Genomic DNA, 115,343 nt, shown 5'->3' with positions numbered 1-115,343 from the left:
TCGGACCGGGGACGCCGACAGTGCCAATGTCGAGGACGTCGAGATCTTCCCCGCCGATCCGCGCACCCTCGAACAGCAGCCCGTCACCCACAAGGAGCAGCTCTACTTCGAGGTACTGGTCGTCGAGAAGATGACCGAGGCCCAGGAACGCGCGCTGCGCAAGGAGGTTCGCAGCTGGCGTCGTCCCGACGACGAGTTCGTGTACGAACTCGTGGTGGTGGCCAGCGGCGACGAGGCGCTGATCGCCGCGCGACTCAACGTCAACCTGCAGGCGGTGGTGATCCGGCGCCGGTTCAGCCACCAGTCCGAACGCAACCTCAGCGCGCTGGCCGAGTTCGCCGACACCAAAGTGTCCGCCGACCTCGACGACCACAAGTCGCCCGACGAACGGGCCCAGATCCTGGCCGCGTCGCTGCACGAGCTGCGCCCCGAACTCGACCTCTATCTGATGACCGAGATCGACGTCGAGGAGATCGCGGGGCGGCTCGGGCCCTCATTCCGCCGGGTTTTCCACGCCCGGGAGGGCGTGCTCGAGCTACACCTGTCGATCCTGCAGGGCGTGGCCGCGCGGTACCGCACGCCGTTCTTCAGCGCACTCAAGCAATACAGCCACCGGCCGACGGGTGTGTTCCATGCCCTGCCCATCAGCCAGGGCAAGTCGATTGTCAACTCGCACTGGATCAAAGACATGGTCAGCTTCTACGGGCTCGACGTGTTCATGGCCGAGACCTCAGCCACGTGCGGCGGCCTGGATTCGCTGCTCGAACCGACCGGTCCGCTGCGGGAGACCCAGCAGCTGGCCGCCGAGACCTACGGATCGCGTCGCACCTACTTCGTCACCAACGGCACCTCGACCGCCAACAAGATCGTCACCCAGTCATTGGTGGCGCCCGGCGACATCGTGCTGCTGGACCGTAACTGCCACCAGTCTCACCACTACGGCATGATGCTGGCCGGCGCGAACGTCATCTATCTCGAGGCCTACCCGCTGCCCGACTACACCATGTACGGCGCCGTGCCGCTGCGCGAGATCAAGTCGAAGTTGTTGGCGCTCAAGCGCGCCGGCAAGCTGGATCGCGTCAAGATGATCTCGCTGACCAACTGCACGTTCGACGGCATCGTCTACGACGTGCAGCGCGTCATGGAGGAATGCCTGGCCATCAAGCCCGATCTGGTGTTCCTGTGGGACGAAGCCTGGTTCGCGTTCGCCCGGTTCCATCCGGTGTACCGGGCTCGCACCGCGATGGCCTCGGCCGCCAAACTGCGAGAGAAGTTGGCGGACAAGGACTATTCCGAGGCCTACCAGAAGCAGCTGGCCGCCGACAGCCAGAACCCGCCGACCGACGATGAACTGCTCAACCGCAGGCTGGCACCGGATCCGGCCAAGGCGCGGGTGCGGGTGTACGCGTCGCAGTCGACGCACAAGACGCTGACCTCGTTGCGGCAGGGCTCGATGATCCACGTCTTCGACCAGGACTTCGACCAGAAGGTCTCCGAGGCGTTCCACGAGGCGTACATGGCGCATACCTCCACCTCTCCCAACTATCAGATCCTGGCGTCCCTGGACCTGGGCCGGCGGCAGGTGGCGCTGGAGGGTGTGGAACTGGTGCAGCGCCAGATCGAGAACGCCATGCAGCTGCGCGACGCGATCGACAACCATCCGCTGCTGAGCCGCTACATGGCCTGCCTGCGCACGTCGGACCTCATCCCCGACGAGTTCCGCGACTCGCACATCGCCCAGCCGCTGCGCTCGGGGTTGCGCAACATGATGACGGCGTGGGACCGCGACGAGTTCGTGCTCGACCCGTCGCGGATCACGTTGTCGATCGGCCGCACCGGCTACGACGGTGACACCTTCAAACGCGACCAGCTGATGGACCGCCACGGTGTGCAGATCAACAAGACCTCCCGCAACACCGTGCTGTTCATGACCAACATCGGCACCACCCGCTCATCGGTGGCGTTCCTGGTGGAAGTGCTGGTGAAGATCGCCCGAGAACTCGACGACGCCGTCGGCGACATGGGCCTCGGCGAGCGCAGCCGGTTCGAGCAGAAGGTGCGCAAGCTGACCGCGAGCACGGCCGCGCTGCCCAACTTCAGCGGCTTCCACGAGGTGTTCCGGGATACGACGGGCGATACATCTACACCCGAGGGCGACGTACGTCGGGCGTTCTACCTGTCCTACGACGACACCAACTGCGAATACCTCGGCACCGACGAGATCCTCGAAAAGCTCGATGCGGGAGCCGATGTGGTGTCGGCGACGTTCGTCACGCCCTATCCCCCGGGCTTCCCGGTGCTGGTACCCGGCCAGGTGTTCAGCCGCGAGATCCTCACGTTCCTGCGCGATCTCGACACGCCTGAAATCCACGGTTACAACCCCGATTTCGGGTACCGGGTGTACACCGACAAGGCGATCGAGATGTGCCGGCCGGTGACACAGCCACCCGCCACGGTGCCAGTGTCTGAGCCGGTGGCGGCTCCGAAGCCGAAGAAGGGCACCGCCAACCGCTCGGCCGCCGCTGCAGGCGCGGATTAGCCCCGCAGAGACCCGCCGAACAGACACAGAATCGCCCGATTTCGCGCCACATGGTGTGATTCAGCGTCTGCTCGCGGGGAGGGGTGAGCACCGGCTACGGTGTCGGGCTATGTCCGGTTATCGCGACCTCTTCGACATCAGCATCAACGACCCCGCCACCTTCTGGGCCGACGCGGCCAAGGCGGTCACCTGGACACGCGAGCCTCAACGCATCCTCGATGACGACAACCCGCCGTTCTACCGCTGGTTCCCCGACGGCGAACTGAACACCTGCGCCAACGCGCTCGATCGCCACGTCGCCGAACGCGGGGAGCAGGCCGCATTGATCTACGACTCCCCCGTCACCGGCACCAAACGCACCTACACCTACCGCGAACTGCGCGACGCCACCGCCCAATTCGCCGGTGCGCTACGCCAATTGGGCGTCGGCAAGGGCGATCTGGTGGTCGTGTACATGCCGATGATCCCCGAGGCCGTCATCGCGATGCTGGCCTGCGCGCGCCTCGGTGCCGTGCATTCGGTGGTGTTCGGCGGGTTCGCCGCGCACGAACTGGCCACCCGGATCGATGACGCCAAGCCGGTGGCCGTGGTGAGCGCGTCCTGCGGCATCGAGCCGACCCGCATCGTCGAGTACAAGCCGATGCTCGACACCGCGCTGGACATCGCCGAGCACAAGCCGCGGGCCTGCGTGATCCTGCAGCGCGAACAACGCCCCTGCGCACTGGTCGCCGGCCGCGACCACGACTGGCGGGAGCTGACGGCGTCCGCGACGCCGGCCGATCCGGTGCCGGTCGCGGCGACCGACCCGCTGTACGTGCTCTACACGTCGGGCACCACCGGCAAGCCGAAGGGCATCGTGCGCGACAACGGCGGGCACGCCGTGGCCCTGCTGTGGAGCATGCGCCACATCTACGACACCGCTCCGGGCGACGTGTACTGGGCCGCCTCCGATGTCGGGTGGGTGGTCGGCCACTCCTACATCGTCTACGCCCCGCTGTTGCTCGGGGCGACAACCGTGCTCTACGAGGGCAAGCCGATCGGTACGCCCGACGCCGGGGCGTTCTGGCGGGTCGCCGCCGAGCACAAGGTCAAGGTGCTGTTCACCGCGCCAACGGCCATCCGCGCCATCAAGAAGGAAGACCCCGACGGTGCTCTGATCGGCAACTACGACCTGTCCGGTCTGAAATACCTGTTCCAGGCCGGCGAGCGGCTCGACCCCGACACCTATCACTGGGCCGCCGACAAGCTGGGCATTCCCGTCATCGACCACTGGTGGCAGACCGAGACCGGCTGGGCGATCGCCGCCGACCCGATGGGCGTGCAGCCCCTGCCGGTCAAGCCAGGCTCGGCCACAGTGCCCATGCCGGGCTACGACGTCCAGATCCTGCATTCGGACGGCGCGGTGGCCGAGCCCGGTGATGAGGGCGCGATCTGCGTCAAACTGCCGCTGCCGCCGGGCACCCTGCCGACGTTGTGGGGCGACGACCATCGTTATGTGGCGGCCTACCTGTCGGCGTTCACCGGCTACTACCTGACCGGCGACGGCGGCTACATCGACTCCGACGGCTACCTGTTCGTGATGGGCCGCACCGACGACGTCATCAACGTCGCCGGGCACCGGCTGTCGACCGGGTCGATCGAAGCGGTGCTGGCGCAGCATCCGGCGGTGGCCGAATGCGCGGTGATCGGCGTGGCCGACGAGATCAAGGGACAGGTGCCGCGCGGGTTCGTGGTGCTCAAGTCCGGGGTGTCGGCCGACCGGCTGTCCGAGGAGCTCATCGCCGCGGTGCGCGACAACATAGGAGCGGTGGCCTTTTTCAAGAAGGTCGACGTGGTGGCGGCGCTGCCGAAGACCCGCTCGGGCAAGATCCTGCGCAAGACCATGCGCGCGATTGCCGACGGCCGCGACGAGCCGGCGCCGTCGACGATCGAAGATCCAGCCGTGTTGGACGCGCTGACGCCGGTGCTCCGCGGGCAGGACGCCTGAGCGTTTGCCGGCGCGGCCGCTTCCCCGCCGAGCAGACATGAAAGTCCCCAATTCCTCGGCGTGTCGGGTGCTTTGATGTCTTCTCGGCATGGGGAATCCTTTATTTTCCCTGTGACCCGAACTATTGTGAGGTAGTCATATGTTGATTTCCCATCCGAGCTTGGGCGTTTGCTACCGGTCGACACCGGCACCGCCTGGGCACCTAAGGAGCTGAACAACGATGCGCATCACCAAGGGATCCTGCACCTGTCATTGCAACGCCTGCGACGGCGGCCACCACTGCGGCAACCCGCCGAACTGCAACGCCCGCCGCTGACACACCGTGACAATGGCCTGCTGCCGGGACACCGGCGGCAGGCCATTGCTGTTTTCCTGCCCGCCGTGGCGATAGGTTCGAACCCATGACGTCCGAGTGGCACCTGGGGCCGGTGCCGATTCCGGTGCACGGCTTGTTCGTCGCCCTCGGAGTGCTGGCCGCCGTAGTGGTTTTCGTCTACGAAGCGCGCCGTCGCGGTGCGCTGGGCGAGCAGGCCGTCGTCGCCGCTTCCGGTGCCCTCATCGGCGGCGCGATCGGCATGCGCCTGTCGGGATGGGCCCATCACCTCGACTTCTCCACCAATCCCAGCCTCGCGCAGGCCTGGCAGTTCGGCTCGCGAAGCATCCTCGGCGGTCTGCTCGGCGCGTACCTTGGCGTGCACATCGCCAAACGCCTTGGCGGATACCGCGGGAAAACCGGAGATCTGTTCGCGCCTGCGGTCGCACTCGGCATGTCCATCGGCCGCATCGGCTGCTTTCTCACCGAAGCGCCCGGACGGCCCACCACGCTGCCGTGGGGCATCCACGCTCCGGCCACCACACCGGAATGCCCGGGCTGCCTTGCCGGGCAGGCCATGCACCCGTCGTTCCTCTACGAAATCGTGTTCCAGCTCTGCGCATTCGGCGTGCTGCTGTGGCTGCGACACCGGATCTCCCATCCGGGTGAACTTTTCGTCATCTACATCGCCGCCTACGCCGTGTTCCGGTTCTTCGTCGAGTTCGTCCGGGCCAACGAAACGGTGTGGCTGGATCTGACCCGGCCCCAATGGTTCCTACTGCCCTCGCTGATGATCATCGGTGTTCGGGTGTGGCGTGGCTACCGCCGCGGGTACTATCGCCTTTCACCCAGCAACCAGGAAGTGCCGGCATGACCTCACCCCCATCGGGTCCGCCACCTGACGAGCCCGCGGATGACTCTGCCGCGCAAGATATTCCACCGGCCTATCAAGAGGACGTCGCACCGCAGGGCGGCGCGCCGGATTACCCGCCGCAACCACCACCCGGCCCCGCACCCCAGTCGCCCGGCTATTTCCCGGGCGACCTCCGCCAGCCACCGGGCTATCTCCCGCCACGGGGCGACCAACAGCAGCCGTACGGCGGGCCGCCCGGATATACGCCGCCCCCTGCCGGATATCCCACGGGACCGGGCTACCCGTACGGCGGGCCGCCCAAGCCCGAACCGCGGATCTCCATGGCGATGGTGATCCTCGGACCGTTCGTGTACGCGGTGATCAACTTCGTGATCGCCTTGATGGCGGTCATGACTGCCGGCAGCCGCGTCGAACCCCAGCACGGCAACACGGTACTGGGGTTCGGCGCAGTGTTGTTGGCCCTCATCGCCTTCGGCGGTGGTGCGGCACTGCTGTGCAGCCGTAGTCCCAACGCCCGTGGGCTTGGCATCGGCCTGATGGTCGGCTGGGCCCTGATGTCGCTGTTCACTGCCGGGTTCTGCACCGGCATCAACCCCGAACTGTACAAGTGACCGCCGGTATGGGCCTGCGCGGCGACCGGTTGCACCGGTACGTCACCGCGTTCTGCCCGCACTGCCACGACGAAGCACCCGAGCGGCCGCTGACCGACGTCGCGCGGCTGAGCGGAATGCTGATCGAGCGTGACGGCCGCATCTGGCTCGAACGAGGCTGCCGCAGCCACGGTTTGGTGCGCACGCTGTATGACGAGGATCCCGAGATCCTGTCCTACCTCGAGGAGTGGACAGCCCCGACCAAGGCCCACACCCCGGATACCCCAGGCAATTTCGACCCCATCCCGTCAGCGTATCTGCGCGGGTTGCCGGAGATGCAGACGCAGCACACGTGCATCCTGCTGGAGGATATCGCCGAGACGTGTAACCTGCGCTGCCCCACCTGCTTCACCGACAGTTCGCCGGACCTGCGGCACGTGGTGCCGGTCGCCGACGTTCTTGCCAATGTCGACCAGCGCCTGGCCCGCGAGAACGGGCGACTGGACGTACTCATGCTCAGCGGCGGCGAGCCCACCCTGCATCCGGCATTGCCAGAGTTGCTCGGCGAGCTCGTCAGCCGGCCGATCACCCGAATCCTGGTCAACAGCAACGGCGTCCGCATCGCCAACGACGACCGACTGCTCGACCTGCTGACCACTCACCGGGAACGCGTCGAGGTCTACCTGCAGTACGACGGGTTGTCAGAGGCCGCGCACCGGCATCACCGCGGCGGCGACCTGCGTCGCACGAAACAGCAAGCTCTGCAACGCCTGTCGGAACGCGAGATCTTCACCACGCTGGTAATGACCGCGGCACTGGGGGTCAACGACGACGAGATCGGCGCCATGGTCCAATTGGCGCTGGACACACCGTATGTCGGGGGCCTGACGATCCAGCCGCAGTTCGGCTCCGGCCGCTCGGGACGAATCGACCCGCTCGAGCGCCTCACCCATACCGGTGTGCTCAAACGTCTTGGCCCCCAGACCGGCGACGCCGTGACATGGCGTGACCTCACCGCGTTGCCCTGCTCGCATCCGCACTGCTGCTCGGTCGGCTATCTGGTGCGCGACGACGCCGGGCAGTGGCGGTCGCTGGTGTCGTTGATCGGCGCCGACAGCCTCAAAGACAAGCTCGGACTGGTGGCCAACCGCATCGCCGACACCGAGATTCCGCGCCAATTGCGCCTCGCCGTGCAGGAATCGCTGCTGGGCCTGCTCTCCGAGCAGTCGTCGTTGTCGCACCCGCAGATCGGCGACGTCTGGCGCAACATCTGCGAGAACTGCGATCTGGGGATGTCGACGCTGCTGACGCTCGCGTCGTCCGCGCTGCCCGGCCGCCGCCGCAAGATTCGTCAGCTCCTCGGGGAACGCGTCGTGCGCCTCACGGTCAAACCGTTCATGGACATGTCGACGATGATCGAAGAACGTCTCGTGCAATGCTGCGTGCACGTCGGTACCCGCTCGGGCAGCGCCGATCAGTGCGCGCCCTTTTGCGCCGTGCAAGCCTGGCCGGCGCTGGGACGTCAACGGCTGTCGTTGTCGGTGGGACAGGAACTACCACTCATCGAGATTCGATGAGCCAGCAGGCCGACGAGCCGTACGATCCGCTGCGATTGTGCGTGTACGCCACCGTGGCCCTGCTGGCCTGGTTGCTGGGTCCAGTGATGGTTGCCGTGTTCGCTGGACTCGGCCTGATCGGGTACATCCGTGCACGCCGCGCCGGGTTACAGCACAGCAAATGTGCGTTGCGCGACACTCGCCTGGTAATCGCATACCTCGGGGTCATCGTGCTGGTGGCGGTAGCCGCGACCGTCAATAACCTGTTGCCGCACTGAGCGGGGTGCAGAGTGACTGCCTGAACCCGAAGATGCAATATGCCACTCCGGTTCCACAGCAACCTCTTAACCTGCTAGCTTTCCCCTGTAGTGAGCATCCCCACTGTCGGGGGCCTGGACGCTCGTCGGAACACTCAGGAGTGAACCATCTTGAAGATCACGAATATCAGTGCTGCCATGGCTGCAGCGGCCATAGCCGCCGCGGGGATCATCGGCGCCGCACCCTTCGCTTTTGCCGATGACAGTGCCGTCACCACCGCCGCGCTGGGCAGCCAGGCGAAGCTGGAGGACGGCAACGTGGTCCAGGGTTGGACCGTCACCGGTCTGAAGCCGAGCAGCGACACGATCCCCTACCAGGTGCGCGGCACCCTGTGGGAGGTCACCGCGACCAACGAGGCCCTTCGGGGCTCGGTCACCCCGATCGTCTCCAACTTCAACGCCCGCGCAGCGGACGGCAAGAACTACCGCGCGCTGTTCCAGGTGGCCACCCCGCAAGGCGTGAACCCGGCCACCATCAGCCAGGGCGAGAAGACCTCCGGCAAGGTGTACTTCGATGTCACCGAGGCCGACCCGACCACGGTGGTCTACAACGCGGGCGGCCATGACCTCGCCGTGTGGAACGCGGCCCCGGCGGCACCCGCCGCGACCGGCGGCAACGGCAACGCCGTCCCGCTGTCCAACCACCCCGCTCAGGCGCCCGCCGCCGCACCCGTCGCAGCCACCCCGGCCCCCGCCGCAACGCCTGCAGCTGTTCCGGCTGCAGCGCCCGGCGGTGCCGGAAGCCGCGCGACCGATCTGCCCGCCGCCGTCGAAGGCGCCACCCCGGTTCCGGCAGCCACCCAGACCGCGCCGGCTCCGGCAGGCACCGCGGCCCAGCCGGCCGCCGTCCCCAGCACCACCGGCACCCCTGCCGAAGGTGCGGTTCCGGCCAGCAACGGCACGCCGGCCCCGGCGGCCGCCCCGGCACCGGCAGGCACCACCCCCGCTCCGGCCGCCGCGCCGACGGGTGCGGGCAACGCCGCAACCGCGGTTCCGCCCGCCGAGCAGGCACCCGCGGGCACCGCGCCCGCCCCCGCCGCGAACCCGGCCGCTCCGGCTCCGGCGGCGCCTGCCGCCCCCACCGAACCCAACCTGGTGCCGGCGGGTGCCCAGCCGACCACGACGGCTCCGGCCGCCCCGGTCAGCAACCACGGGTCGACCTCGTAACACCCAGCTCGACGACAACGGCCGGATGCGGGAAAACCGCATCCGGCCGTTCGCTGTCTGGGGCGGTGTCAGTGCGGCGCGATGGACAACGCGATGCCGTCGAGGATGTCGTGCTCACTGACCACGAGCACGTCGATACCCGCACGCTCGCCGAGTACGGCAGCGAGTTCCTCGACGATGATCGCCCCGCCGCCGATCACATCGGCACGACCCTGATGCATCGGGCCGAGCGCCAGCCGCTGCGCCGAGGTCATGGCGATCAATTCGTCGCACACCCGACAAAGATCGTCAAAACCGATGCGGGACAAATGAATTGCCTCAGCGTCGTATTCGGTCATACCTTGCGCGAGCGCCGAGAGCGTGGTCATCGTCCCTGCCACACCGACCCACGTCCTGGCACCCTCGACCGGAACCGCTTGCAGCGCTTGCGCCAAACCGTCCCGGACCACCGCTCGGGCCGCGTCGATCTCGGCCGGCGTGGGCGGATCGGTGTGCAGGCAGCGTTCGGTCAGCCGGACACACCCGATGTCGGCGGAGTAGCTGGCCTTCACGCCGTCGGTGCCGAGCACCAGTTCCGTGGACCCGCCGCCGAGGTCGACGACGACGAAAGGCGCACCGGCAGCATCGAGTTCGCCCACCGCGCCCTGGAACGACAGCTCAGCTTCCTCGGTTCCGGTGATCACCTCGGCGACGGCACCGGGCACCACGGTGCCGAGGATGCGCGACGTCATCGCGAAGAACTCGTCGCGGTTGCCGGCATCCCTGGCGGCCGACGTGGCCACCATCCGAACCGCCGAAACACTCAGCTCCGACATCAGCGCGGCATAGTCGGCGAGTGCGGATTCGGTGCGCGCCAACGCTTCCGGCGCGAACTGACCGGTCGCGTCCACCCCCTGGCCGAGCCGGACGATGCGCATCTCGCGGTGTACGTCGCGCAAGGAGCCGGCATTCGAGCCACCGACGACCACATCGGCGATGAGCAGCCGGATCGAGTTGGTGCCACAGTCGATCGCACCGACGCGGTTCACACCCATGTATCGCGCTCCAGAATCCCGGCCATCGCCGGCTCGACAGCCAAGACCGCCAACGCCTCGTCACCGAGTGGGTTGACGCCGGGGCCCTTCGCCAACGAATGCGCCATCAGCACATGCAGACATTTGACGCGATCGGGCATGCCGCCGCCGGTGAACGTGGTGCCCAGCGACTCGATGGCGTCGCGCTCGGACAGATACGACTCGTGGGCGCGCCGGTAGGCCGCCGCCAATTCCGGGTCCTGCTGCAGACGTTCGGTCATCTCCCGCATCATGCCCGACGATTCCAGCCGGCTGGCCGCCGCGGTCAGAGCAGGGTGCGTCAGGTAGTACAGCGTCGGAAACGGTGCGCCGTCAGGCAATTTGGGAGCAGTCTTGACGACAGCGGGCTCACCGTTGGGGCAGCGGTAGGCGATCTCAAGAACACCTCGCGGCTCACGCCCCAGCTGCTGGGCGACGGCCTCGAGGTCGGCGGGGTCAACCACCGGGCACCGCAGGTGGCGGAGCGGACGGGCCGGCGGGTGGCGCGTCGCCGGGTGCCGGTGGAGCGGGCGCGATGGTCGGCGAAACCCCGTGCGGCTGATCGGCGATCGTGTGCCACAGCGAGGTGTACCAAGGCTGGCCCGCAGGCGTGGTGGAACCCGGCGCGATGGGGCCCGGCTCGTTCGGCACCGCGGCGGTGGGCGGCAACTGCACCTGATACGGCGTATCGCCCGGCATAACGAAGCCGAGCCGCTCACGCGCCTGAGCCGCGATGAACACCGGATCGGCCAGCTTGACCTTCTGCTGTTCCAGCTCGGCGATCTGGGACCGCAGCTGCTCCTCGGTTGCCTTGAGCTGCTTCATTTCCGTCCGCTGTGCGAAGTACGTGCGCACCGGTCCCGCGATGGTCAGGGTCAGCACGCACACCACCGCGGCCAGGATCGCCGCGCGCCGCGCCGCAGACCCGAAGCGCTGCTCGGACTGCAGCTCGGCTTGTTGTTCAGCCTGTACCGCAATGGCTTTGGTGATGGTCTCCTCGGCCACCGGCTCCGGTGCCGAGGTGCGCGGCTCCGACACCCGCCGCCGCGCCTGGCCGGCGCGGGGACGATTCGACCCGCCGTTCTTGCCCGGGCCCCCCGGCCGGGAGGCCGGGGACCGCCGCTTGGGATCGGGTCGCTTCGCTTCGGGCATCGTCTTCAGATCACCACCGCATCCGGCCGGACCGGATTATTTGGCCTCCACGGCGAAACGCGGGAAAGCCAGATCGCCGGCGTAGCGGGCAGCGTCGCCGAGGAGCTCCTCGATACGCAGCAGCTGGTTGTACTTGGCCACGCGCTCGCTGCGCGCCGGTGCACCGGTCTTGATCTGACCGCTGCCCACGGCGACGGCGAGATCGGCGATGGTGGTGTCCTCGGTTTCACCGCTGCGGTGGCTCATCATGGTGCGGTAGCCGCTGTTGTGGGCCAGCGCCACGGCGTCGAGAGTCTCGGTGAGCGTGCCGATCTGGTTGACTTTCACCAGCAGCGCATTGGCTGCGCCCTTTTCGATGCCCTCTTCCAGACGCTCCGGGTTGGTGACGAACAGGTCGTCGCCGACAAGCTGGACGCGGTCACCGATGGCCGAGGTGAGCGACACCCAGCCGTCCCAGTCATCCTCGGACAGCGGGTCTTCGATGGACACCAGCGGGTAGCTGTCGAGCAGCCCGGCGTAGAACTCGGCCATCTGCTCGGCGCTGCGGGTTTCCTTCTCGAAGGCGTAACCCGTTCCGTCGGTGAAGAATTCGGTGGCGGCCACATCCAGGGCCAGGGCCACATCGGTGCCGAGGGAGAACCCGGTGGACTCGATGGCCGACGAGATCAGGTCCAGCGCGGCCCTGGTCCCGGCCACGTCCGGCGCGAAGCCGCCCTCGTCACCGAGACCGGTGGCCAGACCCTGCTTCTTGAGCACGGACTTCAGCGAGTGGTAGACCTCGGCACCCCAGCGCAGTGCCTCTTTGAACGACGGTGCGCCGATCGGAGCCACCATGAACTCCTGGACATCCACGCCGGTGTCGGCGTGCGCGCCACCGTTGAGGATGTTCATCATCGGCACGGGAAGGATATGGGCGTTGGGGCCACCGATGTAACGGAAGAGCGGCAAGCCGGCAGACTCCGCGGCAGCCTTCGAAACAGCCAGGGACACACCGAGAATGGCGTTGGCGCCGAGGCGCGACTTGTCCGGGGTGCCGTCGAGGTCCAGCAGGGCCTGGTCGACAAGGCGCTGATCGTCGGCGCCGAGCCCGATCACGGCGGGAGCAATCTCGTCGAGCACGGCCTCGACTGCCTTCTCGACACCCTTGCCGCCGTAGCGGGCTGCGCCGTCGCGCAACTCGACCGCCTCGTGCTCACCGGTCGACGCTCCCGAAGGCACCGCGGCCCGGGCGAACGTGCCGTCGGTCAGGGCGACTTCGACCTCGACCGTCGGGTTACCGCGCGAGTCGAGAATCTCGCGGGCTCCAACCTGCTCGATGATGGGCACTGGCTTGCTCCTTATTGCGTCGTCCGTGGTTCTGCTGGGTAAGCCTAGAGCCTGACCGGCGCCGCGGCGTGTCAGAGGGGGTGGCCGCCGGCGTACGCCGTCGCCCAGTCGCGCACCGTACGGGCGTACTGGTCAGAGTTGTTATAGGCCCTCAGCGCCTTCATCCAACCGCGGGGCGTCGACAGATTCTTGCCGTTCCAGCAGAGATAGCCTGCCGCCGACAACGCCGCGTCGTCGAAGTTGTCGGGACTGACTTTGCCGTCGTTGTTGCCGTCCACTCCGAACAAGCGCCAGGTTTCGGGGATGAACTGCATGGGTCCCATCGCCCGGTCCAGCGTGGCGTCCCCGTCGAGCAGGCCGTGATCGGTGTCCGCGATGTGCAGATTGCCTGAGGTGCCGTCGAGCTGGACGCCGCGGATCGGTGGGGTCACGTCCCCGTTCGGCGCGATCATGGCGCCGCGGTAGGTGCCGTGGTGGCTCTCCACCATCCCGATCCCGGCCAGTGTGGTCCAGGCCAGCCTGCAATTCGGGTTCTCGACCTCGGCGACGCGCGCTGCGTAGGCATAGGCCTCCAGCGCGTTGATCGGCATGCCCAGTTTGGGTGCGCGCTCGGCGGCCCATTCGTGCAGCTGGTCGGCGGGACGGCCCTTGGCGTACGTGTCGACGGCGGGCACCCGATCACCCGCGGGCGGCGGCACACCGTCGGGAATCGGGATGCCGAGCTGCCACGAGCAGCTGGAAGCCATCAGCAGCGCTGCCGCCACAATCACTGCGACAGCCCGCAGCCATCGAACTGGCGACACTGGACTCCCTCAACCCCTGCTCTACTCGGCACCCATCGTCCCATGCGTCCGATGTGCCATGCGCCCGACGGTCCCCCGGCTCGAACATGTCCAGGCGCTCCTCAGCCCCTGCTAAGGTGAGGCACGCCTTGCTATGGCAAGCCAAGGCTATGTTTATCTACCCGGTCTAGCGAGGACGCTACACATGATTGCCAGCGCAGACACTGCGACGACCATCCTGGCCGCATCAAACGTCACATCACAGCTGTTCGGCAGCGGTTTGATCGGGCTGCGCGAGGGCCTGGAAACGGCGATCGTCGTATCGATCCTGGTGGCATTCCTGGTCAAGTCCGACCGCCGCGACGCCCTGAAGTGGGTTTGGCTGGGCGTCGCCGCAGCTATCACCATGACCATCACTGTCTTCCTGGTGATTCAGCTGGGAGAAAACACCATCAGCGGGCTGGGCGCCGAAGCCATCGCAGGTGTCGCATCGCTCGTGGCCGTCGTCATCGTCACCACGATGGTGCTCTGGATGCGCAAGGCCGCCGCGTCGATCTCCGGCGAACTGCGCAGCGGCATGTCGCAGGCACTCGAAACCGGCGGGGTCGCCGTCGCGCTGCTCGCGTTCTTCGCCGTGGGCCGCGAAGGCGTGGAGACCGCGCTGTTCATGGTCGGCTACGCCGAAGCCGAGACCCTGTGGCCGCTGATCGGGTTGATCGTCGGCGTCCTGATCGCCACCGCCATCGCCTACGGCATGTACGCCGGCGCGGTCCGGATCAACCTCGCCAAGTTCTTCACCTACACCGGCGCCTTCCTCATCGTCGTCGCCGCCGGAATCCTCGCGTACGGCATCAAGGCCTTGCAGACCGTCGGCTGGATCCCCGGCCTCGGCTCGGTCGCCTTCGACATGAGCGGTGCGTTCGATTGGTCCGCCTGGTACGGCGAGATCATCCAGGGCGTCTTCAACATCGACCCCACCCCGACCGTGCTGCAACTCGCCGCGTGGGTGGCCTACCTGGTCATCGTGCTGGCCTTGTTCTTCCGCCCCACCGGCGCTCGCACCCCGGCCAAGCCGGCCCCTTCCCAGACTCCCGACACCCCCGAGTCGACTGCCGACCCGGAACTCTCTCCCTCATCCGAAAGGTCCACCAAGTGAAGCTCACACCTGCCGTGAAGACCGGGGTGGCAGCCACCGCCGCGCTGCTGGCCGGGTTCTCGCTGGCCAGCTGCCAGGCGAAGGATTCGAGCCCCAGCACGGAAGGCAAGGCAAAGGCCGCGCCGATCACGGTCGACGCGTCCGAGACCGGGTGCAAGCTCTCGGGCACCACCGCCACGACGGGACCAACGACGTTCGTGGTGAACAACACGGGCGAGAAGGTCACCGAGTTCTACGTCTACGGCGAGGGCGAGCGGGTGATGGGCGAGGTGGAGAACATCTCCCCCGGCCTCAAGCGCCAGCTCATCGTGCAACTCACCGAGCCCGGCACCTACCAGACCTCATGCCGCCCCGGCATGGTCGGTGACGGCATCCGCGGCGACTTCACCGTGACCGGTGATGCGGTGAAGATCGACACCGAGGGCAAGTTCAAAGAGGCCGCCGACAGCTACAAGCGGTATGTGAACAGCCAGACCGATGCTCTGGTGCCCGCCACGGAGGCCTTCGTGGCGGCGATCAAGGCCAAGGACATCGCGAAGGCCAAGGCGCTCTACCCGACCACCCGCACCTACTACGAGCGCATCGAGCCGGTCGCCGAGTCGTTCCCCAACGATCTCGACCCGCGTGTCGACCTGCGGGAAGCCGATCTGGAACCGGGCCAGAAGTGGACCGGCTTCCACCGCTTGGAGAAAGATCTGTGGGTCAGCGGCCTGCAGCCGGACACGGCCGCCGTCGCCGACCAGCTGGTGGCCGATGTCAAGGAGCTCGATGCGGGCGTGAAGGCGCCGACGTGGACGATCGATTCCACTCAGATCGCCGGTGGCGCCCAAGGTCTGCTCGACGAGATCGCCAAGAGCAAGATCAGCGGTGAAGAGGACATCTTCAGCCACACCGACCTGTGGGACTTCAAGGCCAACGTCGAGGGCTCGCAGACCGCGGTCGCCTCGGTGCGGCCGATCCTCGACGAGCGCAACGCCGACCTGGGCAAGCGGGTCGACCAGCGGTTCGCCGAGGTGGAGAAGCTGCTCGAAAAGTACCGCGACGGCGACGGTTTCGTGTCCTACGACAAGGTGACCGATCCGCAGCGCCAAGAACTGTCTCGCGCCATCGACGCGCTGAGCAACGAAGTGAGCCAGGTGCAAGGTGTCATCGCCCACCAGTGAAACCCCGCCGCATGACGCCGCGGCCGCACCGGCCTCCGGCGGCTTCTCCCGCCGCAAGCTCTTCGGTGCGGCCGGGGTCACCGCGGCGGTAGTCGGTGCGGCCAGCGCGGGGGCGCTGGCCGGCCGGGCCTCGGCAGCCAGCACCCCGCACGGCGCTTTGACGGGCCCCGTCCCGTTCCGCGGCCAGCGCCAAGCCGGCATCATCACCGAGGCGCAGGACCGGATGCACTTCTGCTCCTTCGACGTCACCACCGACAACCGCGCCGACGTGATCAACCTGCTCAAGCAGTGGACCCGGATGGCCGAGCGCATGACGCGCGGCGAGGAGACCGAAGTCGGCGGAGCCGTCGACGGTAATCCCTATGCCCCGCCGTCGGACACCGGCGAGGCGTTGGGGCTGCCCGCGTCGCAGTTGACGCTGACGATCGGCTTCGGACCATCGTTCTTTCTCAAGGACGGCAAGGACCGCTTCGGCATCGCCAACCAACGGCCCGCCGAGCTGGCCGACCTGCCGAAGTTCCCCAACGAGACGATGGACCCGGCCCGCTGTGGCGGTGACATCTGTGTGCAAGCGTGTGCCAACGATCCTCAAGTCGCCGTGCACGCCATCCGTAACCTTGCCCGCATCGGCTTCGGCACCGTGGCCGTGCGCTACTCCCAGCTGGGCTTCGGCCGCACGTCATCGACCACCCGGGACCAGGCGACGCCGCGAAACCTGTTCGGGTTCAAGGACGGAACGGCCAACCTGAAGTCCGACGAAACCGATCTGCTGAACCAGAACGTGTGGGTCGCCGACGGTGACGGGCCCGCCTGGCTGACCGGCGGTACCTACCTGATATCCCGCCGCATCCGGATGCTCATCGAAAGCTGGGACCGCACAACGCTCCTGGAGCAGGAGCGGGTGATCGGCCGGCAAAAGGGCAGCGGTGCACCGATGGGGTTGCAGCAAGAGTTCGAGGAACTCGATTTCGACATCGCCGACGACAAGGGCAATCCCTTGATCGACAAGAATGCACATGTCCGGCTCGCGTCGGCGCAACACAACGGCGGTATCCAGATTCTGCGTCGCGGCTACAACTTCACCGACGGCTCAGACGGATTCGGTCACCTCGATGCCGGGCTGTTCTTCATCGCCTTCGTGCGCAGCCCCTCGAAGCAGTTCATCCCGATGCAGCGCGAGCTGGCCCGCAAGGATGCGCTCAACGAATACATCACCCACACCGGGTCCGGTATCTTCGCGTGCCCACCCGGCCTGCGCGACGGCGACGACTCCGCCTATTGGGGTTCGACGCTGTTCAGCTGACGCATCGTCACGCGCGGCGGCTCAGCCGTTGGGACTCAACAGGATCTGGCTGAGCCGGGTGGTGGTTGCGACTCCGTCGTCGTAACCACCCTGGCCGTTGAGCCCGTTCATGATGGCCAGCGTGTACCGCTGATTGGGGCCGGCGAAGCCCACCGAGTTGATGACCCAGCCGCCCTGCTCCTCAGACCACCCATTCTTGTTGCCGGGCGCCATCGACGGGCCTGCGCCCCACACGCCCCACTGCTGGTCAGGGCTGACCTTTTGCATCTCCGCGACGACGGCCGCCGCGTCGGACGGATTCAGTTGCGTCAGTGTGTAATTCATCAGCCGATCGAGATCGTTGGTGGTCGACTTCTGAAATCCCCAGTACGGGAACATGTCCCCGAAGCCGGGCTGTGGCCGTAGGTCTGTCATACCGTAGCGGGGAAAGTCGGCGTTGAATGCCCGATGGTCCGGCCCGCCGTAGCGGCTCCACAGCGAATCGGTCGCGTCGTTGTCGGAGTCGCGCAGCATGTTCACCATGAGCTGCCGGTCGTTGGCCGACAGCCGCAACGCCCCCGCCCGTTCCCTGGTCAACAGGTCGACGACCATCGCCAGCTTGATGGTGGAAGCGGTCCAGATCATCGTGCCCGAGTTGGCGTTGGCGAAGCGCGCACCGGTCGCCCGGTCGCGCAGGACGTAGCCCACCGTGCCGGGCCGCGATGCCAAGTAGTTGTCCGCGGCGGCAAGGCGGGAGCGCAGGTCACAGCCGGTCGCCGCACACTCGGCGTTGGCTTGAGGCGCGGCGGTTCCCAGGCCGAGCACCATGACGACGGCGGCCAGCCACCTCACCTTCACTGCCTCACCCCTTCGCGTCTGCCCCGTCACCGTAATGCGACGTCGTGCGCCTCAGGCTTCGCACAGCGCTTGCCGACCGAGCTGAGACCTGGCCGTTGCCGGTTTGTGACGGCGCTCGGACTCACTGGCAGCCGAGCGGGTGGCCGAGCTCACGAAACTTCGCAGATTCCGTGGCACAAGTGGCCGCTGGAGAGGGGTGCGCCGTCAACAAGAGCCTGAACAAAGACGCCAGCCAGACACGGTTGCCCCGTAGGCGCCAGCCAGACACGGTTGTCCCATCGGTATGCCCTCCGCTTCGGAGGGACGTACCCCTTTGCCCCATTCACCTTGTTGGCCGAATTCAGAACTGTCACACCTGCACCTCGCTCGCGGCACAGGACGTTGTGCCCGCCTGTTAGCGACAAAGTCGCAGAATTCGCCACATCAGCACCGCAGGCACCATTGGTCACGAATCGCCCAACCCCGTCCGTCCGTCTGGCACCACGAGACCCGTTCTGCCCCAGTGGTTGTGTGCCCGCGCTGCGAACGACAGTGTCGCTACTAGGCGGGCACGTCAAATTCCGGTGCAGATGTGGCTGCAGTTGCTTACGGGTCCGCTGAGGTGCGCGACGTCAGGGCACAGGGAAAATCTGCGGTTCCAGAGTGAATAAAGATGTCCCTGGTGCGATTTCCGCGACTTTGTCGCTAACAGCCGGGCAAAACGTCGCTTGGTTTCCGAACCGGGACTGGTGTGACAGATGTGACCAGCCGGGATTGTCGGTGGCAGGTGGCATCGTGCGGTCATGTCAGACAAGCTGCTACTCAAGGGAATCGAACTCCGTTACGTGCTGACCATGCACCTTTTCCAACACGGGAAACAATCGGTCGCCGACCTGGTCGACGCACTCGATGCCTACGGCTTCACCACGAAAGGTCGGCCGTCGAAGGCGATATCGGCTGCGCTGAGGTGCGAGATCACCCACGGTCGAGTGTTCCGCATCAGGCATGGCCGCTACCGCCCGGCCTGGATGGCCCGTTCCACCGAATATCGCATTCGCGAGCGGGTGCTGACGTTGCGCGCCAAGGCCGCCGAACTGAGACCTGTCAGTTGGTCGTGACGTCGCCGGCTTCCGCATCGTCCCCGGACTCGGACTCGGACGCGGACTCGACATCGGGCACTTCCACCTCCGGCTCGACCGTAAAGTCGCTCGCAGGCCAGTAGTCGCGCCATTCGGCTTCGGTGATGGTGCCCAACGGCGTCACATCAAGCGACTCGGGGACGTCCTCCCCGCGACGTCCCGCGGCGACGTCGGCCTCGACTCTCCGCACGGTGTCCATGAACTCCAATACCGCTGTGCGCAGCTGATTTTCGGCGTCGGTGTCAGCGGTGACGGAGATGGTGGTGATGGCAGCGGGCACCAGATCGGCGGGCAGCCCGGCCTGGGTCACCCGGGAGATCACTTTCTGCGCCAACGCCAGAGCCGGCTGCCCGGTGGGGACGTCGTCCATCGAAGACGTGCGCGACTTGACGGATTTCTCCTGAGCCTTGCGCTCTTCCCACTGGGCCAGCTGCTCGTCAAGTGAAATCGGTTCCCCCGCAAGCACTGCCGGTACCCGGTTACCCAGCTTGCGAACCAGCGCGTCGGCGACGTCGTCGATGCTGAACGGGTGCACCGGCGCGTCCTCGGCGATGCGGGCGTGGAACAACACCTGCAGCAACACATCACCGAGCTCTTCGCGCAGTTCGTCGGCGTTGCCTCCGCGGACCGCGTCGAACAGCTCGTAGGTCTCTTCCAGCAGATAACGGCGCAGCGAATCGTGGGTCTGTTCGCTCTCCCACGGTCCCGCGGTGCGCAGCTTGTCCATCATCGCGACGGCGTCGACAAGCCGCTCCCCCGCTGCAGGTTTGGGTGCGGAGATCACCGTGTCGCCGGCCGCGATACGCGCAACGACGGCGGGATGCTCGGGATCGGAGGACAACAGCACGGGCGCATCGTCACCGTCATAGGCCGGACGCGCGGCAGGCAGTGACCACGGCACCTTGACCGGCATTTCCTCGGTGTACTGGACGTCACCGGCCAGGTGCACGATCGCCTCGACCGGAACCAGCGAGGGGCGGCGCGGATCAACCAGAACAACGGTCATCGGCGGGCCTCGCTGGAAAACTTGGTCATGTCAATCGCTTCCGGCGGTTTCCCATTGAGCACCAACACCAAACCGGCTGCCATCTGGACCAGCTCGAGATCACGGATGCGCGGTGCGCCGATTCCGTCGCCGGCCCGGGGAATGGGCACCTGGACGGTCGACGTGGTGGCCCGATAGTGCGCGCCGGGATAGAGCCGCTTGAGGCGCAGTTGCGCCGAATCCGGCAGCACCATCGGTGACACCCGCAGCGTCGACGCCGACACCGCACCGATCTCGGTGATGCCGTACTCCCGGCACAGCAGCCGCAGCCGGGCCACGGCGACGAGGCGCTGCGCCGGCTCGGGCAGCGGACCGTAGCGGTCGGTGAGTTCGTCGACAACGGCGGCGACGGCAGTTTCGTCGGGAGCCGCGGCCAACCGCCGATAACCCTCCAGCCGCAAGCGGTCACTGCCGATGTACTCCGGCGGCAGATGCGCGTCGACTGGCAGGTCGATCCGTACTTCCTTCGCTTCCTCAGCGGTGGCAACGGTTTTGCCGTCAACCGCCGCGCGGTACGCCTCGACCGCTTCGCCGACAAGCCGCACGTACAGGTCGAAACCGACTCCGGCCACGTGCCCGGATTGCTCGGCGCCCAACACATTTCCCGCGCCGCGGATCTCCAGGTCCTTCATGGCCACGGCCATGCCGGCCCCCAGATCGTTGTTCTGCGCGATGGTGGCCAACCGGTCGTAGGCCGTTTCGGTCAGTGGTTGCTCCGGCGGGTACAGGAAGTAGGCGTAGCCGCGCTCGCGGCTGCGGCCCACGCGACCGCGCAACTGGTGTAGCTGTGACAGGCCGAACGTATCGGCCCGCTCGACGATCAGCGTGTTGGCGTTCGAGATGTCCAGGCCGGTCTCGACGATCGTGGTGCAGACCAGGATGTCGTATTCACGGTTCCAGAAGCCCTCGACCGTCTTCTCCAGCATCTCTTCGTTCATCTGGCCATGCGCGACAACGACTCTCGCCTCCGGCACCAGCTGGCGGATGCGGGCGGCGGCCTGGTCGATGGTCCGCACCCGGTTGTGGATGTAGAACGCCTGCCCGTCACGCAGCAGCTCACGACGCAACGCCGCCGCCACCTGCTTGTCGTCGTGCGGGCCGACATAGGTCAGCACCGGGTAGCGCTCCTCGGGCGGGGTGAGGATCGTCGACATCTCGCGGATGCCTGCGAGGCTCATCTCCAGGGTGCGCGGGATCGGGGTCGCGCTCATGGTCAGCACGTCGACGTGAGTGCGCATCGACTTGATGTGCTCCTTGTGTTCGACGCCGAAGCGCTGCTCCTCGTCAACGATGATGAGGCCCAGGTCTTTCCACGTCACGCCGGTCTGCAACAGCCGGTGGGTGCCGATCACGATGTCCACCGAACCGTCTTTCATGCCCTCGATGACGGCCCGGGACTCGGTCGGATCGGTGAACCGGGACAGCCCTTTCACGGTGACGGGGAAGCCGGCCATCCGTGCGGTGAAGGTCTGCAGATGCTGATCGGCCAGCAGCGTCGTCGGGACCAGCACGGCCACCTGCTTGCCGTCCTGCACGGCCTTGAAGGCCGCGCGCACTGCGATCTCGGTCTTGCCGTAACCGACGTCGCCACAGATCACCCGGTCCATCGGCACCGGCTTCTCCATGTCGGCCTTGACCTCGGTGATGGCCGTCATCTGATCGATCGTCTCGGTGAAGCCGAACGCGTCCTCCATCTCGGCCTGCCACGGGGTGTCGGGCGCGAACGCGTACCCGGGCGAGGCCTGCCGTTTGGCGTAGAGCGCCACGAGCTCGCTGGCGATCTCCCGAACTGCCTTGCGCGCCCGGGTTTTCGTGTTGGCCCAGTCGCTGCCGCCGAGCTTCGACAGGGAAGGCGCCTCGCCGCCGACATACCGCGACAGCTGATCCAGTGAATCCATCGGGACGTAGAGCCTGTCGGCGCCGCCGCCGCGCTTGGCCGACGCGTATTCCAACACCAGGTACTCACGGCGGGCGCCGCCGACGACCCGCTCGGTCATCTCGACGAACTTGCCGATGCCGTGCTGGTCGTGCACCACCAGGTCGCCTGCCGTCAGCGCCAGCGGATCGACGACGTTACGACGTTTGGCCGCAAGCTTTTTGCCTTCTGCAGCGGTGACCCGGTTGCCGGTCAGATCTGTTTCGGTGATGATCGCCAGGTTCGCGCCGGGCAGGATCAGACCGCTCTGCAGCGGGCCTTTGAGCACGCCGATCACGCCGGCCTTGGGCGCCGCCCCCGGCTCCAACATCGTTGCGGCGATGTCGGATTCACCGAGTTGTTCGACGACGCGATGCGCCGTACCGGTGCCCGGCGTGACGATGGCCGCGCTGCCGCCGGTGGCCACGTGGGCCCGCAGCATCGCGAAGATCTCGTCCAAGCTCTGCTGACTGCGCGCCGACGGGGCCGGACGCACATCGAGTTCGGTGGCCGCTCCGTCGGAGAGCTGCGACAGCGTCCACCAGGGATGTCCGCCCGCCACGGCACCGGCGCGCGCCTCGTCGAACGGGATGAACCCGGACGCCCCGAGCGCCTCGATGTCGATAGGAGCGTCACCGCCGACCGCGGCCGTCGACCACGACGCCTCCAGGAACTCACGGCCGGTCTTGATCAGATCGGCCGCGCGGGTGCGCACCTTCTCGGGATCGCACACCAGCACCGGGGCGCCCTCGGGCAGATGCGCGGTCAACGTCGTCGGCTCGACAGGATGCAGCAGCGGCAGCAGCGCCTCCATGCCGTCGACCGGGATGCCCTCGGCGAGCTTGGCCAGCATGTCCGGCACGCTGCCGGGCACGCTGTTCTCATGAGTGGGATGCTCGACGGCCAGGGCCGCGGCACGTTCCCGCACCTCGGGCGTCATCAACAGCTCGCGGCACGGCACCGCGACCAACGTCTGGACCGGCACTTCAGGGATCGAACGCTGATCGGCGATCGAGAAGGCCCGCATCTCCGAGACCTCGTCGCCCCAGAACTCGACCCGCACCGGATGCTCGGCCGTCGGCGGGAAGACGTCCAGGATCCCGCCGCGGACCGCGAACTCACCGCGCTTACCCACCATGTCGACGCGCGTGTAGGCGAGGTCGACCAACCGTGCGATGAGCTCCTCGAAATCCGCCTCGTCGCCCAGCGACAGGCTGACCGGCTCGACGCTGACCACGTCCGGTGACATCGGCTGCAGCAACGACCGGGTGGTCGTCACCACGACCCGCAGCGGCGGCCCCAGCGTCGCGTCGTCGGGACGGGCCAGCCGGCGCAGCAGCAGCAACCGCGCAGCCACCGTCTCGACACCCGGCGACAGCCGCTCGTGCGGCAGCGTCTCCCAGGACGGGAACAGGGCCACGGCGTCGCCGAACACGCCGCGCAGCTCGGCGGTCAGGTCGTCGGCCTCGCGGCCGGTCGCGGCGACCACCAGCAGCGGGCCGTGCTGGGCCAGCGCAGCGGCGACGAGGACCCGCGCGCTGGCCGGGCCGACCAGCGCGAGATCGGCGGGTCGCTCGGCGGCGCGACGGATGACGTCCTGCAGGGACGGATCGGACAGAGCCAGCTCGATGAGACCCGCGATCGGGGTCTGGACATGGGTGTGCCCCGGTGCGGTCATGATGCGTCCATTCTAGGGGGCTGTAGTTTCGCCAAAATCGGGCCCGCCAGCATCAAGGGAGCGTCAAGGCGCCCCACAGGGAACGCCCCGCGACGCACGGTGAAGTCATGACATTGCTCGACATCCTGCCCTCGCTGCGCGCAGCTGCCCCGCCCCGCCTCGACCCGGCGATCTGGCCGCTGACCACCCACGTCGACGAGCAGGGTCGCATCACCGTGGGTCGGGTGCCGCTGACCGAGATCGCCGACGAGTACCGCACCCCGGCCTACGTCCTCGACGAGGCCGACTTCCGGCACCGGGCGCAGCACTATCGAAGCGCCCTGCGCGGCACCGAGGTGGTCTACGCGGGCAAGGCATTGCTGACGACGGCCGTCGCGCGGTGGGCCTGCGAAGAGGGGCTCGGCGTGGACGTGTGCTCGGCAGGAGAGCTGGCCACCGCACTGGCCGGAGGCGTGCCGCCGAGCCGGGTTGTGTTGCACGGCAACGCGAAGTCATGCGACGAGCTGCACGATGCGCTGGACGCCGGCGTCGGGCGCATCGTGGTGGACTCGTTGATGGAGATCACCTATCTCGCCGGGCTGGTGCGCCGACGCCAACGAGTTCTGCTGCGCGTGACCCCGGACATCGACATCCAGGGGCATCGGGCCGTCACAACCGGCGTCTGCGATCAGAAGTTCGGTTTCACGCTGGCCGGGCAGCACGCCGCCGAGGCCGCCGCCCGCGTGTTGGGCACGCCGCACCTGGAACTGGTCGGCCTGCACTGCCATATCGGTTCACAGGTGACCGATCCCGCGCTGTACGGGGAGGCGATCCGACGGCTGATCGCCGCGATGGCCGACATCCGGCGTCGGCATGGCGTGGTGCTGACCGAGCTGAATATCGGCGGTGGGCACGGCATCCCCTACGTGACCGGGGATGCGGCGTTGGACCCCGCCGCCCTCGCCGACGTCATCGACGACGCGGTGGATGCCGCATGCGGCGCCGAGCGGTTCCCCCGGCCGCGCCTGGTGGTGGAGCCCGGGCGCGCCATCAGCGGACGCGCCGGGGTGACGCTCTACCGCGTGTGCACGGTCAAATCCCAACCCGGTGGGCGGACGTTCGTCGCGGTCGACGGAGGGATGAGCGACAATGCCCGAGTCGCGTTGTACGACGCGAAATACACTGTGGCACTGGCGAATCGGCATGCACTCGGGCCGACCCAGACCGTGACCGTGGTGGGCAGGCACTGCGAGGCGGGCGACGAGATCATCCGCGACGTGGCACTGCCCGCCGACATTCACCCCGGTGACCTGCTGGCCGTGCCGTGCACCGGCGCCTATCACCACAGCATGGCGTCGACCTACAACATGGTGGGTCGCCCGCCGGTGGTCGCGGTGCGCGATGGACGGGCACGGTTGCTGGTGCGTCGGGAGACGACCACCGATCTGCTTGCCCGCGATATGGGCTGAGCGCCTACTCCTCGTGGACCGGGAATCGACGTACCTGACGTCGCCGACAGTCCTTTGGCCGACATAACCGCTGCTCTGGTGCGCAGCTTGTGGCACGCTCGGTGGATTCGGCGAGTGAGGAGCGGCGATCCAGGTGAGACGGGCATGAACGACCGTGCGGTACCCGCTTTGATCGGAGAACCCGCGGGCGATCTCTTCACCTTCGCCGACGCCATCAGTGCGCTGGTCGACGCGCCGATCACGATCGAGGACGGCAGTTCGCGTGTGCTGGCGTTCTCCGGCAGGCAGGACGAGACCGATCAGCCGAGGGTCACGACGGTGCTCAACCGGCAGGTCCCCGCGAGCTATCGCCAATTCCTGGAAGAGGCAGGGATTTTCGAGCACCTGCTGCGCTGCGACGAGCCAGTGTGGGTACCCGCCGACGCACCGGAAATGAAGCTGGGCCGAGTTGCTGTTGCGGTACGGGCCGGCGACGAATACCTCGGTTCGCTATGGGCAGCTGTCGCCGAGCCGCTGCCCCCTGAACGCCACCGAGCCCTGTGCGAATCGGCGAAGCTCGTCGCGCTGCAAGTACTACGCCACCGCGCCGACGCCGATGCGCAGCGCCGCGTCCGCGCCGACCTGGTGGCGACCGTACTATCCGGGGCTGACGGCGCCGGCGACGCGATGGCCCGGCTCGGGCTTGGCTCAGGATCGCTCGCCGTGCTCGCACTCGGCCTGCGGCATCCGACCGAGTCCGAATGCGGCACCGACCTCGGACGACTGACCGACGCACTGGCCATGCACCTGGGCGCTGTACATCCGCGCTCTGCGGTCGCGCTGGTCAACGGCGTGGGATACGCCGTGCTGGCCGTCAATGTCTGCCGGGACCGGCTGGACGCACGCGACTGCAAACCTGACCCGGAGGCCGGACTGCGCCGGATCGCCGAGGACTTTCTCGACCGCATCGGCCGGCGCGCCGACGCCGTCATTGGGATCGGACGTGTGATCGCCCCACCTGTGCCGATCACCCGATCTCGCCAGGACGCCGAGCGGACATTGCGGGTGCTTCGGTCAGGCCGAGCACCCGACCGGGTCGCCCTGTTCCGCGACATCCATGTCGATTCCCTGTTGCTTCAGCTGGCCGCTGACGCCGCGGCAGACGGACTGGATCCCCTCGATTCGATACGGCCCGTCGCCGAACAGGCCGAATATTTCGTCGAGACGCTCGAGGCGTGGCTGGATGCTTTCGGGGATGTACCGAAGGCATCGGCGGCCGTGCACGTACACCCCAACACATTCCGGTATCGGCTGCGCCGAGTGCGTGAATTGGTCGGTACCGACCTGGATGATCCCGAGGCCCGCTTCCGCCTCATGGTGCAGCTCCGACTGAGCCGGCTGATCGACCGCCGGTAGTCAGAGGCACGCGAACGCTCCCGCCGCTGGTGCGTACGCACAACATCGTGCCGTCGGCTTCTCGTCCGCCGACGATGTGGCGACCCATCACCACGACCGACACTGGCGACTCATCGTGAGTGGACGACCAGAAGGCGGGTGCAATTTTGATGAGGACGACAGGCTCGGCGCCGAAGCGAGTGGTGGTGGTCGGGGCCGGGATGGTCGGCCTGGCAACCGCCTGGTTTCTCCAGGAACACGGCGTCGAGGTAACTGTCGTGGACCGCAACGAGGTGGCCTCAGGTGCATCGTGGGGCAATGCGGGCTTCCTGACCCCGGGGCTGGCAGCGCCGCTGGCCGAACCGTCGGCGCTGCGATACGGCATCGCGAACCTCGGCAAATCCGATGCCGCGCTGAGCATCCCGCTGCTGCCCAGCGGGGAAACACTCGGTTTCCTCGCCCGATTCGCCGTGCGGTGTACACACCGCGCGTGGCAGAAGGGCGTGAAAGATCTAGCGGGCCTGAACCTCGGCGCCCTGGCCGCGTTCGACGCGCTGGTCGCCGGAGGCGTCGATCACACCCCCAGCGAATCGTCGATCTACGTCGGCTACGAAAATGCGAACCAGAGCGCCGGACTGCTGACCGAGGTCGCCGCGCTCGCGAGATCCGGCGTCGACATCGCGGCGAACCCAGTGGATGGCGCTCGCCGGCCGGCCCAGTTCAGTGACGCAATCACCTCGGTCTGGGAACTCACCGGTCAGCGGTTCCTCGAGCCCGAGACGTTCCTGCAGGCATTGGCTCGCTCGGTGCGGGACCGCGGTGGCGAGATCCGCGAAGGTGTCGAGGTACGCGGGATACGGCACGGGTCGGGCCCGACGTTCGTCGACACGCTCTCGACCGCCCCGCTGCATGCGGATGCCGTGGTACTCGCCACCGGGGTGTGGATCTCGCGGTTTGCGCGCGACCTCGGCGTCCGGATCAGGGTGCAGGCGGGCCGTGGCTATTCGTTTTCCGTCGCGACCGAACCGGTGACCGCACCGATGTATCTGCCGTCGACCCGGATCGCGTGCACTCCCTATCGTGGCCGGCTGCGGATCGCCGGGACGATGGAGTTCCGCAAGAGCGATGCGCCGCTGAACCCGGACCGCATCGACGCGATGATCCGGGCCGCCGCCCCCTTGCTGCGAGTGCGCGATTGGCAGGTCCAGGACCTCTGGGTGGGACCACGGCCGATGAGCCACGACAATCTTCCGCTCATCGGAGCCACGCGACTACCCGGTGTCTACGCGGCCGCCGGCCACGGCATGTGGGGAATTCTGCAAGGACCGATCACCGGCAGGCTGCTGGCTGAACAGATCGTCACCGGCGTCGCACCGACCGAACTGGCCCCATTCAGTCCGCTTCGTTGAAGTGACCCGCTGTGGTCGCGCACGACCAATGCCCACCCGATCTTTCGTAGCCGGCGATAACGCCATCGGACGCGCATTACCACATGCTGAATGCCGCCCTGTGTGCCAACTCACTCCGACGAGAGGAGAGCGCGACATGTCTCACCAACCCACCGAGCGCACGACAACGCTGGAACGCGGTGCCCTCGGCCGCTTCAACGTGTTGTCGCTGGCGCTGTCGGGGGTATCACCGACGACGTCGGTGTTCCTGCTCTACGGCACCGCGCTTGGGTTGGCCGGAACCGGTGTCATCTGGTCATTCCTGCTGGCGGGCGTCATCGCGGTGTGTATCGCGGCGTGTTTCGCCGAACTCGGGTCGATCCATCACGGCTCCGGCGGCGCCTACACGATCGTTCGCGGGGTCCTGGGCCCGGTGGCAGGTGGCGTGACGAACATGTTGTTCCTGGTTTCCGGCCTTGTGGTGCCGGCCTTGGTGCTCGTGGCGGCCGCGACCTTCCTGCATGAACTGGTTCCCGCACTTCCGGTGAACCTGACCGCACTCGCCATGCTCGCGATGATCATCATGCTCTCGCTCGGCCGGATCGCCGCCGCGAGCTGGGTCGCTGCGACGCTGTTGGCACTGGAGATCCTCGTCGTATTGGTGTTCACGGTGTTCTGCCTGACGCACACGTCGCCGGACATCCCGAATCCGCTCACCCATCCGGTGATCGCCGCCGGTGATCACGTCGGCCCGGTGGCGGTGAGCGCAATCTTGCTGGCGGTCGGCCCAGCGTTGTTCGGCTACAACGGATTCGACACACCGCTGTACTTCGACGAAGAGGCCCGCCACTCGCACAAGGCGTCGGCACAGGCCGTGCTGGTGGCGGTCGGATTAGGGGTCGGTATCCAGTTGGTGGCTGTCGTGGCCGCCACGTTTGCGATTCCCGACCTGCGCGAGGTGGCCGGCACCGACGTCCCACTGGCCGTGATCGCGGAGCACACCATGGGACCCGTCGGCGCCAAGATCATGATCGTCGGGGTCATCGTTGCGATGTTCGCCGCGGCGCTGGCCGTCACGCTGGTGTACCCACGGATCATCTTCGCCGCTGCGCGGGACGGTATGTGGCCCGGACCGCTCAATGCGGTCTTCGGCAGGCTCAGCGCCAATCAGGTGCCCGTCTACAGCATCCTGGTCTGCGGGGTCGGCAACGCGGTGTTGTGTGCATTCACGTCACTGACCTCGCTCGCCTCGTTCGGCGGCCTGCTTGTCATGGGGCTCTATGTCCTGATCGCGGTGTCGGCACTGGTCTCGCGGGTGCGCGACCGGCACGACGAACGTCCGCTGAAAATGCTGTGGTGGCCGCTGCCGCCGCTGATCGCGCTGGTCGGCGTCCTGCTGGCGGTTAAAAATCAGGCGCCCCGTGACCTGGCCATCGTGGCAGGCGTCCTGGTCGTCTCGACCGTGGCCTACGCCGCGGCACGCAGAAATCTGAAACCCCGAATTCCCTCGAAAGGAGCTGCACATGACTGCGATCCGACGGACAGCGGCGCGGTGACGGCGTGACGGCACGCAACCCCATCCTCGTCAACGGAAACCGCACGCTGTTCGACCAACAGGTGGTCGGCGACCCGACGCCGCCCGGAGAGCCCACGGTATTCGAGACCGGCATCCCGATGCGCGACGGCGTCGAACTCGCGGCAACCGTGTGGCTCCCGTCCGCTGCGGCCCTACCCGTCCCCGCGATCGTGTCGGTTACCCCTTACGACAAGGACAACAGCGTCTTCTCAGCGGAGGAGGCCAAGTTCTATCGCGGCAACGAATACGCGTATGTATCTGTCGATACGCGTGGTCGCGGCAAGTCGGAGGGCGTCTGGGAGGCGTTCGTCCACGACGCCGAGGACACCCACGACGTCATCGAATGGGCCGGCACCCAGGACTGGTCGACCGGCGCGGTCGGCACCACAGGGCTGAGCTACATGGGCTGGGTGCAATGGGCTGCCGCCTCGCAGCGGCCCGCCCACCTGCGCTGCATGGTCTCGACCTCCGCCGCGGGTCGCTGGCAGCAGGAGATCCCCTATCTGAACGGCGTGTTCCAGCTGTACTTCGGGTGGTGGGTCTATCTGGTGCGGCGGCGCATCGCCGAAGCGCACGGCCTCGAACAGCACGACTGGGACGCGGTGCTGCGCACGCTGCCGGTCCGCGCACTCGGCGAGGTCATCAACCCGACCGGGCCGACGTGGGAAATGCTCATGACCCACGACACCATGGACGATTTGTGGCGCTCGCTGCGTTTCGAGGACCTCTACTCGACGATCGACGTCCCCTGCCTGCATGTGACCGGCTGGTACGACCTCGAGGACCTGCTGGGCGCGTTCCATCACTACGAGCACATGATGGCCGATTCGCCGGCCGCCGACCGGCAGCGCCTGCTGGTCGGGCCGTGGAGCCACGTCAAGTCCCGGTTCCCGGACCGGCGGTATGCGGACATCGACTTCGGCGCCGACGCGGCGGTCGACATGGATGCCGAACACCTGCGCTGGTTCGACTACTGGCTCAAGGGGATTGACAACGGCGCGGCTGAAGACCCGCCCGTCTCGCTGTTCGAGCCAGGCCACAATCGGTGGCGCACCCCTGCCGCGTGGCCCACGTCGACCGGCACCCGCACGCTGCACTTCGGCGGCGACGCCGTCGCGGGCACGCTGCGGGTCGATGGCGCCGATTCGGTGTGCGGCGCTCGCAGCTTCACCTATGACCCTGCCGATCCCATGCCCACCGGCCTCGACGTCCGCAATTACCCCGTCGAGGATGTGCCGTTGGACCAGACCGCCAACGAGGGCCGCGCCGACGTGCTGACGTACACGGGCGAGGTGCTCGACGACGCGCTCACAGTGTCCGGTTGGCCGCGCGTTCACCTTTCGGCGTCCAGCGACCGGGAAGACACCGATTGGCACGTGAAGATCACCGACGTACACCCCGACGGGCGCTCGGTGAAGGTCACCCAGGGATGCCTGCGGGCCTGTCACCGGGAATCGTTGGAAACGACGTCCGGCCCGATGGTCGCGGGCACGGTGTACGAATTCGACGTCGAGATGTGGCCCACGCATCACGTATTCCTGCCCGGCCATCGCATCCGGGTCTCGGTTACCAGCAGCGACTTCCCATGGTTCGCGCGCAACCTCAACCAGATGGGACCCGTCGTCGAACACGCAGAACCGCTGATCGCGGTCAATACGGTGCACCACGGGCCGGGAACCCTGAGCCGGGTCGTGCTGCCCGTCGAAGAGGGGCGAACCGTGGAGGGCTGAGCGCCTACTCCTCGTGCAGTACCGGATCGGGTTCGAGGTGTGTCAGGCCGTTCCACGCGAGGTTGACCACGTGCGCGGCCACCACTTCTTTCGGCGGTTCGCGGACGTCGAGCCACCACTGCGCTGTCATGGACACCGAACCGACCAGTGCCTGGGCGTAGAGCGGGGCGAGCTCGGGGTCCAGGCCGCGCCGGGAGAAATCCCCGGCCAGGATGGACGACACCTGGTTGACGGCATCGTTGAGCAGCGTCGCGTAGGTGCCCGAGGTGATCGCCGCGGGCGAGTCGCGGATCAGGATGCGGAAGCCGTCGGTGTGTTCCTCGACATAGGTGAGCAACGCCAGCGCCACGCGCTCGACCCGCACGCGGGAGCGGTTGTTGGTCAACGACGACGTGATGCCGTCGAGCAGCGCGGACATCTCGCGGTCGACGACGACGGCGTACAGCCCCTCTTTGCCTCCGAAGTGCTCGTAGACCACGGGTTTGGACACGTTGGCGCGCTGCGCGATCTCTTCGATAGAGGTGCCGTCATAGCCGCGCTCGGCGAACAGCGACTTGGCGATCTCGATGAGCTGTTGCCGCCGTTCGCTGCCGGTCATCCGGGCGCGGGGCGCACGCACTTCCTTCTCGGGTGCTGCCACGCAGACCAGCCTATCGACTTGCACTAGAGTCTCGGATTGATCGGTCCGTCGTGGTGTAATCGGCAGCACCTCTGATTTTGGTTCAGATAGTTCAGGTTCGAGTCCTGGCGACGGAGCAACGAGTGAGGCTTGCCGAGCGCGCGGCCTCGGTATAGCGACGAGCGTGCGCAAAATGCGTGCTGGATGCGGCGTGTCGCGGGGCAGACACGCACGCTCGCGGTGAAAGGGGACTCGCGGTGAAAGGGGAACTGTGACCGCATCGACCGAGGCCGCGATCGTCGTACTGGCCGCTGGGGCCGGGACCCGGATGCGCTCGAACACCCCGAAAGTGCTGCACACCCTGGGTGGGCGCAGCATGCTCGCGCACGCGGTGCACACCGTGGCCAACGTGGCGGCGCGGCATGTGGTGGTGGTGCTCGGTCACGACCGCGAACGCATCGCCCCGGCGGTCAGCGAGCTCGCCGACAAGCTCGGCCGCACCATCGACATCGCCATCCAGGACGAACAACGCGGCACCGGCCACGCCGTCGGCTGCGGGCTGAGCGCGCTCCCCGATGATTTCGCCGGAACCGTCGTGGTGACCTCGGGCGACGTACCGCTGCTGGACTCCGACACACTGGCCGATCTGATCGCCGGGCACACCGGGGCGACGGCCGCGGCGACGGTGCTGACCACGACAGTCGCCGACCCCACGGGCTACGGCCGCATCCTGCGCACGCAGGACAACGAAGTGATCGGCATCGTCGAGCAGGCCGACGCCAGCGAGTCGCAACGCTCGATCCGCGAGATCAACGCCGGGGTGTACGCCTTCGACATCGCCGACCTGCGGTCCGCGCTGAGCCGGCTGCGATCCGACAACGCTCAGCAGGAGCTCTACCTGACCGACGTCGTGGCCATCCTGCGCCAGGACCGCCGCACGGTCCGGGCCCACCACGTTGACGACAGCGCGCTGGTGGCCGGTGTCAACGATCGCGTCCAGCTGGCCGATCTGGGTGCCGAACTGAACCGCCGCATCGTGGCCGCCCACCAGCGGGCGGGCGTGACGATCATCGACCCGGGCACCACCTGGATCGATGTCGACGTCACCATCGGCCGCGACACCGTCGTGCGGCCCGGAACCCAGCTGCTCGGCACCACCGAGATCGGCGCGGACTGCGAGATCGGCCCCGACACCACGCTGGCTGACGTCGAGGTCGGTGACGGCGCGTCGGTGGTCCGCACGCACGGACAGCTCGCCGTGATCGGCGCCGGTGCGACTGTCGGCCCGTTCACCTACCTGCGCCCCGGCACGATCCTGGGCGCCGAGGCCAAGCTGGGCGCGTTCGTCGAGACCAAGAACTCGACGATCGGCGCGGCGACGAAGGTGCCGCACCTCACCTACGTCGGCGACGCCGACATCGGCGATCACAGCAACATCGGGGCCTCGAGTGTTTTCGTCAACTACGACGGCGAGAACAAGCACCGCACCACGATCGGCTCGCACGTCCGGACCGGTTCGGACACCATGTTCATCGCGCCGGTGACGGTCGGCGACGGCGCATACACAGGCGCGGGCACCGTCTTGCGCGACGACGTTCCGCCAGGTGCGCTGGCCGTATCGGACAACGCGCAACGCACATTCGAGGGCTGGGTCGAACGCAAACGCCCCGGCTCCGCGGCTGCCGAAGCAGCGCGTAAAGCGCGCGGCGACAGCCAGTGACGCCGCACTTACTCGACGCTTTGTGTTGGCAGTCTGGTAACCCGGCAACGCGGGCGCGGAAACGCTACGTACGATTGCTCCGTATCGATCCCCGACCGCGAAGGCAGCCATAGTGGCCACGGACTGGACCGACAACCGAAAAAACTTGATGCTGTTCTCGGGTCGCGCACACCCGGAACTCGCCGAGCAGGTCGCCAAAGAACTCGACGTCTCGGTCACTGCGCAGACCGCGAGGGACTTCGCCAACGGTGAGATCTTCGTGCGGTTCGAGGAGTCGGTGCGAGGCTGTGACGCCTTCGTGCTGCAGAGCCATCCGTGGCCGCTCAACCAGTGGCTGATGGAACAGCTGATCATGATCGATGCGCTCAAGCGTGGCAGCGCCAAGCGCATCACCGCGGTCCTGCCGTTCTATCCCTACTCCCGGCAGGACAAGAAGCACCGCGGCCGCGAGCCGATCTCCGCTCGCCTGGTCGCCGACCTGCTCAAGACCGCCGGTGCCGACCGCATCTTGACCGTCGACCTACACACCGACCAGATCCAGGGCTTCTTCGACGGCCCGGTCGACCACATGCGGGCACAGTCACTGCTGTGCGGCTACATCGCCGACAAGTACGCGGGCTCGGACATGGTCGTGGTCTCCCCCGACTCAGGCCGTGTGCGGGTGGCGGAGAAGTGGGCCGACTCGCTGGGCGGCGTGCCGCTGGCCTTCATCCACAAGACGCGCGACCCGCTGGTGCCCAACCAGGTGAAGTCGAACCGCGTCGTGGGTGACGTCAAGGGCAAGACCTGCATCCTGACCGACGACATGATCGACACCGGCGGCACCATCGCCGGCGCGGTGAAGCTGTTGCACGAGGACGGCGCCAAGGACGTGGTGATCGCCGCGACCCACGGCCTGCTCAGCGACCCGGCGCCGCAGCGGCTGGCCGAATGCGGCGCGCGCGAGGTGATCGTCACCAACACCCTGCCGATCGGTGAGGAGAAGCAGTTCGCGCAGCTGACGGTGTTGTCCATCGCACCGCTGCTGGCCAGCACCATCCGCGCCGTGTTCGAAAACGGTTCGGTGACGGGCCTGTTCGACGGGTCCGCGTAGCCATGGCCGACCGGATCTACCACAATCCGAAGTGCTCGACCTCGCGTAAGACGCTGGAGTTGTTGCGCGAGAACGGGATCGAGCCCGAGATCGTGCAGTACCTGAAGACTCCGCCGAGCCGCGCGGAGCTGAAGCAGATGATCGCCGACGCAGGCATCGACGTCCGGACCGCGGTGCGCAAGCGTGAATCACTGTATGCCGAACTCGGTTTGGCCGATGCGTCCGACGATGAACTGCTCGACGCCATGGCCGAACATCCGATTCTGATCGAACGCCCCTTCGTCGTCACCGCCAAGGGCACCCGGCTGGCCCGGCCGATCGACGCGGTGCACGAGATTCTGTGAATCGACTGATCGCCGCGGGGGCAGCCCTGGCCGTTGCGGCGTCGCTCGCCGGATGTGGCGCGAAAACGCCTGATTACCAGTCGATCTGGACCACCAGCGCGACCAGCACCACGCCGACCAGCACCCAGCCGCCGGTGCCGATCTCCAACTATCTGGAGAGCATCGGCGTCAGCGGCGAACCGATCGCACCCGAGAAGATCCCCACCCTGGCCGTCACCATGCCGACGCCACCGGGGTGGCATCCGTACTCCAACCCGAACCTGGCGCCCGGCACCCGGATGATCGCCAAGGGCAACACCTATCCGACCGCGATGCTGCTGGTGTTCACGCTGCACGGCGACTTCGACGTCGCCAAGGCCATCAAGGACCACGGTTACGCCGACGCCCAGCTGTCGGAGAATTTCAAACAGCTCAACGCCTCCACCGACGATTGGCACGGCTACCCGTCAGCCATGATCGAGGGCTCTTACGACCTCAACGGCCAGCGGATGCAGAGCTACAACCGCATCGTCATCGCGTCCGATGGGCTGCAGCCGCCGCAGCGGTACCTGATCCAGCTCACCGTCACCACGTTCGCCGAGCAGGCCCAGGCTCAAGGGCCCGACATCGAGTCCATCATCTCGGGGTTCAACGTCACCAAGAAGTGAGCCTAGGCTGATCGCCATGACCTGGACCGCTGCCGATCTGCCCTCGTTCTCCGGACGCACCGTCATCGTCACCGGCTCCAACAGCGGGCTCGGCCTCGTCACCGCCCGCGAACTGGCCCGCGTCGGCGCCGACGTCATCGTGGCTGTCCGCAACCTCGACAAGGGCGCCGCCGCCGCGCAGACCATGTCGGGCAACGTCGAGGTCCGCAAACTGGACCTGCAGAGCCTGGCGTCGGTGCGCGAATTCGCCGACACCGTCGAGCGCGTCGACGTGCTGATCAACAACGCCGGCATCATGGCCGTCCCGTTGTCCCGCACGGCCGAGGGCTTCGAAAGCCAGATCGGCACCAACCACCTCGGCCACTTCGCACTGACCAACCTGCTGCTGCCCAAGCTCACCGACCGCGTGGTGACGGTGTCCTCGCTGATGCACCTCATCGGCTGGATCAGCCTCAAGGACCTCAACTGGAAGTCCCGGCCCTACCTGGCCTGGCCCGCATACGGCCAGTCCAAGCTGGCCAATCTGCTGTTCACCTCGGAGCTACAGCGACGGCTGACCGCGTCGGGCTCATCGGTGCGGGCGGTGGCTGCCCATCCCGGCTACTCGGCCACCAACCTGCAGGGCCAGACCGGCAACGCGATCGGCGACAAAGTGTGGACTGCCGCCAACAAGCTCGCCACCGACGCCGACTTCGGCGCCCGCCAGACCCTCTACGCGGCATCCCAGGACGTTCCGGGTGACAGCTTCGTCGGGCCCAGGTTCGGCATGCGGGGCCCGACAGGCCTGAGCGCACGCAGTCCGCTGGCGCGCAAAGTGGACACCCAGAAAGCCCTGTGGCAGCTGTCCGAGCAGCTCACCGATACCGCCTACCCGCTCTAGATTTTTGGCCCGCGGGCCTTTCTTGCTACCCTGACCAGGCGTCACGGCGAGGGTGGACCCGAAGGGCCACCGTTATCGACGGGAACATTTCGAGTTGTTGCATCCCTGGCCGTACTGACGATCTGACCGCAGTACCCCGATAAGGAGCAACACATGGCCAAGAACTCGGCCCCCAACAAGCTGACCGCCACGGTGCGCACCCGCACCGGCAAGGGCGCCTCCCGCCAGGCCCGCCGCGACGGCCGCGTTCCCGCCGTGCTCTACGGCCACGGCACCGATCCCCGTCACCTCGAGCTCAACGCCCACGACTTCGCAGCCGTGCTGCGTAACTCGGGCACCAATGCCGTGCTGACGCTCGACATCGACGGCGAAGAGCAGCTGGCGCTGACCAAGGCGCTCGAGATCCACCCGATCCGTCGCAACATCCAGCACGCCGACCTGCTGGTCGTCAAGCGCGGCGAGAAGGTCACGGTCGACGTGAACGTCGTCGTCGAGGGCGACGCCGCGTCGGGCACTCTGGTGACCCAGGACGCCAACACCATCCAGATCGAGGCCGAGGCCCTGTCGATCCCCGAGCAGCTGACCGTGTCGATCGAGGGCGCCGAGGCCGGCACCCAGATCACCGCGAGCCAGATTGCGCTGCCTGCCGGCGTCGGCCTGATCTCCGACCCCGAGACGCTGGTGGTCAACGTCGTCGAGGCACCGACGGCCGAGGATCTTGAGGCCGAGGGTGCGGGCGAGACCGCCGAGGCCCCCGCCGCCGAAGAGCCCGAGGCTGCTGCCGAAGAGTCCGCCGAGTAGATCGGATCCTTGCTGTGACCGAGCCGTTGCTGGTTGTGGGTCTGGGCAATCCGGGCCCCGTCTACGCAAAGACCCGGCACAACCTGGGATTCATGGTGGCTGACCTGTTGGCCGGGCGAATGGGCTCGGCCTTCAAGGTGCACAAGAAATCCGGAGCCGAAGTCGCCACGGGCCGGTTGGGAGACCGGTCCGTGGTGCTGGCCAAACCACGCACGTACATGAACGAGTCCGGCCGCCAGGTGGGGCCGTTGGCCAAGTTCTATTCGATCTCCCCGGCCGACATCGTGGTGATCCACGACGAACTTGACATCGACTTCGGCCGTATCCGGCTCAAGCTGGGCGGCGGCGAGGGCGGCCACAACGGACTGCGTTCAGTGGCAGCCGCCCTGGGCACCAAGGACTTTCAGCGGGTCCGGGTCGGCGTGGGCCGGCCACCGGGCCGCCAGGACCCCGCCGCGTTCGTCCTTGATCCATTCAATGCCGTTGAGCGCAAAGAGGTCCCGACAATCTGCGAGCAGGCCGCCGATGCGACCGAACTGCTGCTGAAGGTCGGCCTCGAGCATGCGCAGAACACCGTCCACGCCTGGTGACTTTTCCCCGCGAGCAGACACTGCGGTCCGCGACACGCCGCGTTTCCGGTGCTTTCACGTCTGCTCGCCGGGTTAACGCCCCCGAATGCCGCTGTCGACCACCTTCACGGTCTTGTGCGGAAAACGCTTCTCGGCGTGCGCCTTTGCCACAGAATTCGGTAACACGTAGAGCGTTTCCCGTTTCTGCTGAAGCGGTTTGAGCACCGTGTCCATGAACGCCTTGCGGTCGTCGAGGTAGGGCTCGATCACGTCCTCCCCCGCCGGGCAAACCGCCAAGCAGTAGGCGGCCTTGTAGTTGGCTTTGAACGACAGGCTCTGCCACATCGATGCGTTCTCCGAATCGCTGACGCGGGAACGGAAATCGGCAGCGTCGGAGCTGTCGGCGATGGTCTGCGCCCAATCGGTGAACCCACCCATGAACTCGCGGTAGTTGTGCACCGAGCAGGCGACGAAGTCGAACTCGCCGTCCTTGCCGATCGCGCCGACCGGACAGGCCGCGACGCAGAGCTTGCATTCCAGACATGGCGAATAATCCAGCGGCGCACCGTAACTGCTGATCGGTGCGGCCACCAGGATGGTGGCCAGCAGGATGAAGTTGCCGAACCTGGGATGGATCACGTTGCGGTGAATGCCCATGACACCCAAGCCGGCGGCCACCGCGACAGGCTTGTGCGCGACCACCCAGATCCGCCCCGGGAAGCGGTCCATCTCCATGGGAAAGGTGGCCGACGGGTTGAGCGCCCGCTGCCCGGAATCCTCCAGCGCGCGCGTGATGCGGTGCGCGGCTTCGTTGATGATCTCGCCGCTGCGGTGGAATTCCTGGTTGGCGACGCTGCGCGCGGTGGACCGCACATTGTCGCGGTTCATCTTCACCACCAGCGATATGTAGCTGCGCACACCGGGCAGGGCCGCGTCGGCGTGCTCCCGCTCGGAGGCCAGCGCCGGGTCGTCGACGCTCGCGAATGCCACGTCGTCGGCACCGGCCTCCAGACAGATCCGGCGCAACCAGTCCGCGTCGATGACCGCCGGAACGTTCGGCGCGGGCCGAGCGCGCACCGCCTGCACAGTGGGATGACCGGCAAGGCGCGCGGGAAGCTGATCAGTCATGCAGCTGAGTATAGGTTTATATACTCAGCTGTGCAAAAGTCTTCATGCCAGGCGTCAAGAAAGCGTTCGAATCCTGTGCGTGCCGACAAAATAGGGGTAGACCCGAAGTATGGGCATCATGCGCTCGCACCCCCTGCGCCGCTGCGTAGCCCGACTGCTCGACGGGGATCGGGTGTGGGGTTCGATCGACATCCGGCCGGGCCGATTCGGCATCGTCCACTACCGGCTGGTGGTGTTCCCGCCCGGCCTGACGGCAAGCGACCGCCGGTGGATTCGAGCCGCGCGGGGCTGGCCGCTGTGGGGCATGCTGCTGTGGTTGCAGTGCGAGGCGTGGCTGTCCCCCACGCTGCTTTCACCGTGGACAGCGTTGGCGGTGTCCACGGCTGTGCCGGTGATCGGCGGCGGTGTCATCGTCATCTTGGCCGGCGAGGCGCGCCGACAGGTCCGCACCATCGTCGCCATCACGATGGCCGGATATGACGAACCTTCCGCACTGGCAGACCGTGACAGACTGGCCGCCGCGGCGGCCCGACTCATCGACGCCGACGAACGGCTGGCACGACGGGAGATCTCGGTCGTCGACCACGAGCTCATCTGGTGGCAGGTCTATGACCGCATCGAGCAGGACATGGCCGCGCGATCGCGCCACGAGCAGCCACACTGACTGCAGCGCAACATGTTTCAGGCCTGGCGATACATCTTCACCGACACCGCCGCCAGCCAGACCCACACCAGCACCACCCCGGCCGTGAAGGCCACATTGGCCGCAGGCGCACCGGAACTCGCGATCATCGCAAGGAACGACGCGGCGAAGGCCGCACCCGTCAACCTGGAGTATCGCGCCCACCCCCGATCGCCGCGACGGGCGAATTCTGCCGCCAGCACGAACCCGGCCGCGACCACGCAGGCGAACCCAACAGCTCCGCAGAGCAGATGCGCGATCCCATGCCAGGTGATCACCACGTCGGTAGTGCCGGGCGGGAATCCGGGAACGGGATCGGCCCGAAACAGTCCGCCGCCGATCAACCCGGCACCGTAACCGGCGATCAGCACCCCGGCACTGCGGGTCCGCCGATCGCCCAGCGCGCGGCGCACGCCGACCCCGGCGGCAACCGTCATGGCACCACTGACCAGGAAGTTGGCCACCTGTATCCACCCCAGTGGCCCGTTGGCCAGCACGCTGGCCGGGTAGCGGACGGGATCGAAGCCGTCCCGGGTCGCGGCCTGTACAGCCACCGTCGTGACATATATCGGCCCCGCCAGTACTCCGTAGCCGAGCAGCGATTTGGTGATTCGCACCGAGAGCGGCACCGGGCACGAGTCGGTGTGCGCAGTGGTCATGAGAGCCCTCCTCCAAACGGAACTAGACGGTACAGTACTGCCTAGAGAACTAGACTGTCCAGTACTCAAAGACGGGAGCGATATGACGCAGGCGCGCACGCCATTGCCGACCCGGTCGGCACTCAAACGCCAGACCATCCTGGCCGCCGGCCGAGAACTCTTTCTGGGCAACGGGTTTCAGGGCACCAGCGTCGACCAGATCGCGGCCCGGGCCGAGGTGTCCAAGCAGACGGTCTACAAGCACTTCGGCGACAAGCGCGAACTGCTCTTCGCCATCGTCGACGACGCGTTGGTGCGGGTGGTCGGGCAGTTCCGTGAGCGAATCGAGGCGCTGCAGACGGCCTCCGACCTGGAACCGGTCCTGATCGACCTCGCCGAGGAGTACCTCAAGACCGTTCTGCAGGAACCGGTGGTGCAACTGCGGAGACTGGTCATCGGCGAAGCGAATCGGCTACCCGAGCTGGCGCAGCGCTACTACGACCGCGCGCCGACGCAGACGCTGGCCGCGCTGGCAGCGGTGTTCGCCCGCCTCGATGCCCGCGGACTGCTCAGCGTCGCGGACGCTGCGGTGGCCGCCGATCACTTCGCGTTCCTGATCGTCGGGCGGCCGATCGACGAGGCACTGTTTCACGGCGGACCGGACGTGCTGGCCCGCCTGGACGTGCCCCGCTATGTGCGGGCCGGTGTAGCGGTGTTCCTCGCGGGCTACCGCCGTCAGTGACGACCGCGCACCAACCTGGGCGAGCAGACATGGCGGTACCCGAACACCGGCGTGTCGGGCACCTGAGTGTCTGGTCGCGCTATCAGGTGACGCGCGCGATCAGGTGACGCACGCTATTACGTGACAAGCAAGCGATTAGGTGACGAGCGAAACCGAGTTGGCGCGGCGGAGCTTGCCCGACGAGGTCTTCGGGATGGTGCCGGGGCCGAGCACGACGACGTTGCGCGGCCGCACGTCGACCTCGGTGACGACCTCGTGGGCCACCTGATGCTCGATACGGCGCACCTCGGCCGGATCCTGCCAGGCGTTGGATTCCACGGCGACGGCGAAAGTCTCGCGCGAGTGCCCGGCGTCCAGTCGCACTGCGACGGCACATCCGGTCCGCACACCGTCCACGCGGCCGGCGGCCCGTTCGATGTCGGTCGGATAGATATTGCGGCCGGCCATGATGATGACGTCCTTGACGCGGCCACAGACCACGACATGTCCCTCTTCGGTCAGGTAGCCCAGATCGCCGGTGTCATACCACCCGTTCTCGTCCTGAGCCGGCAGGAATCCGCCCATCGTGACGTACCCCGGGGTGACGCATTCGCCGCGCAGCTCGATGACGCCGACACCGCGGGCGGGCATCACGTCGCCGTTCTCGTCGACAACCCGGGCTTCGAGATCGGTCAGCAGCGGGCCGAGGGTCGCCAGCCGCCGCGTGTTGCCCTTGGTGGCGGGCACGGCGCGGCGCAGCGCGGCCAGCAGATCGGCGTCGACCTCGTCGACCACCAGACCGGCGTTGCACTCCGAGAAGGACACCGCGAGCGTGGTCTCGGCCATGCCGTACGCCGGCAGGATCGCCGAGGGCTTGAGCCCGAACGGCTTGCCCGCGTCGAGCAGGTCCTCGACGTCGGCGGGGTCGACCGGCTCGGCGCCCGACAGCGCAAAGCGCAGTGTGGACAGGTCGAACTGGCCCGGCTCGGCCTGCTTGCGCAGCCGCTTGGCGAACAGCGCGTAGGCGAAGTTGGGCGCCGCGGTCATGGTGCCCTTGTACTTGTCGATGAGCTTGGCCCACAGCAGGGTGTCGCGCAGGAAGTCCATCGGCGTGACCTTGACCAGCTCGGCACCGAAGTACATCGGGATGGTCAGGAAGCCGACCATGCCCATGTCGTGGAAGCAGGGCAGCCAGCTCACCATGACGTCCTTCTCGACGTCGTACTGCGCGCCGATGAACATGGCCTCGGCGTTGGAGTGGATGTTGCGGTGGGTGATCTGCACGGCCTTGGGCGAGCCGGTCGACCCGGACGTCAGCTGCATGAGCGCCAGATCGTCCTCGCCGGTTTCGACCGGGTCGATCGGGTCGGCGGCCAGCAGATCGGCCACCCTGAGCACCTTGATGCCCTTTTCTTCGAGCACCGGGATGGCGACGAGGAACGGCTCGGCGACGATCACGGCCGTGGCCTCGATCATGCCGATGACGTTCATGGTGTCCTCGGCCCAAACCGCCAGGTCGGTCCGCGGAGTCGGCTGGTGCAGCATGGTCAGGCTTGCGCCGCGCATCCACACGCCCTGGGCCGTCGGCGCGATCTCCACCGGGTAGCCGGCCAGCACGCCGATCGCGGCGCCGTGCCCGATCCCTGCCGCGGCGAGGCCGCCTGCGATGCGGCGGGCGCGTTCGTGGACCTCGAGCCAGGTGTGCCTGACGGGCTCGTGCGGCTCGCCGGTGACCATGCCGCGATCGCTCTCATGGGCGTTGCGGTACATCTTGTCGGTGAATCTGCTCACGACGACCTCCTCGGCTTCCGGAGCCGCAGCGCCGGTGACATGGGATACAGCGCCCGGGTTTCCATGCTCCGCCTGATGTCCGACGCCAGTGTGAAGGCGCGCGCACACATTTGGGCAGCGGTTGTGTCTCGGTTAGGTGATGCCGTCGGCGGGGCGCCGCAAGTCAACCGCCCGCCGAGCTCGACGGGCGACGATGCATCATCGCTGGCAATCACCACGGGTCATCTTATGAGACTCTTAAGTAGCTGCCAAACCAACGCGAGAATTGAGTCCTGAGTCACACCGCGCCGATATCACACCGACGCCGACGGCGCAGGTACCACCCGCGCGCCGTGGACCGGACCGCTGGCCACCCGCACCGTGCGGCACACCCCGGCGCCCGCCAATTCCGCGCCGACGTCGACCGCGGCCGTCGCAGACGCGCACAGGAAGGCGCAGGTCGGCCCGGAGCCCGACACGATTCCGGCCAGTGCCCCCGCCTCGACGCCGGCCCGCAAGGTGCGGCGTAGCTCCGGATACAGGCTCAAGGCCGCCGGCTGTAGATCATTACCCAGCAGGGAAGCCAGTTCCGCGGCGTCACCGGAGGCCAGCGCCGCCAGCACGGGCTCGGGTTCCTCGGCCCGGGGCGGCTCGTCACGGCTGGCGTCGGCACGCAGCCGGTCCAGTTCTCCGAACACCTTCGGCGTGGACAGGCCGCGATGGGCGAACGCCAAAACCCAGTGGAAGGTGTTGCGGGCCAGCACCGTGGCCAGCTCCTCCCCTCGCCCACTGCCCAGCGCCGTGCCACCGTGCAGCGCGAAGGGCACGTCGCTGCCCAGCCGGGCGGCCAGGGCATGCAGATCACGCCGCGGCACCCCGAGCTCCCACAGCGTGTTCATGGCCACCAGCACACCCGCCGCGTCGGCGCTGCCGCCGGCCATACCACCGGCCACCGGGATGGATTTGTCGATCGTGATGGCGACATCGGGCGCACGGCCGACGTGATCGGCCAGCAGTACGGCGGCCCGCCAGGCCAGGTTGCGGTCGTCGGTGGGCAGCGCCTCGACGCCTTCACCGGACATCGTCACCGACAGCACGTCGGCGTTGCGCACGGTCACCTCGTCGGTCAGCGAAACCGCATGGAACACCGTGGTCAGCTCGTGATAGCCGTCCTCACGCAAGTCGTCGACGGCGAGGTACAGATTGACCTTGCCGGGCACACGCACGGTGACCGACCCGGTGGGGACCCATTCGGATGCGGTACTGCCGTCGGATGCGGACACGGCCACGACACTATCTCTGAGGACGGCAAACCGTCAGCGAACCTATGCTGTGACAGTGGTGTCACCCGGTGCGGGCTCCATCGCGGAATACGAGGTCGACGAAGTCCTCGGCCGCGGTGGCTGGGCTGTGGTGTACCGCGCGCACGGTCCCGATGGCGGCGTCGTCGCGCTCAAGGTCCTCAATGAGTCGCACCGCAGGCCCGATCAGCTGGCGCGGCTGCAGCGTGAATTCGACTTCGCCCGCAGGCTCACGCACCCCAACATCGTCAGGGTCTACGCCGCGAGCGAGGTGTGGCTGGCCATGGAATTGATCGACGGCGGCACCATCGGCACGCTGACGATGACGAGCGACCGGCTCAAGGCGTTGACCCAGATCGCCGCAGCACTCGACCATGCGCACCGGTGCGGGATCGTGCACTGCGACGTCAAACCATCGAATATCCTTGTGGACAAGCCGTTTTCACGAGCAGTACTGATCGATTTCGGTGTGGCGCACTCAGTTTCGGAGGACGTGGCCATCCGGCTGGCCAACGACTCCGGGCGCCTCACGCTCGACCCCGCCAAGCGAATCACCCGTCAGTCCCGAGAGCCGCACGCCCAGGTCCAGGCCTCGTTGCCGTACTCGGCTCCCGAATTACTCAGCGGCAGAGCCCCTTCGGCGGCCACCGACCAATATTCGCTGGCCTGCACAGCCATCGAGATGCTGACCGGATCGCCACCTTTTACCGCAAATACAGCGATGGGGCTCGTCGAGCACCAGTTGCATTCCCCGCCACCACGAATCTCCCGCCAGGTCTCCTGGATACCGCATGCGGTCGACTCCATCCTCGCCAAGGCGATGGCGAAAAGTCCTGACATGCGCTACAACTCGTGCACAGAGTTCATGAAGCTGATCACCAGGGCGCTGCGGTAGCGCTGAACGTAACTTACTTAACATACGTTTTACGCCAACCGCGTTACCGCGGCACACACCCCAGCTAACGTCTGCACGATGTCATCCGCGTCATCCACCACCGACCACGGCCCATCAGGACTCGCTCGCGAGGACGAGGGGTATCACAAAGGGCTGAAACCGCGCCAGCTTCAGATGATCGCCATCGGCGGAGCCATCGGTACCGGCCTCTTCATGGGTGCCGGCGGACGGCTGCATACCGCCGGACCCGGGTTGTTCATCGTCTACGGCGTGTGCGGGCTCTTCGTGTTCTTCATCCTGCGTGCACTGGGCGAGCTTGTGCTGCACCGGCCTTCGTCCGGCTCGTTCGTCTCGTACGCGCGCGAGTTCCTCGGCGAGAAGGCCGCCTATGTGGCCGGCTGGATGTACTTCTTCAACTGGGCCTGCACCTCGATCGTCGACGTCACCGCCATTGCGCTCTACATGCATTACTGGGGTGCATTCAAGGCCATCCCGCAGTGGACAATCGCACTCATCGCCCTGGTGATCGTCCTGACAGTCAACATGATCTCGGTCAAAGTCTTTGGCGAGATGGAGTTTTGGGCTGCATTGATCAAGGTCGTGGCGCTGGTGACGTTCCTGGTGGTCGGCATCGTGTTCTTGGCAGGGCGGTTCACCGTCGAGGGGCAGAGCACCGGGTTCTCGGTCATCGCCGACAACGGCGGCTTGCTGCCCACCGGCGTCCTGCAACTCGTGATCGTCACCTCCGGCGTGATATTCGCCTATGCCGCAGTAGAATTGGTGGGCACTGCAGCCGGCGAGACCGAGCACCCGGCGAAGGTCATGCCGCGCGCCATCAACTCGGTGGTGGTCCGCATCGCGGTGTTCTACGTCGGCTCACTCATCCTGCTCGCACTGCTGTTGCCCTACACCGCGTACCAGCAGGGCACCAGCCCGTTCGTCACGTTCTTCTCCAAGATCGGTGTGCCCGCCGCCGGCGACATCATGAACTTCGTGGTGCTGACCGCGGCGCTGTCGAGCCTCAACGCCGGGCTGTACTCGACGGGCCGCATCCTGCGCTCGATGGCGATGAACGGCAGCGCACCGCAGTTCACCGCGAAGATGACCAAGCGCGGCGTCCCGTTCGCGGGTATCGCCCTGACGGGTGTGTTCACCGTGCTCGGCGTCTTCCTCAACATGGTGGTGCCCTCGGAAGCGTTCAACATCGCGCTGGACCTGTCGGCGCTCGGCATCATCGCCTCATGGGCCACCATCGTGATCTGCCAGATTCAGCTGTACCGCTGGTCCAAACGCGGGCTGTTGGCAAGGCCGTCGTTCCGGCTGTTCGGCACGCCCTATACGAGCTACGCCACCCTGGCGTTCCTGGCCGTGGTCACCGGCCTGATGTGCTACGAGAACTACTGGAATCTGGTCGCCCTGGTGGTCATCGTTCCCGCATTGGTCGTCGGCTGGTATCTGGTGCGTGGGCGGGTGATGGCACTGGCCAGTGAGCGCATCGGTGTCACCGGCAACTACCCCGTGGTGGCCGAGACCCCGCTCATGGACGAGTTCCTCGCAGAGAACCGCAGGGACGACACGTAGCCAGAGCCCGAAACGACAGGCGGGTCGCCCACCGCGTAGGTGAGCGACCCGCCTGTTGTTGTTGTGAAGCCTAGGTGACGCGCACCTGGTCCTGTTGTTTCCCGGCCTCCAGCGCAGCCTCGTTCGAGCGCTGGAGCAACCGCACGAAGTCCGCGATGGCCAGAGTCTCACCGCGCCGCGACGGATCGATGCTCGCGGCCAGCAGCCGCTCCGCCGACTCGTTGCCCGAACCCGCCCAGTCTGCGAAGGCGTTACGCGACGTCTTGCGACGCTGCGCGAACCCGATGTCGATGAGGTTGAAAACCTCGTCACGGAACGCTGCGTCGGTGGGCCATGGCGAGGTCTCGTACCGGTCGATACGTACGAGGCCCGAGTACACCCGCGGAATGGGCCAGAACACCGTCGGTGACACCATGCCGTGGCGGCGTACGTTGCCGTAGAACCGCACCTTGGCGCTGGGCACCCCGTAGTCCTTGCCACCGGGCTCGGCGGCCAACCGTTCGGCCACCTCGGCCTGCACCATGACCATCACGGTCCGGATGGTCGGGAACTCGGCCAGCAGGTGCAGCAGTGCGGGCACCGCCACGTTGTACGGCAGGTTCGCGACCAACGCGGTCGGCTGATCGGTGAGATCACCCGGCATGAGGGTCAGGATGTCGCGGTTGAGCACAGAGAGCCGGTTGATCTCACTGTGCGAGTGGTCGGCGATGGTGGTCGGCAGTTGCCGCGCCAACAGTGGATCGATCTCCACTGCGGTGACCTGCGCACCACGGTCCAGAAGGGCCAGCGTCAGCGAGCCGAGGCCTGGTCCGACCTCAAGCACGTGGTCGGTGCGATGGATCCCTGAAGCCGACACGATACGGCGGACAGTGTTCGCGTCGTGCACGAAGTTCTGTCCGAATGATTTGCGTGGCCGAAAGTCGATCTCTTTGGCCAGGCGTCTTATCTCGGTCCGCCCGAGCAGTCGAATAGTCAGCGCGCCCCAATCCTCCCGCTACACACTGGCCAAGCTCCCCATCCTTGCCGTGCCTGCGTCACCGTAGCAATCGCAATCTGCTCTTCCCTGGTCGCCAAATCGGCTCTCGCAGCATACCGCAAACCGCCCTGCCGCTCCCAAGTGTTTTGATCGAATTGCACGCCGCCGTAAAAACCGTTACCTGTGTTGATCGCCCAGTTACCTCCGGCTTCGCAGGAGGCCAGGGCGTCCCAGGTACTTCCATTCGCAACGGGTGGAACTTCGGTTCCCGGCTTGGCTCCGACGCGGACCACGCCATCGCGGGCCGGTGTGATAACGACATTGGCTACTGGCAGCCTGCCGGTTTCCACGCCGTTCACCTTCGCCACCGCGAAAGTCACGTCCTGAGTTCCCGGGGCGCCCGGGTCCTCGACGACCTGACGGCTCATGTTCATCGAGGGGTCTTCGATGCGCTTGTTGTCCGGCTGCAACGGCATCCGCTCGGTGACCTTCTCGATGCGCATGCGGGTCACCTGGACGTGCATGCCCTCGGTCACCGGTGACGACGCCGCCGGGACGACAGTGTCGTTCTGCTGCAGCGGCGCACCTGCGGCTTCCAGCAGGCCGGCCACGTTCGCGGCCGCCAGGTGCACGGTCGACACCGCGCCACCGTCGTCGATCTGGACCGTCTTGGCGCTCACCACGGGAAGTGCCATCCCGCCCAGCGGAACACGGGTGCCGCGGGACGCCGCGGCAGGCGCGGTGTCGGTCATCTGCAGCTGGGCCAGCGCCTCGTCGACGGTCGACGCCGTGGTCCACACCTGCTGGCTGGTCTGGCCGTCGAGCGAGACCTGCAGCGGGCGGCTGCGGTGCAGCACGATGTTGCCCGCGTCCTGCACCGGCTGGTTGGCCGCCGGGTAGAGGTCGTCGCGGTCCCCGACGTCGAAACCGTTCTCCTTGACGACGTCGATCACTCTGGACTTCATGGTGGTCACGGTCATCGCCGTACCGTCGACGTTCAGCGTCACCGTCTTGTGCGCCGAGACGGCGAACCCGCCGGCCGCTGTCAGCGTGACCAGGGCGGCGCCGACGACACCGCGGAGCAGCGGCGAGCGCGATTCATGAAGTTTTGTCAGAGCATTCATACGTAGTTCGTCTCTCCCCCGTATTGACGGCATGGTTCACCGACTGCACGTCGAGCGGTTGATCACAAGACGGTAACGAAAAGGCCTATATACGGCAACTCTCGTCCAGCCCGTACACCCGGGTCGCAGTGGTTGCCGTCTCAGCCGCCAAGTCCTGCTCGGGCCGGTCAAGCAGCTTTGCCAATGCCCGGACAGTGTATGGCAGACAATAGGGCTCATTCGGCGCGCCGCGATACGGATGCGGAGTCAGAAACGGCGCGTCGGTCTCGACCAGCATCTGCCCCTGCGGAATCAGCCGAGCTGCTTCTTGCAGGTCAACAGCGTTTTTGAAGCTGACCGTGCCGGACAGGCTCAAAATCCAGCCGGCGTCGATGCACTTGCGCGCCATCTCTGGACCCGACGAAAAACAGTGAAAGATCACAGTTTCGGGTGCGCCCTCCGCGGCGAGCACGTCGAGAACATCGGCATCGGCGTCGCGGTTGTGGATCATCAGCGGCTTGCCGGTCCGTTTCGCCAGGTCGATGTGCCAGGCGAAGCCCTCACGTTGCTCCGCGGGCGTCGCGCAACCGTCAACCTTGCCGGGCCAGTACAGGTCCATCCCCGTCTCGCCGACCGCGACCACGCGCGGCTGCGACGCCAACCGCTCCAGCTCCGCTTTCGCCTGGTCGGTGAGCGCATTGGCGCGCGTGGGATGCAGGGCGACCGCCGCGTACACCCGGTCGTCGGCTTCCGCGGCACCCGCGGCCCAGTGCGCGGCGGCCAGGTCGTCTGCGATGGTGACGACCTTCTGCACGCCGACCGCTGCCGCACGGTCGAGAATCGCGTGTACGTCGTCGGCGGTCTCGGCACCGCACGAGTCGAGGTGGGTATGGGCATCCACAAGGGGCGCCAAGGGTTCCGGCGCGGGCGGCTTCTCCCTGCCTGAGCGTTTGGAACTCACAGCAACACCATAGAGTGATGCCCCGATGAGCAAGCCGCCGTACTACATCACCACCGCGATCGCCTACCCCAATGGCGCGCCTCACATCGGGCACGCGTATGAGTACATCGCCACAGACGCGATCGCCCGATTCAAGCGACTCGACGGTTTCGACGTGCGCTACCTGACCGGCACCGACGTGCACGGCCAGAAGATGGCCGAGACCGCCGCAGCCGAGGGTATCTCGGCCGCCGAACTGGCCAACCGCAACTCGGACGTGTTCCAGCGGCTGCAGGAGACGCTCAACATCTCCTTCGACCGGTTCATCCGCACGTCCGACGCCGATCACTACGAGGCCTCCAAGGCGATCTGGCGCGCGATGTTCGAGGCCGGAGACATCTACCTCGGCACCTACTCCGGCTGGTACTCGGTGCGCGACGAACGCTTCTTCGCCGAGGACGAGACGACAGAGGGTCCCGACGGCACCCGCACGGCGATCGAGACGGGCACCCCGGTCACGTGGACCGAGGAACAGACCTACTTCTTCCGGCTGTCGGCCTACACCGACCGACTGCTCGCGCACTACGAGGCGCACCCTGAGTTCATCGGGCCCGACGTGCGTCGCAACGAGATCGTCAGCTTCGTCTCCGGCGGGCTCAAGGATCTGTCGATCTCGCGCACCACGTTCGACTGGGGCGTTCCGGTGCCGGACCACCCGGACCACGTCATGTACGTCTGGGTGGACGCGCTGACCAACTATCTGACGGGCGTGGGATTTCCGGACGTGACGTCGGAGACCTTCGGCAAGTACTGGCCCGCCGATCTGCACATGATCGGCAAGGACATCATCCGGTTCCACACCGTGTACTGGCCCGCCTTCCTGATGTCTGCCGGAATCGCGCTCCCGGAACGGGTTTTCGCGCACGGGTTCATCAACGTCAAGGGCGAGAAGATGAGCAAATCGGTCGGCAACGTCGTCGACCCCATCGCGCTGGTCGACGCGTTCGGGCTCGACCAGGTGCGGTACTTCTTCTTGCGCGAGGTGTCCTTCGGCCAGGACGGCAGCTACAGCGAAGAGGCCATCATCGGCCGGATCAACGCCGACCTGGCCAACGAACTCGGCAACTTGGCACAGCGTTCGCTGTCGATGGTGAACAAGAACCTCGACGGTGTGGTGCCCGATCCGGGCGCATTCACCGAGGACGACACCGCCCTGCTGGCCGCGGCCGACGGGCTGCTGGACCGGGTGCGGGCACACTTCGCCGAACCTGCCATGCACCTTGCGCTGGAAGCGATCTGGTCGGTGCTCGGCGCGGCCAACCGATATTTCTCGGCACAGGAGCCGTGGGTGCTGCGCAAGTCCGCCGATCCAGGCGACCAGCAGCGCTTCCGCACAGTGCTCTACACCACGCTGGAGACCGTGCGCATCGCCGCGCTCCTGAGCCAGCCGGTGATGCCGGATTCGATGGGCAAGATGCTCGACCTGCTGGGGCAACCGGCCGACGAGCGAACCTTCGCTGCCATCAGCACTCGGCTCAAGCCGGGTGTCACACTGCCCGCGCCCGCGGCAGTGTTCCCGCGATACCAAATGGACTGAGTGATATGAGTGGATTACATCCCAGCCTGTGCGACATCTATGAGGAAGTAGCCCGCCGCAACGCCGGCGAAAAGGAATTCCACCAGGCCGTTTTCGAGGTGCTGACCAGCCTCGGACCAGTAGTCGACAAGCATCCCGAGTTCGCCGACAACGCGGTGATCCGGCGGTTGTGCGAGCCCGAGCGGCAGATCATCTTCCGGGTGCCGTGGCTCGACGACTCCGGCACGGTGCAGATCAACCGCGGCTTCCGGGTCGAATTCAACTCCGCGCTCGGACCGTTCAAGGGCGGGCTGCGGTTCCACCCGTCGGTGTACCTGGGCATCGTGAAGTTCCTGGGCTTCGAACAGATCTTCAAGAACTCGCTGACGGGCCTGCCCATCGGCGGCGGCAAGGGCGGTTCGGACTTCGATCCGAAGGGCCGCTCCGACGCCGAGGTCATGCGGTTCTGTCAGTCGTTCATGACCGAGCTCTACCGCCACATCGGCGAATACACCGACGTTCCCGCCGGTGACATCGGCGTCGGGATGCGCGAAATCGGTTATCTGTTCGGCCAATACAAGCGGATCACCAACCGCTACGAGTCCGGTGTGCTCACCGGCAAGGGCCTGACCTGGGGTGGTTCGCAGGTGCGCACCGAGGCCACCGGCTACGGCACGGTGTTCTTCGTCGACGAAATCCTGCGTGCGGCACAGGATTCCTTCGACGGTAAACGAGTCGTGGTGTCCGGTTCGGGCAACGTGGCGATCTACGCGATCGAGAAGGTGCACGCGCTGGGCGGCATCGTGGTGGCGTGCTCGGACTCCAGCGGTTACGTGCTCGACGAGAAGGGCATAGATGTCGACGTCCTCAAAGACGTCAAAGAGGTCCAGCGCGGGCGGATCAGCGACTACGTCGAAGCGCGCGCCGGCGCAGCACAATTCGTCGAGGGCCGCAGCATCTGGGAGGTGCCGTGCGATATCGCGCTGCCGTCCGCGACCCAGAACGAGGTCTCCGGAGCCGACGCCGAGCTGTTGATCAAGTCGGGCTGCCGCATCGTCGCCGAGGGCGCCAACATGCCGTGCACGCCCGAGGCGGTGAAGTCGTTCTCCGAAGCCGGCGTGATCTTCGCACCCGGCAAGGCCGCCAACGCGGGCGGCGTCGCCACCAGTGCGCTGGAGATGCAGCAGAACGCGTCGCGCGACTCGTGGACCTTCGAGGACACCGAGGCGCGGCTCGCCGAGATCATGGGCCGCATCCACGACAGCTGCCTCACGATCGCCGACGAATACGGCCAACCTGGCAACTACATGGCCGGCGCGAACATCGCCGGGTTCATCCGGGTCGCTGACGCCATGCTGGCGCTCGGATTGGTGTAACGAGTGATCTGAACCACATCGCGGACCAAGCTGTCACAAACCGGTCGCGCGCGGTGTCTTGAGGGCACAAGTCCTTTGAGAGGAGACACCATGACCGTCCAGAACATCCGCGTCGCAGTGATCGGCGGCGGCTACGCCGGAGTGCTGGCCGCCAACCGGTTGCAGGGCGCCGCGGGCGTCGACGTGACTCTGGTCAACCCGCGACCGCGGTTCGTCGAACGCATTCGCCTGCACCAGCTGGCGGTGGGCAACGACGACGCCACCGAGGCCTACGACACCTTGCTGGGCGACCGGGTGCGGCTGCTCGTCGACGGTGCCGAGCGCATCGATGCGGCAGCCCACCGGGTCTACCTCACCTCCGGCGGCACACTCGACTACGACTACCTGCTGTACGCCGTGGGCAGCACCGCAGGCGTGCCGGCCGCGGTGCCGGGTGCCGCCGAATTCGCTTATCCACTCAGCGAATTCGAGCAGGCCACCCGGCTGCACAACCGGCTACAGGATGTCGCGCTCGGTGCCCCGGTGGTCGTCGTCGGCGGCGGGCTGACCGGCATCGAGGCCGCCGCGGAGTTCGCCGAGGCCGGCCGCACCGTCACCCTGGTCACCGATGTCGTCGGCGCCTCACTGGGTGAGTCCGGCAGGCGTTCGGTGGTCAAAGCGCTGACCCGGCTGGGCGTGTCGATCATCGACGGGCCCGACATCCTGGTCGCCGCCGTCGAACCCGATGCGGTGGTCATGGCCGACGGCAACAGACTGCCCAGTGCCGTGACCGTGTGGACGACGGGCTTCGGAGTGCCGGGCCTGGCTGCCGCCAGCGGCCTGACGACGGATCAACTGGGCCGGCTGCGCACCGACGAGACCCTCACCAGCGTGGACGATCCGTGCATCGTCGCGGCAGGCGACGCCGCGTCGCCATCGGGCATCCCGCTGCGGATGAGCTGCCAGTCCGCCGGGCCGCTGGGCATCCAGGCCGCCAACACAGTGCTGGCGCGGATCAACGGCACCGAGCCGGCGGTGATCAATCAGGCATTCGCCGGGCAGTGCGTCAGCGTCGGGCGCAACCTGGGCACCGTGCAGTTCTGCCATTCCGACGACAGCCCGCGCAAGGTCTTCGTCGGCGGCCGCACCGGCGCGTACATCAAGGAGCGGGTGTGCCGAGCCACGCTGTGGGCCATCCGTCGCGAGGCCGCCAAACCGGGCTCGTACATCTGGTTCCACGGCGACAACCGGGCGCGCCAGCTCGCGGCGGCGCAGCAGGAGACGCTGGTCGGCGCGGCCGCGAGGAGCAAGAGCATCTCATGAGTACACCCAGCGCAGGCAACTCGACCGAGCACGCCGAACGGTTCACCCTGCTGAGACCGTTGCTGTTCACCATCGCCTACGAAATACTCGGCACAGCAACGGAATCCGATGATGTGCTGCAGGAGAGTTACCTGCGCTGGGCGGAGGTGGACCTGGCAGGCGTGACCGACACCAAGGCCTACCTGGCCCAGTTGGTCACGCGACAGGCGCTCAACGCGCTGCGTGCCCAATCCCGCAGGCGCGAAGACTATGTCGGCCCTTGGCTGCCCGAGCCGTTGCTATTGGAGACGCGCGACGGCGCGGCCGACGTGGTGCTGGCCGAGTCGGTGTCCATGGCCATGCTGGTGGTACTTGAGACGCTGAGCCCCGACGAGCGCGCGGTGTTTGTCCTGCGCGAGGTGTTCGGCTTCAGCCACGACGAAATCGCCTCCGCGGTAGACAAATCCGCGAGCGCGGTACGGCAGATGGCACACCGGGCCCGCGAGCACGTGCAATCGCGGCGCAAACGGTTCGACCCCGTGGATCCGCAACTCTCGACCGAGGTGACCCAGCGGTTCTTCACAGCGGCGGCGACCGGCGACGTGAACGTGCTGCTGGAATTGCTCGCGCCCGACGTGGTGTGGACGGCCGACAGCGACGGCAAGCGCAGCGCAGCACGGCGGCCGGTGTCCGGGGCACAGTCGGTGGCCAAGTTGGTGATGGGGCTGATGCGGTTCGTCGGGCAAGGCGGCCGCTTCGAGCCCACCACCTACAACAACGCCCCGGCGTACAAGCTGTACCTCGAAGACAGCTTCGAGGGTGTGGTCACCGTCGAGGTCGTCGATGGCAAGATCACCCACTTCTACGCCATGCGCAATCCGGACAAGCTGACCGGCGTCGACATCCCGCGGGTGATCAGCCGCTGAGTTCCCTGGGGCGACCGGCCACGGACTCACATTGTCGGCGCGGGAAACGCGCGATTTTTGCGTCTGCTCGTGCCAGGAAGCAAGCTTGGTGGCATGCGGATCGAGCGGCTGGGGCCGCTGGGAGAACCCCCGGCGGTGCTGCGCGCCGTCGCCGCCGCGGCCACGCGCGCCGGACTGCCCCGACCGGCGGCGTTGATCGGCGACTGGTTCGGTTCCCGCGCGGTGATCGCCCCGTCGCTCATGACGCAGCCGGTGGCAGCGGCCTCGGCGTTCCCGCTCACGACGGGCCATACCGCCGGGCCGGCGATCGGCGGCGGCTGGTTCGGCTACCTCGCCTATCCCGATCCCGGTGCCGACGGGTTGCCGCCACGCATCCCCGAGGCCGCGGGCGGCTGGTCCGACTGCGTACTACGGCAAGACTCCGACGGCCAGTGGTGGTACGAAAGCCTCACCGACACAGCGCTTCCCGCGTGGTTGGCCGATCTTCCCGCACCGCAGCCGAGCCCGTATGCCCTGCACTGGGTGCCACCTGATCGGGATGTGCACCGGCACGGCGTGCTGGCCTGCCTGGACGCGATCGCCGCAGGCGAGGTGTACCAGGCGTGTGTGTGCACGCGGTTCACCGGACGCCTCGACGGGGACCCGCTGGAGTTCTTCGCCGACGCGGCAGCCCGGACCGTGCCGTCGCGCGCCGCGTATCTGGCCGGCGCGTGGGGCGCGGTGGCGTCGCTGTCACCGGAGCTGTTCCTGCGCCGTCGCGGGACCGATGTCACGTCCAGCCCGATCAAGGGCACACTGCCCCGCTGCGCCGATCCCGCCGGACTGCTGGCGTCGGTCAAGGACGTCGCCGAGAACGTCATGATCGTCGACCTGGTCCGCAACGACCTGGGCCGGGTGGCCGCGACGGGCACCGTGACGGTGCCCGAACTGCTGGTCGTGCAACCCGCGCCCGGTGTGTGGCATCTGGTCTCGACGGTCGCGGCCGAGGTGCCCGTGGACGTATCGATGGATCAGCTGCTGCAGGCGACGTTCCCGCCGGCCTCGGTGACCGGCACACCCAAGACCCGAGCCCGTCAACTGCTACGGCAATGGGAACCGGCGCGTCGCGGAGTATATTGCGGCACAGTCGGTTTGGCCTCGCCGGTGGCGGGCTGTGAACTCAACGTGGCAATCCGGACCGTCGAGTTCGGCGCCGACGGCTCAGCGGTGCTCGGCGTCGGCGGCGGCATCACCGCGGACTCCGACCCGGACCGGGAATGGGAGGAGTGCCTGCACAAGGCGTCGAGCATCGTCGCCCTGTCCGGGCACCCGGCCGTCACCGCCGGATAGCCGCGCACACCCGCTCCCAGTTGCCGGAGGCGATCTTCTCCCGGTCGTCGGCGTCGAGCTCCTGCAGAAATTTCCTGCTGGCACCGTCGGGCACCGGCACATAGGGATAGTCGGTGGAGAACATGATCCGGTCAGCGCCGACGACGTCGAGCGCCCACTGCGCGTACCGCCTGCTGAACATGCCGCTGGGCGTGACGTACACGTTGGTCTTCATGTACTCCGACACCGGCCGCTGCAGCTTGGCGACGCCCGACATCCGGTCGATGCGCTCGAGGTAGAACGTGATCAGCTCGCCCCAGTGTCCCGCGATCACCTGCAGGCCCGGAAAACGGTCGAAGACGCCACCGAGGATGAGGCGCAGCAGTTGAACACCGGTTTCGTAGTGCCAGCCCAGGCCGTGCGTGGCGAAAGCCGCGTCCAACTCAGACCCGAAACCGTCGTAGTAGGCGCGGCGCACCTCGGGCAGCGGCGACTGCGGGTGGAGGTACAGCGGCGCGTTGAGGGCTTCGGCCGCCTCGAAGATGGCCCAGTTGTCCGGATGGTCGATATTTCGGTCCCTGGTCCGGCCGAACAGCATCGCGCCATGGAAGCCTAGTGCGCTGACCGCCCGGCGGAGTTCGTCCGCGGCCGCCGCGGGATCAGGGGTGGCCAGTGTTGCGAACCCCTGCAGCCGGTCGGGGCGTTCGGCCACCGCGGCAGCGAGGCGGTCGTTGCAGTCGACCTGCAGCCGCACGGCGTCGGCAGGGGCCAGGTTCTGCACCCCCGGCGCGGTGATGGACACCACTTGGACATCCAGTCCGGTGTCGTCCATGGCGGCCACCCGTTCGTCGCCGAGGTCGAGAAGGCGCTGCGCCCAGCGGCCGTGGGTCGGTACGGCCAGGTCCTGCCAGCGCGGGTCCAGCTTCTCCCACGCGTCGACGAGGTCGGCGGTGACGAAATGTTCTTCCAGTCCAACGGTTTTCATGTGTCCAATAGCTCCTCTACGAAGATGTCCTCACATGTCCAACGGTGCTGCGACAGTCCCTGTTCGGCATGCCACCGCAGGAACGCGTCGACGGCCCGGCGGTTGGCGGCCACACCGTATGGCCACCAGTCTGGCCCGAACAGGCGGAGGTTGTCGTCGTACAACTCACTCAGCCACGGTGTCATCACGTCGATGTGATTGAAGACCCTGCCCGTCCGGTATTGCTGGACGACAGCGTCTTTGGCGTCGCAGAACGCGCGGTACACCGATTGCGCGAGGCCGGGGTGCGCTGCGACGAGGTCACGCCGGATCACCACGGTGTGCATGATCGGGAAGATGCCGGTGCGCAGGTAGTAGTCACGCTCCACCGCGCGGTAGTCGTCGAACAACCGCGCGACGTTGGCCGACCCGTCGATCACGCACGCCGGTACGTCGGCCGAGATCAGTGCGTCGATCTCGCCGGCGTCGAGCATGTGCCCCAGAGCCTGGTCCGTACGCGTCACCGTGACGTTCCCGGGGTGAGGCTCTGCGACGAAGTCGAACGGTGCCATCGGCCAGTCGAATCCGCCGATGACCCAACGACATTGGTCAGGGCTGACACCGTATTCATCGGACAGCACACCCTTGGCGGTGACGCCTGCGTCGTGTCCGTACATCGCGAACTCCCCGACGGTCTTGCCCGCGAGATCGCCTGGGGTCTCGATGCCGGCGGCGCGGTTGACGAAGATCGCCGAATGGCGGAACTGCCGGGCCAGGAACACGGGCAGCGCGATGAACGGCGGATCGGGAAGATCGAGTGTGCGCAGGTAGAACGTCAGCCCCAGTTCGGCCACGCCGAATTCCCGATCACGCACCATGCGCTCGAAGATGTCCGACACGATCGCCGCGGTGTGGAATCTCGGCGCCACTCCGTCGATCGGCACGGCACCGTCGATCAATGGGCGAACGTGCTCGTAGTTGTGGAAGCCGATGTCGAGGTCGATAGCGTCCATCACCAAATAGTAAATGCATTTACTATTTGGGGCAATGGCCGGTTACGCTCTGCCTCGTGGCCAACGACACCGACGCGATCGAGGATCTGTTCGAGACCGCCTCACTCGGTGGTCCGGAGAAGGCCATCGGCTTCGTGCTGTGGCGGGTCCTGCACCGCTACATCCGGGATGCCGACCGTGCCCTGGCCGCCTTCAACCTCACCCATCTGCAATTCCAGACCCTGGCGCTGGCCGCATGGCTGGGCCGCACCGGTGAGCCGGTGACCCAGGTGCAACTGGCCCGGGCAGGAGACGTGGCGCCCATGCAGGTCTCGCACATGATGAAGGCGCTGGAGGACAAGGGCTGGATCGCCCGGCCGCGCAGCGCCTCCGATGTTCGAGCGAAGAACGTGGAGGTGACCGCTGACGGCGTGGCGGTGCTGCGGCGCGCGTTGCCGGTCATGGTGCAGCTGCAACGGGACATGTTCGGCGCCGACGGCGCTCCCGGCGGCAGCCTGCTCACCGCACTGCTGCGGCTCGAGTCCTGACGCTCAACCCCTGGCCCGCAGAACGGCGTCGTACAACTCACGCCGTGACGGGGCGCCCGGATGGGCGGCGATCACCTCGGCGCAGGCGTCCTTGACCCGGGCTCCGGCGTCGACCCGTTCCTCGACCTCAGCGATCAGAGTGGGCAGATCGGCCGTCGGCGTGGCACCGGCGAGCACCACGGTGATCTCCCCCAGCACCCCGTCGACGGCCCATTCGGCGAGTTCGGCCAGTGTGCCGCGCTTGATCTCCTCATGCGTTTTGGTCAGCTCCCGGCACACCACGACGCGTCGCTGCGGGCCGAGCACCTCGACGGCGTCACGCAGGGTGTCGGCCAGCCGGCGCGGAGATTCGAAGAAGACGCACGTGCGCAGCTCGGCGGCCAGGCTCTGCAGCCAGGTCACGCGGGCGGCCTGCTTGCGGGGCGCGAAGCCCTCGAAACAGAAGCGATCGGAGGCCAGGCCCGACACCGCGAGCGCGGTCGTCACAGCCGACGGGCCGGGAAGACAGCTGATCGGCACACCGGCCTCGACGCAGGCGGCCACCAATCGGTAGCCCGGATCGTTGATCAACGGCATCCCGGCGTCGCTGACCACCAGCACCGTCGCCCCCGCGATGATCTCCTCGACCAGTCCCGGTACCCGGCTCGCCTCGTTCTGATCGAAGAAGCTGAGCACGCGACCGGAAGGTGTGACGCCCAGCGCCTGCGCCAGCACACGGATCCGCCGCGTGTCCTCGGCAGCGACGATGTCCGCGTCCGCCAGCGCCGCGACCAGCCGCGCGGACGCGTCCGAGGGCTGGCCCAGCGGCGTCGCGCCGATCAGCAGTTTGCCGGGTGTCACGCCCGACAGCCTACGATCGCTTGCGTGACCGCCACCGCCACCGATACGCCGACGGCGCAGCACGCGGTTCCGCTCATCAGCCCGGCACCGGTGATTCCGGCTGCCGACTTCGGGCCATTGGACCGGCTGCAGGGCTGGGCGATGACCGCCGTCATCGCCGCACTGGCCGCAGTCAGCCGGTTCCTGAACCTCGGCTCACCGACCGATGCGGGCACGCCGATCTTCGACGAAAAGCACTACGCGCCGCAGGCCTGGCAGATGCTGTTCAACCACGGTGTCGAGGACAATCCCGGCTACGGCCTGGTGGTCCACCCACCCGTGGGCAAGCAGTTGATCGCCATCGGTGAGGCGCTGTTCGGCTACAACGGGGTGGGCTGGCGGTTCACCGGCGCGGTGTGCGGCGTGATCCTCGTGGTGTTGGTGGCCCGGATCGCGCGGCGGATCAGCCGGTCGACCATCGTCGGCGCCATCGCCGGGCTGCTGCTGACCGCCGACGGCGCCAGCTTCGTCGCAGCCCGCACCGCGCTGCTGGACGGGTTCCTCGTGCTGTTCGTGGTGGCCGCCTTCGGGGCCCTCATGGTCGACCGCGACCAGGTCCGCGAACGCATGTACATCGCCTATGCCGAAGGCCGGATCGCCGAGACGCCGTGGGGTCCACGCCTGGGGGTGCGCTGGTGGCGATTCGGCGCGGGCGTGCTGCTGGGACTGGCGTGCGCGACGAAGTGGTCGGGCCTGTATTTCGTGGTGTTCTTCGGTGCGATGACGCTCGTGTTGGACGCCGTCGCCCGCAAGCAATACAAGGTGCCGCATCCGTGGCAGGGGATGCTGCGCCGCGACCTGGGCCCTGCCGTCTACGCGCTCGGCCTGATCCCGTTCGGGGTGTACCTCGCGTCGTATGCGCCCTGGTTCGCCTCCGAGACCGCCGTCAACCGCCACGAGGTGGGGCAGTCGATCGGCGAGGATTCGCTGCTCCCGCTGCCCGATGCGATCCGATCGCTGTGGCACTACACCTACGCGGCCTACCACTTCCATTCCGGGCTGACCAACGCCGCGGGCAACCACCATCCGTGGGAATCCAAACCCTGGACGTGGCCGATGTCGCTGCGGCCCGTGCTGTATGCGATCGACAACCACGATGTGCCCGGCTGTGGCGCGCAGTCCTGCGTCAAGGCGGTGATGCTCGTCGGCACGCCGGCGATGTGGTTCATCGCCGTCCCGGTTTTGGGCTGGGCGCTGTGGCGGGCCGTCTTCCGCCGCGACTGGCGCTACGCCGTGGTGCTCGTCGGCTACTGCGCGGGATTCCTGCCCTGGTTCGCCGACATTGACCGGCAGATGTACTTCTTCTACGCCGTGGTGATGGCGCCCTTCCTGGTGCTGGCGCTCGCGCTGATCCTCGGCGACATCCTGCATAAGCCAAACCAAAACGCCGAGCGCCGAACACTGGGCCTTTTGGTGGTCTGCGGCTACGTCGCGCTCGTCATCACCAACTTCGCCTGGATGTACCCGATCCTCACCGGGCTGCCGATCTCCCAAGGCACCTGGAACCTGGAGATCATGCTGCCCAGTTGGCGGTAGGCGTGCTTGGGGCGCCGTTGAGCCGTCGTTTTCGACACAGGGTTGCGAATCGCAAGGCAGGACGACCGTGGTGTCGAAATCGGCGTCGACGGCGACATATCCCCAAACCAGTTTTCATCCCCAGCTGCGCGTCAAATCGATATCTGCTGAGCGCAGACGTCGTCGCTCCTGCGGACCATCCCCCCATGGTCGAACCATTCATCGGGCCGGAGGCCCTCACCGCGGGGCGCCTTACCCGCGGGCAGTTGAGATGGCGGTACACGTCGTCACAACCGCGCGTCTACCTACCGAGGGGCATCACCCCGACGCTGGAAGTAAACACTGTCGCAGCTTGGCTGTGGTCCGGCCGCCGCGCCATCATCGCCGGCCGCGCCGCCGCGGCACTGCACGGCGCGAAATGGGTCGTTGACGACGCCCCGGTGGAATTGATCGTCAAGCACGGCCGGCGACGGCCGGGGATCGTGATGCGCGACGAACGAATCTCACCCGACGAGATCTGCCGAATCGGCGAGCTGCCAGTCACAACACCACTTCGGACTGCGCTCGACCTCGCACGATTTCTGCCCCGCGATAGTGCGGTCTCGCATCTGGACGCGCTCTCTGCTGCCACCGGCGTCGGCGCCGCACAGGTGCTGGAGCTCGCTACGCGGTATCCGGGCCTTCGCGGAATCCGCAGCGCCCGAACGGCGCTCGCCCTGATAGATGCGGGCGCACAGTCGCCGCAGGAGACGCTGCTCCGTCTGCTGCTCATCGATGCGGGCTACCCGCGACCGAGCACACAGATCAGGGTCACCGACGGTTTCGGCGAGGCATTCATCGATATGGGATACGACGAGCCGAAGATTGGCCTCGACTACGACGGCAAACACCATGCCACCGATCGCCCCCGATATGTTCACGACATCGGCCGTAACGAGCTTGTCGCCCGTGAGGGCTGGATCGATATCCATGTGGTCGCCGAACACAGCCGGGCATTCATCCTGCACCGGGTGAAAGAAGCGTTTGCACGGCGTGGCTACCCGCCGATTTCGACATGAGGGTTGCTATGGCGCCGGAGCCGCGACCCTGGCGTCGAAATCGGCGGTCCGCTCAACGCCTAGAGCGGGTCCCGCGCCGCCGGGCACGACATGCAGCGGGGCCCACCGCGGCCGGTGCCCAGCTCGGACGCCGCGATGGCGAGCACTTCGATACCGGAATCGGCAAGCCGTGCATTGGTTTCGACGTTGCGCTCATAGGCCACCACCACGCCCGGCGCGACGGCCAGCGTGTTGTTGCCGTCGTCCCATTGCTCGCGCTCGGCGGTGACGGGGTCCAACCCGGTGTCGATGACCCGCAGCTTGTCGATGCCCATCGCCTCGGCGGCGGCTTGCACGAACGGCACCGCGTCGTCGATGCGAACGCCACGGTCCTCGCGGTGAATGGTGAACGCGGACAACGAATCTACGATGTTCGGGTACATCACCACCGCGTCCACGTCGACCATGGTGCACACGGTGTCCAGGTGCATCTGGGCCCGCTCCTGCGCGATCGGCACCGCGAGGACCGTGTGAGCGAGATCGTCGTCGAAAAGGCTGCGCGCCAAGGCTTCCGCACCGGCAGGCGTCGTGCGCTCCCCCACCCCGACCGCGACGACACCGGGCGCCAGCAGCAGCACATCGCCGCCTTCGACGGGTGCCGAGCGGGATTCGTAGGCGCGCCGCACGCCGAGGAACCGCGGATGGTGGGCGTAGATGACGTCGGTCAGTGAGGTCTCGCGGGCCCGCGCGGGCAAGGCCAGCGAGGTGATGGCCACGCGCGGTCCGATCCAGAACGACGAGTCCCGGGTGAACAGCAGATTGGGCAGCGGGTCGATGACGAAGTCTCCGCCGTGGTGCATCCGTCGCACCAGGGAGATCTCGGCCTCGCTGAACGGCAGTTCGTTGAACGTCATCCCCGCCATCAGCACGTGCGCCAGGGCCGCGGGCGCCAAGGTCCGCAGATAGGCCGAAAGCTCGTGTGCCAGCGGCAGACCCAGCCGACGACCGTCCACCGCGGCCGATATGCCGTGCATCCGGGCCGCGCCGCTGGCGAGCGCCTCGGTGAGCAGGTCGGCCAGCAGCAACACCTCGACACCGCGGGAGCGCAGCAGATCGGCGAACGCGTCGTGCTCCTGCTGCGCCCGCGGAACCCACGGCACGCCGTCGAACAGCAACGCGTCGTTGTTGCGCGGGGTCAACCGCTGCAGTTCCGGCCCGGGCCGGTGCAGGATGGCGGCCCGCAGCGTGCCGACTTCGGAGTTGGAGCCCAGCACCACATCAGCCACAACGAGAACGTTAAACCCAACGACCACCTCAAGTAGGGTTTAGGTGTCATGGACACGCACGAGCTGACTCCCGGCGAGATGGCCCACCGTAGCGGCGTGGCCGTATCGGCCCTGCACTTCTACGAACGCGAAGGGCTCATCCACAGCCGCCGCACGTCGGGCAACCAGCGCCGCTATGCGCGCGAGACCCTGCGCCGGGTGGCGTTCATCAGAATGTCGCAGCGCCTCGGCATTCCGTTGGCCCGGATCCGCGAGGCGCTCGCGACGTTGCCCACCGACCGAGTGCCCACCAGCAAGGACTGGGCCAAGCTCTCGGCGGGCTGGCGCCAGGATCTCGACGACCGCATCCTGCACCTACAACGGCTGCGCGACAATCTGACGGGCTGCATCGGCTGCGGCTGCCTGAGTCTGAAAACCTGCCTGCTGACCAACCCCGGCGACGTGTTGGCCGAGCAGGGCCCGGGCGCCTCGCGCCTCCGGTGCATCGAACGTCTGTGCGATACACTCGCGGCCATGGAGCTGGCGCTGCAAGGCTCGCTGTTCGAGCACGCGGAACGTCGCAGACTCGGCAACGGGGCCTGGGTGGAGCTGCGTTCCGGTTGGCTGCCTGACGCAGATTCGCTGTTCGAGGAACTGATGGACACCATCCCCTGGCGCGCCGAGCAGCGCGAGATGTACGACCGGGTGGTCGACGTACCGCGGCTGGTCAGCTTTCACCACCTGGTCAACGAACCGGTGCCGCATCCCCGGCTCAAGCAGATCCGGCGCCGGCTCAACGACACCTACGGCGGCGAGCTCGGCGAGCCGTTCACGACCGCCGGGCTGTGCATGTACCGCGACGGCAACGACAGTGTGGCGTGGCACGGGGACACCATCGGCCGCGGCCGTACCGAGGACACCATGGTGGCCATCGTAGGTCTCGGTGCGACAAGGGTTTTCGCGCTGCGCCCGCGCGGCGGCGGTCATGCGCTGCGGTTGCAGCACCGGCACGGCGATCTGCTGGTGATGGGTGGCTCGTGCCAGCGCACGTGGGAGCATTCGATACCGAAGACCAGCAGGTTGGTCGGTCCGCGCATCAGCATCCAGTTCCGGCCGCACGGCGTGCACTGAGGAGCCGATCAGCCTCTGACGGCGGTGACCGCGGCGGTCAGCAGGTCGCGCGCTTTCCCGGTGTCGACAGGCGTGACCGGCTTGTCGGGAAGCACCAGCGGGTTGGCCGTGACGATCACCAGGTAGGACCCGAAGCTCGCCACGTAGTTGTACAGCTCTCCGGTGCGAGGGTGCCCCTGCACCGAAGTCTGCACCACGCGGTGCGTGCCGAGGGTCGGAATTCCGTCGATCTTGGGTGCCTCGACAACGTCGACCTGACCGCGTGAGCCCGGTCCGGCGAACTTCACCTGCTTGCACGAATCACCGGGATCGTTCACCGGGATCGGCTGGGAGGTCTCCACGGCCAGCACGATGAATCGCTGGCCCGCACCCTCGGCCACCGCGGCGGCCATGTTGCCCTTCAAACCCGGAGGAAACGTCTGGCCTTCGGCGAACTTCGAGCATTCGGCAGGCTCGAACGTCATTCCCGGCGGTATCTTCTGCGGCGCCAGCAGTTTCGGGTCGATCCCCGTCGGCGCGACATCTTTGACCTTGAAATCGGGACCGAAGTCGGTCTTCACCTGGGTCACGTTGGCGATGTTGGCGTTGGGGTACGCCGGCTTGTCCGAGTGACTGCAGGCCACCAAAGCGCAGGCACTGACGGCAGTGCCCACGATGACAGGTATCACATTCCGGTTCGGCATCGCTGACAACTTACCGGGCGCGACGGTTCAGCTGCGTATCGCCGACACCGTTTTCACCAACAGATCCGCGGCGTACTCGGGGCCGAGCGGCGGAACCGGGGAGCCCGGGTCGGTGACGATCGTGACGAAGCAGTGAAACTCACCCAAATCAGCGGTAAACGTGTCGGCGTGCGAACGGGTTTCGTTGCCGCCTTCGACGACGGTCGATATCACGGTCGTCATGCCGGTGGTGATGGCGTCGGGGATGGCGGGCGCGGCGACGGCCATCACCGTGCCCGTGCTGTGCCCGCCGCGCAGACTCCATTGCGCGCATTGCTCGCCGAGCGTCAGATCGGGTTCCGCCGTCGTCCGTGCGACGACGGCATAGACGATCCCGCCCGGACCCGAACCCGACCAACCGCGGGCGGTGGCCGGGTCCACCGCCGGGGCGGCCCAGTCCGAGCACTGCGGCGGGTCGGCAGTCCACTGTGATCCGAACCCCCACAGGGCAATGGGTGTGATGCGCTTGTCGATTGGGGCCACGTCGTAGCCCGGCGGAAGCGCCTGGCGCACGCGGTCGATTCGAACGGGATTCGCTGTGGCCGTAGCCACGGTCGTCGACGAAATGGGCCCGCTCGGCTCCGGCGCTCCGGTACATGCCACCGCGCACCACGTCGCGGCCGCTGCGACTGCCACTTTGCGCACAGGCTTCTTGTCTAGCACCGTTGTCAACTCATTTTTGGGTCGTGAATCACCGACAACTGTTGGGATTCAGTGGAATTTAACTCCACCGCGAGCGGTTTGGACATAGTGAGCGCTCAATCGACGACAAAACTCGGGAAGGCAAGACAGTGTATGGGTTGGCATATGCGACGATCACCGGTGGCGCGGCGCTGTCCGCGTTCACGCTCGGTCTCGCAGCGCCGGCAATGGCTGCGCCGTCGGGTGTCGGGTCCGCACAGGACACCGTGACTGAGCTGGAACGCAATGGCTATCACGTGGTTTTGACCAGGCAGGGTCCCGCCCCGCTCGACCGGTGCACGGTGCGTTCGGTGCAACCGGCCACCGTCGTAAGCCAGACGGTGCTGCTCACTGCGAGGTGCTGACGGCGGTACGGAACTGAGCCGACGCCACAGGCGGTGCACGGGCTCGCGCAGCTACGGCGAGCCCGTGCACAACTGCAGGCGAGCGTCGGTCCCAGGCCGACTCGGCTAATCCGGACCGAGCGGTAGGTTCGGTACTTGTCAACGCAAGGAAACTTTTTGCCTACGCAACATAGGCTGTGAGGTCGCTGCACGGCGAATGGCGAATGCCGCCGCAAGGCCACCCGTTCTGTGGTGCAATCCGTGTCCAAAGGGCACCGTTGCCCGGCAGCACCATGCCGACCAACCGATGGGATAGCTGATGACGTCGATTTCCCAGTCCCTGCGGGCCGGCGGCATCGTCGTCGCCGCCGTGGCGCTCGCCATCTCGCTGGCCGGCTGCCGGTCCGACAGCAAGCCGCAGGAGACCACCACGTCGAAGTCGACGGAGAGCAGCACCACGACGACGGCGGCCGCGAAGAAGGGCATGCACGACGCGCCCTCTCCGACGGCCACGTCAGGCCCGAACTACACGATCGTCGACTACATCCGGGACAACAATCTCGTCGAAACCGCAGTGCACCAAGGAGATCCGGGCACCCCGGCGCTCAATCTGCCGGTTCCCCCCGGCTGGTCGCTGGCCGGGGACAAGACGCCGGACTGGGCATGGGGCGCCATCGTCTCCGACGACCCCGAGTACGCGGCTGATCCGCCGTCGGTCATCGCGCTGATGTCCAAGCTGACCGGCAACGTCGACCCTGCGAAGATCCTCGAATACGCGCCCAACGAGATCAAGAACCTGCCCGGCTACGAGGCGATGGGCGACGGGTCCAGCAGCACCCTCGGCGGATTCCAGGCGTTCCAGTTCGGCGGCGGCTACGTTCGTGACGGCGCCAAGCGGGTCATCGCCCAGAAAACAGTCGTGATCCCGGGCCAGGACGGTCTGTATGTGTTGCAGCTCAACGCCGATGGCCTCGAGGACCAGATGGGCGCGCTGCTCGACGCCACCAATGTGATCGACGAGCAGACCACCATCACGCCCTGACTCGGTCGCCGATCCCTCACTGGCTCACCGCCCGGATGACCTGGCGGGTGGCGTCGCGGATCTGCTCGATGAGCTCGGCCGGGAACGGTACCGAATCAGCCGGTGGCACAGCCACTTCCGTGGTCACCACACCCAGGTCGTCACGATGCCACTCCGCTCCGAGCCGGTCGAGAATGTGCCGCATGGCGTAGTTGTCGGTCAGCACCCGCGCCGTAAAGCGTTGAACGCCAACGTATCCCGCCGAGATCACCAGGGCGCCCATCAGGAAACTGCCGATGCCACGCCCTTGGTATTCGTCACCGACGGTGAACGCCACCTCGGCTGTCGTTGAATGCGCTTCATCGCGCACGAACCGGGCGTCGGCGACCACAGGCCCAAGAGCGCCCTCGGTCATCACCCACACGAAGTGCTCGGCGTAATCCACCTCGAACAGATACTCCAACAACGCCTTTGTGGGCTTGCGCACCGACTGGAAACGCCGGTAAAGGGTTTCACTGGAGAACTCGACGGGCCCGTTCAGCGTGCGCTCGACGTCACCGGGCAGCACCGGACGCAGGTAAAACCAGTCCCCACTGCGCACTTGGACCGGGATCGGCGTGATGAACGCCGCGAGCCGCTGCCGTGCGATGCGCACCAGTTTGTCGAGCATGCCGGGCAGTTCGAGCAGCGTCGCGAAGGCGTCGCGATCGCCGACCCATCCGATCAGCGGCTCGACGGCCACCACCGTCGCGGACCGTGGCGCGTCGCGCAGCAGTGCGATCTCCCCCACGATGAGGCCAGGGCCGATCTCGGCAACCGTCGTCACTCCGTCATCTCCGGTATGGATGACCTGCACCCGGCCGCGGCGGATCGCCAGATAGGACACCGCGCGCTCGCCCTGGCGCATCAGCACCTCGCCGGGTTCCGCCGTCAGCGGTCGCAACTGTGCCGCCAGCGGGGCCAGATCAGACAGTCGGCACTCGGCGAAAAATTCCAGAGCAGCCAGCTCGTCGGCGCGGACTCCGGTCAGTTCGTCCACGTCCCCTCCGGTTCTCGGCTTGGCACCAGGCTACGACGGATACCGACGCGCCGAGGTCGGACGCGGCCAAACCGGACGAGACTCACACCTCGATGCGTGAGCCGATGATCACCGTGCGGTCGAGCGGAAGTTTGAAATACGCCGCGGCATCGGCGGTGATGTACGACGTCGCGATGAACAGCCGTTTGCGCCATTTCGCCATGGTGGGCGCGTCTCCGGCCACCAGATCGATCTTGGACAGGAAGTACGACGCATCGGCGATATCGACAGGTCCCTCGGTGAGCGACGGGTCGAGCTTGCGCAGCGTCGCAGGCACGTTGGGCCGTTCCATGTAGCCGAACCGCGCGGTCACGTGCACGATGCCGTCGTCGCTGTGACCGAGCCCGCTGACAGTGATGCGCTCACTGTCCGGCACGCGCGGGATGGGTTCGGTGTCCAGCGACAGGATGATGACGTGCCGGTGCAGCACGTGGTTGTGGTCCACGTTGGAGCGCATGGCCAGCGGCGCAGTGTTGCCGCTGCGGTTGAGGAACACAGCAGTGCCGGGTACCCGAGGCAACGGCGGCCTGCTGCGCGCCAGTTCGTCGATGAACTCGGTGAGCGACCCCTCGGCCTCCTCGCGGGCCGCGGTGACGATGTGACGGCCGCGCTGCCAGGTGGTCATGATCGCGAAGGTCACCACGCCGATGAGCAACGGCAGCCAGGCGCCGTGCACGATCTTGGTCAGGTTGGCCGCGAACAGCAGCAGGTCGGCCGTGAGCAGACCGCCGCCGCCGAACACCACGAGCCACATCGGTGTGTTCCACCGGGTGCGGGCGTAATACAGGAACAGCGTGGTGGTGATGGTGATGGTCGCGGTGACGGCCATCCCGTAGGCGTACGCCAGCGCCGCGGAACTGCGGAACGCGAACACCAGCGTCAGCACACCCACGAACAGCACGCCGTTGATCCACGGCACGTAGACCTGGCCGATGGTGGAGGCCGACGTGTGGGCGATGCGCAACCGCGGCAGATAACCGAGTTGCGCCGCCTGGGAGGCCACCGAGTAGGCGCCGGTGATCACGGCCTGCGACGCGATGACCGTCGCCGCGGCGGCGAGCACGACGATCGGCAGCCTGGCCCATTCGGGTGCGAGGAGGAAAAACGGTGCGCTGACGTTGTTCTCGTCACCGATCAGCAGCGCCCCCTGCCCGAAATAGCTCAACGTGCATGCCGGCAACACCAGCGACAGCCAGCCTCGGGTGATGGCCTTACGGCCGAAGTGGCCCATATCGGCGTACAGCGCCTCGGCACCGGTGACGGCGAGCACGACGGCAGCGAGTGCGAAGAACGCGATGTGGAAGTGGCCGAGGACGAATCCCAGCGCGTAGGTGGGCGACAGTGCCCACAGGATCTGGGGATGAGTGAGGATACCGCTGACGCCGCAGGCCCCGATCGCGACGAACCAGACGACCATGACGGGTCCGAAGAACCGGCCGACGACGGCCGTGCCATGCCGCTGCACCGCGAACAGCGCCACGATGATCACCGCGGTGATCGGCACCACCCACTCCCCCAGCCCGGGTTCGACGACCTTGAGGCCCTCGACCGCCGAGAGCACCGAGATGGCCGGGGTGATCATGCTGTCGCCGAAAAACAGTGCGGCGCCGAAGATTCCGAGCGCCGCCAGTACCATCGCGGTACGGTGCCCCGCCGACCCGCCCCACCGCTGCAGCAGGGTGATCAGCGCCATGATGCCGCCTTCACCGTTGTTGTCGGCGCGCATGATGAGCATCACGTAGGTCAGCGTGACGATGGTCGCCACAGTCCAGAAGATCAGCGACACCACGCCGTAGACGTTGTTGTCGTTGAGCGGAACGGGATGCGGATCATCCGGATTGAACAGCGTCTGCAGCGTATAGATGGGGCTGGTGCCGATATCGCCGAAGACCACACCGAGGGCGGAGATCACCACCGCGAAGGTGACCTTCTGCCGCATCCCGGAGGACGTGTGATCGGTGACTGACGTCGGGTGGGCCACAACGCGCCTCTCGTTCAGCGGGTGCCGCCGATCGATTGCTGCCGGCTGCGCGCCAGCCGGTCGCCCCGAAGGTTGATGTAGCGGCAGGCCAGCAGGATCGATGTGGGCACGGCAAGCATAACGAGAAGCTCGAGCAGATTGGTCATAGATGCCGGCACCGATCGGTCGCAGTCACAGCGACCATTGCAGAGGAACATTCCGGCACTCGGCAAGCGTCTTGACGCAATCCTTACGCCCGCGACGGCGGAATTGCGGCCGTTGACCGACTTCGATATACGCCGAGAGCCGGGCCTGGGTCACCTCGGCACTGCCGCCTGTAGCTCGTCGCGCCACGTCGTACCATCGGTCGCGTGGTCGAAGGCGTGAAATCTGTTGTGCACCAGCGATAACCACATGATTGTGCACGACAATTCTTGTCCTATGCAAAACCTGTGATTTGCGAAATCAGGCCACCTGAAAATGCCCGCGACGTGGGATACTTTTCGCCATGGCCACGGCGCATCAGGTTGCGACAACGAAGACACCGGTCGACGAACTCATCGCATTCGAGGTCGCAACACGCGACTTGGTGGGCGTGGCACTACGCAGCGTCGAGCAACTCGAGGTGTCGCTGCCGCAGTTCCGGCTGCTGCTGACTCTCTCCGAGCTCGGCCGGTCGACTTCGTCGGACTGTGCACGCGCGCTCGGCGTCGTCGGCTCGTCCGTCACACGTCTGGCCGACCGGCTGCACAACTCGGGCCATCTGGTCCGCGGCACGGATCCGACCAACCGCAGCATCGTCACATTGGAACTGACCGCCCAGGGCCGCAAACTCGTCAAGCAGGTCAGCACCCGACGCCGCCGGGAGTTGAGCCGCGTGCTCGACACCATCAACGCCGACGACCGGGCGGCATGCGCGGCCGTGCTGCGCACGCTGCACGACCACTTCGGCGACGACTATGCGGGCGACCTCTACAACCCGATGCCGCTGTAGCGCAACGGTTTCGCTACGTCATCGGTGCGCGGCCGGCGTCAGCGCAGCGACCCACGCCGGGTTGTCGGTGACGAAAAAGCCGACCTCGCCTTTGGCTGTCTGAACCACCAGGTGCTCGCGACCGCCCACCACAGCGCCCTTGAAGGCCTTCGCCAGCCGCACACCTGTGATCGCGGCGACTGGAATGTCGAAGGCCTTACCGGTCAGCGTCCGGAACAACAGCCGTCGACCGCCCAGGGCGATCAGGCCGTTGTTGCACACCATCGGATACCCGGGTGCCGTCGCGCCGCGGTACACACCCTTCTCCGGACCACGGACCACCCCTTCGGATTCGAGCTCGGCGGTCAACTGCGCGGCGGCGGCCCGGCTACGCCGCTTGAACCACAAGATGATCGGAATCCAGATCAGCGCCTGCACGCCGAGGATGCCGAGAACCAGCACGACCACGAACACCGGCGTACTCACGGATCGGATTGTCCGGCATCGGCGGGCTTCCGCGCCCAGAAACAAGAAAACCCCAGACCAGCTGGGGTTTTTCTGTGGAGCTAAGGGGAATCGAACCCCTGACCTACTCGATGCGAACGAGTCGCGCTACCAACTGCGCCATAGCCCCTGATACCGAGAGGAAAGGCTACCAGCCCGTGGCCCGGGAACTGAAACCGGCTGGTTACTGCCCGGCTGCGCGCGGCAGATCGTATTCGCGCGTGAACGGGACGTAGTCCAGATGCTCGAAAATCGGGTCTTCGTCGTCGATGTCGAGAACCACCGAACCGGGCCGCCGCAACCGGGACGGGACGACGTCGAGCTTGTGGTCGTCGGTGTTCTCCACGCCGAGCCGAGACCGCATCATGCGCTGGGCGCGCCTGCGGCGCAGCTGTTCCTCGATGCGGGTCTGACGGCGCAGGTAACCCAGGTACAGCACGGTCATGGTGGCGACGGTGCCCAGAACCCACCACGCCGACGGCGTCAGGAGGAAGGCCGCGGCGGCCGAGAAGACCATGAGCGCAGCGAACACCGCGAGTACCCGCTTGCGGAACTTGTACTTGCGAGCGCTCACCGCGGCGGCGGTCTTGGATTCGAAGCGGCGGCTGCGCGAGTCTTTCACCGATGCCGCAGCGGGCGCGTCTTCGGCGTCGTCTTCGCCGTCCTCATCGGGCTCAGACTCGAGCCCGGACGAGTCGGCCACGTACTCGTACTCATCGGCGGTGCCGTCGGCCTGCTCGTCGGCAGCCTCGTCGGTCTGCTCCGGCTCGTCGAGATCCGTTGGCAGCTGGTCGGTTTCAGGCTCGGCCTGGCTGATCTCGGGCTCGACCTCGATGTGCTCGAACTGGTCGGTCGCGGGCTCCTCGGCCTGCAGGGTGCTGACGGGCAGCGCACCGGAATCCTCTTCGACGATGTCGACGTCGAGGTAATCGGGCTCGGCCGGTTCGGCGACCGCGGCAACGACCACCACCGACCGCTCCGGCGCTGCCTCTTCGAACTCGTCGTCGAGTTCTTCGTCGAGGTGGTCACCGGACCGTTGCCAGTGCGGGTCGCTGTGGTGGCCTGCGGCCGGACCTCGTCGTAGCCGCTGCGCGTTGCGACCGCCGTTGAGAACCCGCGTGGCGAGTGCGACGTCGCTGGTGCGACGGACCGCGTCACGCTTGCTGATCAACATCGGAACCAGCACGAAGAGCCAGAGGACCACGAGAGAAATCCAAAGCAGAGACTGGGGGATGCTTGGCATGAAGCCTGCTCCTTTCCCCATCAGGCTAGGTCTGTGACCAGCGCATCCGTGGGCGGCGCGCCGAGGTCAATTACACACCTGTAATTCAACTGAGACAAGCACCAACAGCCCCAAGTGTCACATTAGTAACAGGTTGCTCGGTGAAGGCGGCTTGAGATTGCGTCCAGGGTCGCGGATTCGCTGGGGCCGCGACCCTGAGTGCAATCTCAACGAAAAGGCAGTCAGGCCCAGCTCGCCCGGCCGGCGCGGACCAACGCCTGCGCGGCCGATTCCTTCATTTCATCGACGGTGATCGCGACGAGCAGATGATCCCGCCACGCGCCGTCGACCTCCAGGTAGCGCCGCAGCAGGCCCTCTTCGCGGAAGCCGACCCGCGCCAGCACCGCCCGGCTGATCGCGTTCTCCGGCCGCACGGTCGCCTCGACGCGGTGCAACCGCACCCCGGCAAAACAATGGTCGAGGCCCAGTGCCAACGCCCCGGTGGCGATGCCGCCGCCGGTCTTCTCGCTGGCCACCCAGTACCCGATCCACGCCGAGCGCAGCGCCCCGTGCGTGACGTTGCCGATGGTGAGCTGACCGGCGAACTGCCCGTCCAGCTCGATCACATACGGCAGCATGCGGCCCTTCCTGGCCTCGGCTCGCAGCCCCGAGCACACCGCCGGCCATGACGAAACAGCATGGCGCACAGTCCAATCCGCACCGGATACCGGCTCCCACGGTTCCAGGTGATCTCGGTCGGCGAGCCTGATGCGGCTCCACACCGCCGCGTCACGCAACCGCACCGGACGTAGCTTCACCACGCCCGCGGGCACCCGCAGCGGGCCGAGTGGGTCGGGCCAACCGGGGTGGATCCCACCCGAGCGAAAGAGGGTCATGTTCAGCCGCGCTGGGCCAGGAATGCGACATCGACGGTCTCGCCGGTGCGGATCTGTTCGGCTTCGCTGGGGACGACGACCAGACAGTTGGCCTCGGCCAGCGTTGCCAGCAGGTGGGTGGACGCGCCCGGCGTGCCCCCGAGGGCCTGCACGAGGTATTCACCACTGTCCTGATCGCGCATCAACTGGCCGCGCAGATATCCCGTGCGCCCGGCCACCGAGCTGATCGGCGACAGGGTGCGGGCCTGCACCACACGCCGCATGGGCTGGCGTTTACCCAGCGACAAGCGGATCAGCGGACGCACCATCACCTCGAACACGACAAGCGCGCTCACCGGATTGGCGGGCAGCAGGAACACGGGCACCCGATCGCGACCCAGCTGCCCGAAGCCCTGCACCGAACCCGGATGCATGGCGATGCGGGCCACCTCCATCTCGCCCAGCTCGGCGAGCACCGTACGCACGCTCTCGGCCGCGGCCCCGCCGACCGCGCCGGCGATCACCACGATCTCGTTCCGATTCACTTGGCCTTCAACGGTTTCCCGCAGTTCGCCGGGATCGGTGCTGATGATGCCGACGCGGTTCACCTCGGCTCCGGCGTCGCGCCCGGCCGCTGCCAGCGCATAGGAGTTGACGTCGTAGACCTGGCCGGTGCCGGGTGTGCGGGAGACGTCGACGAGCTCACCGCCGACACACATCACGGACAGCCGCGGGCGCGGATGCACCAGCACCCGGTCGCGCCCGACCGCGGCAAGCAGGCCGACCTGTGCGGGCCCGATGATGGTGCCTGCCCGCACCGCGACGTCACCGGGTTGCACGTCGTCGCCGGTACGCCGCACGTAGGCGCCGGACCGCACACCCCGCAGCACCCGCACGCGGTTCTGCCCGCCATCGGTCCACCGCAGCGGCAGGACGGCGTCGGCCAGCGTCGGCATGGGCGCACCGGTCTGCACTCGAGCCGCCTGGCGCGGCTGCAACCGGCTGGGTGTCCGTGCGCCCGCTTCGATCAAACCCATGACCGGCAGGCTGATCTCACCGTTGCTGCTCTCGTCCGCGTCGCCGTCGTCGCTCACGCCGAGAACGTCGACGCTGCGCACCGCGTACCCGTCGATGGCGGCCTGGTCGAATCCCGGCATCGGCCGCTCGGTCACGACCTCTTCCGCGCACATCAGCCCCTGCGCTTCGGCTATGGCCACCCGCACCGGCCGAGGCGCCACCGCGGCGGCGGCCACCCTGGCCTGCTGCTCCTCCACCGAACGCACAACACGCCTTCCTATCCCGTCTCTACCGGGCCCGACGCGCGGCTCTTATTGCTCGGCCAGACCCAACCGTTCGACCAACCACCGCCGCAACTCGGGGCCGTAGTCGTCGCGTTCCAACGCAAAGTCAACCGCAGCCATCAGGTAGCCGCCGGGATTTCCCAGGTCGTGTCGAGCTCCGCGGTGCACCACCACATGCACCGGATGACCTTCCTCGATCAACAGCGCGATGGCGTCGGTGAGCTGGATCTCGCCGCCCACTCCACGCGGAACCCGGCGCAGGGCATCGAAAATCGCCCGGTCCAGCACATAGCGGCCGGCCGCAGCATAGTGCGACGGGGCATCCTCGGGCTTGGGCTTCTCGACCATGCCCTTGACCCGCAGCACGTTCGGATTGGTCGAGTCGGCGACAGGCTCGACGTCGAATACGCCGTAGGCGCTGATGTCGTCGCCGGGCACCTCGATGGCGCACAGCACCGAGCCGCCGCGCTTGGACCGTGCCCGCGACATCGTCTCCAGCACGCCCGTCGGCAGCACCAGGTCGTCGGGCAGGAGCACGGAGATGGCGTCTTCGTCGGGATGCAGGCTCGCCTCGACACAGCTGACGGCGTGGCCCAATCCGAGCGGCTCGGCCTGCACGACCGATTCCACCTTGATCAGAGCGGGCGCCCGACGCACCTTCTCGAGCATCTTCACCTTGCCGCGGGCCGCCAGCGTGCCCTCCAGCACCAGGTCCTCGACGAAGTGCGCGACGACGCTGTCCTTACCTTCTGAGGTGACGATGATCAGCCGTTCGGCACCGGCCTCGGCCGCTTCCGCGGCGACCAGTTCGATGCCGGGCGTGTCGACCACCGGCAGCAGTTCTTTCGGCACCGTCTTGGTGGCGGGGAGAAACCGTGTCCCCAGGCCCGCAGCCGGAACGACCGCCGTGTAGGGAATAGGCAGCACAGGCGGCTTCGCAGACGTGGTCATCATTCACACCCTAACGCGCGTTCTGAAATGGTGGAGGTTGTGACCCCACCGACGAAGAGCGAGCTACGAGCCGCGCTCCTGCGGGCGCGACGCGCGATACCGAGGGAGTTACATGCCGCAGAGGCCGAGGCGCTGTGCGGCTGGCTACCCGGTGTCGTCGACCCCGGCCAGACTGTGTGTGCGTACGTACCCGTCGGTTCCGAACCGGGCTCCATCGCTCTCCTTGATCGGTTGCTCGAACTCGGCAGCCGGGTGCTGCTCCCCGTGGCCCGCAACGGCGCCGACGGAGTTCCGCTGCCGCTGCAGTGGGCCGATTATCAGCCTGGCACCCTGCAGTCCGCAGATTTCGGATTGCGCGAACCCGCACCTCCCTATTTACCCGCCGAAACGGTGAATCAAGCCGCCATAATCCTGGTGCCTGCGCTGGCGGTGGACCGATCCGGCGCGCGGCTGGGGCGGGGCGCCGGCTTCTACGACCGCACCCTGGATTCGGTGCGGGCGGGGACGAAACTGGTCGCCGTGGTGCGTGACGACGAACTGCTCGACGAACTGCCCGCCGAGCCCCACGACATCCGGATGACGCACGTGATGACGCCGAAAGGGGGTGTCGCGCTCCTTGCCCGGTGAGCTGCACGACAATCAGCGGGTGCCCGAGCCGGTGACCGCTGACTTCAGCGCCCGCATGCAGCTGATCGTCGATGTGCTCGCCCAGACCCTGGGCCGGGCCGTGCTGCTCGACGACGAGGAGCTGCAGCCCATCACCCATAGTCGCCAGCTCGGTGAACTCGACGATGTCCGCGTGCACAGCGTGCTGCTGCGCGAGACGCGCGCCGAGGTCAAGGCCGACCTGTTCGGCGTCGGCATCGGCACCGCGAACTCGGCCATGTGGACCCCGGCCTTCCCGCAGCACGGGTTGGTGCCCCGGTACTGCGTGCCCGTGCGCACCGCGACCGAACGCTTCGGCTACCTGTGGATACTCGACCGCGACGGGGCGTTGCCCGCCGAAGGCCAGCGGCTGGCCGAGCAGGCCGGTGCCGACCTGTTAGCCATCCTCGACCGGCGCAATGCGACGCTGCGCGCCGAGGAATCCGCCCAACAGACGGTGCTGATGCGATTGCTCAGTGCCTCGCCCGGCGAGCAGGCCGAGCAGGCCGTGCGGGAACTGCAGGCCAGAGATATGGCCCACCCCGACAGCACCGTGAGCGTGTTCGTGTTCGAGCCAGGCGCGCCCGGCGCAGGCGATCCCGTCGACCACACCATGGCGTTGCGGCTGCGGCTGGCCGCGACCGACCGGTCACGACAGTGGTTCACCGTCACCGGCACGCCGACGACGGTGCTCGCGGTGGCGCGTCGTGCGGCTGTCATCCCCTCCCCTGCTCCGAGCCTCGACGTCGTCGACACCGCGGCCGACATCGTCGCCGACGCGGTCGCCGCCAGCTACGGCATCCGGCCTGCCATCGGCGCGTCGGCCGAGCGGCTGCCGATCACGCAGGCCGCCGTCGCGCTGCGGCAAGCCCGCACGGCGTTGCGGCTGGGGCAGATCGGCGCATCCGATCAGCAGGTCACGGCATGGTCGAAGCTGGGGTCCTGGAGAACCCTGGCGCTGCTGGCCGAGGCTTACGGTCCCGACCGGCTCATCGAGCTGATCCACCCGGGCATCGTCGCGCTGATCGACGCACGTCGCGACGACCTCGTCCACACCCTGGAGGTGTACCTGGGCACCGGTGGCGATGCGCGGCGCACCGCCGAGGAGCTCTACCTGCACCGCTCCACGCTGTATTACCGGCTGGAGAAACTGACCGAGGCCGTCGGCGGCGATCTGGGTGACGGCGAGATCCGGTTCGAGCTGATGCTCGGCATCCGGCTGGCCCGCTTTGCCGGGTTGTACCGGCCCCACACTCCGGGCGGAGGCCGTCCGACAGCTGTCTGAAGGCACGGGGAAACTTTCGGACAATTTCGACCCCAATTTCAGCCATCAATTGCCACCCAAAGGAATAGCGTTCCTCTTCTACCAGCTTGTGACATGAATCACTTCTCGTGGAAGAGTCAGTAATGGGTGAAGCACCAGCGCTGAAAAAGGCGCTCAGCCAGCGACAGCTGAGAATGATCGCAATCGGAGGCGTCATCGGCGCGGGCCTGTTCGTCGGGTCCGGCGTCGTCATCAAGGACACCGGCCCCGGCTCCTTCATCACGTATGCCCTTGCCGGCGTGCTGATCATCATGGTCATGCGGATGCTTGCCGAGATGGCGGTGGCCAATCCGTCCACCGGTTCGTTCGCGGACTATGCGCGCAACGCGATGGGCAACTGGGCGGGCTTCTCGGTCGGCTGGCTCTACTGGTACTTCTGGGTCGTCGTCGTGGGCTTCGAGGCGATCGCAGGGGCCAAGATCATCCGGTACTGGATCCCGGCCGCCCCGATCTGGCTGACGGCGTTGCTGCTGCTGGTCGCGATGACGGCGACCAACCTGTTCTCGGTGTCGTCGTTCGGCGAGTTCGAGTTCTGGTTCGCCGGTGTCAAGGTCGCCGCGATCATCGTGTTCCTGGTGCTGGGCGGGTTTTTCGTCTTCGGGATCTGGCCGCACAAGTCGATGGACTTCTCGAACCTGACGTCGCACGGCGGCTTCTTCCCGCTGGGCCCGGCAGCCGTCACGGTCGGCGTCGTCACGGTGATCTTCTCGATGGTCGGCGCCGAGATCGCGACCATCGCGGCCGCCGAATCCTCCGATCCGGAACGTGCCGTGGCCAAGGCCGCCAACTCCGTGATCCTGCGTATCGCGATCTTCTTCGTCGGTTCGGCGTTCCTGCTCGTGACGATCCTGCCGTGGAACAGCAAGCAGGTCGCGGCATCCCCGTTCGTGTCGGCGTTCACCGAGATGGGCATCCCCTACGCCGACCACATCATGAACGCCGTGGTGCTCACCGCCGTGTTGAGCTGCCTGAACTCCGGCATGTACACCGCGTCGCGGATGCTGTTCGTGTTGGCCGCCCGCCGCGAGGCGCCGCCGCAACTGGTCTCGGTCACCCGACGCGGGGTTCCCGCCGCGGCGATCCTGACCTCGTCGGTGATCGGCCTGCTGTGCGTCATCGCGGCGGCCTTCTGGCCGGACACCATCTTCGCGTTCCTGCTGAATTCCAGCGGCGCGGTGATCCTGTTCGTCTACCTGCTCATCGCGGTGTCACAGATCGTGCTGCGGTACCGCACGTCGCCGGACAAGCTCAAGGTGAAGATGTGGCTGTTCCCGATCCTGTCGATCCTCACCGCGGCAGGCATCTTCGCGATCCTGGTGCAGATGTTCATCCAGGGCGGCGACAACCGCAGCGCACTGACCTTGAGCCTGCTGTCGTGGGCCGTGGTGATCGTGCTGTACGTGGCCAACCGGTGGTACCTGAGCACCAGGCCGGAGGTGGCCGGCGTCGCACCCACCGAGCATCCGCACAGGGTGCTGGTGCTGGCCAATCAGACGGTGCAGTCCAGCGAGTTGCTCGACGAGCTGCGCCGCATCGGCGCCGACCGGGAAGCCACCTACTACGTGGTGGTGCCCGCCAGCCCCATCGAGACCGGCGCCGCGGCCAGCCATGGACCGCTGGACGTCTGGGAGGCGACGAAACAGGTTGCCCAGCAACGGCTTGACGACACGCTGCAGACGCTGCGCGCCGACGACCTCGACGCCAACGGCGAGCTGGGCGACTACCGCCCGCTGCGTGCCCTGTCGGCAGCCGTCGATGCGTTCCATCCCGACCAGATCGTGATCTCGACACTGCCGCCGGAGGATTCGGTGTGGGATCGCTTCGACGTGGTCGACCGCGCCCGCGCCGAGCACCAGATCCCCGTCACCCACGTGGTGGCGCGGACCGCGGCACAGGAACCCGCGTCGTGACCATCCTGGCCGCCTTCAGCGCGAGCAGTCACGGCAGCGCCCCGCTGAACCTGGCCGCACAGCTCGCCCGCACGACCGGGGACAAGGTGGTCGCGGCAGCCGTGGTGGAACGGCCGTGGCCGCCCAGGGGCGACCCGGTCGAGGACGAGTACCTGCGGTACATCACGACGCAGGCCACCCAGTCGCTGGACCGCGCCGTGGCGGGGCTGCCCAAGGACGTCGACATTCCGACCACGGTTCACCAGTCCAGTTCCGTACCAACGGGTTTGATCGAGCTGGCAGTGGCCAATCAGGTCAACCTGGTGGTGGTCGGGTCGTCGTCCACGGGCCTGCTGGGCCGGGTCGCGCTGGGCAGCGTCACCGAACGGCTCGTGCACACCGCAGAGGTACCGGTAGCCATCGCGCCCCGGGGCTACCCGCAGAACGCCGGGCGGATCCGCAGGCTCACCGCGTCCTACGGCGGCGAGGCCGACATCAACGGCCTCATCCCGGCCGCCGCCGAACTGGCGGAGAAATGGTCGGCGAAGCTGCGCATCGTGTCGTTCACGGTACGCAACACCAAGGCGTTCCGCGGCATCATCGAATCGTCGGCCGAGGATCTGGTGGTGGAGCAGTGGACACGGCGCACCGTCGCCGATATCACCAAGCAGCTCAACGATATTCGTGAGCACATGACGGTTCCGGACGTCGACGTGGTTGTCGGCGCGGGACACGACTGGAACGCGGCGGTGGAGAGCGTGTCGTGGGAGGCCGGGGACATGCTCGTGCTCGGGTCTGGGGCGGCTGCCCAATCGGCGCAGGTGTTCCTCGGCTCGGCCGCGGCGAAGATCTTGCGTCACGCGCCGGTGCCGGTGATGATCGTGCCGCGCCGCTGATCGCGCCTCGGGCGTAGCCCGGCGTCGAGAACTGTCATGACCCGCTCGGACAGGGCTGTCGCGCTGGTGTCGGGAACCTGCCCGTCGCCGGCCGCGACAGCCAGTCCGTGCATCATCAGGTGAATGGTGAGCGTGACGTCCTCCAACGGCAAGTCGGCGATCTCACCGGCATCGCGGGCATCGCGCAGAGCCTCCTGCGCCTGCAGCCGCAACCGCTCCTCGGCCTCGGCGAGTTCGGGATGCCGCGTCCGATCACTCAGCTCAGGGCCGCGCATCAGGCGGTACAGGGCGTGTTCGGCCATCGCGAAATCGATGTAGGCACAGGTCATGCGGTGCAGGGTCGGGATGCCGGGCGCCCCTTGGCTGCGGACCAGTTTCGCCTTGGCGGTCAGATCGTCGAACCCCTGCGCGGCGACGGCGGCCAGCAGCGCCTCCTTGTCGGCGAAATGCCGATATGAAGCGGCAGGCGACACCCCCGCCCGGGCGGCCACCGCACGCAATGTGACCCCCGTGGTCCCGGTTTCCGCGAGCAGCGCGCGCGCCTCGACGATCAGCGCTCGGCGCAGGTCACCGTGGTGATAGGTCTTGCGACCAGATGTGAACGTCATTAACATCCTTCAATGTGAACAACCGAAACATTACCGCCTGGGGCGGTCGGCTGGCCGTGGCCGGCGGCGGTTTTCATGTCGCGGCAGCGGCCGTGAAACGCAGAGCCGTGTGGTCCCAGGTCCTCGACGAAGGCGTGGCGAACACCGTGACACTGGATCCGCCACCCGATCGCGTCGCGGTCGCCGAGGCATTCTGGTTCAGCCCCGGCAGTTTCGGGGTCCCGCTCGGGTTGATCGGACAGCTCGTCCTGCACATGACCCGCCGAGGACACCCGGTTCCCGCCTGGCTCGGCTGGGTGATCGTGGCGTGGGCCGGCCTCCTCGGGGTGATGGTTCCGAAATCGGGTGCATGGGCGATCATGACGGTCGGCGCACTCATCATCGCGGGAGAGTCGGGCCGCGATCGAAAAGCCTTGGCCGCCAAGGCCTAACAACCGCCGAGCCCGTCGGACATCGTCCGCTTCCGCTCGACCGCCCGGCATGTCCGTGCCGCTCCGAGCGCCGCGCGGACCGTGCGGATCACCGTCAGGCATCCGCGCGCACGCGTCGGCGGGCGGGAATGACCCGACCCGCATAGCGGTTCTAGCACTTAAGCCGGTAGAGTGCTAACGAGATTGACTTAGTCGGAGGTTTTCGTGCCTACCTATTCCTATGCATGCACCGAGTGCGGCAACCGGTTCGATGCGGTGCAGGCGTTCAGCGACGATGCGCTGACGACCTGCCCGAAGTGCTCCGGCAAGCTGCGCAAGCTGTTCGGCTCGGTGGGAGTGGTGTTCAAGGGCAGCGGTTTCTACCGCACCGACAACCGGGAGTCGGGCAAGAGCTCGTCCAACGGTTCGGCCAAGAGCTCGGAGAGTTCCAGCTCGTCGGAGAAGGCCTCGTCGTCGGCGTCGTCCTCCAGCAGCTCGAGCAGCTCGTCGAGCAGTTCCAGCTCCGCCCCGGCCGCCGCCGCGTCGAGCTGATCCGCCGAGTTATCCACAGGTCGGCCGCAACACTGTTCCGGCGTCGCATCGCGGCGCCTACGGTGACGCCATGGCCGAATCCCTCAATCCTTCGGCACTGCGCCGGCTGACCGCTGCGCTGCGTCCCGACTGGACGCGCACGGTCGCCGCCAGGCGCGTCGCGGCCGCCGCTCTGGTGGTGCTTGCCGCCGTCGCCGCCGTGCGCGCTGATCCGAGAGGTGACCAGGCCGAAATCGCGGTGGCCGCCCATGACCTGACACCGGGCGTGACGCTGACCGCCGAGGACGTCCGGATGGAGAGCCGTAGCTCCGACACCCTGCCCGACGGCGCCCAGACCGACCTCACGGCACTGATCGGCGCCACGGTCGCCGGACCCGCCCGCCGCGGAGAAGTGCTGACCGACGTGCGCCTGCTCGGTCCCCGGCTGACCGAGTCGGCCGCGGGGCCGGACGCCAGAATCGTGCCGCTGCAACTGCAGGACACCGCCGTGCTCGACCTGATCCGGCCAGGCGACGTGGTCGACGTGCTCACCGCGGGCGACAACGACGAATCCCGGCCGCGGGTGATCGCCACGGATGCCGTGGTGGTTCTGGTGTCAGAGAAGCCCAAGGGCGGCGGCGAGCGGGTCGCATTGGTGGCCCTGCCCGCACGGCCCGCCAACGATGTGGCCGCAGCAAGCCTGGTCGCTGCCGTGACCGTTGTGTTGCATTAGCGGTGCACAGCAGCGACGACTGAACTCTGCTGACACCTGCGCACCTCGGTTAGTGTTCGCTTGTCTGCACAAACCATCGTCACTGCAGGAAGGGTCCCCGCATGTTAAAAGGCTTCAAAGAGTTCATGATGCGCGGCAATATCGTCGACCTGGCGGTAGCTGTGGTCATCGGTACCGCGTTCACCGCGCTCGTCACGAAATTCACCGACAGCATCATCACCCCACTGATCAACCGCATCGGCGCGGGCAAAGAATCCGACTACGGCATCCTGCGGATCCCCATCGGTGGCGATCAGGCCATCGATCTGAACATCCTGCTGTCGGCGGCCATCAACTTCGTGCTGATCGCGGCGGTCGTGTACTTCCTGATCGTCATGCCGTACAACGCGTGGCGCAGCCGCAGCCCCGCGCCCGAGCCCGACGCGACCGAGGCGGAACTGCTGACCGAGATCCGCGACCTGCTCGCCGCACAGGCCAAGCAGAACGGCGAGAACAAGCCGTCCTAGCCGGAACCTACCCCGAAGACGAGAGCGGCCCCCGGAGGAATCCGGGGGCCGCTTCGTGTGTCCTGGGAGATGTCAGTTCATGTTCCAGGGTTCGCCGTAGGTGGTGACGCTGTCACCGGTGGAGGCGATCAGGCGGGCGAACGGACGCAGCAGCACGCCGCCGGCCGCGCCGGTCACGGTGCCGTGCGCGTTGGACACCGCCACACCGCCAGCCGGGCCCTTGACGTCCACGGAGAAGGTCGCGACCTCCTGGATGCCCGGGCCGTTACCCAGGTCCGCCGAGATCGACACGCCGGGGAACAGGTTCGGGGTGATGACCGAGCCCAGCGGGTTGAAGCCGGCCGAGAGCGGGTTGATGTTGGTGTCGTCGAGCAGGATGTTGGGCGTGGTGTAGCTGAAGTTGATGCCCACACCCAGCGACCACGGGAAGCCGATCTGGTAGCCCAGCTCCAGGGTGCCGGCGAAGTCGGCGGCGCCGGGGCCTTCGACGTGGTACTTGGCGCGACCGGAGTGGAACCACTCACGGGTCAGGCGGTTGCGGTCGAGCGGGAACACACCGTTGAGGAACGTGTCCCACTGCTGGACCGTCAGGGTCCGATCCTGGCCGTCGACCAGGCTCAGCTCATTGTCCAGACCTGCGTGCGCGGTACCGGTGCTCACGAACAGGGTCGCGAAGGCACCTGCCATCGCAACCACCAGCGCGGTCAGCACCCGACTCAATGCCTTCATGTTCTCCCTAGCTATGTCGTTGTAGGGGCGCCCGACCGACTGCGGTCGCGCTCCCGGCAAGACCAGTGATGTGACCCGGATTAGAAGGGTCACACCTTGTCCTTACGTTTCGCTCATCGTTGACACGAGGAACATAACGGGGAGGCATCCGACCGGCAACGCAGGCGCTAATCTGCAGGCACGTCAGCAGATGGGCGACAAAAGTTTGCTGAGTTCGGGTGAACAGATGCTCAAGTGCGCAGGGGCAGGGGCGTTCGCGCTGCCCGGCAATGCTGTGACGTAGTTCGCTTCGCTAACGGAAGTTGAGCCAGATCACACTGTTGACCGTGCATTTACGGCGTTCACTGTGCCAACACAGCTCAACCGTGATGAGGCGGAATATTGCTCCGAAGCCACCGGTCGTGCTCGTCGGCCTCCTCCGGCGAAGCTTCGTCGCGCTCGCTCGCAGCGATCTCCGGCAGCGTGTCCCCGAAAATTTTGTTAACTAGGCGCCGTGACGGCTGGGGCTCATGAGTCATCCACATTCCCCTTTGTGACGAAGATCACATTTATTGCCGGTGAGTTATTAACTGACCGGTAACCTGACCGCTCCATCGATATTGCATTTGCCATCTCCAACGAAAACGGCGGCCGTCGGCCGCCGTATCGCGCTGGTTAGATGTCCAAGCTTGATAACTGTCCGATGATCTGCACCGCCAGAGGGCCCAGCGTGGCCATGCCGTCGCGGACCGCCGAGCGGGAACCGGCCAGGTTCACCACCAGCGTGCTGCCCGAGATACCGGCCAGGCCGCGTGACAACCCGGCATCGGCGATACCCGCGGACAGGGCGGAGGCGCGCAGCGCTTCTGCGATACCGAGCAGCTCGCGGTCGAGGATGTCGCGCGTGGCCTCCGGGGTGACATCGCGCGGCGTCACGCCGGTACCCCCGACGGACACCACCAGATCCACACCACCGATGACCGCCGTGTTCAGCGCGTTGCGGATCTCGACCTCATCGGCCGAGACGACCACGACGCCATCGACGACGAAACCGGTTTCACCGAGCAATTCGGTGACCAACGGACCGCTGTGGTCCTCCTCGCCGTGCGCGGTGCGATCGTCGACGACGATGACGAGTGCCCGCCCCACCAACTCCCCTGGTTGTTCCATGCCTGCAACCGTATATGTGCGGGCAGACAGCGGCGCAGCCACTCGCAATGACACTTGTCCCGGAGTAGGCGTCAGGATCCTCACTGGTCGGCCTTCCCCAACGTCACGGTCACGGTCTGCGGTTTGCCAGTCTGGTCGAGGTAGGTCAAGGTGACCTTCTCACCAGGCGCCTTGGACCGCACGGCGGCAACGAGTGCGTCGGCGCTGGGGATCACCCGGTCGTCGACCTTGGTGACCACCACTCCGCTGGGCAACCCGGCCGCGGCGGCGGCCCCGTCCTTGGTCACCTCGACGATCTTGGCGCCGTCGGTGGTGGCGTCATTGCTCACCTGAACCCCGAGGGACGCATGGGTCGCCGTGCCGTTCTGGATCAACTCGTCGGCGATCCGCTTGGCCTGGTCGACCGGGATCGCGAAGCCGAGGCCGATCGATCCGCTCTGGGCCTGCGGGGAATCGCCACCCATGGTCGCGATCGCGGAGTTGATCCCGACGAGCTCGCCGTTCATGTTGACCAGCGCGCCGCCCGAGTTGCCCGGGTTGATCGCGGCGTCGGTCTGGATGGCGTCGAGCACGGTGTTCTGGTTGCGCGCGTCACCGCCTGCGGCGACGGGACGATTGAGCGCACTGACGATGCCTGTGGTCACCGTGCCTTCGAGTCCCAGCGGCGAGCCGACCGCCACCACGTCCTGGCCGACCCGCAGGTTCTGCGAGGATCCGAGCGTGATCGGGGTGAGCCCCGATGCGCCCTGCGCCCGGACCACGGCGATGTCGCTGCTGGGATCGGTACCGACGACGGTGAACGGCTTGGTGCTGCCGTCCGAGAACGTCACCTTGGTCTGCGCGCCGCCGCCGGGGGCGCCCGGCGCTTGCTTGGCGGCAGCGACGACGTGGTTGTTGGTCAGGATCAGACCGTCGGCGGTCAGGATGATGCCCGACCCCTCTTCAGAGGCCCGGCCCATATCGGTTTCCAGCTTGACCACGCTGGGCACGACCTTGGCGGCCACCTGCTCCACCGAGCCGGCGGGCAAGGCGGCGGCAGGCACGCTCGGTGCCGCGCTGTTGGACTCGGCGCCCAGGTGCGGGCGGTCCTGATGGGTGACGACGGTGGCGACGCCCCCGCCGATGCCCGCCGACACCACAGCCAGCGCCAGGGCACCGGCCGCCAGACCAGCCTTGCCCCGCTTCTTGACGGGCGCGACCACCTGCGGTGTCGCCGGGGCGACGCGGTAGGGGTCATACGGCGGGCGATAGGCCGGCTGCTGCGGCTGGTGATGGGCGTGCGGCTGCTGATGAGGCGGCGATGGCGGCTGCTGACGCGCGTAGCGCCAGTCATAAGCCTGCGACTGATAGGGGTCGGGTTGCCCCTGGTAACCGGGAGCGCCGCCGCCGGGACCCTGGCCGGGCTGCTGGGGTGGTGAGTACCTGGGGTGGTTCGTCATGGCGGTGCGGTGCTCTTCTCTTGTGAAGGTCTATCGGCTCGCGTACTACTCAACAAACGAAGAAGGTGTTCCCTAGGTTGCCCAGGTGAACTGAGAATCCACTTAGAGAACCGTTGGTTGCACCCATGATTTATCCCCGGCCGTAGTTAACTGTCTCACCTTTTGTCTGCGCTCACCGCATCGTCGTCGGTGGCGTCGTCGGCGTGTGTCGCGGCAGCCTCGGGTAGTCCGGCGGGAAGCGGCATGCCGGGCAGGATCAGGTGAATCGATGCCCCGGGCGGATCGCCACCCGGCACGGTTTCGTCAATCCGAAGCGCGCCACCATGTTTCAGCACAACCTGTTGCACGATGGCCAATCCCAGGCCTGATCCGGGCATCGCCCTCGCGGCCGTCGAGCGGTAGAACCGCTCGAACACCAGCCGGCGTTCTTGGGGCGGGATACCGGGACCGTGGTCGGACACCACCAATTCGGCGTGCACAGGATCGATCTGACGCAGGGACACCGTGACCCGGCCCCCGGGCGGACTCCACTTGGCGGCGTTGTCCAGCAGGTTGAGCACAGCCCGGCCCAACCCTGGCGCGTCGCCGTAGACCTGCCAGCCCGTCATCGCGACGTCGAACTGAATATCGTTGCGGCGCCGACGAACTCGCTCCAAGCTGCGGTCGACCACCTCGACCATGTCGACCGGTTCGTGGGTCACGCCGCCCGCGTCGTCCCGCGTCAGGTCCACCAGATCGCCGACCAGCGTGGACAGTTCCTCGATCTGCGCGATCACGTCGGCGCGCAGCCCTGCCATCTCCTCCTCGGGCAGCGGCGGCGCCCCGGGGGCCTGCGAGGCCATCAGCAGCTCGACGTTGGTGCGCAAGGAGGTCAGCGGCGTACGCAGTTCATGCCCGGCGTCCGACACGAGCCTGGCCTGCCTGTCCCGCGATTCGGCCAACGCGCGCAGCATCATGTTGAACGCCTCGGTGAGCCGCGCGAGCTCATCACTGCCGACGACCGGAATGGGCCGCAGATCGTCGGTGCGGGCGACGCGTTCGGCGGCTTCGGTGAGTCGTCCGACCGGCCGCAGACCGGCCCTGGCGACGGCACCACCTGCCATCGCAGCCACGGCGACACCGACCCCGCCGACGATCAGCAGCACGGTGCCCAACCGCCTGAGCACCTGCCCGGTCGGCGCCAGGCTCTTGGAGATCAGCAGGGAACTGCCGTTGGCCAGATGCACCGCGAGCACCCGCTGGTGATTGACAGTGCGCAGCGACATCAGCAGCTCACCGGAGATCACGTCCTTCTCCGGCTGCCCGAGGGGCAACATCTGTCCCTCCTGATTGGCCGTGTAGATGGAGCGACCCGGGATCACCAGCATGGCGTTGACGTCGGAATAGGCCGTGCCCTCGATGGCCTTGCCCGGATCGGCCGCCAGCGACCCACTCTCGATGAGCAGCCGGGCCCGGCTGTGCAGCTGGTTGTCCAGGTCGTCGTAGAGCGCGCGGGACACCACGGCGTAGACCGCGACGGCCATCAGCACGACCACCATCGCCACCATCGACATCGCCAGCATCATCACGCGCCAGCGCAGCGACAGTGAACTGGTATTCGGCAGCGTTCCGGGCCGCCAGGTGTTCGGATTGAGCGACATCATCCGATCAGGGCGGCGTTTCCCGCAGCACGTAGCCGACGCCGCGGACGGTGTGGATGAGCCGCAGCTCGCCGTCGGCTTCGGTCTTACGGCGCAGGTAACCGATGTAGACCTCGAGCGCATTGCCCGAGGTGGGGAAATCGAAGCCCCACACCTCTTCGAGGATGCGGCTGCGGGTCAGCACCCGCCGCGGATTGGCGATCAGCATTTCCAGCAGCGCGAACTCGGTGCGGGTCAAGCTGATGTGACGTTCGCCGCGGGTGACCTCGCGGGTGACCGGATCCAGCGTGAGATCCGAGAACGTCATCTTCTGCGATTCGGCTCCGTCGTCGGACACGGTGCGCCGCAGCAACGCCCGCATCCGCGCGAGCAACTCCTCAAGCGCGAAAGGCTTGGGTAGGTAGTCGTCGGCCCCGGCATCCAGCCCCGCGACCCGCTCGGACACGGAATCGCGGGCCGTCAGCACCAGGATGGGTAGATCGTCACCTGTGCTGCGAAGCTGCCGGCAGACTTCAAGACCATCCAGCCGCGGCATCATCACATCGAGAACCACCGCGTCGGGCCGGTCATCGGCGATCAGATCGAGAGCTTCGACCCCATCCTGGGCGAGCTGGACTGAATAGCCATTGAAGGAAAGCGACCGCCGCAGTGATTCGCGCACAGCGCGATCATCGTCAACGACAAGTATGCGCACAGCCACAGTGTCAACGCTCTATCTGAGATTGACCTGAGAGGCGCGCCGCAAAAACGCCTAGCGTCGGCGATCCAGGTCGAGCAGACCCAGGCGGGCGGCCTTCAACAGGCGGCGCGGCACCTTGTGCTGCTGACCCGCGACACTGACACCGACCAGGCCGGTGGCCTCGGCTTTCCACTGCGCGCGCCGACTACGGGTGTTCGCGCGCGACATTCTGCGCTTGGGCACAGCCATGACGTGCATCTCCTTGCTTGGGGTTGCCGCGCGCACCGCAGCGGCAGACGATTGCACTACAGAGTAACGGTTGACCTGCGTCGGTTCCAAAACGAGCAGGCCGCGTAGACGACGCCGCAGGACGCCGTCCGTCAAGCCTACCTAGCTGCGGCAGCTCCGCACGCCGCTGGGCACGCCGGTCTGGTTGGCGACGCTGACGTTGCACTCGCGGATCACCACGGTCTGCGAATAGACCTTGCCGGGGATGGTCTGGGCACCGTTGCGCCCACCGGTTCCGGTGTTGAGGATCCCGGTGACGTAGCCGTTGCTGCCGTCGCCGGCGTAGTACACGTCCCCCGTGCTCTCGTCCGTGGTGAGCGTGCCCCGGGTACCGAACGCCCGGTGGTACTGGACGCCGAGGGCCGAGTTGTCGACCGCGGTGTTGAGGTCGCTGCCCTGGTTGAACACGGTGTCCCCGACAGTCTGGATCGCCCGCACGCCCGGCGCCGGGTTCTTGAAGTCCGGCCGGCCGACGTTGTCGGCCATGGTCGAGACCTTGTGGTTCACGTTCTCCGGTTCGCTACCCGCGGCGTTGTCGACGCCCGGCGTCGCCTGCGCAAGGCCCGCCGGCGCGATCATGGCCAGCGCTCCGCCTGCGACGACTCCGCCCAGAATGGTGCGTGCCCGCTTCGAGTGCGGCGACATTGCCCGGTGCTTGGCCATCCGGTTCCCTTCCCCAGCCGTAGGGCGTGGCGACGACCACCACGCGTGCGTTCAGGCGACATCCTGCGGCATGAACGGGCCGGGATTACTCCTGGTCACGACGCATATTTTCGAACGCAAGCAACCTGAAGGAGAGGGGCCGCCGTCACCTGCGTAAATAACCGGCGACATGCTGTGAGAACGCTGAAATTTCTATGGGATCGCGGCGACCGGACGCGGCGCGGGCCACGCTGTGCCCACGGGGCGCCGGGGCGAACTCCCGAACCCGCCCCCTTGACGTGAGACCGGCGGTACCCGATAACCTACCGGTTGGTTGGGTCGCTCATCGGCGTCGACGGGAGTACGTGTGCCACCTGCAGTACGCATCGGCAACTGTTCGGGTTTCTACGGGGACCGGCTCTCCGCGATGCGAGACATGCTCACCGGCGGGGAGCTGGACTATCTGACCGGCGACTACCTCGCCGAGCTCACCATGCTGATCCTCGCCCGCGACCGCGCCAAGAACCCCGACCGCGGATACGCCAAGACCTTCCTGCTGCAGTTGGAGGAATCGCTTGGGCTGGCCCTCGACAACGGCGTCAAGATCGTTGCCAACGCCGGCGGGTTGAATCCGGCAGGGCTTGCCACCGCAGTGCGCGCCCTCGCCGAACGGCTGGGTCTCGACGTCAATGTCGCACATGTGGAGGGCGACGACCTGGTGAGCCGGGCCGGTGAGCTCGGGCTGGGATCGCCGCTGGCGGCCAACGCCTATCTGGGTGCCTGGGGCATCGTCGACTGCCTGGGCAGCGGCGCCGACGTCGTCGTCACCGGCCGGGTCACCGACGCATCGGTGATCGTCGGACCCGCCGCGGCGCACTTCGGTTGGAGCCGAACCGATTACGACGCACTCGCCGGTGCCGTCGCCGCGGGCCACGTCATCGAATGCGGCACCCAGGCCACGGGCGGCAACTACGCGTTCTTCACCGAGATCCCTGACCTGCAGCGGCCCGGCTTCCCGCTCGCCGAGATCTCCGCCGACGGCTCGTCGGTGATCACCAAGCATCCCGGAACCGGCGGCCAGGTCAGCGTCGGCACCGTCACCGCACAGCTGCTCTACGAGATCAGCGGCGCCCGCTACCCCAATCCCGATGTGACGCTGCGCGTCGACTCGCTGCAGTTGAGCCAGGACGGCGACAACCGCGTGCGCGTCTCCGGCGTCAAGGGCGAGGCTCCGCCTCCGACGCTGAAGGTGTCACTGAACAGCATCGGCGGCTTCCGCAACGCCGCGACGTTCGTGCTGACCGGACTCGACATCGAAACCAAGGCCGCGCTGGTACGCAGTCAGCTGGAAGCGGGCCTGAAGGTCAAACCGGCCGAGCTCGAATGGTCGCTGGCCCGCACCGACCATCCCGATGCCGACACCGAGGAGGCTGCCAGCGCGCTGCTGCACTGCGTGGCCCGCGACCCGGACCCCAACGTCGTCGGCCGCCAATTCTCCGCGGCGGGAGTCGAACTCGCGTTGGCGAGCTACCCGGGCTTCACCACCACCGCGCCGCCGGGAGACGGTCAGGTGTACGGCGTGTTCACCCCCGGCTACGTCGATGCGACCCTCGTCCCCCATGTCGCGGTACACGCCGACGGCACCCGGGTCGACATCGCACCGGCCACCGAGACACGTTCTGTCGCACCGGTTTCCGAACCGGAATTGCCCGCGCCGTTGCCGGCCGGACCCACCCGGCGAGTACCGCTCGGCACCCTCGCCGGGGCCCGCAGCGGCGACAAGGGTGGGTCGGCGAATGTCGGTGTGTGGGTACGCACCGATGAGCAGTGGCGGTGGCTGGCCCATGCGTTGACGGTGGACACGCTGCGTGAATTGCTCCCCGAGACAGCGGATCTGCCGGTCACCCGGCATCTGTTGCCGAATCTAAGGGCCGTGAACTTCGTCATCGAAGACATCCTCGGACAGGGCGTGGCATATCAGGCCCGATTCGATCCGCAAGCCAAGGGGCTGGGCGAGTGGTTGCGCAGCCGTCATATCGACATCCCGGAGGAACTCGTCAAGTGAGCATCTGGAACACCCCCGAACGCGAGGCGCTGCGTAAAACCGTGCGCAGCTTCGCCGAGCGCGAGGTGCTGCCCAACGTCGCGGAATGGGAGCGCACCGGCGAACTCCCCCGCGAATTGCACCGCAAGGCAGGCGAAGCCGGACTGCTCGGCGCGAACTTTCCCGAATCGGTCGGCGGCGGTGGCGGCGACGGCGCGGACGCGGTGATCATCTGCGAGGAGATGCACTACGCGGGCGCCCCCGGCGGGGTGTTCGCCTCGCTCTTCACCTGCGGCATCGCGGTGCCGCACATGATCGCCTCGGGCGACGAGCGGCTCATCGAGACCTATGTGAAACCCACGTTGCGTGGCGAGAAGATCGGTTCCTTGGCCATCACCGAACCGGGCGGCGGCTCGGACGTCGGGCACCTGACCACACGTGCCGTTCGAGACGGTGACGACTACGTCCTCAACGGCGCCAAGACCTACATCACCTCCGGCGTGCGGGCCGACTACGTCGTGACTGCGGCGCGCACCGGCGGGCCCGGCGCGGGCGGAGTCTCGCTCATCGTCGTCGACAAGGGCACACCCGGATTCGAGGTCAGCCGCAAACTCGACAAGATGGGCTGGCGCTCAAGCGATACCGCCGAGCTGTCCTACACCGACGTGCGAGTGCCCGCGGCCAATCTGGTCAGCGCGGAGAACTCCGGGTTTCTCCAGATCGCCGCGGCGTTCGTCTCCGAACGGGTCGGCCTCGCCGCCCAGGCATATGCCAGTGCGCAGCGTTGTCTGGACCTGACCGTCGAGTGGTGCCGCAACCGCGAAACTTTCGGCAAGCCATTGATTTCCCGCCAATCGGTGCAGAACACGCTGGCAGAGATGGCTCGGCGTACCGACGTGGCTCGCGTGTACACGCGCAACGTCGTCGAGCGGCAGCTCGCAGGCGAAGCGAATTTGATCACCGAGGTCTGCTTCGCCAAGAACACCGCGGTCGAGGCCGGCGAATGGGTGGCCAACCAGGCCGTCCAGCTGTTCGGCGGCATGGGCTACATGGCCGAGTCCGAGGTGGAGCGGCAGTATCGTGACATGCGCATCCTGGGCATCGGCGGCGGAACCACCGAGATTCTGACCTCACTGGCCGCGAAGACGTTGGGATTCCAGTCATGAGCCGATACACCGCTACCCCGAGCGTGAAACCTCTGCGAAAAATCGGTGAAAAAGTCGCAGTAGCTTCACATTCGCGAATGGAAGGCCAGTCATGACGGCGCTCAAATCGACCATCGACCCGAGCTCTCCCGGGTTCCTCGAAGCCGCTGAGGTGATGACCACCAAGCTTGCCGAACTCGACGCCGAACACGCCAAGGCGCTGGCCGGTGGCGGGCCGAAGTATGTCGACCGGCATCACTCGCGCGGCAAGCTAACCGCGCGCGAACGCGTCGAGCTGCTGCTGGACCCCGACGCTCCCTTCTTGGAACTGAGCCCGCTCGCGGCGTGGGGCAGTGACTTCGCCGTGGGCGCCAGCGTCGTCGCGGGCATCGGCGCCGTCGAGGGCGTCGAGTGCCTGATCGTCGCCAACGATCCGACCGTCAAGGGCGGCACCAGCAACCCTTGGACGCTCAAGAAAGTGTTGCGCGCCAATCAGATCGCGCTGGAGAACCGGCTGCCCGTGATCTCCCTGGTGGAGTCCGGCGGTGCTGACCTGCCCACCCAGAAGGAGATCTTCATCCCGGGCGGGCAGATGTTCCGTGACCTGACGCGACTGTCGGCCGCAGGCATCCCGACCATCGCGCTGGTGTTCGGCAACTCGACGGCCGGCGGCGCCTACATTCCCGGCATGTCCGATCACGTGGTGATGATCAAGGAACGCTCGAAGGTGTTCCTGGCCGGACCGCCGCTGGTGAAAATGGCGACCGGCGAGGAATCCGACGACGAATCCCTGGGTGGCGCCGAGATGCACGCCCGGACTTCGGGATTGGGTGACTACCTGGCCGCCGACGAACTCGACGCCTTCCGCATCGGCCGGCGCATCGTGGCCCGGCTGAACTGGCGCAAGCAGGGCCCCACCCCGGCGCCGGTGGTCGAGCCCCTGTTCGACCCCGAAGAACTCGTCGGCATCGTCCCCGCCGATCTGCGCATCCCGTTCGATCCGCGTGAGGTCATCGCCCGCATCGTCGACGGCTCGGATTTCGACGAGTTCAAGCCGCTGTACGGCTCGTCGCTGGTGACGGGCTGGGCCACGCTGTACGGCTATCCGATCGGCATCTTGGCCAATGCTCGCGGTGTGCTGTTCTCCGAGGAGTCCCAGAAGGCCACCCAGTTCATCCAGCTGGCCAACCGGGCCGACACCCCACTTCTGTTCCTGCACAACACCACCGGCTACATGGTGGGTAAGCAGTACGAAGAGGGCGGCATGATCAAGCACGGTTCGATGATGATCAATGCCGTGTCCAATTCGACGGTGCCGCACATCTCGCTGCTGATCGGGGCGTCCTACGGCGCGGGCCACTACGGCATGTGCGGGCGGGCCTACGATCCGCGGTTCCTGTTCGCCTGGCCCAGCGCGAAATCCGCGGTGATGGGTGGGACGCAGCTCGCCGGGGTGCTCTCGATCGTCAGCCGCGCGGCCGCGGCAGCCCGCGGGCAGGAGGTCGACGAAGCGGCCGACGCCGCGCTGCGGGCTGCCGTCGAGTCGCAGATCGAGGCCGAGTCGCTTCCGATGTTCCTGTCCGGAAGGCTGTACGACGACGGCGTCATCGACCCCCGCGACACCCGCACCGTACTGGGAATGTGCCTGTCCGCCATCGCCAATGGCCCGATCGAGGGAACGTCGAACTTCGGCGTCTTCCGGATGTGAGCTGACAACATGCCAATCACGAGAGTTCTGGTCGCCAACCGCGGGGAGATCGCCCGGCGCGTGTTCGCCACGTGCCGACGGCTCGGCATCGGCACCGTCGCGGTGTACACCGACCCCGACGCCGGCTCGCCACACGTCACCGAGGCCGATGCGCGCGTACGCCTCACCGGCAATACCGCGTACCTCGACGCCGCGCAGATCATCGCCGCAGCCCGCGCCGCGGGAGCCGACGCGGTCCATCCCGGCTACGGATTCCTTTCGGAGAACCCCGATTTCGCGGCAGCCGTGATCGACGCGGGGCTCACCTGGATCGGACCTCCGGTGCCCGCCGTGCAGGCGATGGGCTCCAAGATCGAAGCCAAGAAGATGATGGCTGCAGCCGGCGTGCCGGTGCTCGCCGAGCTCGATCCGGAAACCGTGACTGCCGAGCAGCTTCCGGTGCTGGTCAAGGCCTCCGCGGGCGGCGGTGGGCGCGGTATGCGGGTGGTGCGCGACATCGCGTCACTGCCGACGGAAGTCGCTGCGGCGCAACGGGAGGCGCAGTCGGCGTTCGGCGACCCCACGGTGTTCTGCGAGCGCTACCTGGCCGCAGGCCACCACGTCGAGGTTCAGGTCATGGCCGATGCCCACGGCACCGTGTGGGCGGTCGGCGAGCGTGAATGTTCCATCCAGCGCCGCCACCAGAAGATCATCGAAGAGGCCCCGTCGCCGCTCGTCGAACGCACCCCGGGTATGCGGGGCAAGTTGTTCGAGGCGGCCCGGCTGGCAGCGGAGGCCATCGGCTACACCGGTGCCGGCACCGTGGAGTTCATGGCCGACGATGACGGCGAGTTCTTCTTCCTGGAGATGAACACCCGCCTGCAGGTCGAGCACCCCGTCACCGAGGCCACCACGGGCCTGGATCTGGTCGAGCTGCAGATCGTGGTCGCCGACGGTGGCCGGCTCGATCCCGAGCCCCCACCGGCGTGGGGCTCCTCGATCGAAGCCCGGCTCTACGCCGAGGATCCGGCCAAGGGTTGGCAGCCGCAGGCCGGCACGGTGCACCGGTTCGCCGTGCCCGGCGCGCCGGTCGAGTTCGACGAGCTGAGCCGCGCCGGGGTGCGGGTCGACGCAGGCATCGAGGACGGCTCGGTGGTGTCGATCTTCTACGACCCCATGCTGGCGAAGGTCATCTCGTATGCACCGACGCGTCGTCAGGCCGCCGGAATACTTGCGGACACGTTGGCCCGCACCCGGATTCACGGTGTGCGCACCAACCGCGACCTGCTGGTCAACGTGCTGCGCCACCCGGGCTTCCTCGACGGGGCCACCGACACCGCGTTCTTCGACACCCATGGTCTCGACAAGCTGGCAGCCCCACTGACCTCGCCGGAGTCGGTGACGCTGAGCTCCGTCGCCGCGGCCCTCGCCGACTCGGCCAACAGCCGCAGCACCGCAACGGTTTTCGCCGCCGCCCCGAGTGGTTGGCGCAACCTGGCCTCGGGATACCAGACGAGGACATACCGTGAGGCCGATACCGAGCACACCGTCCGGTACCGGTTCACCCGCACCGGCGTGGACCTGCCCGACCACCCCGGCGTCACGCTCGTCTCCGCGGCACCCGACCGGGTGGTGCTCGCTGTCGACGGTGTCGAGCGGGCGTTCGACATTGCCCGTTACGGGAAGCCCGATGCTCCTGACGTTTTCGTCGACTCCCCGCTGGGCCCGGTGCAGCTGGCTGCCCAGCCGCGCTTCCCCGATCCCGATGACGCTGTCGCCCACGGCTCGCTGCTGGCGCCCATGCCCGGCTCGGTGCTGCGGGTAGGCGCGGCAGTCGGAGACACCGTCACCGCCGGCCAACCGCTGATCTGGCTGGAGGCGATGAAGATGGAGCACACCATCGCCGCGCCCGACGACGGTGTGCTGGCCGAACTCAATGTCGCCGCGGGCCAGCAGGTCGAGGTCGGCGCTGTCCTTGCCCGGGTGGAATCTCAAGAAGGAGAACAGCAGTGAGCTTCATCGAAACCGAAGAACAGCAGGCGCTGCGCCAGGCGGTGGCGGCGATGGCCGCCAACTACGGCCAGGACTACTACCTGGAGAAGGCCCGCTCGGGCCAGCACACCACCGAATTGTGGAACGAGGCAGGCAAACTCGGCTTCATCGGGGTGAATCTGCCCGAGGAGTACGGCGGCGGCGGCGCGGGCATGTACGAACTGAGCATGGTGATGGAGGAGATGTCAGCGGCCGGGTCGGCGCTGCTGATGATGGTGGTCTCCCCCGCCATCAACGGAACCATCATCTCCAAGTTCGGCACCGAAGAGCAGAAGAAGCGCTGGATCCCCGGCATCGCCGACGGTTCGATCACCATGGCTTTCGCCATCACCGAGCCCGACGCGGGGTCCAACAGCCACCGCATCACCACCACGGCACGCCGCGATGGTAGCGACTGGATCATCAAGGGCCAGAAGACCTTCATCTCCGGTATCGATCAGGCGCAGGCCGTTCTCGTGGTCGGCCGCACCGAGGATCACAAGACCGGCAACCTCAAGCCGGCCTTGTTCGTCATCCCCACCGACACTCCCGGCCTGCACTGGACCAAGATCGAGATGGAGATCACCAGCCCGGAGAGCCAGTTCCAGGTGTTCCTCGACGATGTGCGTCTGCCGTCCGACGCGCTGGTCGGTTCGGAGGACGCGGCCATCGCGCAGTTGTTTGCCGGGTTAAACCCGGAGCGGATCATGGGCGCCGCGAGCGCGGTGGGCATGGGCCGGTTCGCCATCAACAAGGCCGTCGACTACGTCAAGACCCGCCAGGTCTGGAAGGTTCCGATCGGCTCTCACCAGGGCTTGTCACATCCGTTGGCGCAGAACCACATCGAGATCGAGCTGGCCAAGCTGATGATGCAGAAGGCGGCGACTCTGTACGACGCCGGCGACGATTTCGGTGCTGCCGAAGCCGCCAACATGGCCAAGTACGCGGCAGGCGAGGCCTCGGTGCGTGCCGTCGACCAGGCCGTGCAGTCGCTCGGCGGCAACGGGTTGACCAAGGAGTACGGCATCGCTGCAGCGGTGACCGCGTCGAAGCTGGCGCGTATCGCCCCGGTCAGCCGCGAGATGATCCTCAACTTCGTGGCGCAGACGTCGCTCGGCCTCCCCCGGTCGTACTGATGAGCGCTTGCGCGAAGAAGAGAGAGCACTGATGAGCGAACTCGTTCGCTATCACGTCGAGGGCGCCGTCGCCCGGCTGACGCTGGACTCACCGCACAACCGCAACGCGCTGTCCACGGCTCTGGTCGACCAGTTGCACCAGGGCCTGGACCGCGCGGCCGCCGACCCGGCGGTGCGGGTGGCGGTGCTCGGCCACACCGGCGGAACCTTCTGTGCGGGAGCGGATCTGAGCGAGGCAGCCGGTCAGGACCCCGGGGACGTCGCCGTCGACCGCGCCCGTGAGATGACCAAGACCCTGCGGGCCATCCTCGAGCTGCCGGTGCCGGTCATCGGGGCGATCGACGGCCATGTGCGCGCCGGCGGCCTGGGTCTGGTCGGTGCGTGCGATCTCGTGGTGGCCGGTCAGAACAGCACGTTCGCCCTGACCGAGGCGCGGATCGGCGTGGCACCGTCGATCATCTCGCTGACCCTGCTGCCGAAGATGACGCCACGTTCGGCGGGTCGCTACTTCGTGACCGGCGAAAAGTTCGGCGCCGCCGAGGCTGCGGCGATCGGATTGATCACGCTGGCCACCGACGACGTCGAGGGCACTGTCGCAGGCCTGGCCGCCGATATCGCGAAGGGTTCGCCGCAGGGCCTTGCCGCGTCGAAAGCGTTGACCACCGCGACAATTCTGAAGTCGTTCGATGACCGGGCCGAGGAATTGACGCGTATGTCGGCCGAGCTGTTCGTCTCCGACGAAGCCCGCGAGGGCATGCTGGCGTTCCTGCAAAAACGTCCGCCGAGTTGGGTGGTTTGACGCAGGTCAGCTATCTGCGGATTGTTGCCTGTGGCAGCATCTGACCGGCTGCGGGTGTCACAAGGGGTCTCACAGGAATACCGTTTTCGTGCGGACATTCTCTGCCGTGCGGTATTCACCGAAAGGCCTCAATCATGGCCGAAGATCAAAACAAAGCGGTTTCCCGGAGAATCTGGGAGGTATTCGCATCAGGCGATCTGGCCGAACTCGACGACCTTGTCGCCGAGGGCGCTGCCTACCACGACACGCAGGACCCGTTCGGAGACCAACGCGGGCCCGAGCACATGAGAAGCCTCATGGGCATGTATCGGCAGACGTTCTCCAACATACGATTTGACATCAAGCAACAGGTCGCCGAGGGCGACTACGTGTGCACCCTGCTCGAGGCGCAGGGCGACGACACCGGCGGTCTCATGGGTCAGGCCGCCACCGGTCGGCATGCCAGGATCATGCTCACCATCACCGATCGGCACGAGGACGGCAAGATCGCCGAGAGCTACGCCACCTGGGACACCTTGGGCATGCTTCAGCAGCTCGGTCTCGTGCCGGCCGCAGCACAGCAGCCGACGGCGTCGGCCTGAGCCCACAACAGCCACAGCCGCTCACCGGCACCAGCCTCCGAGGTTGCGGTGGATCGTCCCGCAACCGCTGTCGCCGGTGAGCGGCTGCCGCGCGCAATTGGTGCATCGGACGCCGAGTAGCCGCGTTTAGGCTCGGAGGGTGACTGACGACTTGGGCGCGGGCCAGATCTACGTGCCTGCGGACAGCCCGATGCGGCCGCTGTGGGATGCCATCCGCAAATTGCCCTGCCCGATGGTGAAGTACCCGAACGTCGCGCTGCAGGGCGAACCCCGGCCCGAAGTCGGCGACATCCACCCGTCGCAACCCTGGCAGCCCATCGGCGCAAAGGTCGACGGCTCTCCTGACGTGTCGGTCAACCACATCGTGCCCAAAGTCGAATTGCTGTATCTGCCCCGCTTTCTGGAGCTGTCCGCTGACCACATGTGGGAAGTCATCCACGGCGCGCTGAACCTGCAGTGGTTGCCCACGCGGGTCAGCCGGTTCCACAAGGGCTCGCGCAACGCCGAAGACATGGTCGGGGTCGACGAGGCCTGGAAACAAGAACAGATTGCGTTGCAGCACCGCAAGCGCAGGGAGCTCACCGAAATCATCCATGCGCTCGCGGACAGCGCTGTCCACTGACGAAAGGATGACTCCGTGGCGGGTATCGACACAGCGGCGCTGACCCAAGCGTTCTCCGACTGGGCGCCGAATCAGTTCGCCATCCTTGAGCCCGGCGAAGACACGCGTCACCGCATTCCCGACGCCTGGTGGCCCACAGCTGCGTCCCCCGATCCCGACGAACGCAAAGTCGCCGCGATGGCGTTGTGGAACAACGACTTTCTGGCGATGATCCCCCGTTTTGCGCAGGCCTTGCGTGAGCGCCTGGTCGATGTCCGCGTCGTGCAGCATTCCTGGTTGCCCGCACCGACGTTGGACTACGTCCTGATCGACGACGAGGGACGCCACGCCGTCTGGCTCGGCGAGGATCCCGCCACGTTCGGCGACACCGAGCCGACGTTCTTCGAAGCCCTACCGCCGCAGGCCGATACCTTCCTGCGCAGCGTGCACGCCGGGTTCACCACGTGGGACGGGGAATCCTGCGGGCTCATCGCGCCTGCCCGCATGCAGACATATGCGGCCTATGTGGGCTGGCCCGAGCCGTTGTCGGCGCCCCCTGCAGATCTCGAGCCCGACAGCATCCACCCGCTGCGGATGCTTCGGATCGGCGGACGCGAGTCCTACTCGGATCTGCTGGTATCCCCTGACCATCCACAGGGTTTCGCCATCACGTACTTCGAGCCTGATTTCGATGTCACCCTGTTCGGGCACGCGCTCGACGAGCTCATGATGATGGCGCTGGAAGGCTGAGCCACTCAGCTTGCGCTGGCACCGTGGCGGCCCGCACCCGCCGCGAATCGGCCGGCCCCGTGTGCGGCCTCGTGTTTGACCTGCTCGATGCTCTCGAACTCGAATTCCATTGCGGCCTGCTCTGATCGGCCCCACTGGTGCAGCGCCGAGCGCCGGTCGGCCCGCAGGCACTGCTGCGGCAGTGCCGCCAGTTCCGCTGCCAACTCTTCTGCCGCCGTGCGTGCGTCACCTTTCGGAACCACCCTGTTGGCCAGCCCGATCGCGTGGGCCTCGGTAGCGTCGACGGCACGGCCCGTGAGGATGAGGTCCATCGCAGCCGCACGGTGCCCCCGTCGATGAGTGGGACACCCCAGCGTCGGCAGAACACCCCCAGCACCGCGTCCTCCTCGACCACCCGCATGTCGCACCAGAGCGCCAACTCCAGGCCGCCGGCGACCGCGTAGCCACTGATGGCGGCGATCACGGGTTTCGAGAGAACCATCCGGCTCGGCCCCATCGGCCCCGGCCCGGTCGCGCTGAGCGTGTTGGACTGCGGAGTGCCGAAAGCCTTGAGATCGGCACCGGCACAGAATGTTCCACCGTCGCCCCAGAACACGGCGACCGATGCGGAATCGTCGGCGTCGAACTCCTCGAACGCCGCGACGAGTGCGGCCGCGGTCGGACCGTCTACCGCGTTGCGCGCGTGCGGGCGGTGCAGGATGACGGTGGTCACCGCGCCGTTGCGTTCGGTTCGTACGGGTTCGGTCATGTCGCCTCCGTGAGTTCGGTCCGGTCGCGCCGCGCGGCGAGTTCGGCGGCGAATTCGGTGTAGGCCGTGCGTAATTGCGCGCCCGGCCACTCGGCCGGCAGCAGCTCGTCGGGCAACACCGGGTCGGTGAGCAGATGCCGCACGATGCCTGCCGCTGCCACGAAACGGCCCGGAACGTCTGTGGCAGAGGCGATATCGTGCAGCAGCCGGTTGCCGGTCCGCATCCAGCCGGGCAGATCCCACAGCCGTTCGACCAGCTCGTTCGGGGCGTCGTCCCGGGTGTGCAACTGCCGCACCCGTTCGGTGATCTCTTGCGGCAACACCTGGTCGAGGTTGTCGGGCCGCATCCACACGCCTTCGCGGAGCTCGGCGAAGCGGTACTGCTGCAAGGTCGTTCGCAACGCAGCACGGGTACGCGCGTCGGTTCCGACACTGGTGATGACGAGCGTGAGCCATTCGCCGTTGTCCGGACGCAGGCGTGGGTTGATGGCATCGTCCTGGCGGCGCTGCCGGGCCAGCAGGCGGTCGGCCAGCCGATAGCCGTCCTCAGAGCGCACCAGGTCACCGGCCCCGACCATGCGGGTCAACGCCACCCGCAGGGCGGTTTCCTTAATGTCGAAATCCGCTGTCAGCCTGATGAGTTCAGCGGCACTGGCCCAGGCCGGGTGCGCGCCGAGCAGCACGCTCAGCACGACCGACCTGGCCGTCATCCGGTTCAGCGTGGGCACGCGTCACACCCCGGAGGTCCGGCGCCCGTAATCGCCCATGGGTTCGTCTCGGTGCCGGACCGCCTCCCGGAATCCGTGTTCACGGGCATCGGCGACGAACGCGTGCCCTTCGGGGGTGTGCCGGGCGATGCCGTCGAACACGGTGCTGACCATCTGGCTGGTGGCCACGCCTTGCTGCAGCAGCGCGGTGTTACAGGCCAGTTTGGCCATGATGAGTTGATTCACCGGCATTGCCGCGATGCGTTGGACAAGCCGCTCGGTGCGCTCGTCGAGAGCGTCGGGCTCGGGCGCCTCGACGGCGAGCCCCCATTCGGCGGCCTGGGCTCCGGTGATGCAATCGCCGGTGAACAGCAGCCGTTTCGCGCGTTGATCGCCGAGCCGGTGTGCCCACAACCCGGCCGCGGGCACACCCCACACCCGCATCGGCGGATACCCGATCTTGGCATCGGACGCCGCGATCACCTGGTCGGCGTGCAACGCGATATCGGTGCCGCCGGCTACGCAGTAGCCGTGGATCTTGACCACCGTCGGCTTGTCGGCGCGCATCAGGCTGGAAAAGCCCCGCACGAACCGGCTCATCATCTGGTAGTCGATCATCGGATCCCACGGCTGATTGGGCAGGTGGTTGATCGCCTGAGTCTTCCCGTCGAGCACGGTTCCGTTGTGATCGGCTCCGCCGGCCGAGGAGGTGCCGTCGGCGTAGGCGCTCAAATCGAAACCGGCGCAGAACCCTTCACCGCGGCCGGACACCAGGATCACGTGCACCTGGGGGTCCAGGTCTGCGCGCTCCACGCACGCCGCGAGTTCCAGTGGCGTGGCCGCCACGATCGAATTGCCTTTGTCGGGCCGGTTGAACGTGATGCGAGCGACGCGATCGGTGACCTCATAGGTCATGGTGCTGAGGTTGTCGAAGTCGACGCTCATGCCCTCCCCTCCCCTCGCGAGCAGTCGGCGGGCACACTCATCCCTTGACCAGCGCGCGCTCGATGATCGCCGCGAGATCCAGTCCGGTGGGCAGGGTTCCGAAGGCACCGCCCCACTGCCCGCCGAGCCGGCTGGCCAGGAATGCCTCGGCCACGGCCGGGTGACCGTGACGCACCAGCAGCGAGCCCTGCAGAGCGAGGCTGATGTCCTCGGCGACCTTGCGGGCCCGGTATTCGATGTCGTCGAACTCGCCGAGTTCCGCCTTGAGGGCCGCGGCATGTGCATCCAGCCGCGGATCTTGGCCCAGCGCCAGCTCGTCGAACAGTACTTCCACGCATTCGGGACGAGTTGCCATGGCCCGCAACGTGTCCAATGCGCTCACGTTGCCGGAGCCCTCCCAGATGCCCATCAACGGGGCTTCCCGATAGAGCCGCGGCATGCCCGACTCCTCGACATAACCGTTGCCGCCAAGGCATTCCATGGCCTCACCCGCGTGCGGGGTGGCACGCTTGCACACCCAGTACTTCCCGGCGGCCAGTCCGATACGCCGCAGCAGCCCTTCGCGTTCGTCACCGCGCACCGCCTTGTCGGTGGCCCCGGCCATCCGCATGGCCAGCATGGTCGCGGCCTCGGCCTCGACAGCCAGATCGGCGATTACGTTGCGCATCAGCGGCTGGTCGATCAGGTAGGCGCCGAAGGCCTTTCGATGCTGCGCGTGGTGCACTGCACGGCTCAGCCCGGTGCGCATGCTGGTGGCACTCCCCAAGGTGCAGTCCAGCCGGGTCAGGTTGACCATCTCGATGATGGTCTTGACCCCCCGCCCCTCCTCGCCGACCAGCCAGGCCACCGCGCCGTCGTACTCGACCTCGCTGGACGCGTTGGCGTGGTTGCCGAGCTTGTCCTTGAGGCGCTGCAACAACATTCGGTTACGGCTGCCGTCGGGCAGCACCCGCGGCAGGAAGAAACAACTCAAACCGCCGGGGGCTTGCGCCAGCACCAGGAAGATGTCTCCCATCGGCGCCGAGGTGAACCACTTGTGGCCGGTCAGCGAGTATGTGCCGTCACCGTTGGGCACGGCCTGCGTGGTGCCGGCACGGACGTCGGAGCCGCCCTGCTTCTCGGTCATCGACATGCCCGCGGTGATTCCGGCTTTGGTCGACGGCACCGCGAGCGTGGGGTCGTAGACCCGGCTGGTGAGCAGCGGTTCGTAGACCGCGGCCAGCTCCGGGTTGAACCGCAGCGCGGGGACGACGGCATAGGTCATCGAGATCGGGCACATGTGGCCGGGCTCGGCCGTCCAGACGGAGGTCTTGGCGGCACGCACCACATGTGAGCCGGCGCGGTCGTCGGCCCACGGCGCTGCATGCAGGCCGTGTTTGATCGCGGCGGTCATCAGCTCGTGATAGGCGGGGTCATATTCGACCTCGTCGACGCGGTGACCGTAGCGATCGTGGGTGTGCAGGATCGGCTGGTTGCGATCGGCGAGCTCGCCCCACCGCTGCACCTGGGCGGTGCCGTTCAGGGCTCCGACCGCGTTGACCTCGTCGAGTCCCCACTCACCGCCTTCCCGGATGAGGGCCTCGGTCAACACCGGGGACGCGGCGGGGTTGAAATCCTCCAGCGGCGGGACCTGATTGGTGACGACGTGCGTATCGCTCATACCCCCAGTGTTACAGTTTCCCGACAGTTGTTCAAGAGTTGTAACAGCGTGACGTCACCGCGCGTGCGCGGCGAAGAATTGCCACAGTGCCGTCGTCGCGAATGGCGGCCAATCGTGGCCGCCTCCCTCGACGGTGCTCAGCACCACCGCGCGGTTGTCGGGACAGGTCGCGGTCGACGTGGACACGCCGCCGTTCGTCGTGACCGTCGGTGGCCCGCATTGATCGACTTTGCGCCACGACGCGTCGACATCGAGCACCGGCGGTCCATTGATGCGGGCGAAGCCGATACCTTCACCGCCGTCGTAGCGGATCATCGGATCAGCGGTGCCGTGGATGTGCATCACCGATATCGGCCGCGGGTTCGGACAGGACAGCTGGGTCGCGGAGACCGGACCGATGGCCGCGAAAGTGCCGGAGTTGCAGGCCAAGGCGAACGCCATCATGCCGCCGTTGCTCATGCCGGTGGCGTATACGCGTCTCGGGTCGATGCCGATGCCGGCCCGCACATCGGCCACCACCGCATTGATGAAGCCGACGTCGTCGATGTTCTCCTTGGCCGGCTGTCCGCAACATCCGCCGACGTTCCAGGCGCGCGACACCCCGTCGGGATAGGCGACGACAAATTTGGCGCTATCGGCCAAACTGTCCCAGCCGTAGGACCTTTCGGCTTGCGCCGCGCTGCCGAATCCGCCGTGCAGCATCACCACCAGCGCAGCCGACGCAGGTAGGCCCTCCGGCCGGTACAGGCGGTAGATCCGGTCGAGCCCGCCGACATTGATGTGGCGCACCGACTGCCCATCCGGTACGCCTGGTAGCGCCGGGTGGCCCCTGTCGCTTAACGCCGACACCAGCACGACGACCAGCAACCACCCACAGCGCGCGATCATGCCCCCAGGTTAGGTCGGCTGACACCCGACCGCGGCAAACCCGTGTGCGGACTCAACCAAAGTGGCGAATGTGACCCGTCACGTAGGTCGGCCAGCTGTCCACGGCTGCCGTCGTGACGAATTCGGCTATGGCCGTGGTGAACTCGCGGCTCAGGGTATGGTCGGCGTCGGCGACGGCTCCCAGCATCGGGCTCTGGGGATAGGCGTCGAAAGTGCCGAAGAGAAAGGGTAATTCGCAGCAGTGAGTGGCCCCCAACCCGGACGGGTCATCCGGGGGTCGACGATCGAACTGGTAGACGTAGGTCGGGTTGCCGCCGACCGCATGGTGCCGGGCGATCTCGAGTGCGCCACCGCGAAATATCAGGTCGGTCTGTGCCTCGATGAAGACGTGTGCCGGTGATGCCTGCTGGGACGTGATGTCCTTGATGCGGTCGTAGTCGAAGAAAGCCGTCGCTTCGTCGCGTGTGGTACCTATCAGCAGGGCCTTGCCGAGCAGCGCGTCGTCATCGAGCGCTTGACGCCACGACCGGCCGACACCGGCGCCCCCGAGCACCGGATACATCGGTGGCGCGACACTGCCCGGACGGGCCCGTTGCGTCGCGAGATCGCGATAGGCCGCAAGCAATCGGTCAACGGGCAACTCGCGCAGCATCTTTGCCGCATCCGGGCCGTTCGGCGCACCCAGCAGCCCCAGGTACGCCTCGGTGCTTGCGACCGCGTCTTGCTGCGGCTGCGGCTCGAGACCCCAGGGACCGCTCTGGAGAAGCAGTTGACTGACGCGCGGGCGCGTCTGCTCGTCGACGGCCAGCGACATGGCCGAGTACGCGCCCGCAGACTGTCCGCCGACGGTGACCTTGCCCGCGTCGCCACCGAACGCGGCGATGTTGTCCGATACCCAGTCCAACACCGCCCGCTGATCCTGGCAGCCGAGGTTGTCGATCCCCAGCTCGGGCAGATACAGGTAGCCCAACGGGCCTACTCGATAGTTGGCGGTCACCACCACCGTGTCGCCGAGTACGGCCAGCCGGGATCCGTCGTACCAATCCCACCCGCCGGAACCGCTGGTGAAGCCGCCGCCGTGGAACCACACCAGAACCGGCCGCGGCGTCTGCTCAGAAGTCGCCGCAACCGGACAGAACACATTCAGGGTCAGGCACCCGTCTTCATTCCAATCCGCAGCCCGGTGACCCATCACCCGCTCGAGTCGGGAAGGCCCCTGGGGCACCGACGGACCGGCCTGCGCGGCGTCGCGCACTCCGGCCCACCCCGCGTGCCTCCGAGGAGGCGCGAATCGCAGCGCACCGACCGGCGATGCCGCGTAGGGAACACCCCGGAAGCACAGCGCGTCTCCTTCTATCGATCCCTTGATGCTGCCGGTGGCAGTGGCCACGATCTGACCTTGGACGTTTGGCATGGTTGCTGGCTTTCCCGCTCGGAAACCGCTTACAGCCGTTCTAGTTCAGAGCTCACAATCACGCCTAATCAACCATCCTGTATGACGGGAAGACGCCAATACCATGTGAATGATGAAGGAAGTACGCCAAAAGCTCGGTGAGACCGACAGCCGGATAGCCGCCGCGCTGATGGCCTCACCTCGTGCGACGTGGCGCACCATCAGCGACGCCCTCGGGATTCCGGAACGCACAGTGGTGCGCCACGCGTCACCACTTTTCGGCACGCGGACGCTCCGATCCACCGCGGTCCGCAATCCCGCCCGGTTCCCCGACCTCGTTCCGATGGCGCTCCGCATCCGGTGTGAGCCCAAGCGGATCTCGGCGATCGCCGCCACGCTGGCCCGTCGCCCCGACACCATCTGGGTCGACGTACTCGGCGGCGGGGACGAGATCTGTGCCGTGCTGCACATCGACGGACCCGACACGCGCAACAGACTTCTGCTGCGCGACTTGCCTGCTACCAATGCCGTCCAATCGTGGACGTCGCACATGCTGTTGAAGGTGTTCGCCGCCGGCTTCGATTGGAGCGGTGGCCTGCTCTCTGCAACGGAATTGGCCGCGCTGCGGGCTGATACGCCCGCAACCGGTGCAGGCCCCGCCACGTTTCCTGTCGACGACCCACTGATTGTCGCGTTGATCGACGGCGGACGCGCCTCCTACACCGAACTCGCGGACCGCACCGGCATGAGCGTGGCGACCGTTCGGCGGCGTGTCGAACGGTTGCTCGCCGGTCAATTCCTCAGGCTGGCAACCGAACTCGATCTCGCGCAGCTCGGAATCCACACCGAGGCACTGCTATGGATCAATGTCTCCCCCGGAGCTCTCGAAGAGACCGGCGAGCGCCTCAGCCGCCACGCGCAGGTCCGGTTCGCTGCCGCCACCACCGGTCCGTCGAATCTTCTGATTGCCGTCGCGGCGGCCGACCTCACCGGGCTCTACGACTTCCTCAACTCCACGATCGGTGCCGTCGACAGGGTCTCGGCCATCGACATCACCCCGATCCTGTCCAGCGTCAAACGCACCGGCCTCATCCGTTCGGACGCTCGGCCATGAGTGTCTTCATGGTGACGTAACTGGTGACGGCCGCTACGCCCGGCAGACTCGCCAATCGGTTGGCGTGGAAGTCCTCATAGGCGGGCAGGTCGGCGACCTCCACCTGCAGCAGGTAGTCGTAATTGCCGGTGACGTGGTGACTCTGCGCAACCTCGGGCAGTTGTACGACCGCCCGTTCGAACGCCACCACATCCGCGCGGGCGTGCCGGATGAGCCGTACCCCGGCGAACACCCGCAGGCTGCGGCCGAGCGCAGCGGGGTCGATCGTGGCGCGGTAGCCGCGTATCACACCCGCTTCCTCGAGTCGGCGTACGCGCCGCAGACAGGGTGACGGCGACAGACCGACCCGGTCGGCGAGTTCGGCGTTGCTGATCCGGCCATCCTTGTCGAGCACAGCCAATATCGACCGATCCACATCGTCCACATTGGCAGATTATTGCTCTACTGACGCCCTTGTCAGGTCATCTACGCCACTCGACCGCGCTAGTTGCTGCCAAAGTTGCCGAGCGATGACACCTCGCCATCGATCGTTCCGGCACGCTCATGGGGACATGTCTGACGGTCCGCGAGGAGGAGAACCGATGCCGGGTGACAGCACGATCGCCGTTCACAGCGACGACGAAGTCCGTCCGTGCCGCGCCGTGGCCCCGCCGATCTATCAGACCGCGACGTTCAGCGCCGACGACGCGGACCAGTTCGCCACAGCGGCCGTCGAGCCACGCGGACAGGACTTCTACACCCGCTTCGGGAATCCGAATCACGCACAGGTGGCGGCTGTGGTGGCCGAACTCGAACACACCGAAGCCGCCATGGTCACGGCATCCGGAATGGCCGCCCTCACCACGGCCGTGCTGGCCCTGGTGTCCGCGGGCGATCACGTCATCGGACAGACCTCCACCTACGGTGGCACCGGGTCGGTGCTGTTGAACCTGCTGCCTCGGTTCGGCGTGTCGACCACCCAGGTGGATCAGACGGACCGCGATGCTTTCGCGCGGGCGCTCACCCCGCAGACCCGGCTGATCCTGGTGGAATCGCCGAGCAATCCGCTGCTACAGATCACCGATCTGCGCGCCGTCGCCGAGCTGGCCCGTGCGCACGACGTACTTACTTTGGCGGACAACACATTCGCCACTCCTGTGAACCAGCGCCCGACAGACTTCGGCATCGATCTGGTGTGGCACAGCGCCACCAAATACCTCAACGGGCATTCCGATGTGTCGGCCGGGGTGATCGCCGGGTCGGCAGAATTGCTCGACAAGATCTGGGAGGTCTCCACGCTCACCGGAGCCGTGTTGGGTCCGTTCGACGCGTGGCTGCTGCTACGCGGGCTGCGTACCCTGCCGTTGCGGATGCCGCGGCACAACGCCAACGGGCAGGCGCTCGCGGAGGCCCTGAAGGACCATCCAGCCGTTCGCCGCGTGCACTATCCCGGCCTACCGGACCATCCGCAGCATGCCCTGGCCACCGACCAGATGCACGGCTTCGGCGGCGTGCTCGGGATCGAACTCGCCGGCGGATACGAGGCGGCCGACGAGTTCCTCGGCCGGCTCCGCTATGCCCGCCGATCAGCCAGCCTCGGCGGGACGGAAACGCTTGCCGTCCACCCGGTTTCGATGTGGCGCGGAATGCTGAGCGATGAGCAGATCACCCAGTCGGGAGTACCGTTCGGCCTCGTGCGCGTGGCAGCGGGCACCGAGGACACGGCCGATCTGGTTGCCGACGTGCTCGCCGCCGCCGACGCCGTGAAGGCCGCCACCCAGCTCTGAGAAACGAAGGAGAGCACGATGAAAACCCTCCTCACCGGAGGCACGGTCATCAGCATGGATCCGGCCGTCGGGGATTTCGGCCGCGGCGACGTGCTCATCGACGACGGTGTGATCGTCGACGTGGCGGCGCGGATCGATGCTCCGGACGCCGAGGTGATCGACGCGACCGACCGCATCGTCATGCCAGGTCTCGTCGACAACCACCGGCACACGTGGCAGACGGCGCTCCGGGGCGTCGGCGCCGACTGGACCTTCGCCGACTATCTGGCGGCGATCCACGGCACGCTCCGTCCGCAGTACCTGCCGGAGGACGTCTACCTGGGCAACCTGGTCGGCCGGCTGGAGGCACTGCACTGCGGAGTGACCACAATGCTGGATTGGTTCCACTGCGCGCAGGGCCCCGAGCACGCCGACGCCGCCGTCGCCGGGCTGCGCGAGGCACCAGGCCGCTCGATCTTCTGCTACGGCGCCGCCTACGGCACCACCGCCCCGATCGGCGTCGAGATCCGGCGCGTCCGCAACGGCCTTCCCGGGGGCGGCTTGGTCACCATGGCGCTGGGACTGAGAGGCGCCGAGGACACCAGCATTGCCACCGTCGCCGACGAGCTCGCGTTGGCCGAGGAACTCGGCCTGCGTACCAGCGTGCACGTCGCCTCCGACGGAACCACGCGTCCCGTCGCCGACCTCCGCGACCACGGACTGCTGCGCGACACAACAACTTTCGTCCACGCCAACGGCATCAGCGACGACGAGCTCCGGATGCTCGCCGACGCAGGCAGCTCACTGTCCGTCAGCCCCGACGTCGAACTGAAGATGGGGTTCGGCTGGCCGATGACGGGCCGGGCGCTGGCTGCGGGCCTGCGCCCGACGCTGTCGGTCGATGACACCCCGGCAGCCGGCGGTGACATGTTCTCCACCCTGCGCACCGCCTTCGCGGTGCAACGCGGCCTCGACGGCACCCTGCGGGCGAAAGATCTGCTGGAGTTCGTCACCATCGACGCCGCCCGATCGTGCGGGCTGGCAGAGCGCACCGGCAGCCTCACTCCTGGCAAGGACGCCGACGTGGTCCTGCTGCGTGCCGACGACGTGACGGTGTTCCCCGTCTCCGATCCCGCCGCCACGATCGTCACGGCCGGTCACCCCGGTTTGGTCGACACCGTTCTGGTCGCCGGCCGAGTGGTCAAACGCGACGGCGCACTAGTCGATGTCGATCTCGCCACGCTGCGGGCCCGATTGACGGCGTCACGCGACCGGATCGCCGCAGCCGCGGGTGTACCTATCGACGGCACCTGGCGACCGGCAGACTAGTCAGTTCGCGGCGTGCTCACGCAAGAACGCGATGTCGTCCTTGCGGCCTTCATCGGACGTCTCGCAGATCACCGGTGCGTCGGCGGCCTTGACCACCGCGGCCAGCAGTTGCGGATCGATCTGTCCCAGACCGAAATTGGCGTGCCGGTCGGCACCGGAGCCGGCCGCGTCGCGGGAATCGTTGCAGTGCACCAGGTCGATGCGTCCGGTGATGGACTTGATGCGGTCCACCGCGTCGATCAGCGCCTCACCCGCGGCCCACGCGTGGCAGGTGTCCAGGCAGAAGCCGATCCCCTTGTCGCCGATGTGATCCCACAACCGGGCGATGGTGTCGAAGTGTCGCGCCATGGCGTGATCGCCGCCCGCGGTGTTCTCCAGGTAGACCGGGACGTCGGTCTTGAGGCTGTCGAGCGCCTTGACCCACCGCTCGAAGCCGGCCTCCATGTCGTTGTCGTCGGCGTGACCGCCGTGCACGATCACCGCGGTGGCACCGATCTCGGCGGCTGCGTCGCACGTGTCCTGCAGGATCTTGCGGGACGGGATGCGCACCCGGTTGTTCGCGGAAGCGACGTTGATCAGGTACGGCGCGTGCACATACAGGGGCACGCTCGACGCCTTGAGTACGTCGGCATCTTCGCGCGGCTTGGGTTTCTTCCAGCTCTGCGGGTTGCCGAGGAAGAACTGCACCACGTCGGCGCCGTCGGCTTCCGCCGCGGCCAGCGGGTCGGTGTTGTCTACATGCGAACCGATGAGCACGTGCCCAAGTTTAGGCCGCGGCTCTGACACCGAAATTGCCGCGCCGTGACCCGGCAGAGGTCACTTAATCTGGCAAACATGCACAGACGCGCATGGCGCATCCTGTTGGTGGCGGCTGCCCTGGTGATGGTCGCCGTCGCGGCATTGGCCGGGTACCGCGGCTATCGCGAGCACATCGCCCGGCCCGACTTTCCCGACGTCGACACCTCGCAGCTGAGCCCGGGCCGCGCCGCTGTCGTGCACGTCTTGGCCCAGGAGTACGCGGCGCAAGCAGGCATGTCCAAGTACTCCGAGGGCAACGACGAGCCATGGTGTGCGGATTTCACCAGCTGGGTGATGCGCGAATCCGGCAAGCCCTTCTCCAACCCCAACTCCGGGCACTGGCGCATCCCCGGCGTCTTAACGCTCACCGACTACCTGCAGGCCCAGGGACGGTGGGAACCGCCGGATTACTCACCGCAGCCCGGCGACATGGTGCTCTACGACAGCCCGAGCCCGAAAGGCCAGCACGTCAACATCGTGTTGATCAACGACAACGGCACGCTCACCACAGTCGGCGGCAACGAAGGCCGCAACATCGCCCTGTCGACCTACAAGATCTCCGACGATCCGGGCATTCGTGGCTTCGGCCGCTACGAATAACTCTCCCCGCGAGCAGACGTGTACACCCCCAATTTGCAAGCCTTTTGGGGGTGTACACGTCTGCTCAGCCGGCCAGTGCGGAGGCACGTTCGAGGTGCCGGTAGATCCTCGCGGTCAACTCGTCAGGATGACGGCGTACGTCATCGACCACCAGCGGCACCGTCGTCCATCCGCACTCCTGCAACCGGGCGGTCTTGATGCGATCATGCTTGAGGGCCTCTGTGCTGGCATGCCATTCCATGCTGTCGTACTCGGCCACCAAACCGGCCTCGGGCCAAGCGAAATCGACGCGCCACCGTTTCCCGTGCCGATCGATGATCTCGTACTGCAGTTCCGGCAAGGGCAACCCGCCGTCGATGAACACCAACCTCGCTTCGCTCTCCATCGGCGACTCGGCACGGCCATCGGCATACTCGATGAGCTCACGGACCTTCACGATGCCGCGACGGCCTTTCTGCTCATCGATCGCCACCCTCAGCTCCGCTGCCGTGACCGATCGCGTGAACAGCGCAGCGTCGAGCACCGCCAGCGCGCGCGGCCGTCGCAGCGTGCGCGCGATCCCGACTGCGGTCCAGGCCGGCGCCGTCACCAAGCGACCGTCAATCTTCTTCAGCGGTGCGCCAATTCGCTGATGCACCATCAGATCCGGCGCCGGTCGCATGCGGATGCCGGGGTCGAGGATGTGCAGCCGGTCATCGGCCTCCGTGGCGAAGCCGTACAGTCGCGCCGCAGTATGCATGCACGCCACGATCCGCCGGCCCGACACCAGATCCAGAGCGGCCAACCGCGCGGACACGTCAGGCGGCGTCAGCGCATAAACACCTCGGCGAACCCGGATGAGTCGACCCGCACGTACGGCGACCTCCAGTCCCTTGGGAGATAGAACGGCGAGTAATTGCCGCGTAGTAGCGACACCGCCATTCGCGGTGAACATCTCCCGTACTGCGTCAGACGGCATGCCCTGAATGCTCGTGCCTCGGCGTGCCGGAAGGAACCCCACATTCAGAAGCTGTGGACAACTCTGCCGACAAGACGCGAAAACCCCCAAAACCCGGAGGTTTTGGGGGTTTTCGCGACTGCTCGCGCAGTTAGGTGTTAGCGGTAGTCGCTGTAACCGTAGTCGTCCAGCGGCACCGCAGCACCGGTCGCCTGGCCGAAGTCCGGGCTGTAGTACTGATCCTCGTAGGACGGGATCGTGTACGCCGCAGCGCGGGCCTCTTCGGTGGGCTGCACCTGGATGTTGCGGTAACGGTTGATACCGGTACCGGCCGGGATCAGCTTGCCGATGATCACGTTTTCCTTCAGACCCTGCAGCTTGTCGCTGCGGCAGTTGATCGCCGCATCGGTGAGCACGCGAGTGGTCTCCTGGAACGACGCCGCCGACAGCCACGAATCGGTGGCCAGCGACGCCTTGGTGATACCCATCAGCACCGGACGTCCGGCTGCGGGCTCGCCACCCTCGGCCACGACGCGACGGTTCTCGGTCTCGAACTCGGCACGCTCGGTGAGCGAGCCGGGCAGGAACTCCGTCGAACCCGAGTCGATGATCGTGACGCGACGCAGCATCTGCCGGACGATGACCTCGATGTGCTTGTCGTGGATCGACACGCCCTGGGCCCGGTAGACCTCCTGGACCTCCTTGACGAGGTGGATCTGCACCTCGCGGGGGCCCTGGACACGCAGCACCTCGTGCGGATCCGCGGAGCCTTCCATCAGCTGGTCGCCGACCTCGACGTGGTCGCCGTCGGAGAGCACGCCCTCCGAGCCGTCCTCGTGGGTGATGACCCGCAGGCGCTGACGCTTGGTGAGCTTGTCGTAGACAACTTCCTCGCCGCCATCGTCGGGGACGATGGTGATCTTGAAGAACTTGTCGCTCTCCTCGAGCCGCACGCGGCCCGCGACGTCGGCGATGGGCGCCTTGTTCCGCGGGATGCGAGCTTCGAACAGCTCCTGCACGCGGGGCAGACCACCGACGATGTCGGCGCCACCGGTAACACCACCCTGGTGGAAGGTACGCATGGTCAGCTGCGTGCCGGGCTCACCGATGGACTGGGCGGCGACGATGCCGACGGCCTCGCCGATGTCGACCAGCTTGCCGGTGGCCATCGAACGGCCGTAGCACTTCGCGCACACGCCGGCAGCCGACGCGCAGGTCAGCACCGAACGCACCTTCACCTGCGAGATACCCGCAGCCAGCAGCGCGTCGATCGCGGGATCACCGAGATCGTGACCACGCTCGATGATCACCTTGCCGTTGGCATCGACCGCGTCGGTCGCCAGGGTCCGGGCGAACGCCGAGGTTTCGACGTG

Annotated in this window: 107 protein-coding genes, 2 tRNA genes and 2 pseudogenes (2 of these 111 running past the window's edge); 62 read left to right on the top strand and 49 right to left on the bottom strand. The window is 66.9% G+C overall.

The features are described from left to right. The 7 genes from RMCB_RS14905 to RMCB_RS14870 form a co-directional block, all read left to right on the top strand. Positions 1–2,539, top strand: the 3' portion of a protein-coding gene (locus tag RMCB_RS14905) for an aminotransferase class I/II-fold pyridoxal phosphate-dependent enzyme (protein ID WP_062829357.1). It extends 296 nt beyond the left edge of the window; the window shows 2,539 of its 2,835 coding nt (coding positions 297–2,835); its start codon lies beyond the left edge, outside the window; its stop codon occupies positions 2,537–2,539. Positions 2,540–2,648: 109 nt separating this feature from the next. Continuing rightward, positions 2,649–4,526 carry a propionyl-CoA synthetase gene (locus RMCB_RS14900; protein WP_062829356.1) on the top strand — a complete coding sequence of 626 codons (1,878 nt, stop codon included), beginning with the start codon at positions 2,649–2,651 and terminating at the stop codon, positions 4,524–4,526. 401 nt (positions 4,527–4,927) lie between these two features. Next, the gene (locus RMCB_RS14890) at positions 4,928–5,713 is read left to right on the top strand and encodes a prolipoprotein diacylglyceryl transferase (protein ID WP_062829354.1); all 786 of its coding nucleotides are present in this window, start codon (positions 4,928–4,930) and stop codon (positions 5,711–5,713) included. Beyond that, on the top strand, positions 5,710–6,324 hold the full coding sequence (locus tag RMCB_RS36555; RefSeq protein WP_234792109.1) for a hypothetical protein: 615 nt from the start codon (positions 5,710–5,712) through the stop codon (positions 6,322–6,324). Before RMCB_RS14890 ends, RMCB_RS36555 begins: the two co-directional genes overlap by 4 nt. Positions 6,325–6,332: 8 nt before the next feature. Then, positions 6,333–7,880, top strand: coding sequence for a radical SAM protein (locus RMCB_RS14880; protein ID WP_062829556.1), 1,548 nt, complete (start codon positions 6,333–6,335; stop codon positions 7,878–7,880). Next, the gene (locus tag RMCB_RS14875) at positions 7,877–8,137 is read left to right on the top strand and encodes a hypothetical protein (RefSeq protein ID WP_062829352.1); all 261 of its coding nucleotides are present in this window, start codon (positions 7,877–7,879) and stop codon (positions 8,135–8,137) included. Before RMCB_RS14880 ends, RMCB_RS14875 begins: the two co-directional genes overlap by 4 nt. A gap of 150 nt (positions 8,138–8,287) precedes the next feature. Beyond that, complete coding sequence (locus tag RMCB_RS14870) at positions 8,288–9,343, top strand: MPT63 family protein (RefSeq protein ID WP_109784284.1); 1,056 nt, start codon at positions 8,288–8,290, stop codon at positions 9,341–9,343. Between the two features lie 68 nt (positions 9,344–9,411). Here RMCB_RS14870 and RMCB_RS14865 read toward each other — a convergent pair whose 3' ends face one another. The 5 genes from RMCB_RS14865 to RMCB_RS14845 form a co-directional block, all read right to left on the bottom strand. Next, positions 9,412–10,377, bottom strand: a complete 966-nt coding sequence (locus RMCB_RS14865; protein ID WP_062829350.1) for a Ppx/GppA phosphatase family protein — start codon at positions 10,375–10,377, stop codon at positions 9,412–9,414. Next, positions 10,368–10,859, bottom strand: a complete 492-nt coding sequence (locus RMCB_RS14860) for a DUF501 domain-containing protein (protein ID WP_062829349.1) — start codon at positions 10,857–10,859, stop codon at positions 10,368–10,370. The genes RMCB_RS14865 and RMCB_RS14860 overlap by 10 nt, the downstream gene beginning before the upstream one ends. Further along, positions 10,852–11,547 carry an FtsB family cell division protein gene (locus tag RMCB_RS14855; protein ID WP_029370707.1) on the bottom strand — a complete coding sequence of 232 codons (696 nt, stop codon included), beginning with the start codon at positions 11,545–11,547 and terminating at the stop codon, positions 10,852–10,854. The genes RMCB_RS14860 and RMCB_RS14855 overlap by 8 nt, the downstream gene beginning before the upstream one ends. A 36-nt stretch (positions 11,548–11,583) precedes the next feature. Next, the gene (gene eno, locus RMCB_RS14850) at positions 11,584–12,873 is read right to left on the bottom strand and encodes a phosphopyruvate hydratase (protein ID WP_029370706.1); all 1,290 of its coding nucleotides are present in this window, start codon (positions 12,871–12,873) and stop codon (positions 11,584–11,586) included. A 71-nt stretch (positions 12,874–12,944) separates the two neighbouring features. Continuing rightward, positions 12,945–13,676, bottom strand: coding sequence for a lytic transglycosylase domain-containing protein (locus RMCB_RS14845; RefSeq protein WP_029370705.1), 732 nt, complete (start codon positions 13,674–13,676; stop codon positions 12,945–12,947). Positions 13,677–13,860: 184 nt separating this feature from the next. Here RMCB_RS14845 and efeU point away from each other — a divergent pair, with 184 nt between their 5' ends. Genes efeU through efeB form a run of 3 tightly spaced genes read left to right on the top strand, consistent with a single transcriptional unit; the run spans position 13,861 to position 17,277 of the window. Beyond that, on the top strand, positions 13,861–14,811 hold the full coding sequence (gene efeU, locus RMCB_RS14840) for an iron uptake transporter permease EfeU (RefSeq protein WP_029370704.1): 951 nt from the start codon (positions 13,861–13,863) through the stop codon (positions 14,809–14,811). Next, the gene (efeO, locus tag RMCB_RS14835; RefSeq protein WP_062829348.1) at positions 14,808–15,974 is read left to right on the top strand and encodes an iron uptake system protein EfeO; all 1,167 of its coding nucleotides are present in this window, start codon (positions 14,808–14,810) and stop codon (positions 15,972–15,974) included. Before efeU ends, efeO begins: the two co-directional genes overlap by 4 nt. After that, complete coding sequence (efeB, locus tag RMCB_RS14830) at positions 15,955–17,277, top strand: iron uptake transporter deferrochelatase/peroxidase subunit (protein WP_062829347.1); 1,323 nt, start codon at positions 15,955–15,957, stop codon at positions 17,275–17,277. The genes efeO and efeB overlap by 20 nt, the downstream gene beginning before the upstream one ends. A gap of 21 nt (positions 17,278–17,298) precedes the next feature. Here the strand turns inward: efeB and RMCB_RS14825 are convergent, their stop codons facing one another. Then, positions 17,299–18,084 carry a serine hydrolase gene (locus RMCB_RS14825; RefSeq protein WP_276064208.1) on the bottom strand — a complete coding sequence of 262 codons (786 nt, stop codon included), beginning with the start codon at positions 18,082–18,084 and terminating at the stop codon, positions 17,299–17,301. A gap of 812 nt (positions 18,085–18,896) precedes the next feature. On the opposite strand from RMCB_RS14825, the gene RMCB_RS14820 reads away from it, so the two are divergent. After that, entirely contained in the window at positions 18,897–19,211 is a 315-nt protein-coding gene (locus RMCB_RS14820) for a hypothetical protein (RefSeq protein ID WP_062829345.1), read from the top strand. Here the strand turns inward: RMCB_RS14820 and RMCB_RS14815 are convergent. After that, on the bottom strand, positions 19,198–20,238 hold the full coding sequence (locus RMCB_RS14815) for a nucleoside triphosphate pyrophosphohydrolase (protein ID WP_062829344.1): 1,041 nt from the start codon (positions 20,236–20,238) through the stop codon (positions 19,198–19,200). The two genes, RMCB_RS14820 and RMCB_RS14815, sit on opposite strands and share 14 nt — an antisense overlap. After that, positions 20,235–23,870, bottom strand: a complete 3,636-nt coding sequence (gene mfd / locus RMCB_RS14810; protein ID WP_062829343.1) for a transcription-repair coupling factor — start codon at positions 23,868–23,870, stop codon at positions 20,235–20,237. Before mfd ends, RMCB_RS14815 begins: the two co-directional genes overlap by 4 nt. A 107-nt stretch (positions 23,871–23,977) precedes the next feature. On the opposite strand from mfd, the gene lysA reads away from it, so the two are divergent. From lysA to RMCB_RS14785, 5 genes are all read left to right on the top strand, one after another. After that, on the top strand, positions 23,978–25,318 hold the full coding sequence (gene lysA, locus RMCB_RS14805) for a diaminopimelate decarboxylase (protein ID WP_062829342.1): 1,341 nt from the start codon (positions 23,978–23,980) through the stop codon (positions 25,316–25,318). Between the two features lie 144 nt (positions 25,319–25,462). Further along, complete coding sequence (locus RMCB_RS14800) at positions 25,463–26,713, top strand: PucR family transcriptional regulator (RefSeq protein WP_062829341.1); 1,251 nt, start codon at positions 25,463–25,465, stop codon at positions 26,711–26,713. Positions 26,714–26,862: 149 nt separating this feature from the next. Next, entirely contained in the window at positions 26,863–28,101 is a 1,239-nt protein-coding gene (locus RMCB_RS14795; RefSeq protein WP_062829555.1) for an NAD(P)/FAD-dependent oxidoreductase, read from the top strand. Positions 28,102–28,237: 136 nt separating this feature from the next. Then, positions 28,238–29,644, top strand: a complete 1,407-nt coding sequence (locus RMCB_RS14790; protein WP_062829340.1) for an APC family permease — start codon at positions 28,238–28,240, stop codon at positions 29,642–29,644. Then, positions 29,641–31,386 carry a CocE/NonD family hydrolase gene (locus RMCB_RS14785; RefSeq protein ID WP_062829339.1) on the top strand — a complete coding sequence of 582 codons (1,746 nt, stop codon included), beginning with the start codon at positions 29,641–29,643 and terminating at the stop codon, positions 31,384–31,386. Before RMCB_RS14790 ends, RMCB_RS14785 begins: the two co-directional genes overlap by 4 nt. A 4-nt stretch (positions 31,387–31,390) precedes the next feature. Here RMCB_RS14785 and RMCB_RS14780 read toward each other — a convergent pair whose 3' ends face one another. Further along, positions 31,391–31,984, bottom strand: coding sequence for a TetR/AcrR family transcriptional regulator (locus RMCB_RS14780; protein ID WP_062829554.1), 594 nt, complete (start codon positions 31,982–31,984; stop codon positions 31,391–31,393). Positions 31,985–32,070: 86 nt separating this feature from the next. Between RMCB_RS14780 and RMCB_RS14775 the strand changes: the two genes are divergently transcribed. From RMCB_RS14775 to pth, 8 genes are all read left to right on the top strand, one after another. Then, positions 32,071–32,142 (top strand) — tRNA-Gln (locus tag RMCB_RS14775). Between the two features lie 134 nt (positions 32,143–32,276). Beyond that, the gene (glmU, locus tag RMCB_RS14770; RefSeq protein WP_062829338.1) at positions 32,277–33,725 is read left to right on the top strand and encodes a bifunctional UDP-N-acetylglucosamine diphosphorylase/glucosamine-1-phosphate N-acetyltransferase GlmU; all 1,449 of its coding nucleotides are present in this window, start codon (positions 32,277–32,279) and stop codon (positions 33,723–33,725) included. Positions 33,726–33,837: 112 nt separating this feature from the next. Then, on the top strand, positions 33,838–34,818 hold the full coding sequence (locus RMCB_RS14765) for a ribose-phosphate diphosphokinase (RefSeq protein ID WP_062829337.1): 981 nt from the start codon (positions 33,838–33,840) through the stop codon (positions 34,816–34,818). A 2-nt stretch (positions 34,819–34,820) separates the two neighbouring features. Beyond that, a complete protein-coding gene (gene arsC / locus RMCB_RS14760; protein ID WP_062829336.1) occupies positions 34,821–35,162 on the top strand; it encodes an arsenate reductase (glutaredoxin) in 342 nt (113 codons plus the stop codon). Further along, positions 35,159–35,809 carry an LpqN/LpqT family lipoprotein gene (locus RMCB_RS14755; protein WP_029370692.1) on the top strand — a complete coding sequence of 217 codons (651 nt, stop codon included), beginning with the start codon at positions 35,159–35,161 and terminating at the stop codon, positions 35,807–35,809. The genes arsC and RMCB_RS14755 overlap by 4 nt, the downstream gene beginning before the upstream one ends. Positions 35,810–35,825: 16 nt before the next feature. After that, positions 35,826–36,689, top strand: coding sequence for an oxidoreductase (locus RMCB_RS14750; protein ID WP_062829335.1), 864 nt, complete (start codon positions 35,826–35,828; stop codon positions 36,687–36,689). Positions 36,690–36,842: 153 nt separating this feature from the next. After that, on the top strand, positions 36,843–37,490 hold the full coding sequence (locus RMCB_RS14745) for a 50S ribosomal protein L25/general stress protein Ctc (protein ID WP_062829334.1): 648 nt from the start codon (positions 36,843–36,845) through the stop codon (positions 37,488–37,490). 14 nt (positions 37,491–37,504) lie between these two features. Further along, positions 37,505–38,080: an aminoacyl-tRNA hydrolase gene (gene pth / locus RMCB_RS14740; RefSeq protein ID WP_062829333.1), complete on the top strand. Its 576-nt coding sequence runs from the start codon at positions 37,505–37,507 to the stop codon at positions 38,078–38,080. 72 nt (positions 38,081–38,152) lie between these two features. On the opposite strand, the gene RMCB_RS14735 is transcribed toward pth, so the two are convergent. Beyond that, positions 38,153–39,187, bottom strand: coding sequence for an epoxyqueuosine reductase (locus tag RMCB_RS14735; RefSeq protein ID WP_062829332.1), 1,035 nt, complete (start codon positions 39,185–39,187; stop codon positions 38,153–38,155). A gap of 118 nt (positions 39,188–39,305) precedes the next feature. Between RMCB_RS14735 and RMCB_RS14730 the strand changes: the two genes are divergently transcribed. Continuing rightward, positions 39,306–39,851, top strand: a complete 546-nt coding sequence (locus RMCB_RS14730; RefSeq protein WP_234792108.1) for a DUF6611 family protein — start codon at positions 39,306–39,308, stop codon at positions 39,849–39,851. Between the two features lie 17 nt (positions 39,852–39,868). Here RMCB_RS14730 and RMCB_RS14725 read toward each other — a convergent pair whose 3' ends face one another. Next, entirely contained in the window at positions 39,869–40,528 is a 660-nt protein-coding gene (locus RMCB_RS14725; protein ID WP_062829330.1) for a DUF998 domain-containing protein, read from the bottom strand. A gap of 82 nt (positions 40,529–40,610) precedes the next feature. On the opposite strand from RMCB_RS14725, the gene RMCB_RS14720 reads away from it, so the two are divergent. Then, positions 40,611–41,249, top strand: coding sequence for a TetR/AcrR family transcriptional regulator (locus RMCB_RS14720; RefSeq protein WP_062829329.1), 639 nt, complete (start codon positions 40,611–40,613; stop codon positions 41,247–41,249). Positions 41,250–41,384: 135 nt separating this feature from the next. Here RMCB_RS14720 and RMCB_RS14715 read toward each other — a convergent pair whose 3' ends face one another. Together RMCB_RS14715 and RMCB_RS14705 are read right to left on the bottom strand one after the other, a co-directional pair. Beyond that, complete coding sequence (locus RMCB_RS14715) at positions 41,385–43,019, bottom strand: fatty acyl-AMP ligase (protein ID WP_029370684.1); 1,635 nt, start codon at positions 43,017–43,019, stop codon at positions 41,385–41,387. A gap of 293 nt (positions 43,020–43,312) precedes the next feature. Beyond that, a complete protein-coding gene (locus tag RMCB_RS14705) occupies positions 43,313–44,281 on the bottom strand; it encodes a 4-(cytidine 5'-diphospho)-2-C-methyl-D-erythritol kinase (RefSeq protein WP_036424621.1) in 969 nt (322 codons plus the stop codon). Positions 44,282–44,336: 55 nt separating this feature from the next. Here RMCB_RS14705 and RMCB_RS14700 point away from each other — a divergent pair, with 55 nt between their 5' ends. Together RMCB_RS14700 and RMCB_RS14695 are read left to right on the top strand one after the other, a co-directional pair. Continuing rightward, positions 44,337–45,194, top strand: a complete 858-nt coding sequence (locus RMCB_RS14700; protein ID WP_029370682.1) for a serine/threonine-protein kinase — start codon at positions 44,337–44,339, stop codon at positions 45,192–45,194. Positions 45,195–45,272: 78 nt separating this feature from the next. Further along, a complete protein-coding gene (locus RMCB_RS14695) occupies positions 45,273–46,775 on the top strand; it encodes an amino acid permease (protein ID WP_072278475.1) in 1,503 nt (500 codons plus the stop codon). Positions 46,776–46,845: 70 nt separating this feature from the next. On the opposite strand, the gene rsmA is transcribed toward RMCB_RS14695, so the two are convergent. The 3 genes from rsmA to RMCB_RS14680 all read right to left on the bottom strand — a co-directional run bounded on the left by rsmA (position 46,846) and on the right by RMCB_RS14680 (position 49,815). Continuing rightward, a complete protein-coding gene (rsmA, locus tag RMCB_RS14690) occupies positions 46,846–47,751 on the bottom strand; it encodes a 16S rRNA (adenine(1518)-N(6)/adenine(1519)-N(6))-dimethyltransferase RsmA (RefSeq protein WP_029370680.1) in 906 nt (301 codons plus the stop codon). Continuing rightward, positions 47,748–48,875: a resuscitation-promoting factor gene (locus RMCB_RS14685; protein WP_062829327.1), complete on the bottom strand. Its 1,128-nt coding sequence runs from the start codon at positions 48,873–48,875 to the stop codon at positions 47,748–47,750. Before RMCB_RS14685 ends, rsmA begins: the two co-directional genes overlap by 4 nt. Positions 48,876–48,960: 85 nt before the next feature. Beyond that, on the bottom strand, positions 48,961–49,815 hold the full coding sequence (locus RMCB_RS14680) for a TatD family hydrolase (RefSeq protein WP_029370678.1): 855 nt from the start codon (positions 49,813–49,815) through the stop codon (positions 48,961–48,963). A gap of 25 nt (positions 49,816–49,840) precedes the next feature. On the opposite strand from RMCB_RS14680, the gene metG reads away from it, so the two are divergent. The 5 genes from metG to RMCB_RS14655 all read left to right on the top strand — a co-directional run bounded on the left by metG (position 49,841) and on the right by RMCB_RS14655 (position 56,282). Next, positions 49,841–51,391 (top strand): methionine--tRNA ligase, encoded by a 1,551-nt coding sequence (gene metG / locus RMCB_RS14675; RefSeq protein ID WP_029370677.1) that lies wholly within the window; start codon positions 49,841–49,843, stop codon positions 51,389–51,391. A gap of 5 nt (positions 51,392–51,396) precedes the next feature. Next, positions 51,397–52,746 (top strand): NADP-specific glutamate dehydrogenase, encoded by a 1,350-nt coding sequence (gene gdhA / locus RMCB_RS14670; protein ID WP_029370676.1) that lies wholly within the window; start codon positions 51,397–51,399, stop codon positions 52,744–52,746. 90 nt (positions 52,747–52,836) lie between these two features. Next, complete coding sequence (locus tag RMCB_RS14665; protein ID WP_062829326.1) at positions 52,837–54,048, top strand: NAD(P)/FAD-dependent oxidoreductase; 1,212 nt, start codon at positions 52,837–52,839, stop codon at positions 54,046–54,048. Then, positions 54,045–54,953 (top strand): RNA polymerase sigma-70 factor, encoded by a 909-nt coding sequence (locus RMCB_RS14660; RefSeq protein WP_062829325.1) that lies wholly within the window; start codon positions 54,045–54,047, stop codon positions 54,951–54,953. Before RMCB_RS14665 ends, RMCB_RS14660 begins: the two co-directional genes overlap by 4 nt. A gap of 93 nt (positions 54,954–55,046) precedes the next feature. Beyond that, positions 55,047–56,282 carry an aminodeoxychorismate synthase component I gene (locus tag RMCB_RS14655; RefSeq protein ID WP_062829324.1) on the top strand — a complete coding sequence of 412 codons (1,236 nt, stop codon included), beginning with the start codon at positions 55,047–55,049 and terminating at the stop codon, positions 56,280–56,282. Here RMCB_RS14655 and RMCB_RS14650 read toward each other — a convergent pair. Both RMCB_RS14650 and RMCB_RS14645 read right to left on the bottom strand, forming a co-directional pair. Further along, positions 56,269–57,246 (bottom strand): amidohydrolase family protein, encoded by a 978-nt coding sequence (locus RMCB_RS14650; protein ID WP_062829323.1) that lies wholly within the window; start codon positions 57,244–57,246, stop codon positions 56,269–56,271. The genes RMCB_RS14655 and RMCB_RS14650 overlap by 14 nt on opposite strands. Beyond that, positions 57,243–58,238, bottom strand: coding sequence for a substrate-binding domain-containing protein (locus RMCB_RS14645; protein WP_062829322.1), 996 nt, complete (start codon positions 58,236–58,238; stop codon positions 57,243–57,245). The genes RMCB_RS14650 and RMCB_RS14645 overlap by 4 nt, the downstream gene beginning before the upstream one ends. A 56-nt stretch (positions 58,239–58,294) precedes the next feature. Between RMCB_RS14645 and RMCB_RS14640 the strand changes: the two genes are divergently transcribed. Further along, entirely contained in the window at positions 58,295–58,765 is a 471-nt protein-coding gene (locus RMCB_RS14640; RefSeq protein ID WP_201028295.1) for a MarR family winged helix-turn-helix transcriptional regulator, read from the top strand. A gap of 3 nt (positions 58,766–58,768) precedes the next feature. Here RMCB_RS14640 and rsmI read toward each other — a convergent pair whose 3' ends face one another. Next, on the bottom strand, positions 58,769–59,605 hold the full coding sequence (gene rsmI, locus RMCB_RS14635; RefSeq protein WP_062829321.1) for a 16S rRNA (cytidine(1402)-2'-O)-methyltransferase: 837 nt from the start codon (positions 59,603–59,605) through the stop codon (positions 58,769–58,771). Between the two features lie 24 nt (positions 59,606–59,629). Here rsmI and RMCB_RS14630 point away from each other — a divergent pair, with 24 nt between their 5' ends. Both RMCB_RS14630 and RMCB_RS14625 read left to right on the top strand, forming a co-directional pair. Beyond that, entirely contained in the window at positions 59,630–61,180 is a 1,551-nt protein-coding gene (locus RMCB_RS14630) for a dolichyl-phosphate-mannose--protein mannosyltransferase (protein ID WP_062829320.1), read from the top strand. A gap of 185 nt (positions 61,181–61,365) precedes the next feature. Further along, complete coding sequence (locus tag RMCB_RS14625) at positions 61,366–62,217, top strand: putative endonuclease domain-containing protein (protein ID WP_062829319.1); 852 nt, start codon at positions 61,366–61,368, stop codon at positions 62,215–62,217. 59 nt (positions 62,218–62,276) lie between these two features. Here RMCB_RS14625 and arcA read toward each other — a convergent pair whose 3' ends face one another. Beyond that, on the bottom strand, positions 62,277–63,482 hold the full coding sequence (gene arcA / locus RMCB_RS14620) for an arginine deiminase (RefSeq protein ID WP_029370666.1): 1,206 nt from the start codon (positions 63,480–63,482) through the stop codon (positions 62,277–62,279). Positions 63,483–63,530: 48 nt separating this feature from the next. Here arcA and soxR point away from each other — a divergent pair. Next, positions 63,531–63,959: pseudogene (gene soxR, locus RMCB_RS14615) on the top strand (redox-sensitive transcriptional activator SoxR); the annotation flags it as partial. A gap of 36 nt (positions 63,960–63,995) precedes the next feature. Continuing rightward, complete coding sequence (locus RMCB_RS14610) at positions 63,996–64,592, top strand: alpha-ketoglutarate-dependent dioxygenase AlkB (RefSeq protein WP_062829552.1); 597 nt, start codon at positions 63,996–63,998, stop codon at positions 64,590–64,592. Between the two features lie 8 nt (positions 64,593–64,600). Here the strand turns inward: RMCB_RS14610 and RMCB_RS14605 are convergent, their stop codons facing one another. Beyond that, positions 64,601–65,215 (bottom strand): DUF5642 family protein, encoded by a 615-nt coding sequence (locus tag RMCB_RS14605; RefSeq protein WP_407662126.1) that lies wholly within the window; start codon positions 65,213–65,215, stop codon positions 64,601–64,603. Between the two features lie 87 nt (positions 65,216–65,302). Next, positions 65,303–65,917 (bottom strand): DUF5642 family protein, encoded by a 615-nt coding sequence (locus RMCB_RS14600; RefSeq protein ID WP_264028775.1) that lies wholly within the window; start codon positions 65,915–65,917, stop codon positions 65,303–65,305. Between the two features lie 188 nt (positions 65,918–66,105). Between RMCB_RS14600 and RMCB_RS14595 the strand changes: the two genes are divergently transcribed. Next, positions 66,106–66,360: a hypothetical protein gene (locus tag RMCB_RS14595; RefSeq protein WP_029370661.1), complete on the top strand. Its 255-nt coding sequence runs from the start codon at positions 66,106–66,108 to the stop codon at positions 66,358–66,360. Between the two features lie 307 nt (positions 66,361–66,667). Continuing rightward, a complete protein-coding gene (locus RMCB_RS14590; RefSeq protein WP_062829551.1) occupies positions 66,668–67,381 on the top strand; it encodes an envelope biogenesis lipoprotein LpqN in 714 nt (237 codons plus the stop codon). A gap of 16 nt (positions 67,382–67,397) precedes the next feature. On the opposite strand, the gene RMCB_RS14585 is transcribed toward RMCB_RS14590, so the two are convergent. The 3 genes from RMCB_RS14585 to RMCB_RS36820 all read right to left on the bottom strand — a co-directional run bounded on the left by RMCB_RS14585 (position 67,398) and on the right by RMCB_RS36820 (position 70,565). Beyond that, positions 67,398–68,399 carry an acetyltransferase Pat gene (locus RMCB_RS14585; protein WP_062829316.1) on the bottom strand — a complete coding sequence of 334 codons (1,002 nt, stop codon included), beginning with the start codon at positions 68,397–68,399 and terminating at the stop codon, positions 67,398–67,400. An 82-nt stretch (positions 68,400–68,481) separates the two neighbouring features. Then, entirely contained in the window at positions 68,482–70,377 is a 1,896-nt protein-coding gene (locus RMCB_RS14580) for a potassium transporter Kup (protein ID WP_062829550.1), read from the bottom strand. A gap of 56 nt (positions 70,378–70,433) precedes the next feature. Further along, positions 70,434–70,565 (bottom strand): hypothetical protein, encoded by a 132-nt coding sequence (locus tag RMCB_RS36820; protein ID WP_264028765.1) that lies wholly within the window; start codon positions 70,563–70,565, stop codon positions 70,434–70,436. A 341-nt stretch (positions 70,566–70,906) separates the two neighbouring features. On the opposite strand from RMCB_RS36820, the gene RMCB_RS14575 reads away from it, so the two are divergent. Beyond that, entirely contained in the window at positions 70,907–71,392 is a 486-nt protein-coding gene (locus RMCB_RS14575; protein WP_062829315.1) for a MarR family winged helix-turn-helix transcriptional regulator, read from the top strand. 18 nt (positions 71,393–71,410) lie between these two features. On the opposite strand, the gene RMCB_RS14570 is transcribed toward RMCB_RS14575, so the two are convergent. From RMCB_RS14570 to RMCB_RS14545, 6 genes are all read right to left on the bottom strand, one after another. Then, positions 71,411–71,857, bottom strand: a complete 447-nt coding sequence (locus RMCB_RS14570; RefSeq protein WP_234792106.1) for a hypothetical protein — start codon at positions 71,855–71,857, stop codon at positions 71,411–71,413. A gap of 75 nt (positions 71,858–71,932) precedes the next feature. Next, positions 71,933–72,005: transfer RNA gene (locus tag RMCB_RS14565), tRNA-Ala, on the bottom strand. A 54-nt stretch (positions 72,006–72,059) separates the two neighbouring features. Then, on the bottom strand, positions 72,060–73,118 hold the full coding sequence (gene sepX / locus RMCB_RS14560; RefSeq protein ID WP_062829313.1) for a divisome protein SepX/GlpR: 1,059 nt from the start codon (positions 73,116–73,118) through the stop codon (positions 72,060–72,062). Between the two features lie 221 nt (positions 73,119–73,339). Beyond that, the gene (locus tag RMCB_RS14555) at positions 73,340–73,993 is read right to left on the bottom strand and encodes a GNAT family N-acetyltransferase (RefSeq protein ID WP_062829312.1); all 654 of its coding nucleotides are present in this window, start codon (positions 73,991–73,993) and stop codon (positions 73,340–73,342) included. Between the two features lie 2 nt (positions 73,994–73,995). Then, entirely contained in the window at positions 73,996–75,255 is a 1,260-nt protein-coding gene (gene glp / locus RMCB_RS14550; protein ID WP_029370653.1) for a molybdotransferase-like divisome protein Glp, read from the bottom strand. A gap of 45 nt (positions 75,256–75,300) precedes the next feature. Further along, the gene (locus RMCB_RS14545) at positions 75,301–76,224 is read right to left on the bottom strand and encodes a UTP--glucose-1-phosphate uridylyltransferase (RefSeq protein WP_029370652.1); all 924 of its coding nucleotides are present in this window, start codon (positions 76,222–76,224) and stop codon (positions 75,301–75,303) included. A gap of 27 nt (positions 76,225–76,251) precedes the next feature. On the opposite strand from RMCB_RS14545, the gene RMCB_RS14540 reads away from it, so the two are divergent. The 4 genes from RMCB_RS14540 (at position 76,252) to RMCB_RS14525 (ending at position 80,978) form a co-directional block, all read left to right on the top strand. Next, entirely contained in the window at positions 76,252–76,851 is a 600-nt protein-coding gene (locus RMCB_RS14540) for a 5-formyltetrahydrofolate cyclo-ligase (protein WP_109784283.1), read from the top strand. A 19-nt stretch (positions 76,852–76,870) separates the two neighbouring features. Further along, positions 76,871–78,154, top strand: coding sequence for a PucR family transcriptional regulator (locus RMCB_RS14535; RefSeq protein ID WP_131805528.1), 1,284 nt, complete (start codon positions 76,871–76,873; stop codon positions 78,152–78,154). 122 nt (positions 78,155–78,276) lie between these two features. Further along, complete coding sequence (locus RMCB_RS14530; protein WP_029370649.1) at positions 78,277–80,103, top strand: amino acid permease; 1,827 nt, start codon at positions 78,277–78,279, stop codon at positions 80,101–80,103. Continuing rightward, positions 80,100–80,978 carry a universal stress protein gene (locus RMCB_RS14525; protein ID WP_062829310.1) on the top strand — a complete coding sequence of 293 codons (879 nt, stop codon included), beginning with the start codon at positions 80,100–80,102 and terminating at the stop codon, positions 80,976–80,978. Before RMCB_RS14530 ends, RMCB_RS14525 begins: the two co-directional genes overlap by 4 nt. On the opposite strand, the gene RMCB_RS14520 is transcribed toward RMCB_RS14525, so the two are convergent. Continuing rightward, on the bottom strand, positions 80,939–81,586 hold the full coding sequence (locus tag RMCB_RS14520) for a TetR/AcrR family transcriptional regulator (protein WP_062829309.1): 648 nt from the start codon (positions 81,584–81,586) through the stop codon (positions 80,939–80,941). The two genes, RMCB_RS14525 and RMCB_RS14520, sit on opposite strands and share 40 nt — an antisense overlap. Positions 81,587–81,600: 14 nt before the next feature. On the opposite strand from RMCB_RS14520, the gene RMCB_RS14515 reads away from it, so the two are divergent. The 4 genes from RMCB_RS14515 to mscL all read left to right on the top strand — a co-directional run bounded on the left by RMCB_RS14515 (position 81,601) and on the right by mscL (position 83,766). Continuing rightward, the gene (locus RMCB_RS14515; RefSeq protein ID WP_062829308.1) at positions 81,601–82,017 is read left to right on the top strand and encodes a DUF6463 family protein; all 417 of its coding nucleotides are present in this window, start codon (positions 81,601–81,603) and stop codon (positions 82,015–82,017) included. 204 nt (positions 82,018–82,221) lie between these two features. Continuing rightward, entirely contained in the window at positions 82,222–82,548 is a 327-nt protein-coding gene (locus tag RMCB_RS14510; protein WP_072278474.1) for an FmdB family zinc ribbon protein, read from the top strand. 70 nt (positions 82,549–82,618) lie between these two features. Next, a complete protein-coding gene (locus RMCB_RS14505) occupies positions 82,619–83,260 on the top strand; it encodes an SAF domain-containing protein (RefSeq protein WP_062829306.1) in 642 nt (213 codons plus the stop codon). A 101-nt stretch (positions 83,261–83,361) separates the two neighbouring features. Beyond that, positions 83,362–83,766, top strand: a complete 405-nt coding sequence (mscL, locus tag RMCB_RS14500) for a large-conductance mechanosensitive channel protein MscL (protein WP_051243936.1) — start codon at positions 83,362–83,364, stop codon at positions 83,764–83,766. A 72-nt stretch (positions 83,767–83,838) separates the two neighbouring features. Here mscL and RMCB_RS14495 read toward each other — a convergent pair whose 3' ends face one another. The 7 genes from RMCB_RS14495 to RMCB_RS14465 all read right to left on the bottom strand — a co-directional run bounded on the left by RMCB_RS14495 (position 83,839) and on the right by RMCB_RS14465 (position 90,353). Beyond that, positions 83,839–84,495: a porin MspA gene (locus tag RMCB_RS14495; RefSeq protein WP_062829305.1), complete on the bottom strand. Its 657-nt coding sequence runs from the start codon at positions 84,493–84,495 to the stop codon at positions 83,839–83,841. A gap of 654 nt (positions 84,496–85,149) precedes the next feature. Next, positions 85,150–85,692 (bottom strand): MogA/MoaB family molybdenum cofactor biosynthesis protein, encoded by a 543-nt coding sequence (locus tag RMCB_RS14490; RefSeq protein WP_072278485.1) that lies wholly within the window; start codon positions 85,690–85,692, stop codon positions 85,150–85,152. Between the two features lie 32 nt (positions 85,693–85,724). After that, the gene (locus tag RMCB_RS14485; protein WP_029374185.1) at positions 85,725–87,083 is read right to left on the bottom strand and encodes a S1C family serine protease; all 1,359 of its coding nucleotides are present in this window, start codon (positions 87,081–87,083) and stop codon (positions 85,725–85,727) included. 155 nt (positions 87,084–87,238) lie between these two features. Further along, a complete protein-coding gene (locus RMCB_RS14480; RefSeq protein ID WP_062829548.1) occupies positions 87,239–88,723 on the bottom strand; it encodes a HAMP domain-containing sensor histidine kinase in 1,485 nt (494 codons plus the stop codon). A gap of 7 nt (positions 88,724–88,730) precedes the next feature. Beyond that, a complete protein-coding gene (locus RMCB_RS14475) occupies positions 88,731–89,417 on the bottom strand; it encodes a response regulator transcription factor (RefSeq protein WP_062829547.1) in 687 nt (228 codons plus the stop codon). Between the two features lie 57 nt (positions 89,418–89,474). Beyond that, a complete protein-coding gene (rpmF, locus tag RMCB_RS14470) occupies positions 89,475–89,651 on the bottom strand; it encodes a 50S ribosomal protein L32 (protein WP_029374188.1) in 177 nt (58 codons plus the stop codon). Between the two features lie 141 nt (positions 89,652–89,792). Beyond that, positions 89,793–90,353 carry a hypothetical protein gene (locus RMCB_RS14465; RefSeq protein WP_062829304.1) on the bottom strand — a complete coding sequence of 187 codons (561 nt, stop codon included), beginning with the start codon at positions 90,351–90,353 and terminating at the stop codon, positions 89,793–89,795. A 346-nt stretch (positions 90,354–90,699) separates the two neighbouring features. Between RMCB_RS14465 and RMCB_RS14460 the strand changes: the two genes are divergently transcribed. The 9 genes from RMCB_RS14460 to RMCB_RS14420 all read left to right on the top strand — a co-directional run bounded on the left by RMCB_RS14460 (position 90,700) and on the right by RMCB_RS14420 (position 101,106). Continuing rightward, on the top strand, positions 90,700–92,397 hold the full coding sequence (locus RMCB_RS14460) for an acyclic terpene utilization AtuA family protein (RefSeq protein ID WP_072278473.1): 1,698 nt from the start codon (positions 90,700–90,702) through the stop codon (positions 92,395–92,397). Continuing rightward, entirely contained in the window at positions 92,394–93,542 is a 1,149-nt protein-coding gene (locus tag RMCB_RS14455) for an acyl-CoA dehydrogenase family protein (RefSeq protein WP_062829303.1), read from the top strand. Before RMCB_RS14460 ends, RMCB_RS14455 begins: the two co-directional genes overlap by 4 nt. 91 nt (positions 93,543–93,633) lie before the next feature. Further along, on the top strand, positions 93,634–95,229 hold the full coding sequence (locus RMCB_RS14450; protein ID WP_062829302.1) for an acyl-CoA carboxylase subunit beta: 1,596 nt from the start codon (positions 93,634–93,636) through the stop codon (positions 95,227–95,229). A gap of 9 nt (positions 95,230–95,238) precedes the next feature. Continuing rightward, the gene (locus RMCB_RS14445) at positions 95,239–97,221 is read left to right on the top strand and encodes an ATP-binding protein (protein ID WP_062829301.1); all 1,983 of its coding nucleotides are present in this window, start codon (positions 95,239–95,241) and stop codon (positions 97,219–97,221) included. Beyond that, positions 97,218–98,375 (top strand): acyl-CoA dehydrogenase family protein, encoded by a 1,158-nt coding sequence (locus tag RMCB_RS14440; RefSeq protein WP_062829300.1) that lies wholly within the window; start codon positions 97,218–97,220, stop codon positions 98,373–98,375. The genes RMCB_RS14445 and RMCB_RS14440 overlap by 4 nt, the downstream gene beginning before the upstream one ends. 31 nt (positions 98,376–98,406) lie before the next feature. Continuing rightward, positions 98,407–99,174: an enoyl-CoA hydratase family protein gene (locus RMCB_RS14435; protein WP_062829299.1), complete on the top strand. Its 768-nt coding sequence runs from the start codon at positions 98,407–98,409 to the stop codon at positions 99,172–99,174. Positions 99,175–99,308: 134 nt separating this feature from the next. Then, positions 99,309–99,755, top strand: coding sequence for an ester cyclase (locus RMCB_RS14430; RefSeq protein ID WP_029374196.1), 447 nt, complete (start codon positions 99,309–99,311; stop codon positions 99,753–99,755). A 139-nt stretch (positions 99,756–99,894) separates the two neighbouring features. Continuing rightward, positions 99,895–100,377, top strand: coding sequence for a hypothetical protein (locus tag RMCB_RS14425; protein WP_062829298.1), 483 nt, complete (start codon positions 99,895–99,897; stop codon positions 100,375–100,377). 15 nt (positions 100,378–100,392) lie between these two features. After that, a complete protein-coding gene (locus RMCB_RS14420; RefSeq protein WP_062829297.1) occupies positions 100,393–101,106 on the top strand; it encodes a hypothetical protein in 714 nt (237 codons plus the stop codon). A 5-nt stretch (positions 101,107–101,111) separates the two neighbouring features. On the opposite strand, the pseudogene RMCB_RS14415 reads toward RMCB_RS14420, so the two are convergent. The 6 genes and pseudogenes from RMCB_RS14415 to RMCB_RS14390 form a co-directional block, all read right to left on the bottom strand. Continuing rightward, positions 101,112–101,854 (bottom strand): annotated as a pseudogene (locus RMCB_RS14415) (crotonase/enoyl-CoA hydratase family protein). Beyond that, on the bottom strand, positions 101,851–102,564 hold the full coding sequence (locus RMCB_RS14410) for a PaaX family transcriptional regulator C-terminal domain-containing protein (RefSeq protein WP_062829545.1): 714 nt from the start codon (positions 102,562–102,564) through the stop codon (positions 101,851–101,853). The pseudogene RMCB_RS14415 and the gene RMCB_RS14410 overlap by 4 nt, the downstream one beginning before the upstream one ends. A gap of 21 nt (positions 102,565–102,585) precedes the next feature. After that, entirely contained in the window at positions 102,586–103,506 is a 921-nt protein-coding gene (locus RMCB_RS14405; RefSeq protein ID WP_062829296.1) for a crotonase/enoyl-CoA hydratase family protein, read from the bottom strand. 37 nt (positions 103,507–103,543) lie between these two features. Continuing rightward, on the bottom strand, positions 103,544–105,166 hold the full coding sequence (locus tag RMCB_RS14400; RefSeq protein ID WP_062829295.1) for an acyl-CoA dehydrogenase family protein: 1,623 nt from the start codon (positions 105,164–105,166) through the stop codon (positions 103,544–103,546). 54 nt (positions 105,167–105,220) lie between these two features. Then, the gene (locus RMCB_RS14395) at positions 105,221–106,054 is read right to left on the bottom strand and encodes an extracellular catalytic domain type 1 short-chain-length polyhydroxyalkanoate depolymerase (RefSeq protein ID WP_062829294.1); all 834 of its coding nucleotides are present in this window, start codon (positions 106,052–106,054) and stop codon (positions 105,221–105,223) included. Between the two features lie 52 nt (positions 106,055–106,106). Further along, positions 106,107–107,444, bottom strand: coding sequence for a carboxylesterase family protein (locus RMCB_RS14390; RefSeq protein ID WP_201028294.1), 1,338 nt, complete (start codon positions 107,442–107,444; stop codon positions 106,107–106,109). A 136-nt stretch (positions 107,445–107,580) separates the two neighbouring features. On the opposite strand from RMCB_RS14390, the gene RMCB_RS14385 reads away from it, so the two are divergent. Further along, complete coding sequence (locus RMCB_RS14385; protein WP_062829544.1) at positions 107,581–108,561, top strand: Lrp/AsnC family transcriptional regulator; 981 nt, start codon at positions 107,581–107,583, stop codon at positions 108,559–108,561. Here the strand turns inward: RMCB_RS14385 and RMCB_RS14380 are convergent. Continuing rightward, positions 108,536–108,985 (bottom strand): Lrp/AsnC family transcriptional regulator, encoded by a 450-nt coding sequence (locus tag RMCB_RS14380; protein ID WP_062829292.1) that lies wholly within the window; start codon positions 108,983–108,985, stop codon positions 108,536–108,538. The genes RMCB_RS14385 and RMCB_RS14380 overlap by 26 nt on opposite strands. A gap of 157 nt (positions 108,986–109,142) precedes the next feature. Here RMCB_RS14380 and RMCB_RS14375 point away from each other — a divergent pair, with 157 nt between their 5' ends. Together RMCB_RS14375 and RMCB_RS14370 are read left to right on the top strand one after the other, a co-directional pair. Then, entirely contained in the window at positions 109,143–110,327 is a 1,185-nt protein-coding gene (locus tag RMCB_RS14375) for a trans-sulfuration enzyme family protein (protein ID WP_062829291.1), read from the top strand. Between the two features lie 18 nt (positions 110,328–110,345). After that, on the top strand, positions 110,346–111,635 hold the full coding sequence (locus RMCB_RS14370; RefSeq protein ID WP_062829290.1) for an amidohydrolase family protein: 1,290 nt from the start codon (positions 110,346–110,348) through the stop codon (positions 111,633–111,635). Here RMCB_RS14370 and RMCB_RS14365 read toward each other — a convergent pair whose 3' ends face one another. After that, on the bottom strand, positions 111,636–112,391 hold the full coding sequence (locus RMCB_RS14365) for a deoxyribonuclease IV (RefSeq protein ID WP_029374206.1): 756 nt from the start codon (positions 112,389–112,391) through the stop codon (positions 111,636–111,638). It lies immediately after the preceding gene. Positions 112,392–112,469: 78 nt separating this feature from the next. Here RMCB_RS14365 and RMCB_RS14360 point away from each other — a divergent pair, with 78 nt between their 5' ends. Continuing rightward, a complete protein-coding gene (locus RMCB_RS14360) occupies positions 112,470–113,033 on the top strand; it encodes a CHAP domain-containing protein (RefSeq protein ID WP_029374207.1) in 564 nt (187 codons plus the stop codon). 64 nt (positions 113,034–113,097) lie between these two features. Here the strand turns inward: RMCB_RS14360 and RMCB_RS14355 are convergent, their stop codons facing one another. Beyond that, a complete protein-coding gene (locus RMCB_RS14355) occupies positions 113,098–113,991 on the bottom strand; it encodes a type IV toxin-antitoxin system AbiEi family antitoxin domain-containing protein (protein ID WP_109784282.1) in 894 nt (297 codons plus the stop codon). Positions 113,992–114,128: 137 nt separating this feature from the next. Then, a protein-coding gene (locus RMCB_RS14350; RefSeq protein WP_062829288.1) for a DNA-directed RNA polymerase subunit beta' crosses the window boundary here: on the bottom strand, positions 114,129–115,343 show its 3' end. Its footprint extends 2,739 nt past the window's final position; the window shows 1,215 of its 3,954 coding nt (coding positions 2,740–3,954); the start codon falls outside the window, past its right edge; its stop codon occupies positions 114,129–114,131.

Origin of the sequence: Mycolicibacterium brisbanense, assembly GCF_001570425.1 — a bacterium.
Classification (GTDB): Bacteria; Actinomycetota; Actinomycetes; order Mycobacteriales; family Mycobacteriaceae; genus Mycobacterium; species Mycobacterium brisbanense.
Note: the sequence above shows the minus strand (reverse complement) of the source record. Positions and strands in the feature narration are given on the sequence as shown.

Coding starts and splice junctions, on each gene's coding strand:
- RMCB_RS14900 (WP_062829356.1), top strand. CDS start 2,649: ATGTCCGGTTATCGCGACCTCTTCGACATCAGCATCAACGACCCCGCC.
- RMCB_RS14890 (WP_062829354.1), top strand. CDS start 4,928: ATGACGTCCGAGTGGCACCTGGGGCCGGTGCCGATTCCGGTGCACGGC.
- RMCB_RS36555 (WP_234792109.1), top strand. CDS start 5,710: ATGACCTCACCCCCATCGGGTCCGCCACCTGACGAGCCCGCGGATGAC.
- RMCB_RS14880 (WP_062829556.1), top strand. CDS start 6,333: ATGGGCCTGCGCGGCGACCGGTTGCACCGGTACGTCACCGCGTTCTGC.
- RMCB_RS14875 (WP_062829352.1), top strand. CDS start 7,877: ATGAGCCAGCAGGCCGACGAGCCGTACGATCCGCTGCGATTGTGCGTG.
- RMCB_RS14865 (WP_062829350.1), bottom strand. CDS start 10,377: ATGGGTGTGAACCGCGTCGGTGCGATCGACTGTGGCACCAACTCGATC.
- RMCB_RS14855 (WP_029370707.1), bottom strand. CDS start 11,547: ATGCCCGAAGCGAAGCGACCCGATCCCAAGCGGCGGTCCCCGGCCTCC.
- efeU (WP_029370704.1), top strand. CDS start 13,861: ATGATTGCCAGCGCAGACACTGCGACGACCATCCTGGCCGCATCAAAC.
- RMCB_RS14825 (WP_276064208.1), bottom strand. CDS start 18,084: ATGGTGCTCGGCCTGGGAACCGCCGCGCCTCAAGCCAACGCCGAGTGT.
- RMCB_RS14820 (WP_062829345.1), top strand. CDS start 18,897: ATGTCAGACAAGCTGCTACTCAAGGGAATCGAACTCCGTTACGTGCTG.
- RMCB_RS14815 (WP_062829344.1), bottom strand. CDS start 20,238: ATGACCGTTGTTCTGGTTGATCCGCGCCGCCCCTCGCTGGTTCCGGTC.
- mfd (WP_062829343.1), bottom strand. CDS start 23,870: ATGACCGCACCGGGGCACACCCATGTCCAGACCCCGATCGCGGGTCTC.
- lysA (WP_062829342.1), top strand. CDS start 23,978: ATGACATTGCTCGACATCCTGCCCTCGCTGCGCGCAGCTGCCCCGCCC.
- RMCB_RS14800 (WP_062829341.1), top strand. CDS start 25,463: ATGAACGACCGTGCGGTACCCGCTTTGATCGGAGAACCCGCGGGCGAT.
- RMCB_RS14795 (WP_062829555.1), top strand. CDS start 26,863: ATGAGGACGACAGGCTCGGCGCCGAAGCGAGTGGTGGTGGTCGGGGCC.
- RMCB_RS14790 (WP_062829340.1), top strand. CDS start 28,238: ATGTCTCACCAACCCACCGAGCGCACGACAACGCTGGAACGCGGTGCC.
- RMCB_RS14780 (WP_062829554.1), bottom strand. CDS start 31,984: ATGACCGGCAGCGAACGGCGGCAACAGCTCATCGAGATCGCCAAGTCG.
- arsC (WP_062829336.1), top strand. CDS start 34,821: ATGGCCGACCGGATCTACCACAATCCGAAGTGCTCGACCTCGCGTAAG.
- RMCB_RS14750 (WP_062829335.1), top strand. CDS start 35,826: ATGACCTGGACCGCTGCCGATCTGCCCTCGTTCTCCGGACGCACCGTC.
- RMCB_RS14745 (WP_062829334.1), top strand. CDS start 36,843: ATGGCCAAGAACTCGGCCCCCAACAAGCTGACCGCCACGGTGCGCACC.
- RMCB_RS14735 (WP_062829332.1), bottom strand. CDS start 39,187: ATGACTGATCAGCTTCCCGCGCGCCTTGCCGGTCATCCCACTGTGCAG.
- RMCB_RS14730 (WP_234792108.1), top strand. CDS start 39,306: ATGCGCTCGCACCCCCTGCGCCGCTGCGTAGCCCGACTGCTCGACGGG.
- RMCB_RS14725 (WP_062829330.1), bottom strand. CDS start 40,528: ATGACCACTGCGCACACCGACTCGTGCCCGGTGCCGCTCTCGGTGCGA.
- RMCB_RS14720 (WP_062829329.1), top strand. CDS start 40,611: ATGACGCAGGCGCGCACGCCATTGCCGACCCGGTCGGCACTCAAACGC.
- RMCB_RS14695 (WP_072278475.1), top strand. CDS start 45,273: ATGTCATCCGCGTCATCCACCACCGACCACGGCCCATCAGGACTCGCT.
- RMCB_RS14685 (WP_062829327.1), bottom strand. CDS start 48,875: ATGAATGCTCTGACAAAACTTCATGAATCGCGCTCGCCGCTGCTCCGC.
- metG (WP_029370677.1), top strand. CDS start 49,841: ATGAGCAAGCCGCCGTACTACATCACCACCGCGATCGCCTACCCCAAT.
- gdhA (WP_029370676.1), top strand. CDS start 51,397: ATGAGTGGATTACATCCCAGCCTGTGCGACATCTATGAGGAAGTAGCC.
- RMCB_RS14665 (WP_062829326.1), top strand. CDS start 52,837: ATGACCGTCCAGAACATCCGCGTCGCAGTGATCGGCGGCGGCTACGCC.
- RMCB_RS14660 (WP_062829325.1), top strand. CDS start 54,045: ATGAGTACACCCAGCGCAGGCAACTCGACCGAGCACGCCGAACGGTTC.
- RMCB_RS14655 (WP_062829324.1), top strand. CDS start 55,047: ATGCGGATCGAGCGGCTGGGGCCGCTGGGAGAACCCCCGGCGGTGCTG.
- RMCB_RS14650 (WP_062829323.1), bottom strand. CDS start 57,246: ATGAAAACCGTTGGACTGGAAGAACATTTCGTCACCGCCGACCTCGTC.
- RMCB_RS14645 (WP_062829322.1), bottom strand. CDS start 58,238: ATGGACGCTATCGACCTCGACATCGGCTTCCACAACTACGAGCACGTT.
- RMCB_RS14625 (WP_062829319.1), top strand. CDS start 61,366: ATGGTCGAACCATTCATCGGGCCGGAGGCCCTCACCGCGGGGCGCCTT.
- RMCB_RS14610 (WP_062829552.1), top strand. CDS start 63,996: ATGGAGCTGGCGCTGCAAGGCTCGCTGTTCGAGCACGCGGAACGTCGC.
- RMCB_RS14580 (WP_062829550.1), bottom strand. CDS start 70,377: ATGCGGCAGAAGGTCACCTTCGCGGTGGTGATCTCCGCCCTCGGTGTG.
- RMCB_RS36820 (WP_264028765.1), bottom strand. CDS start 70,565: ATGACCAATCTGCTCGAGCTTCTCGTTATGCTTGCCGTGCCCACATCG.
- RMCB_RS14575 (WP_062829315.1), top strand. CDS start 70,907: ATGGCCACGGCGCATCAGGTTGCGACAACGAAGACACCGGTCGACGAA.
- sepX (WP_062829313.1), bottom strand. CDS start 73,118: ATGCCAAGCATCCCCCAGTCTCTGCTTTGGATTTCTCTCGTGGTCCTC.
- RMCB_RS14555 (WP_062829312.1), bottom strand. CDS start 73,993: ATGACCCTCTTTCGCTCGGGTGGGATCCACCCCGGTTGGCCCGACCCA.
- RMCB_RS14545 (WP_029370652.1), bottom strand. CDS start 76,224: ATGACCACGTCTGCGAAGCCGCCTGTGCTGCCTATTCCCTACACGGCG.
- RMCB_RS14540 (WP_109784283.1), top strand. CDS start 76,252: ATGGTGGAGGTTGTGACCCCACCGACGAAGAGCGAGCTACGAGCCGCG.
- RMCB_RS14530 (WP_029370649.1), top strand. CDS start 78,277: ATGGGTGAAGCACCAGCGCTGAAAAAGGCGCTCAGCCAGCGACAGCTG.
- RMCB_RS14520 (WP_062829309.1), bottom strand. CDS start 81,586: ATGACGTTCACATCTGGTCGCAAGACCTATCACCACGGTGACCTGCGC.
- RMCB_RS14505 (WP_062829306.1), top strand. CDS start 82,619: ATGGCCGAATCCCTCAATCCTTCGGCACTGCGCCGGCTGACCGCTGCG.
- mscL (WP_051243936.1), top strand. CDS start 83,362: ATGTTAAAAGGCTTCAAAGAGTTCATGATGCGCGGCAATATCGTCGAC.
- RMCB_RS14495 (WP_062829305.1), bottom strand. CDS start 84,495: ATGAAGGCATTGAGTCGGGTGCTGACCGCGCTGGTGGTTGCGATGGCA.
- RMCB_RS14485 (WP_029374185.1), bottom strand. CDS start 87,083: ATGACGAACCACCCCAGGTACTCACCACCCCAGCAGCCCGGCCAGGGT.
- RMCB_RS14480 (WP_062829548.1), bottom strand. CDS start 88,723: ATGTCGCTCAATCCGAACACCTGGCGGCCCGGAACGCTGCCGAATACC.
- rpmF (WP_029374188.1), bottom strand. CDS start 89,651: ATGGCTGTGCCCAAGCGCAGAATGTCGCGCGCGAACACCCGTAGTCGG.
- RMCB_RS14465 (WP_062829304.1), bottom strand. CDS start 90,353: ATGGCCAAGCACCGGGCAATGTCGCCGCACTCGAAGCGGGCACGCACC.
- RMCB_RS14450 (WP_062829302.1), top strand. CDS start 93,634: ATGACGGCGCTCAAATCGACCATCGACCCGAGCTCTCCCGGGTTCCTC.
- RMCB_RS14445 (WP_062829301.1), top strand. CDS start 95,239: ATGCCAATCACGAGAGTTCTGGTCGCCAACCGCGGGGAGATCGCCCGG.
- RMCB_RS14435 (WP_062829299.1), top strand. CDS start 98,407: ATGAGCGAACTCGTTCGCTATCACGTCGAGGGCGCCGTCGCCCGGCTG.
- RMCB_RS14430 (WP_029374196.1), top strand. CDS start 99,309: ATGGCCGAAGATCAAAACAAAGCGGTTTCCCGGAGAATCTGGGAGGTA.
- RMCB_RS14410 (WP_062829545.1), bottom strand. CDS start 102,564: ATGACGGCCAGGTCGGTCGTGCTGAGCGTGCTGCTCGGCGCGCACCCG.
- RMCB_RS14405 (WP_062829296.1), bottom strand. CDS start 103,506: ATGAGCGTCGACTTCGACAACCTCAGCACCATGACCTATGAGGTCACC.
- RMCB_RS14400 (WP_062829295.1), bottom strand. CDS start 105,166: ATGAGCGATACGCACGTCGTCACCAATCAGGTCCCGCCGCTGGAGGAT.
- RMCB_RS14395 (WP_062829294.1), bottom strand. CDS start 106,054: ATGATCGCGCGCTGTGGGTGGTTGCTGGTCGTCGTGCTGGTGTCGGCG.
- RMCB_RS14385 (WP_062829544.1), top strand. CDS start 107,581: ATGAAGGAAGTACGCCAAAAGCTCGGTGAGACCGACAGCCGGATAGCC.
- RMCB_RS14375 (WP_062829291.1), top strand. CDS start 109,143: ATGCCGGGTGACAGCACGATCGCCGTTCACAGCGACGACGAAGTCCGT.
- RMCB_RS14370 (WP_062829290.1), top strand. CDS start 110,346: ATGAAAACCCTCCTCACCGGAGGCACGGTCATCAGCATGGATCCGGCC.
- RMCB_RS14360 (WP_029374207.1), top strand. CDS start 112,470: ATGCACAGACGCGCATGGCGCATCCTGTTGGTGGCGGCTGCCCTGGTG.
- RMCB_RS14355 (WP_109784282.1), bottom strand. CDS start 113,991: ATGCCGTCTGACGCAGTACGGGAGATGTTCACCGCGAATGGCGGTGTC.